This is a genomic window from Veillonella sp. (assembly GCF_041333735.1).
GTDB lineage: Bacteria > Bacillota > Negativicutes > Veillonellales > Veillonellaceae > Veillonella.
Genome location: NZ_JBGKFB010000001.1, coordinates 1,021,029 through 1,136,371, shown reverse-complemented (window position 1 = coordinate 1,136,371; position 115,343 = coordinate 1,021,029). Strand labels below are relative to the sequence as shown.

Sequence of the window (115,343 nt, the reverse complement as noted above, 5' to 3'; positions counted from 1 at the left end):
GTCCTTTTTAAGGAACGATGCGCCTGCAGATTCTTCACCGCCGATACCAATCTCACCATCAAATAATAAAGAGCTAAAATATTTAAAGCCTACCGGAACCTCATAAACCGGAATGTCTTTAACAGCCGCCCATTTATCAATCATAGTGGTACAAACAACGGTTTTACCTACCCCTTTATCAGTCCAACCACGGGTTGTAAACAGATAATCCGCAGCCGCTGTAAGGAATGCATTTGGTGAAATAAGGCCCTCTGCAGTAACGATACCGTAGCGATCATAATCAGGATCATTGCCAACAGCGAGATCATAATTGCCAATTTGTTTAGTTACATCCGCCATCGCATATTCAGAGGAACAATCCATACGCACCTTGCCATCATGGTCATAGGTCATAAAGCTAAAGGTTGGATCGTATTCATCATTGATAATATCCATATTGAGATTATATCGTTCTTTAATAGCACGCCAATAACCAAGGCCACTACCACCTAATGCATTGACAAGAACTTTAGGCTTCGCACTTTGAATTGCTTCCATATTGATGATGGAAGATAACTCTTCCACATATAAGCCCTTATAGTCATAAGGCACTTGTTGATCTGGTTCAATATTATCTATGCTAATGCGTTTAAACCCTTCTAATTCACAATAAGCACGAACGTACTCATTGGCGCGGGTTTCAATCCATTTTGTAATCAACGTATCTGCAGGGCCACCGTTGGTAGCATTATACTTAATGCCCCCATTATCTGGAGGATTGTGAGATGGTGTAATAACGATACCATCTGCTTTTTTATCGTGACTTTCATTATATCGAATGATTGCACGAGACACAGATGGTGTTGGAACAAAGTCCATATCCGCATCAACCATGGCAGTCACACCATTACCAGCAAGTACCTCAAGCACTGTTACTAATGCAGGCTGAGATAAGGCATGTGTATCTTGGCCCACAAAAATGGGCCCTGTCGCACCAAATTGACCACGACCATCACAGATTGCCTGTGTAATAGCCGCTACGTGTAAATCCGTAAAGGTACCATTTAAAGAGGTACCACGGTGGCCTGATGTACCGAAGGATACGAGTTGTGTCGGATCAGTTACATCTGGTGCATTGTCAAAATAGGCATCTACCAGAGTTTGTACATCTATAATATCTTGTTCTTGTACAGGCGTACCTGCTAATTTATGAGCCATAGGAACCTCCTAATCTCAAATGTATATGTCATTCATAAAATATTATATTTACACATAATTAATATGAGATGACTAATGCTTACATTTTGAATTTTACTTTTCTGATTTTACATTTTGCTTTACTTAGCGATTATGTATAGTCTGTGTATTATCCTCTTGTGTGGTACTCTTATCTTTTAACTGTTCACACACTTCAGTAGGGATAATCGGTTGTGTAAAGCCTTGCCCAATGACCTCTTGCGCATCAGTTATTAAGATGAACACATTTGGATCCGCCTCTTGAATAACCTCTTTTAATTTATTTACTTGCAAGAGATTAACGGCTACCATAACGATTTGCTTCGGCGTCCGCGTATAAGCACCAATGCCATTAATGATAGTTGCGCCACGACCAACCTTATTGATGATGCATTCACAGACCTCATCAGTACGATAGGTAATGATGAAAGCAACCTTCCGCTGATTAAAGCCGATAACCACCTTATTCGTAATGATGGTATACACATAGACACTAATAAGTGTGACCGCTACGGCTTCAAGGCCAACAACACCAATTGCAGCAACAAGGATAGCACAGTTTATGGCACTATTAATGGACCCCATTTGAAGTCCATAATATTTGCGTACAATGAGTGCAATAGGATCAAGCCCACCTGTGTTACCGCCTACGCGGTATACAATGCCAAGACCTACACCAGTAGTAATACCAGCCATCATGGAACTCAACAAAGGATCCTTAATAATCATGTCATATTGCAAGAAGTTAAATAAATCAACCATCCAAGACAGCATCAATGTGCCATACAAGGTTTTGATAACAACACGGGTGCCCAGCCACTTCCAAGCAGCCCAGAATATAGGAATATTTAAAATCATATTCCAAGAACCAACAGATAAGCCCGTTAAATAATACAAAATCAAGCCTACCCCACTAATACCAGTACTCACCAATTTGTGTGGCAATACAAAGGCATCAAGGCCGGCACCAAATATGGCACATCCAAGAATGACCATAAGGCTTTCATAGATAACACTTCTATACTTAGCGAACATAGCTTCCTCCAAATTGCCATTTCACTATAAATATTCTATAATGAACTAACTAAAACATACGCTATTTACAATACATTTAGTAATAAAACAATATGCGTATACAAATTCATCATAAACCACTTAATGGTTATTTTCAATCACTTTATAAGAGTATAAAATAAACATATAAATTGCATATATTCTGTATGTTACAAACGAGGCTATCATGAGTAAAAGTTTTGAGCAACTCGGTTGCAGTAAAATCAATATTGGACTTGCCATTACGGGCAAGCGTGAAGACGGATATCACGATATCGACTCTATCTTCCAATCCATTCGCCTTAGCGACTCCATTTATTTTGCGAAGCATCATTCCGTAGTTTTCTCCGGTGGCGCTCCAGAATTACCTGAGTATATGCAAAAATTAGTTACTTACGGTGAAGAAAATCTTGCCCTCAAAGCATTACGGGCAATACAAGCTTATACCGGTTGCAAAGCGGGAGCTGCCATTCACCTATTAAAACGGGTACCTATTCAAGCCGGTCTTGGCGGTGGGAGTGCTGATGCGGCTGCTATGTTAGTAGGTCTCAATCGATTCTGGGACTTGCGCCTTACTCAAGAGGAGCTATTAAAAATAGGCTCTACTCTTGGCTCTGATGTGCCATTTCTATTACAAGGCGGTACAGCACGTGGCACAGGTCGTGGCGAAATATTAACGTACGGAAAATCTCCTGCGCCACATTGGCTATTGCTAGTAAAGCCAAAGGTTTCTGTATCAACTGCAGCTGCTTATGGTCGCTTCACAGGCAAGTCCGTAGCAACAAAACAAACCATCGATACAGTCCAACGACACCTAGAAAACAATGACTTAAAATCAGCATTCCTTGCTAGTGCTAATACATTTGAAGAACTACTCTTCCCTGACCACGAAGAACTTGTCATTTGTAAAGAATTCTTCACTAGCCGCGGCTATCCAACCATCATGACTGGTAGTGGTCCTACTATGGTGGTATTGCTGGATAAACCAATGGAAGCATTACAACTACAAGAAGAAATCAAAGCAGCAGGCCATGATTGGCTATCTCTTATTACAAAAACATGTACACAGGAGGACTTACCATGACAAAACGGTTACAACCAATACGCCTCGATGCGTATAAACCTCTACGCGAAGTCGTAAGTGAAACATTACGTCAAGCCATTCAAGACGGCGTGTTAAAACCAGGCGAACGCCTTATGGAAATTCCTCTAGCTGAAGAACTCGGTGTGAGCCGCACACCAATTCGCGAAGCCATTCGTAAGCTTGAGCTCGAAGGCTTTGTTGTTATGGTTCCTCGCCGTGGCACATACGTAGCCAATATATCGTTAAAGGATATTACTCAAGTATTCGAAATTCGGTCTGCCCTCGAAGAACTCGCAGCAGGCCTTGCAGCAGAACGTATCACTGCAGAAGAAATCGAAACATTAGAACGAATGCTCGTAGAGATTGGCGATCATATGGAAAACAAGGACATGGAATCCGTCGTAGCAGCAGACGTAGAATTCCACGAAGTATTATACCGTGCCTCTCGTAACGAACGACTTGCAGACATCGTGCACAACTTGCGCGAGCAAACTTACCGTTTCCGTAGCTTCTCCATGAATCAACCGGGTCGTCTTAGAAAGACATGGGAAGAACATCGCCAACTCGTAGAAGCTATCGCCTCTCATAACGCAACACAAGCTCGTAAATTGGCTCAGATTCACATGGAACACTCTGAACAGACCTTATTAAAAGGTATGGAAGAATCTCAAGAGTTTATCAAGGCATAAGGAATCTCCTTACCTATAATAGAACAATAAATGACTAACAAATCTCTCACGTTTGTGAGGGATTTTTATTTTACAGACTCTATAGAAATTGATACAATAACATCAATAACTATATAGAATTATTTTATATGAAAGGGGCTTTTTTATGGAAGCAATGCTCAACGATGCTATATCCACCATAAATGGCTATTTATGGAGCTATTTCATCATCTTTATCCTCATCGGCGCAGGTCTCTTCTTTACGATGACAACGAATTTTGTACAAATTCGGATGATCAAAGAAATGATTCGTCTTGTAATCAGTGGTGCTGGTAGTTCTACTGAAAAAAATCACGTGTCCTCATTCCAAGCATTCTGTGTTAGTACCGCATCCCGTGTTGGGGTTGGTAACATCGCAGGTATCGCCATTGCCGTTGTTCTCGGCGGTCCTGGTGCGGTCTTCTGGATGTGGGTTATTGCACTCATCGGTGCTGCTACAGGTTTTATCGAATCTACATTGGCGCAAATCTACAAGGAACCTGTTGCTAAAGGTGGCTTTTACGGTGGTCCAGCTTACTACATTCGCTATGGTTTAAACAACAAAGCATTATCTGTTTTGTTCGCCATTTTAATTAGTATTACATATGGTTGGATTTACAACTCTGTACAAGCTAACACATTGGCTGCATCTCTCCAAGTATTCAACTTCGATGTATCCTATACTGGCGCTGTAGTAGCAATTCTTCTTGGCATTATCATTTTCGGTGGCATTAGCCGCGTTGCTAAAGCATCTGAAATCATCGTTCCAATCATGGCGGTTCTATACATCGCTACTGCATTATTCGTAGTAATTATGAATATTACTCAATTCCCACATGTAATCTACACTATTTTCTCTTCCGCTTTTGAACCTGTAGCAGCAGGCGGTGGCTTGCTAGGCGCCACTGTAATGAATGGTATTAAACGCGGTCTATTCTCTAACGAAGCTGGTGAAGGTTCTGTACCTAATGCAGCGGCTACAGCAGCTGTTAACCACCCTGTTGAACAAGGTCTTGTACAAGCATTCGGCGTATTCCTTGATACATTTATCATTTGTACCGCTTCTGCTTTCATCGTACTCGTCGTTGGCGACTATAGCACAACAGGCTTAACTGGTGTAGCTCTAGTGCAACATAACCTTGAACAACAACTCGGTTCTTGGGCACCTACAGCGGTAGCAATCTTTATCGTAATGTTCTCCTTCAGTTCCTTAATTGGTAACTATTACTACGGTGAAATTAATATCAGCCACTTAACAGATAAGAGATTCTATCTTCATTTGTTCCGTATCGGTGTAATTATCATGACATTCGTAGGCTCTATTGCCTCCCTTGATTTAGTATGGAATTTAGCCGATTTATTCATGGCTTTCTTAGTATTAACTAATATTAGTTCCATCGTACGTATGGGTCGTACTGCAGGTCTTGCTCTTGAAGACTATATTAAACAACGCAAGGCAGGCATCGAAACACCTGTATTTAACCGTTCTGTTCTTAATCATACATACGGTATCGTATGGTGGGGTGACGGTCAAACTACAGACTCTTCTGTACCTCCTACTCCAGTGGAAGATACAGTGGAAAAATAAAATATATTCTCTTATGAGACCGGTGAAAGTATCTTTCACCGGTCTCTTTTTATTTTTTGTAAAAGTATCCATTTATACTGTAAAAACTACAATTTATATCTAACTCTTCGAGTGACTATTATCACAGTAAACATCTATATTCTATACACTTTTTGAACATTAAAAACTATAGAATATATTTATAAAATTAGAAAGGGTATTCTGTATACAATGTCGAATACTTCAGTATGTGTAAAATTAGCAAGACTTCATTTAATCTTATATACAGGAGGTCATTATTATGAGCGGTTATAATCCTTATGAAAACATGCTAAATACGTTAGATGTAGCAGCCGAAAAGCTCGGCTATACTCGTAGTGAATACGAAGTATTACGCCATCCTGAACGGGAACTAAAAGTAGCTGTACCACTTCAACTAGATAATGGTGAAGTTCGCGTATACGAAGGCTATCGTTGCCAACACTCCACATTGCGTGGTAGTGCTAAAGGCGGTCTCCGCTTCCATCCAGACTCCGATGAAAACGAAGTTCGTGCATTGGCTGCTTGGATGACTATTAAAAATGCTATTGCTAACATCCCTTACGGCGGTGGTAAAGGCGGTATCAAAGTTGATCCTAAAACTTTGAATCCTCGCGAATTAGAACGCTTAACTCGTAACTTTGTACGTCGTATTGCGCCAATCATTGGTGTTAATACTGACGTTCCAGCTCCAGACGTAAATACAAACTCTCAAATCATGAGCTGGATCGCTGACGAATACAGCACATTAAAAGGTGAATGGAGCCCTGGTATCGTTACTGGTAAACCTATCGAAGTAGGCGGTTCCTTAGGTCGTAACGAAGCGACTGGCCGCGGCTGTCTCATCGCATTGCAAAGCTATCTCGCTAAGAAAAACTTAGATATCAAAAACCTTACTGTAGCAGTTCAAGGCTTCGGTAACGTAGGTTCCGTAGGTGCTCGTCTCATTGCACAAGCAGGCGCTAAAGTTGTTGCTATTGGCGATGTAAGCGTTAACATCTACAACCCTAACGGTCTTGATGTGGAAAAAGCATACGAATATGCTAACTCTCATGGTCGTTCCCTTGAAGGTTACAGCGAACCAGGCATGACTACAATTGGTGCCCAAGAATTATTGGCTCAACCAGTTGATGTATTGTACATGGCAGCTCTTGAAAACCAATTGAACAAAGACAACATGGAAAATATCCAAGCTAAAATTATCTTGGAAGGTGCTAACGGCCCTACTACTAATGATGCAGATAAATACTTCTATGAAAAAGGTATCGACATCATCCCTGACGTTCTTGCGAACGGCGGCGGTGTAGTTGTATCTTACTATGAATGGGTACAAAACAAAGCAAGCTTCTACTGGACTGAAGAAGAAGTTAATGAACGGTTAACTAAGAATATGCAAAATAGCTTTGAAGCAGTTTGGGAAATGCAACATAAATACAATGTACCACCTCGTCAAGCAGCGTACATGGTTGCCCTTGAACGCCTCGTAGTAGAAACTAAATGGCGCGGTTATAACTGCTAATCCCTTCAACCTCCATAACATTAGCCATAAAAAAGGCGTAAGCTCATATCGAGCTTACGCCTTTTTGTTTGACTATAAATCTTTTTATTTGAAAGCACCTAACAAAGCAGCCATGCTAGGACGGCTGATCAAAGCTTTCACTAAAACAGAACCAAGAACGGCTGGAATTGTTTGACCTACGATGAGATTCAATACCAATGGCCAGTATGGAAGGCCTAGTAATGGGCTGAGCCATAATGGTACACATAGGGCTGGCACAAAGATGATTGGCAAAATTGCCCACCAAGCACTGAGGCCCATCTTGCGCATGCAAACGATGATACCTGTTGTTAAGATACCAACGCCAAAGCCACCTACCATGTCGAGGATACCGAGGCCCCCGAATAAGAAGTTAGAAATGAGGTTGCCAATCCCCATGGGAATCACCAAGAACGGAAAGGCATAAGCAAGTGCATATAATGATGTTGCTATACGAATTTGATACGCCCCGAAGGAAACGCTTTGCGTTAAATAGAGTACAACGATGTACAATGCCACAACCATGGCAGAAATAGTCAATTTACGTGTAGTAATCATAACACTCACCTCCTCAAATAAAAAAAAGCATGGCAAAACTACCATGCTAAAAATGCTTATGAATTTCCGTAGTTTTGTTTAGAGACAGGATGGTTTCAAACTGTCTTATTTAGTTGTGCCCTTATAATATCATATATTTTCGATATTCACAAGTTATGGAAAGATTAAAGCGGCTTGTTACAGTAACGACTATTGTTGTGTTGTTGGCAAGGACGGGGTGTCAGAAAATACCTTTCCTCATCGCTCCACTGGCGAACCGGTCATCGGCCTAGGGCCTCGACCTGCCAAAGTCGCTCTTTGAAAAGGTATTTTCTTCCACTGCGAATTTAACAAATCAACATTACAGATACATAGTGACATAAAAGGCCGCTTTAACTCAGCCTCCTCCACATGATAAATAATATAAAATATATTACGCATCAAAGCGCCGCAACTAGCCTAAGCCAGTTGAGGTGAGTTAGTGACGTATAAGTCCGCCTTGAAGCACATATACCTGCTACTCTATTAGAATATATGTAAAGTAGCCGCCTAAAAGGCGACTACTTGTCTAAGCCAGTTTATAGGTGTTATAGAGTCGAGTGTTATAGAGCCGGGTCTTCGACGCCGTTTGCGCGGAATGCTTCGGCTCTGTCGATGCAGGTGCCACAGTGTCCGCATGGTTTGTCGCCGCCTTCGTAGCAGGACCAGGTTAGGTGGTATGGTACGCCAAGGCGTAGTCCTTCTTTTACGACGTCTGCTTTGTTGTGGTTAATGAATGGTGCTTCTAGGGAGCATTCTTTCCCAGATCCTTCAAAGATAGCGTCACCCATAGATTTGTAGAAGTGTTCAGTACAGTCTGGGTATGCATTGCCAGCCGCATCATCGCTATGGGCACCATAGTAGATATAGCCACAGTCTAGAGATAAGGCTAAGGAAGCCGCCGCAGATAGGAATAGACCATTTCTAAATGGCACATAGGTACTAACCGTACCTTCTCCTTCTGTTTCTTGTTGTTCCTTGTATGAACCTTGAGGTATTGCCTCTGTGGATTGGGTCAATAAAGAGCAATTGCTGAAGGCAAACAATTTAGTGACATCCATCGTTTTACCTTCAATTCCATAATAAGCGAGAATAGATGCAGCAGCCTCTAGTTCTTTACTATGTTTTTGACCATATTGAATGGATAACGGCACTACATTGTCTTTGCCAAATCTTTCAATAGCTAGCGCTAAACATGTAGTACTATCTACACCACCGCTGAATAAGACAACAGCCTTTTGTTTTTGTGCCATAAGGTCTCCTTTCACCTATTACAACAGCCCCATCCTAAGATGAGGCTGTAGATTATACTTTCAATATATTATAAATCGATATCTAATTCTACTGGGCAGTGATCAGAGCCAAAGATTTGTTGGTGAATTTTAGCTTCTTGAATTTTGTCGTCAAGACGTTTAGAGGTGATGAAATAGTCAATTCTCCATCCCGTATTTCGTTCACGAGCCTTGCCCATGTAGGACCACCAGCTATATTCCTCAATTGCATCTGGATAGAGGTGACGGAATGTATCTGTAAAACCAGCACCTAACAGTTCGGTCATTTTTGCACGCTCTTCGTCGGAGAAGCCTGCATTTTTACGGTTCGTCTTAGGATTTTTAAGGTCGATTTCTTGGTGAGCCACGTTAAGGTCACCACAAAGAATAACTGGTTTTTTCTTATCTAATTCTAGCAAATAGTTACGGAATGCATCTTCCCAAGTCATGCGGTACTCAAGACGAGCCAATTCACGTTGGCTATTTGGTGTATAGCAGCATACTAAATAGAAATTGTCATATTCAGCAGTAATAACACGGCCCTCTTGATCGTGTTCTTCAATGCCAATACCATTAGTTACGGATAACGGTTTAATGCGTGTGAATACAGCCGTACCACTATAGCCTTTTTTCACAGCACTATTCCAATATTGCTCATAACCTGGCAATTCCAAAGAAATTTGATCAGGTTGCAATTTTGTTTCTTGTAAACAGAAAATATCTGCATCCAGTTCGTTAAAGGATTCCATAAATCCTTTTGTTACAGCCGCACGAAGGCCGTTTACATTCCAAGAAATTAATTTCAATGCTTACTCCTTATTCTAATAGTGCTTTTACATACTAATATAGTTTGTGAAAGCCTCTATTTCAACAATTTCCTTATATTTCAAAATATTCTTATTTATACTAGCAATTATAGTATGTTATACAGTTTAGCCAGAAAGTTATACATTACTATTGTTTGTGTTTCTTTGCATGTCTTGCTTCCGCACGAGCCTTTCGAGCGTTTTCGTTTGCTTTAAGATCACTTTCACGTTTTTCACGGAAATAATTAGCTATGGAAGATAAAACAAGAATTACCAACACCGTAACATTGAACATGCCGGGCCCAAAGGTATAGATGTGATAACACAAATAACCAAACGCAACAAGGGTTAGTAGATGTTTTAAAATTTTCATTTGCCCTCCTGTATTATCGTAATGTTTCTACACCAGTCTTAAGTGGGAAACCGTCATAGGTTACCCAGTCACTAGAACTACCAACATATAAGGCAGACTCAAGCCCTACCTCACTCATAGTCAATAACGCATTACAAGCCGTTACCCCTGAACCACAATAGGTCACAACAGGTCTATTTTGGTAAATTTCATTATAATACTGGGATTCTAAATCTTTTACAGACTTAGGACCATCTGCGGTATAGCCACTTTCATAAAAATGATTAACAGCACCAGGAATATGCCCAGTCATACCATCCATCGTATCTACTTGAGACCCATCATAACGATACGGCGCACGAGCATCAATGATAACATGATCTCCGCTTTCACTAGCTTTGAGAACCTCGTCACGGCTCATAACCATATGAGTTTGCAATTCATAGTTGAAAACAGTTGGTTCTGTCGGCAACGGAGTAGGATCTTTAGTAAGAAGATGACCTTCCTTAACCCAACGTTCAATACCGCCAGACAACACGCGCACATCAGACAACCCCATGTAGCGCAAAGTCCACCAGAGACGACCCGCCAAGAAGAGCCAAGAATCATACACAACGACCTTGGAATCACGAGTGATCCCGTAAGACTCAAAAGTATGAGCCAAACGCTCCATATCCGGCAATGGATGACGACCGCCATGCTCGCCCAAAGGACCTGTTAAATCCTTATTTAAATCCACCGCATAAGAGCCTTTAATATGACCTTTTTGATAATCTTGATAACCACGAGCATCTAAAATAATGACCTCGTCGAGACAAGCTAATAATTCTTTAGGAGTGATAAAATTTGACATATGTACTCCTTTCATATGATTATATCGAAAAATACAAATTTGATAATATTATTATATACCGATATGTAACTATGGACAATGAATATCAAAATATAATTTGAACAATACGCAAATATGTCCTAATAATTCTTTCACATTACAAATATCCTATCCATACAAATAAAAGGTACACCTATATAGTATTATAGGCGTACCTTTATATTGTATGCTAATGTATTTCATTTATAAAAGGAAAGAATTTCCACAACGTAAACATACATATGTATGCTCCCAATCGCGACGTAATCCTGGATATGTATCTCTATTCCATACATATCGTTGATATGTTTTGTAGATTAACAACGCATATGCACCAAAATAAATAATTAGTGAAGCCTCATGTTTACTTAGGCCGGAAATCCAAAGCAATAATACGAGACCAAATTGAATCGCAATCCACCACTTTAAAATATATGTAGCAATTGATTTTTTCATCGGTGGTTTAGCCATCATAGAAAGTGCTGTTTGTTGAGTACCTACAGTATTGCCAATACCAACACCTACTCGACCACCAGCACCAATACCTACACCTGTAGTTACACCATTTACATTAGAAAAGCCACCAGCATAAGCAATATTATAACTTTGGATATTTTCTGATTGGCAATATGGACATACGTATGCATTCTCGCTCATAATTCTCTCTCCTATTGTATCTCAAATTATTATAATCGTTTATATCCTACTTACTGTTAATGAGAAAGTAATGAGAGTCACATTATTTTTAATGCTAAAAAAGCCTCTATCATAGATAGAGACTTTTTCATAATTAAAAGGTAACTTTATAATATTGTTTAAATGCCTTTACTGAAATAACATATCCACTTGAAGTTACATCAACTTTTTCTTTTTTAAATGCCACAATTGAATCTCCAGAATATATCTCATTCCCATTAAAGTCATAAACAGCACTAAATTTTAGCCCACTTACAACTCCTGAATCTTTTAACTTTGCTTTTTTTACTGTAGACTTAACCTTTTCTGAAGTATATGGCACTTTTGATAAATTATTCCTTTTTATTATACCCTCTATGGACTTATTATAATCGTAATCAGCTATAGCCTCGCCTTCAGCAATAAAGTTTTCTTTTTTATCAACTGCATACACCTTGAATTTTAGGGTATATTGGGGCGGTTCATAAATAACATTCTGTACAGAATTCAAATCTAGATAAATATCCCTACTACTATCATGGCGTTCACGCCAAAACTGTGGTGAGTTTTGTAATTCACCTAAAGAAATGGCAAATGTTGCACTAGAAATACAAATAAAAGTAACTGTTAAAGTAAATAGTCTAATAAAACGTAACAACATAAATTATCCTCTCTCTACACTAAAGAAAAGGAGCTCTAAACTAGAGCTCCTGTATTAGATAGCATCAATTTTTTGAAGCTCATCACCTATACGTTTAACGATACCTGTCACAAGTGCATTCCCCATGAAGAACATACGCATACGATCAGATACCTCTACTACTTCACCTTTTGCATTACGTTTATAGCGAGTCCAGTCATCAGGAAAATCTTGTAAACGCTCAGCTTCAATCGGTGTAATAAGTCGATATTTACCATCAATTTTCAAAAGATGTGTAGATCGATTAACACTGCCTTCAGATGTAAGCATTGTCCGACCTGGTAGTTCAAGAGAGTCATATTCACTCATACCACCTTCAGAGAAGGTATAAGTATGTCCATTTGCTGCAGTCCGTGTAATTTTCTTAGGACCACGAAGATATTTAAACTTCTCTAATTTTTCACCATCAACATAATAATTTTCTGGTACTTGATTGTCTTTAACCACAATCTTTTTCATTGGGATTGGTTCTTCATCCCCTTTTGGTTCAGTTTCAATCGTATAATAATACCCATTAGTCATGAGTCCAGAGTTCCACATTTTACCATCAGAGAAGTTTGCTGATACTTCTGCAATATCTTCATCAAGCTTATTAGCATTAATACGTTTTTTAACTGCTTCACCTTTAACAGGGAATTGACGAGCAAAAAGCCCATCTTTAAAGATATAAGGAGTATAACAAGCTAAACGAGTATCTAAATCGACATCAGTAGGTAATGTGGCTTCGTATTTAGTATGTAGTCGTTTCCCCCACTTTGTGTCATTTCTAAATACAAAGAAGAACACACGACGTCTCCGTTGTGCACGACCATAATCAGCAGCATTGATAACACGCCATTCCACAGAATAACCTAATTGATTGAAAGCAGCCAACATAATCGCAAAGTCACGGCCACGTTGATTGGAAGGAGCCTTCAATAAACGGTCAACATTTTCTAAAACCAAATACTTAGGTCTAATTACCTCAGTAGCACGGATAATTTCCCAGAAAAGAACCCCTTTTTTCCCTTCGATACCAAGTTCATTCTTCTTACTACGTGCAACCGAATAATCTTGACAAGGAAAACCACCAACAATCATATTTACACCATTAGCCTTCATTTCCTCGAACTTTTCATTAGGAATTAAAGCTACATCGGTTGGAATATGTTCTATATCAGGAAATCTATATAAACCTACTTCATAGGCATCTTGAGTCTTACGAGATGGCTCATACTGGTTAGAATATAGCGTTTTGAAAACTTCTTTAGAAGAATTCTCTAAACCTACTATAAACCCACCTACACCATCAAACATGGAGAATATTTTCATTACTTTACCCCTTAATATACCACCTTCATAGATCATTATTATATCAGAAATTCCTAAAAAGATCAAGATCAATTTGAGTCTCTACTATATATCTTTCACAACCTCCGCTATGAATTCTTTATTTAACCAATAACATTGTTTTGTTATCTTTTGTCCATCAGGTAAAGAAATCTTATCGTTCCCATTCCTCCCCTTTGGTCTTATATGGCAAACACCATTAAATTTAGAGCCTGGTAAATTATTTGATATACCTCTGCCTCTAGGTATAAGTTGAACACCTTCTTCTAAAATAGTTTTCGTCGTTCTCCATAGACTTTTTAATTCATTTTCAATCACCATTTCAGGCATATTCCAAAGTGTAACACCTTTGAAGTAAGCCTCTCTATCTTTATTCTCCGTTTCATACTCATCATATTGGAATACTACAAATAAATATTTTGTATACTCAAAATTTTCATAAAGTTGAGAGTATTCCCAATCATCTTTAATCCAACGATTAAAATCTATTTGTTCAAATGACATATGCTCACAAGGAATGCCATCAGGCTCCAGTCTAATTGTTTTGAATTTAATATTCGCTTTATTAAATTCTCTAAGAGTCTCCAACTTTGTCCCTTTTACTCCTAATATGGCGCTAATAAGATTAGCATTAAAGGCCTTATTCGTACTAACTGGGATCTCCATTAGTTTAGCAATCTCAGATACCCTTTTCCCAATATATGGAGCGAATCGTTCTTGTAATAATTGTAATGTAGTCTTACTTTTAAGTTCATCAACATTAAATAGTGATGGTATTAATTGTCTATCAATAACACGGCGAGCAAAGGCAGACATGTAAGAACTTTTAAGAGAAAATGCACGTTGTTTAGCTGGTATATTAGAAAATGGTTGTTTTCTTATGGACTTAGCATTAGCCCCTTTAGTACACGCAGCCAAATACATCGTATCACCTTCTGAAATATTATGGGCCTCACCGGCTATAATCTTATCCATAATAGTCTGCCAATCTTGCTTTATAATTTCTAAATCCACAGGATCAAAATTATGTAAAACAGACTTTATGATAGGAAAGTCCTTTTTATCTAATTCGTCTTTATATAAGTAAAATATAACCAATAAATTCTTATTTTTTTGCCAAAATGATGATTCTTCAAAAGAGTCTTTGTAATCCTCTTCATAGTTAATAATATTTAAAACTAACCGTTCTTTTGCAGAGAAGTCATTCTTTTTATTTTCTTTTATAGCAGTAACTTTTAGCTCTAAACCTAAATCAACAAAATCTGCTTCTGCTCTGCTATTAACGGCCATTTTAAATAAGCCTTCTTCTAAAACCTGACCTATACCGCCCTTGTTTCCCCTACTATCTAGGCGATTATTTATATCAAACTCACCAACCGTTTTACCCTCTGCAGATTCAGCTATATCTAATACTTCTTCAATAGAGTTATAAACCTTATCAGTGCCCATTAGAATCTCCTCCCGTCATATATACATAAATTATATCAAAGGTATTAAGAAATATACTAATTTAACTTTCACAGAGTATATTCATCTATAAATAGCGAATTACAAATATTAATACATGTTCACATAACATAATTTCATCTATTCCTTATGATTCTCTGCTCTATACGTCTTTTTTGGGACGTAAGTTTATGATATAATGTAACTAATTACTCTAGGGGCGTAGTGCGCCCAAACGGATCCAATAAGAGTTAGTGTGTTTTCAAGGAGCGTGCGCAGTTGAAAAAGGGATACATCAAGTTAATAGCAGCTGTTGTGCTTGGCATTGCTATTATCGGTGGTGGGATCTACGGGGTGTATACACTCTTGTCATCCAATACAACGACAATTTTATATCGATCAACCGTTGACGACAAAATCAACGCTATCCGTCCTTACATTGTCGCATTAGACACATATAATTCATATAGTGTAGCCTATGCTAACCAATTACAACCAACTCTTGAAGAGTTGCGTAATGGGTCCCATAACACGACCATAACATTGCCAAAATATAAGGACCTTAAAACAGCTTTAGAGGCTGCAAAACAAGATAGTCCAACTCCATACGAAGATGTAAACCAATCGACTAATGATGTATTAGCGATTCTAGACCAATTAATTCCGGTTGCAGATCAATTGCAAGCCTATTATGTAGAGCGTCGTTTCGAAAAAGATAATTTCAAAGGTAGCGATGAATTAGCTGCACAATATGTGCCACTAGCTGAACAATTCTATGCTACATACAATGCGTTAGATTTAGCCTTAGATAATCGTAATAATGAGCTCTATACAGAGCGCATGAACGAGTATCAAGGTGAAAAACGTGAAAATGCAGTTAACTTCATTGAGTTAAATCTCATGACTGCCCAAACAATCGACCTTATCGATCCAGATGGAAATACGGATACCCAAAAGGTCGAAGCAAACTTACAACAAATCACACAACGCATTAATAAATTACAACCTGGTACAACATCAGAAACACAAAATGCAGTACGCGAGTATCAAGACTCTGTGAAAGAGTTTGTTGCAGAGGCTCGTAACTATATCATCATCAACTCTTCCTACGGCGAAGCTTATACACAACTATTTATTAAATATAACAAAATGGTTGGCAAAGCAAATGTTGTAAATATGGCAGAACTTGATGCAACAGAGCAAAAGAAAAAATAAGAACAACACAAAGAGGACCTACTTATACAGTAGGTCCTCTTTTTTATCCATCTGATTCTGTTATTTGGTCAGTCATCATATTTTAAATCACTAAATACCGGGAAATACCTTACATTATTTACGCTTCAAATCTTTCGTAATGATGTAGTATTCTGATGGAGATATTTTGATACCATCAATATGTTTATTTCCTACAATATTAATCTTAGGGTATCCAAGGAATAATGCTACAGAGTCATCAAGCATCAATTGTTCTGCATTAATAACGGCATTACGACGTACCACAGGATCATTAGAGCTTTCACCAAGAGTTAACAATTCATCAAAACGTGGATTAGAGAATCTAGAACCATTCGTTTCAGAACCTGTTCCCCAATATTGTTTCAAGAACCATACTGGTTGTCCTGTATTGGCCGTTACTACACTAGAGATTAACATATCGTAATCGCCGGACTGTGCTAATGTGTCAATCACCGCATAGTCTACAATCTTGATGTGTAAATCTACACCGATTTTTTTATAGTCTGCTTGTAATGCTTCTGCATATAATGGCAATTCAGGTCGAGATGTATACGCATAGAAATCTAGTACTAGATTTTCGCCATCCTTATCAACAATGCCATCGCCATTCGTATCTACGTAACCTTCTTGTTTCAACAAGGCTTTGGCACGTTCCACATTGTACGCATTAGGGTCCCGTAGTTGATTAAATCCATAATCAATAGATGGTGGTAACGGAGCCTTACCAGCTATAAATGTATCCTTCATCAAGTTCTTCGCATAGGACTCACGGTCTGCTGCTGCAATGAGAGCCGCACGAAGATTAGCATTTTTGAGTTTTCCTTTTTGACTCATGCGAACGAATACATCTCGAAGGGATGACTCTTCATAGATTGTAAAGTTCTTATCGTTTTGGAAGATGCCGTATTCACCAGGACCAATGCTAATAGCCATATCTACATCGCCTGCTTGTAGCGCCATAGCACGCGTATTAGCATCGTTGATAGAAGGAATTTCAACCTTGGCAAAACCAGCTTTACCATCCCAGTAATTTTCATTTCTACCAAGCTCAGCCCGTTCTTTTGTAAAGGATGTTACCACATAAGGACCTGTACCGATAGGACCTTCCTTGGCTATATCACGACCATTTGCCTCAGCCGTTACATCCATAATCAAGAATAAAGGATCCCCCAACAAGTTTGGCAAATTATAATATGGCTTATCCGTCTTAATGGTAAGCTCTTGACCATTAGCTGTCATTTCTGTGTAGTTAAAGAATGACTTAGCCCGTTTACTCTTCCCGAAGGTTCTTTCCAAGGATGCTTTTACCGCCTCTGCTGTAAGAGGATTACCGTTAGAGAACTTAACCTTATCATTGATGGTGAAAGTCCATGTCATCTTGTCATTACTTTGTTTCCAAGATGTAGCCAACCACGGTGTAGCATTCATGTGGTCATCAAATTTTATGAGCGTTTCACCAACACCATATCGCACAACAGCCCAACTAAAATAATTTTCCGTTGGTTCTAATGTACCAGCAAAGCTAATAGCCCCTACCTTTAATACATCATTAGATGAATCGGATGATTGATTCATGCAGCCTACAGTACCAAGGACCGTAACACCCAGCATCATGCCAATCAGTAACGCCTTATGTAATCCTTTCATTCACACACCTAACCTTTCTCTATATGTATATCATTTCATATGAGCATATTTTAATTATACCCATAGGGGTATATTGCTTAGTCAACTATACTATATATTCAGTGTTAACACAATCTCTTTTAAGAAAAATTTCGATATATTTGCATGTATGTGAGAATATCTTTGTAAACGAAAAAATAGCAGTTAGCCATTTGGCTAACTGCTATTATATATACCTACTATTTCCCTACTATAGTAAGCGATTCAGCTTATACAGTACCTGTACTAAGAGCACTGATACATTATACTGAAACCTTATGCTTCTTTAGTCGCTTCTTCTAACGTAAGCGGCTTATGATCTTTACCAATTTCAAAGATAGAGCTCAACAGAACCTTCGTATAAGGATGTTTTGCATCTGCTAGATGGAATGCATCTAACTCTTCAACAATAGCACCTTTATACATAACCACTACCTTATGACACATGGTACGAATGAACGCAATGTCATGCGCAATGAATAGGTATGTTAAGTTTTTCTTCTTTTGTAAACGCGCTAATAGGTACGCGATAGAGTCCTGTACAGAAACGTCTAGAGCACTTGTTGCTTCATCTAGCACAAGAATTTCCGGTTCCAGTACGATGGCACGGGCAATGGCCACACGTTGGCGTTGGCCCCCAGACATTTCATGAGGATAGCGATGCATGAACTCGCGAGGTAGGTCTACCATCTCAAGATAGTCACCAGCTATTTGTTCTTCTTTGCCCTTTTCAAGAAGCCCAAAATTGTATAGCGGTTCGAGGATGATATCCTTTACCTTCATACGTGGATTGAAGGCTGCTGATGGATCTTGGAATACCATTTGAATCTTCTTGCGGTACTCTTTCGTTTGCTCAGAGTTCATATGTTGGATTTCTACACCATCTACATAAATCTCGCCTTCTGTGATAGGCAGCATCTTCATAATCATACGAACCAAAGTCGTTTTACCAGAGCCAGATTCCCCTACAATCCCAAGGGACTCGCCTTTTTCTAAGGTGATATTAATACTCTTACACGCTTCGAGCTCACCACCAGTAGGAAGTGGGAATCGTTTACATACATTTTTTAATTCTACAGCGTAGTTAGTCAATGTAACGACCTCCTTCCAATGTTGGTACAGCATCTTTTAATTGTTTCGTATATTCATTAGATGGGTTTTCTAAAATATCTTGCGGTGTGCCAGCATCAACAACACGGCCCTTTTTCATAACAATGATATAGTCGGACATATAGGCCGCTACACCAAGGTTATGCGTAACCATTACGATAGCAGAATTATGCTCTTTAGCAAGTTCTAGCATTTGCATAACTACTTGAGATTGTGTTGTTACATCTAAAGCAGATGTAGGTTCATCACCAATTAATAACGCAGGATCCAGCGCTAATGCCATAGCAATGCCCACACGTTGGCGTTGACCGCCGGATAACTCATGTGGATAACGGCGCAATATATCTGCCCCATTAGGGAGAGAAACAGATTCTAATAACTCAATTGCTCGTCGATCACATTCATCATTGGTAATTTCTATATGAGATTTAAATAATTCTCTAAACTGTTTACCAATGCGAACTATTGGGTCTAAAGCACTACCACTATCTTGGAAAATCATGGCCATGTCTTTACCACGTATAGCTCTCCATTCAGACTTAGATAGGGTGCGAAGGTCTTGACCATTAAAGAGCATTGTACCATCTGTGACCTCACCACCTATAGGCAATAAACCCATGAGGGCCCGGATCACGGTAGTTTTACCGGATCCAGATTCCCCTACAATGGTCAATACCTTACCGCGTTCCAAGGTAAAGTTTACATCCATAACAGCAGGCACACCTTGGTACGCGATGTTAAGGTTCTCTACAGTTAGTATGTTTTCTGCCATTATAGCTCCTTATTATTTTGTAATTTTATTAGTAATCCAGTAGTAGTCACTTGGGTACATGACAGCACCTTTCAAGTAAGAACCAGTAACGATATTAGTTTTAGGGTAACCTAAGAACAATGCAGCACCATCATTCATCAATAATTGTTGAATTTGAATTGCATAGTCACGACGTTTTGCAGGATCAAATTCAGTTTCAGCAGCATCTAACAATTGGTCAACTTGTGGATTGGAGTAACCAGAACCGTTTTGAGGGTTGGAACCATCCACATTAGTATGCCAGTAGTTAGCTAAGAACCAGATTGGATCGCCTGTATTAGCAGTTACGATGTTGGAGATAAGCATATCATAGTCGCCATCTTGACCCATTTTATCAATCAAGTTATAGTCAACTGTTTTGATTTTCATGTCGATACCCACTTTTTTAAGGTCTGCTTGAACAGCTTCTGCATAAAGTGGTAATTCTGCACGAGAATTATATACTACGAAGTCAAATGTCAATGGTTTGCCATCTTTATCAAGGATGCCGTCCCCATCAGTATCTTTCCAACCATCTTCTGCTAATAATTGTTTAGAACGTTCAGGGTTATACGCATTAGGATCTTTCAAATCTTTGAAGCCATAGTCCATGGATGGTGGAATTGGTGCGGAACCAGGAATGAATGTACCTTTTAACAATACATCAGCATAGTTTTTACGGTCTGTTGCAGAAATAACTGCAGCACGTACTTTGTCATCACCAAGAACACCTTTTTGGTTAATACGAGCCAATACTACGCGAAGAGATGCGATTTCATCAACCTTGAACTTATCGTTATTTTGGAATAAACCAATTTCACCAGCACCGATGTTAACAGCCATATCTACGTCGCCAGATTGTAAGCTCATAGCGCGAGTATTAGGGTCATCGATGGAAGGAATTTCTACAGTTTTAAATGGTACTGTACCATCCCAATAGTTTTCGTTAGCAGCCATCTCAGCACGTTCTTTTGTGAAAGATTTAACTACGTATGGACCTGTACCAATAGGACCTTCCTTCGCAAAGTTACGGCCATCTTTTTCAGATTGTACATCAACGATTAGGAATAAAGGATCCGCTAAAAGGCCAGGCATATTAGGATATTCTTTTGTTGTATGAATAACTAATTGTTGACCATTAGCTTCCATAGAGTCATATTCGAAGAATGTTTTTGCACGATTGGATTTTTCAAAAGCCCGTTCGATAGATGCTTTAACTGCTGCAGCATCAACTTTTTTACCATTAGAGAATTTCACCTTATCATTGATTGTGAAAGTCCACGTTTTATGGTCTGGGGATACTTCCCATTTAGATGCAATCCATGGTTGAGGTTTCATTTGTTCGTCAAACTTAGCCAATGTTTCGCCTACACCATAGCGCATAACAACCCATGCGAAGAAGTTTTCTGTAGGTTCTAATGTAGATGCGAAGTTAGTTACACCAACTTTTAAAACATCCTTATTAGCAGCACCACTATTATCAGAGCCGCAACCAGCGATGAAGGAACCCATCATTACAATGCTAAGACCTGCTAAGAGGGCTTTTTTCCAAGATTTTTTCATGTAAAATCTCCTTGTACCATTACATATAAACATAAAACATACACATCATGACTACTACAATCTACAATAGTCATAATGGAAAAACCTTATTACCGCCTATTTATATAACAACTTTCACAACACAACCTATAAATAAGCATCACACGTAACTAACCTTGGTTCTTAGGATCCACTACGTCCCGTAAGGAATCAGACCAAAGGTTAAAGATAGCAACTACGATAAGAATGGACATACCAGGGAAGGCCATCAGCCATGGACTGGTTTGTAAATATTGACGACCTTCGTTGAGCATAAGGCCCCATTCTGGTGTTGGCGGTTGAGCACCAAAACCTAAGAAGGATAGACCTGCTACTTCAATCATGATAGCCCCAATATCAAGTGCACCTGTTGTAACAACAAGAGGAAGGATATTGGGAATGATATGACGTCTTAGAATAGTCGTTGTAGAGGCCCCCATCATGACAGCCGCCGTTACATACTCTTCACCGCGAACTTTCAACGTCATAGACCGTACAAGACGAGCATATTTTGCCCAACCAACTACAGATAGCGCTATAATCGTATTCACAATGCTACCACCCAAAATACCAGCAATGGCAATGGCTAATACTACACCCGGGAAGGATAGCATAATGTCCGCAAGACGCATGAGGACCATTTCGATTTTCCCGCCGAAATAACCAGCTACGGCACCGATAATAGTACCAATGCTTACCATGATAACAACGATACTGACACCCATAAACAAGGATAACTGTGTACCATAAATGATGCGAGACAATACATCACGACCAAGCTTATCTGTACCAAACCAATGTTGACTACTTGGCGCTTGTAATGCTTGACTCAGATTTGAGCTAAAAGCATCACCCGGAGCAAGCCATGGTGCAAAAATAGCAATGAGTACAACAATAATCATCAATGTACTGTAGAAAGAGAACAGTTTATGTTTTTGAATAAATTCTGCCATTATGCTCTCTCCCTTTTTAATCTAGGGTCTAACAAGATATATGACGCATCAACTAATGCATTAATACACATATATGCTAAGGCAACCCACAACACAAAACCTTCGATCAATGGATAGTCGCGCATGGTAATGGCATATACTGCCATATTCCCAAGGCCAGGCCAGGAGAATACCATTTCAATAACTGCAACACCGCCTAATAACCAACCGATAACAACGCCCAGTATAGTGATAAGTGGTAATACTGCATTAGGCAAAATATGACCGAATAAAATTTTCATCTCACTCACACCACGAGCACGTGCGCCGATAACATAATCCTTTTGCATTTCTTCAAGAATAACGAGACGAACTTGGCGCATGTACTTGGACCCGACTACAACAGCTAATGTAACGGCTGGTAGAATTACACCGATAGGAGTTACACGAGAAGATGCAATAGGAACAAGTCCTAATTTAAGGCCAAAGATATAAATCAGTACAAGGCCTAACCAGAATGATGGCATAGACACGCCTACAAAGGAAGCAACGCGCAACAGATAGTCGATCCATTTGTTTCGATTTAAGGCGCTTATAATCCCTGCCGGCAATGCATAGAGCAATGTAAATACTAATGATGTACCTGCTAACATAACTGTCCCTGGCAAAGCCTCCAACATACGATCTACAACAGGCTTTTTAGCAGAGTAACTCATCCCTAAGTCACCTTGTGCAGCATTTACAACCCAGTTTGCATATTGCACTATAAACGGTTTATCTAACCCAAGCTGAGCTCGAGTCTCATCGATGAGCTCCTGAGACACGATAGTATCTGCCGTTTCTAGTAACATCGTTACTGGATCGCCTGGTGCTAAATAAGTGAGACAAAATGTCAAAAATGTGATGCCAAACAAGGTTACAATAAATTGTCCCAAATGTTTAGCAAATCGTTTACCCATAGGCGCCTCCTAAACTCTCTAAACACTAACAACAAATCAAATGAAAAACTAAGGGTACCTCCCACTCAACGTAGCAGTAATACGCAAAAATAAGAAAAAATATAGCTCCCTGAGGAACAAAAAAAAGCTAGTCGCCTGACTAACCTAAATTAAGCACAGTATATGCATACCATACATTTAGAGCAGGCTTTCTGACTCAGACTCATCGCAACATTTCGGCCTTCCCAGTTTCCCAGTGACCCTATAATGAAACCTTGCTCCTCATTACAGCTATTTGCATAGTATGGGATTTACACCCATTTTCCTCTTTTACGCTCGGTGAACACCGACACTCACTAGTTCATTCACTTTTATCGATTATAAATATACTATATTAATATTATGTTTACAATACATATACCCCTTAGGGGTATCGTTATATTTAGTAAAATCAATATAATTTTTATACTAACAAAAAATATCGATTACTGAACAAGTCTCTATTTATGTATAAACCCATAAAAATCACTTTATATATATGATTTTTTCCGTATTAACTGTATCCAACTGTATATATATTAATTATTATTATAATGGTGATTTTCTCATGAATTTTTTTTATACATACCGAAAAAACTTTTAATCACTTTAGTAACTATCAATTATTTATAATCAATAAAACCATAATTAATAAGTTTGATTAATATACCAAAAAGAGGCTGTTACTAAGTAACAGCCTCTTATAAGACGAGAGTTATTTAATTAATCGATACTTTGTTGTAAGCGGTGTGCTTTGCGTGTAGTCCACGCTTTACGCAAAACATAGATCACGAAACCGATGCTTACCGCTACTGCACTACCTACCATAGCATCAAAGCCACATGCGTAAATTGCATATAAACAGTAGATAACGCCTGCGCCGAACACGTAGTTGAAACGTTTAATACGGCTTTCAGCTACGCCAGCCATACGCATCATTGTAGGTACTGCCAAGATGCACAATACATACGGTACTACGTTAGTTACAACCGCTAAGTTTACTAAGATTTCAAATTGCTCACGTAAGGAGTCGCTAGCAGTGAACAAAGTAAGTAATGTTTCAACAGCGAGTAAAATGAATACGCCACGAACAGGAGCATCTTTGCTATTTACACGAGCAAATACTTTAGGGAAGTAACCATTTTCCGCTGCGCTTTTGAATACGCGAGACAATGTGAATTGCCAGCAAAGCAAAGCGCCAAAGCAAGAAATAACCATTGCAGCCATAACGATGTCTGCAATTGTATCATTAAACATGTATACAAATGTCAAACCAAATGGTGCATTAGAATTTAACAAGTCAATGTTAGGCACGATACCTGCCATAACATTCGTGGACAAGATGTAAACCACTGCCACTGCTAATGTACCTGCCACAGTAGCGATAGGTACGTTTTTCTTTGGATTCTCAACAGCATCTGCATTAGCCGCTGCGGACTCAAATCCTAGGAAGCCCCACAAAGTCAGGGAAATAGATTGTTTTACTGCATCGTAAAACGGAAGATCATTTGGGTTCCAAGCTGCCCAATAAATAGATGGGTCGAACCAATACCAGCCGATTGTACCAATTAACAAAACCGGAACAATAGAGCCCCAAATAGTCATGTTGCTGAGTCGACCTGTGAAGCGATTACCACGGAAGTTCAAAATCGCTGCGAACCACAAGAGCACAATTGTTACTTGGCTAGTTTGTGTCGCATTGAGGTCAACACCAAAGAAAGCTGCGCCATAACCTACGGCAGATACCGCGATGGCGATATTAGCAATGATGAGAGATATGCTGTAAGCATAGCTCGCCATAAAATGTCCAGTTTTACCGAAGCGGTGTTCTGCATAACCGCCCATGCCCCCTCTAATCTGAGAGAACATACCCGCTTGAGCAAAAATATACGCTAACAGAAGCGCACCCACAGCTGTTACGAGCCAAGATAAAACTGAAATAGTACCAACTTGAGCCAAATTAGTTGGTAACATAATGATCCCAGCTCCTAGCATATTGGCTGCTACCATTGTGGTTAGCTGGAATACAGACATTTTTTTAGCGGTGGTTTTCATGTATCAATCCCCTTTCAAAAGGTGAATTTTTTCTCGTCCATAATTCACTTAAATATAATATACCGCTAAGTAAATTCAGTTCGTGCTGTGATGGGCTTGAATGTGAATTTACCGTTGTTATTCTTATTACGAATTAAATAATAACACCTATGAACCCAAAATGAAAGTACTTTATTGGCGGACAAGCATTATTACACGAATTGAATAAATTATAGTTAATTTATCATCTAAAACGAACAGAACTCATTTTAACAATGACAGGGTATATTTTTATCCCATTTTATTCTGTGTATATATGTGATTTTTACTATCTATCATGGTTATAGTGTCCTAGTACAAGACTATTGTTTTTGCGCAGTCCACTGTATGCGTACATAAATTTACACCATTTTAATAGTAATTTATCAATTAGAATAACTCTTTTCAAGAAATTATCTATCATTCAAATAAAAAATCGATATACACATAAGCTTAAAGGTTAATATAAAGCACTTTAACATAAGACTTATATGTATATCGATCTTAAATTTTCAATGTCACAAGAGTAACTATTACTTTGAATGTTACTCTTGTACAGGATGTAGCCCTAAATCAAAACATTAGGCTTACTAAAGCAATTATGCTTGCACAGATTCTACAATTGCTTTCCACTGAGCAATTTGTTTTTCTTCTCCAGCGATAACAGCTTTACCATTGCTACGTTGTCTTTCCACACATTCTGGAGCAGTACCAGAATAGTTATTACGACCAGCTACGCAAGCTTCGATGGAAATGGCATCAAGGATATCTGCATCAAAATGATGTGAGATAGCTTTGAAGTCCTCAACGGATAAATCAAGCAATACACAACCTTTTTCAATGCAATGATGTACAGCATTACCTACGATTTCATGAGCTTCACGGAATGGAACGCCTTTTTTCGCAAGGTAATCGGCCATATCTGTAGCATTAGAGAAGTCATCATCGAGGACAGCTTTCATATGCGCCCCATTGACCTTCATACCACGGACCATAGCCGCATTAATGGACAATGCAAAGTGTACTGTATCGATAGCATCAAAAATGCCCTCTTTATCCTCTTGCATATCTTTATTATATGTAAGTGGCAAGCCTTTTAATGTAGTTAATAAACCTAACAAGTGACCATAGGTACGACCTGTTTTACCACGAACAAGTTCACATACGTCAGGATTTTTCTTTTGTGGCATAATGCTAGAGCCTGTGCAATGAGCATCATCGAGTTCAATGAAGTTAAACTCATTGGTAGACCACAAAACCAATTCTTCGCTAAGACGGCTCAAATGCATCATCACAAGAGATGCAAAGGACAAGAATTCAACTACATAGTCACGGTCAGATACGGCATCCATACTATTTTCGTAAATACGAGAGAAGCCGAGTAGCTTTTGCGTATAGGTTTGATCAATACCGTACGTAGAACCAGCTAAGGCCCCTGCACCAAGTGGCATGATGTCTGCGTGTTTGAAGACCATCAACAAACGGTCAAAGTCGCGCTCTAGCATAGAGAAGTATGCCATCATATGATGACCAAACAATACAGGTTGAGCCCGTTGTAAATGCGTATAGCCAGGCATGATAACATCGCTGTATTTTTCAGCCGTTTCTATGAGAGCTTTTTGCATATCTACGATAAGCTCGCCCATTTCTACTACGGCTTTACGCACGTACATGTGCAAATCTACTGCGCATTGGTCATTACGGCTACGGCCGGTATGTAAGCGGCCACCGGCTTCACCAATATCATCTGTTAAGCGTTTTTCAATATTCATATGAATGTCTTCGAGAGCTACGGAAAATGGGAACTCCCCTTTATCGATTTGGCCTTTAATCTTTGTTAAGCCCTCAACAATAGCATCCCGATCTGCGTCGGAGATAATATTTTGTTTTGCTAGCATAGTCGCGTGTGCTTTACTACCTGCAATATCTTCGGCGTACATCCGCGCATCAAAAGCGATAGAGGATGTAAAATCCTCTACCGCTTTATCAGTGCCTTTTGTGAAACGCCCGCCCCACAATTTAGCCATTATTTACCTGCCTTTTCTTTCATCAATGCATTAATTTTAAGAGGTAAACCGAACAAGTTAATGAAACCAGCCGCATCAGCTTGGTTGTATACATCGTCTTCTTCGAATGTTACGAAATCTTCGCTGTACAAGGAGTATGGAGAAGTTGCACCAGCAGAAATAATGTTGCCTTTGTACAGTTTAAGTTTTACTTCACCAGTTACAGTTTTTTGAGTTTCATCAACGAATGCTTGCAAAGCGTTCATCAATGGTGCGAACCACATGCCATCGTATACGAGTTCAGCGTATTTGTTGGCAATGAGTTCTTTATAGTGGTATGTAGCTCTGTCAAGGCATAGGTATTCAAGTTCTCTGTGAGCATACATGATAATGGAGCCGCCTGGGTTTTCATAAACGCCACGGGATTTCATACCTACTAATCTATTTTCAACGATATCTACAACACCTACACCATAGTGTGCACCAATTTCGTTGAGTTTTTCTAACAATTGTAAAGGAGTACCTTCTTGACCGTCTACCGCTACAGGTACACCGTCTTTGAAGGATACAGTTACATAACCAGCTTCGTCTGGAGCTTGTTCAGGAGTATGTGTTACCAAGTACACATCATCTTTAGGAGCATTTGCTGGATTTTCAAGATCGCCACCTTCATGGGACAAATGCCATACGTTTTGGTCCATGGAATATGGATGGGATTTTGTAGCTACAACAGGAATGTCGTGTTTAGCAGCGTATTCCATGCAGTCTGTTCTAGATTTCAAATCCCATTCTCTCCAAGGAGCAATGATTTTCATATTAGGAGCCAATGCTTTAATGGCAAGTTCAAAACGAACTTGGTCATTACCTTTACCAGTCGCACCGTGAGCGATAGCATCAGCGCCTTCTTTTTTAGCAATATCTACAAGGATTTTACCGATTAAAGGTCTAGCGAAGGATGTACCTAATAAATATTTGCCTTCATAAACTGCACCAGCTTTTACTGTTGGCCACACATAATCTTTTACGAACTCTTCTTTAGCGTCAACAATATACGCTTTAGAAGCACCAGATTTGATCGCTTTTTTCTCAACTGCATCATAATCCTCAGGTTGACCCAAGTCTACGCATACGGCGATAACTTCAGCGCCATAATTTTCTTTTAACCAAGGAATGATAACGGATGTGTCTAAACCACCAGAATATGCGAGTACTACTTTATTTGCTTTACCCATGATAACACCTCATAAAAAACTTACTATGTATTTAAACTCATATAATCGATATTATATCAGATAATTGTGAAAGCACCGTGGCATCTAGCTCAACGGTTATTCCCTCTTTCTGACAAAAAATAGTATACACCTGTATAATTATAAATGCAAGCATTATTTTTATTCAATTTAATAATATATTTCGGAACGTAACTATTTATTACAAAAAACATCTCTGTTAGCCAATCACCAATCAACTAACAGAGATGTTACTATAGTTATTTAATTATTCGTCCACAAGTCCCAAGTCTTGTTTGTATGCATAATCTGCTTCGGCTTGTGTAATCATGCCTTGGTCTACCATTTGTTCGAGCACTAATTTTTGTCGTGCCTTAGCCCCTTTATAGTTCGTATAGGGATCCAAATAAGATGGTGCATTAGGTAGTGCTGCAAGGAGTGCACTTTGGCCTAGTGTCAATCGGCTTGGGCTCGTTCCAAAGTAGCCATGCGCAGCTTCGTAAATGCCGTAATAATTATGACCATAATATACTGTATTTAAATACATGGTAAGGATTTCTTCCTTTGAGTAGTAATGTTCCATTTCACTAGCAAGGATTGCCTCCTCCACCTTACGGCTCATGATGCGTTTTGATGAAAGGAACAGATTTTTTACGACTTGTTGTGTTATGGTGCTGCCGCCCTCTACAGTTTCACCAGCAATGGTATTCGTATAAAAGGCGCGAATGATACCAAGTACATCTATAGCACCATGCTTATAATATCGCTTATCCTCTATGGCGATGAGTGCATTCTTTGTATATTCTGGAATGACATCTCCCTTTACCCAATGTTCTTTAGAAACACGTTGGTTCAGTGCCGTCTCTACCTTTTCTTTAAAGGTAAATAATCGTATAATACGATCTGTGCGACTAAGGGTATCTTCACCTTGTTCTATGCGTTTTTCAACAGTTGTATGCGCGTTACTTTCACGATCTGTACCTTGAACCCTATGGTATCCATCATATATAAACACGGCCAGTATCATAACTAACACAAATACCACTAGGTTCCGAAGGTAGCGAAACACTTTCATTGCTTTCACCTATTTCATAAAGGCCCGTAGTATATACCTATAGACAAATTTAAATTCTATATGCATTACAGTACCTTATATACATATACAAACACATTGTGTATTAAATGTATTGTATCACATCAATTAAGAAGAAGATATATATTACAAGGTCTAAATAGATGTGTATAATATAAAATACATGCCATGCTATTTTAAAAGTATATATTTAAATGTACCTTTGAATACAGATATTCACATACATCCATATACAATATAAATCTATATATGTAGATTTAATGCATATTAGGTATACTTATTAAGTTGTATTACAAACTTTACATGGAGTATAATAATAAGGATGATAAAAAACATGCCCATTGGAGGAGTATTATGAAACAATGTATGGATTCAGAAAATCTACATCGTCGATTGCGTAAAATCCTTGGTCAAGTGCAAGCTATTGATCGAATGATTGAAGAAGACATTCCATGCGAAGATGTGTTGAGCCAAATTAATGCAGCTAAGTCTGCACTACATAAAGTAGGTCAAGTAGTCCTTGAAGGGCATATCAACCACTGCGTACGAGATGGTATCGAACACGGTGACGTAGAAAAAACCATTAGCGACTTTACAAAGGCTGTAGAGCGCTTTGCAAACATGGGAAAATAAAGAAGAGGCTAAACCGCCTCTTCTTTTTTTCTTGAAACTACACGCTAATAGTTTTCAAATGCGCCACATTAAAGCAAAGTAAAAATTTAATCCACCACCAAAACATAAAACATATACATAAAATATATATCAACAAAAAAGGACTCTACCGTAGTAGAGTCCCTTTTATTTCCCTGACAAATTAGTCGTGATTAGTTGTTAAGAATTCGCTCAATGCAGCGAGTGCATCGTCTTCGTCAGCACCGTCAGCTGTCAATGTAACGGATGTACCTTTAGTAGCGCCCAAAGTCAATACAGTCAAAATGGATTTAGCATCAGCTGTTTTGCCGTTAGCAGCGATTGTCAATTTGGAAGCATATTTAGCAGCCAATTGTGTGAAAGCTGTAGCAGGACGAGCATGTAAACCAGATTCGTTAGTAATTTCTACTGTTAATTCTTTCATGATAACCTCTTTCTATCTTGATAGGCTGTGCCTATCCCATACGTTCTAATAGATATATTGTATCAATTTCAAGCCTTTCAATTCAAGTATATTGAAAGTTATTTGCTATACAACAGAATTATAGTAAGCCTTTTTCAGCTAGTACAGATTTAGCATAGTCTGTAATTTCTTCTGCTGTATCCATGGAAAGTGCTTTATTAGCCACATCTTCACATTCTGCTTTAGAAACAGAGCGCAAGATTTTCTTAATAAGTGGTATAGAAGATGCTGTCATGGAGAATTCATCAAGGCCAAGGCCTAATAAGATCATGGTAGCCACAGGATCACTAGCGAGTTCACCACACATGCCTGTAAATTTACCTTGTTCATGGCTCGCATCGATAACATGTTTGATAAGACGTAATACGCCTGGATGCAATGGTTGATATAGAGCGCCAATAGATTCGTTCATACGGTCTACTGCCAATGTATATTGACACAAATCGTTGGTACCAATACTGAAGAAGTCTATGTATTTTGCCAAGATCGGAGAAATAACAGCAGCTGCTGGTACTTCAATCATAATACCAACCTTAATATCCTTGTTGAATTCTTTGCCTTCAGCTGTAAGTTCAGCCTTACATTCTTCAAGCATAGCATTCGCTTGTTTCACTTCTTCTACGGAAGCAATCATAGGATACATGATGTGAATATCGCCAAAGGCACTAGCACGCAATAACGCACGCAATTGTACTTTGAAGATATCTGGGCGGTTCAAGGAAATACGAATTGCACGGTAACCAAGGAATGGATTCATTTCAGTTGGCAAATCAAGGCACTTCAACTCCTTGTCACCACCAATATCCATGGTACGAATGATAACAGGCTGTCCCTGCATATCTTCTGCAACCTTTTTATATTCTTCGAACTGTACATCTTCTGCTGGCAATTCATCGTTTTCCATGTACAAGAATTCTGTACGGTATAAGCCGATACCTTGTGCGCCCATTGTAAGAGCATGTTTAGCATCTTTAGACTTACCGATATTGCCAAATAATTCTACATGATGACCATCTGTAGTCTTAGCTTCAAGATTGGCAGATTCGCGTAGGCGTTTTAATTCCTCTTGGTAAGCAGTAGCTTGATTTGTATATTCAGCCCAATCCGCATCAGATGGATTTGTTTCGACAATACCATCTGTACCAAGTACAACGGCTTTCTCGCCATCAACAAAGCCTTCAATATCACCAACGCCCATAACGGCAGGAATTTCCAATGTACGTGCCATGATAGCCGCATGAGATGTAGGGCCACCAGCAGCTGTTACAATGCCTTTTACAACATTTTTATCTAGAGATGCCGTATCGGATGGCGCCAAATCATGAGCCACCAATATAACCTCCCCAGAAATATGGGATAAGCCACGAGGGTTCATACCTAACATATTGCGCATCAAACGATCACCGATATCTTTGATATCTGCACCCCGTTCGCGCATGTATGGATCTTCCATACCGAGGAAGATATTGGCAAAGGTTTCAATGGTTTGAGCTGTAGCCGCTACAACGTTAGTATGGCTAGACTCAACGAGGGATTTAATACCATCAGATAAAGATGGGTCTTGAGCAATTTGCATATGTGCTTCAAAAATAGCCGCCTCTTCAGGGCCCATTTCTTTCAAAGCCTTTTGACGGATTGTATCCAATTGCTTTAAGGTAGATGCCATAGCAGCAGCAAACTTACCAATTTCCGCTTCTACCTGATCCTCTGCTACAGTGTAATCAGGAATGACAATTTCCTCTTGAATATATCTATATACATTGCCTACTGCAACGCCACGAGATCCAGAAATCCCTTGAATTCGCATGTGTGTTCCTCTTTCTATTACGATAAACTACATTACTCTTTATTTTATCATTTCTACGGTAAACAATAAAGTAATAGAGCCCTATATATCCGCCTTTCAGGTTGTCCCACGTGGGTTAATTTTTACCTCATGTTCATATTTCTCAACCGTCTTAATACGTACTATAACAAGTACTTTAAAAGGAGGTCATTTTTTGCTTGTTTTTACTTTAATTTTATAAAGTTACACCCCATAATTGAAAGCCATTTATGATATAATAATATAGAATATATAATAATATACATATGAGACTTTCACGGGCTTCATGGTGAAAGTCTTACTTATTGATAGGAGACTTTATGAAATTAACAAAAATGCATGGTCTTGGCAATGATTTTATCCTCTTTGCCGACCCTCAAGGTGCTAACAAGGACTATACTGATTTAGCCATTCGCCTTTGCGATCGCCGTACAGGCATTGGTGCTGATGGTTTAGTCATTGTTGTACCATCTGACACATGTGATGTGCGCATGCGCATCATCAACTCCGATGGCAGTGAAGCTGAAATGTGCGGCAATGGTATTCGATGCTTTGCCAAATACGCTTACGAACACGGAGAAATTACAAAAGAAACTTTCACCATCGAAACATTAGCAGGTGTTATGAAGCCAACCTTAACCATCGAAAATGGTGTGGTTACACTAGTAACAGTAGACATGGGCAAGCCATTCTTTGCAGCCCAAGACATTCCGATGGATGTAAATATGGATAAGGTTATCGACGTAGACCTCGATGTAAACGGCGAAACAGTAACAGTAAGCTCCGTATTACTCGGCGTTCCTCATACAGAGGTGTATATCAATGACATTACAAAGGCGCCTGTAACGACACAAGGTCCTATCATTGAAAAACACGATGCATTCCCATCCAATACGAATGTTAACTACATCGAGGTAGTAAATGATAAGCACATCAAGGTTCGCACATGGGAACGCGGTGCCGGCGCCACCTTAGCATGTGGTACAGGCTCTTGCGCCTCTGCCGTTATGTCCTTTGAAAAAGGCTTAACAGGTCGCGAAGTAGATGTAGAACTTTACTTAGGAACATTGCATATTTCATACTTGGAGGATGGCACGGTGCTCATGACAGGCCCTGCTGAGGAAGTCTTCGAAACAGAACTTCCTATCGATTAAGATGAAGTGGTTACAACTCATATTAAATGCGTTTCTAAAGTATCAACAAGGTCGTTCACTGATGCCGAAAAATACAGAGCCCCTCATAGGCTTACTCCTATCCATACTCGTCATCATCATCGCCGTAGCCAATAGCATTGCCATCGGTTACGCCTTGATTGTGGTATGGTGCATTATGGCTTATGTGTTCTACCGCAAAGGGTACCAACCAAAGGAACTACTAAACCTATCATGGACAGGTGCTAAAACATCTATTGTGGTGATGCAAATATTCCTGCTCATCGGTTGGCTCATCGCCATGTGGCAAGCAGCGGGTATTATACCTATGATTATCGCCACAGGCATCGACTTGATTGATCCTTCTATCTTTATCGCTTGTGCTTTTTTATTAACAGCACTAGTGAGCATGCTATTAGGAACTGCTCTTGGCACCGTGGGTACCATAGGTATTGTACTCATTACGATGGCAAAAGCCGGTAATATTCCTGAAAATATCGTAGCAGGTGCCATCATTGCCGGCGCGTACTTTGGTGATCGGAACGGTCCTTTATCGTCTAGTGCCTCTCTTGTAGCGGCCTTAACGCATACAAAGGTATCGACTAACATCCCTATTATGTTTAAGGACGGTCTACCAGCACTTGTTATTTCCACGGTGCTCTACCTAATACTATCGCAGTGGTTCCCTCTCAACTATGCAAATAGCTTACTGTCTGATACGATTCACTTTGTGTTCAACATCGATTGGACCTTATGGATTCCAGTCATCATCATCATTGGTCTGTTACCTTTGAAAGTATCTATCCGTTGGCCTATCGGCCTTAGTGCATTAGTAGCGGCAATTCTAGCTTATACCAATCAGGGAGCTACCCTTTCTGATTTAGGCTGGTATACCTTAACAGGCTTTGAACTACCACATTATAATCCACTAGCAGATATCATTCACGGCGGCGGCTTACAAACGATGTTCATCCCTACCCTTTCCATTTTTATGGCAACTGCCATTTCTGGCATGCTCGAAGGGGTTGGCTTCTGGAACGATGTGAGACAGCTATTAGAACGAGCGAAAACACGAAGTGATGTATTTGCGGCAAACGTAGGTCTCGCCTTTTTAACAGGTGCTGTCGGCTGTAGTCAAGCTATAGCAGTTGTGATGACACATTCTATTATGCGTATTACGTACGCACAGCGAGGCATTCAGGACGAAGATGTGATGCTCGACTTTGAAAACAGCGGCATTCTCATTGCTCCATTACAACCATGGAACATCGCTGCTTATGTACCTATAGTTATGATGGGTACTAGTACAGCTGGCTATGTACCATTCGCCTTCTTCCTATACCTCGTACCACTCCTATACTGGTTACGACTACGGAATCAAGATCAACCAATTATACGTTAATTATAAAATCAATCGAATTTACGCTAATTACAAAATCAATCAAATTTACACTAATTACAAGATTAACCAATCATAAGCTAATTAAATTTATCTTAAAGGGGAATTTGTATGATTTACACCATTACCTTTAATCCAGCCCTAGATTATATTGTTCGTCTTGATCAACTCAAGACGGGCACCATTAATCGCACCACCCAAGAGTACGTTCTCGGTGGCGGCAAGGGTATCAATGTATCCATCGTGCTCAACAACCTAGGCATGGATACAACGGCACTCGGTTTCATCGCCGGTTTCACAGGGGAAGAAATCGTAACACAACTGAACCAATTCGGTGTGAAAGAGGATTTCATCCGTCTCCGCGAAGGTTTAACGCGCATCAATGTTAAGGTGAAAGCCTCTGACGAAGAAACAGAAATTAACGGCCGTGGCCCTATCATCGCAGACGACGAACTAGAAGCCCTCTATACACAGCTCGATGCATTAACTGAGCAGGATACATTGATCCTTGCAGGCAGTATTCCTTCTAGCTTACCAAGCGATATGTACGAACTCATTATGGAGCGCTTACAACATAAAAATATTCGCATTGTAGTAGATGCTACAAAAGATTTGCTTACACGGGTCTTACCTTATAAACCGTTCTTAATTAAACCTAACAATCACGAGCTTAGCGAAATCTTTGGTCGTACCCTTTCCACAAAGGATGACCTAGTAGAGGCAGCTAAGGCATTACAAGAGAAAGGCGCACAACATGTGCTCATCTCCATGGCTGGTGATGGAGCTATCTTAGTAGCTGCTGACGGCACTGTATATACAAGTCCTGCCCCTAAGGGTACACTCGTAAACTCCGTAGGCGCCGGCGATTCCATGGTAGCTGGCTTTATTACAGGCTTTGAAAAGACAGGCGACCTACAAGAGGCGCTCTACTGGGGTATCTCCAGTGGTTCTGCCTCCGCTTACTCTGAAAATCTCGCTACGCTGGCAGAAGTAGAAGCACTACTTTCACAAGTACGAGTTAACTAGTTTTCTATTTTATGTGCATCAAGGAGTACACATATGAAAATCACTGATTTATTAAAACCTCAATCCATTCTGCTGAATGCAGATCCAGTAAGTAAGGCCGATGCCATTTACACCTTAGGTGAATTAATGGAAAAAGGCGGCAACTTATCTGATAAAGCAGAATACTTAAAAGCAGTTTTCGCTCGTGAAGAATCTGGCTCTACAGGCCTTGGTGACGGCATCGCCACACCACATGCTAAATCCGCTGGTGTAAAAGAAGCAGGCCTAGCAGCTATGGTTGTGCCTCACGGCGTAGACTTCGAAGCCCTCGACGGTCAACCATCTCGTTTATTCTTCATGATCGCAGCTCCAGAAGGCGCTGCAGATACGCATGTAGAGGTATTGAGCCAATTAGCTATGATGGTTATCGACCCAGATTTCAAAGAAGCCCTCATCGCTGCTCCAACTGTAGAACGTTTCTTGGAGCTCGTAACAGCGAAAGAGCAAGGCAACTTTGATCCATCTGTAGAAGGCTTTATTAAACAACCTGAACCTCAAGAAGCACCAAGCCTCACTGATACTATTGAAGAAAAAGCTACAGAAGCTATCGAAAAAGTAGCTCCTAAAATTTCTGTAGATAATCCTCACTATGAAGTATTAGCCGTTACAGGTTGTCCTACAGGCATCGCGCACACCTACATGGCTGCGGAGTCCTTAGAACGCAAAGCTAAAGAAATGGGCATTTCCTTAAAGGTTGAGAAAAACGGTGCATCAGGTGTAAAAGATGCGCTTACAGCAGAAGAAATCGAACATGCCAAATGCATTATCGTTGCTTCCGACCGCCAAGTGGAAATGGCTCGCTTTGATGGCAAGCCTATGATTCAAACAAAGGTAGCTAACGGCATCAATAAAGCGGAGGAATTATTGCGTGAAGCTACAGCTGGTACAGCACCTGTATACCACGCATCTGCTGCTGACCGCGAATCCGCTGAAATCGCTGCTAGCGCATCTGACAGCGTAGGCCGTCAAATCTACAAACACTTGACGAACGGCGTATCTCACATGTTGCCATTCGTTATCGGTGGCGGTATCTTGATTGCCCTTGCATTCTTATTCGATACATTTGATCCTGCAAACCCTAAAAACTTCGGTTCCGGTACACCTTTATCTGGCTTCTTAATGCAAATTGGTGGTGCATCCTTTGGATTCATGTTGCCAGTATTAGCTGGTTACATCGCGATGAGTATTGCTGACCGCCCAGGTCTTGTAGCTGGTTTCGTTGGCGGCTTATTAGCTAACCAAGGTGGCTCTGGTTTCCTTGGCGCATTGATTGCCGGCTTTGCAGCAGGTTATTTAGTATTATTAGTTAAGAAATTAGTATCTGGTTTGCCTCAAGCATTAGAAGGTACAAAACCAGTTCTCTTCTATCCTGTACTCGGTGTATTGTTCATTGGTCTCGCTATTACCTTCGTAATCAACCCTCCTGTGTCTGCACTTAACCACTGGTTAATGGACTCCTTACAATCCATGGGCACTACTAGCCGCGTATTGTTAGGCCTTATCTTTGGTGCTATGATGTCCGTTGATATGGGTGGTCCTGTAAACAAGGCTGCTTACGTTATCGGTACAGGTGCTCTTGCGACTGGCGAATACGGTATCATGGCTGCGGTAATGGCAGGCGGTATGGTTCCACCATTGGCAATCGCTCTTTGTACTACATTCTTCCCTAGCCGCTTCACAGAGGCTGAACGTAAATCTGGTATCACAAACTACATCATGGGCCTTTCCTTCATCACAGAAGGTGCTATCCCATTTGCAGCTGCCGATCCAGTTCGCGTATTGCCAGCTTGCATCATCGGTGCTGGTACAGCTGGTGCGTTGTCCATGTTCTTCGAATGCACACTCCGCGCTCCACACGGCGGTATCTTCGTAGTTCCAACAATCGGTAACCCACTTCTTTACCTTGCATCCATTGCAATTGGCTCCGTTATCGCTTGCATCATCTTGGCACTATTAAAACCAAGCTTGAAAAATAATGGTGAAAGCTAGTATAATGCTAGTACATATAGCAAAAACGTACATATGCTAAATAAGTACATATAGTAAAAGGACTAGAACTCCTAGAGTTCTAGTCCTTTTCTTATGTAACACTATCGGATTACATCATTATAACTTATAAGATTAAGCACTATAAATTATTGGATTACATCATCATAAAATACGCCAAATACTTTCTTGAAAACACGATTTGCAACGTGATAGCTTTCAAAATCAAAGTCTGTAGGTGTTAAGAAGGTTACATGCTCATACCCTTTATAACCTGGTTGTGTAGGTTTACTTTCACCGTACAGCGTGTAATCCTGTTGAGCCTTAACAGTACCAACAATTCCAGAATCATCCATTTTTATATTCCATATTTCACCTAAATAGAAATCCGGAAATTGTTGTTTAAACTCTGGCATTCTTGCGACTAAATTCGCAAAAGAATAATTTAAGTTATAGTCATAATGAATTGTGTATTCTCGAATCAAATTAGACGAAGGCAATACAACATAAATCTTAGTCTCTATACTTTTGGTACTGGTACTTGTGGACACATCTTTGACTGTACTCAACTCAATGTATTTACCATCTCCACCACCAGTATCACCTTTAGATATAATATGTTCAAAACGACTCGTATCTTGTAATTCCACATTAGAAACGGCTTTCACAGAATTAAAAAACACACACCATACGCATAAGATGGCCATAAAAAATAAGAAACGTTTCATATGGCACCTCATTTCACGACAATATCATCAAAATGCTGCTGATATGCAACGACAAACATGGCATCTGCTATAGCAAAAAGATCTCGATCGGAACGACTACGATCCAAAGGTCGTAATTGGTGCACTAAAGGAACTGTACTACTAACCTCAGTACCATCCCCATTAAATCGCTTCACCTCTCGTAAATCAATCTGTATGCCAGAATCATCTTGTGCTGCCTTTATAACCGCATACATAGATGGGGATGGCTGTACCACTTGACTAGCGTGTATTAAAGAACCTAGTGAATAATTAGTATTATATGTGGCCGTTACTTCATATTCAGTAATAAATGTACCACGAGTATATGTATAAACTGTATAAAAAGTACCTTTTAATTTATAATGTGGTGCTGCGTATTCTAGTGATTCTACAGAGTAAGTGTTTAAATAGTTTATTAGCCTATCCTTTGGATAAGTACCTTGATAGGAATCGGTTTTTTGATATACCTTTTTAAACTGAGGTGAACTATTTAACTCATTAATCGATATGGCTTGTGTCTGTATAGTGAAAGTAGCTAATACCGTACAGGCTAGCAAAAATTTTCTAAACATACTCTCTCCTTTATAATTAAAAGTCAATTAAATTACCAAAAGCATATCATATTTTATGGAAATATGTACATATAATAAAAAACTACTTCAAATCATTAGAAGCAATATGTAATATTCTATGCACTTTAAATTTATTTATATTTTCCTAATCTCATCTTCTTTACACCCATCCAGTATTCATCTATATTTTCATAAATTGTACAAATATATCGATTTATGTTAAACTATATAAATATAAATAAATTTTAAAATTATAAATTATTATTTGAAATCTAGTTCGGAGAGTAATTCATGAAATCATCTAGGAAACGTAAGGTTACCGCTGCATTTTTTGCAGCTGCAGCGTTGGGTGGTGTTGCCCACGCAGCCCCTACCCTCAACATGAATGATTTGGTAGGTTCGAACACTACCACTGAATCAACGACGCAAGGTACTACAAATGTACCAGCACCAGTCGTGCGACCTATGGCAACTCAGCCTACCCCTGCAACTACACAACCAATAGTTGTTACACCACAACAGGCAGTCGTAAGACCTGTACAAGTACAACCAATGGCTCCAGTTCGCATAGCACCACCTCAAATGGTTCCTACACAAGCACAACCTGTAATGCAAACACAACAAGTTATGCAACCAAGTGCTACCACACAAGCGGCTCCAAAGGTAACACCTTTAATTCCCCGTGTACGTCCAGTACCGGTAAACGATATAGCAAAAGCTTTATCTGATCAACAAAGAGCCGTTTCACAGCCACAATATGTTGTTAATAAACAAACTAATGCTGTAATGGAACCAACATTGGCTATGCACAGCTTGATGAATGTACAACGTAAAACAGAACCTGTTACAGTACAAAAACAAGTTGATGGCAAACAGCAAGTACAAACGACTCAAGTAGTACGTACGCCTGTAATGGTCCAACAAGAATCTACAACACCTTTAGTGATTGCTAATACAACTCAAACTAAAGCCGTTGTAGCCAAACAAAGATTAACTATTCGCGATATTCAACGTGCAGAACGTGAAAGATTAGCTCAACTAGCAGCCGAAGAAGCGGCACAACAATCAGGTGCAAATCAAGTTGATCAACAAATGGTTGCGCAAAAGCAGGCTGAAGCACAACGTCAAGCTGCAATTCTAGCAGAACAACAACGTCAAATGGCTATGCAAGCAGAACAGCAACGCGTAGCTCAACAACAAGCCGAAGCGCAACGTCAAGCAGCTATGCAAGCGGAACAACAGCGTTTGGCTGCTCAACAAGCTGAAGCTCAACGCCAAGCTGCTCTAAGAGCTGAGCAAGAACGTATTGCTGCGGAGCAAGCTGAACAAGCTCGTATCGCAGAAGCTCAACGTCAAGCGGCAGAACAAGAACGTCTTCGTATCCAAGAAGAACAACGCCGTATTGCAGCGCAACAACAAGCGGAACAACAACGTTTAGCTGCTGAGCAAGCTGAAGCACAACGTCAAGCAACTATGCAAGCTGAACAACAACGTTTAGCTGCTCAACAAGCTGAGGCTCAACGTCAAGCTGCTTTAAAAGCTGAACAAGATCGTATCGCTGCTGAGCAAGCTGAAGCTCAACGTCAAGCTGCTTTACAAGCTGAACAAGAACGTATCGCTGCTCAACAAGCTGAGGCGCAACGTCAAGCTGCTTTAAAAGCTGAACAGGAGCGTATCGCTGCTGAGCAAGCTGAAGCTCAACGCCAAGCTGCTTTACAAGCGGAACAACAACGCTTAGCTGCTCAACAAGCTGAAGCTCAACGTCAAGCGGCTTTAAAAGCTGAGCAAGAACGTATTGCTGCTGAGCAAGCTGAGGCTCAACGCCAAGCTGCTTTACAAGCTGAACAAGATCGTATCGCTGCGGAAGAAGCTGCTCGTCAACGTGCAGAAGCTGCTGCTAAAGCTGAAGCTGAGCGCCAAGCGGCTATCAAAGCTGAACAAGATCGTATTGCAGCTGAGCAAGCCGAGTCTCAACGTCAAGCAGCTTTAAAAGCTGAACAAGATCGTATTGCTGCTCAACAAGCAGAAATGGCAAGACAAGCTGCTATCAAAGAAGAGCAAGAACGTTTAGCTGCCGAGCAATTAGCAAAAGAAGAAGCTGAAGCGGCTGCTAAGGCACAAGCTGAGGCTGAAGCAAAAGCTAAAGCCGAGGCAGAAGCTAAGGCTAAAGCACAAGCTGAGGCTGAGGCAAAAGCTAAAGCCGAAGCTGAAGCGGCTGCTAAGGCTCAAGCTGAGGCTGAGGCAAAAGCTAAAGCTGAGGCTGAGGCAAAAGCTAAAGCTGAGGCAGAGGTAAAAGCCAAGGCTGAGGCTGAAGCAAAAGCTCAAGCGGAAGCAGCGGCAAAAGCTAAAGCCGAAGCAGAGGCTGCTGCTAAGGCTCAAGAAAGCAAGTTACCTCAATCCTATGTAGATGCTCGAAATGAAGCTTCCACAAAGAGGTCTGCTGTAACAGAAGAGAAAAATATTCTATCTCAACCAATGGAACCACCATTGCAAGCTGATTCTTCTGCAAAAATTAGCCTTGCCTTCGATGCGAAAAATTATGAGTCCATGTCTACTACAGTAGATAATAAGGAAATCAAATATCGTGCCTTCGAATATATCCCTTACGTGGCTAATCCTATCGATATCGATCAACAGTACATGAATATCTATGTACCGGAAGAGTACTTTAATAATGGCACTGTAAATGGTTACAATACACAAACAGCCCCTATCTTCATGCCAAATGCAGTAGGTGGTTACATGCCAAGCCAAGCTATGACACCTAAAGTTGAGAATGGCAAACCTAACAGTGTTCTTTACGCATTATCTCGTGGTTATGTCGTAGCATCCCCAGCTACACGTGGTCGTACAAATAAAGCATCCGATGGCAATTTCATCGGTAAAGCTCCCGCTGTAATCGTTGACTTGCAAGCTGCCACAGCATACTTACATGCTAACGACTCCACAATGCCAGGTAATGCAAACCGCATTATCACAAATGGTACAAGTGCTGGTGGTGCCGTATCCTTGTTACAAGGTGCTGCTGGTAATAACTCCGACTTCCAACCATATTTACAAGCATTAGGTGCTGCTACAGCGGCAACCAATGTATATGCAGTTTCTGCCTATGCACCTATTACAAACCTTGATGCGGCTGATATGGCCTATGAATGGAGCTATAAAGGTATCACTTCTTTCAATAAAGTAACGATGGGCCAAGGCGAATTGCCTCAAGCCAACGTAGGTGGTAATACAGCTCCTCCGCAACGTACAATGCAACGTGTAAACTTGAATGCTGATGATGTAGCATATTCTAACTTACTAAGTGAACACTTCCCAGAATACGTAAACAATTTACAATTGCATGACTCTATGGGGCGTGTATTGAAACTAGATAAGAATGGCAATGGTACTTTCAAAAATTATGTGAAAGCATTCATCATCGATGCAGCTAATAAAGCACAAGCTAAAGGTACTGATTTATCTAAACATACATACTTTGTACGAGATAATAAAACAGGCGCTATTAAAGATATTAACTGGGAAGCTTACAATCAATTTGTAAGTCGTTCTAAAGCACCAGGTGCATTCGATTCCCGTTCTAATGACTCTGGCGAGAACAACTTATTCGGTACAAGTTCAACAGATAATAATCACTTTACAATTACTGCTGCATTACACGATACAACACCTAACCAAGATGTATACGTAGAAAATGCTAAAATCGTTACTATGATGAACCCAATGAACTATCTCGGTTCTCCAGCAGCGACAAATGCACGCTACTATCGTATCCGCTATGGTACAGCTGATAGCAATACATCCGTAGCTATCCCATTGATCGTAGGTACACGTGCTCAAAACCTTGGTTACAACGTAGATATGGCAACACCATTTGATGTAGACCATTCTGGCGACTACGATTTAGACGAATTATTCAACTGGATGGACAATATCGTTAAAAACGGTAGATAATAACAACTAAATACATACCATAACAAGAAAGGAGCTACCTAGTAGCTCCTTTTTCTTATAGAAAATTATAAGTAAACAAGAAAAAGCCCCTCTACCGAGGGGCTTTGCTATATTAGGAAAGCATATTCACAGCTTTCACCAATCATATTCTATTATACTTCTGGGAATAATGCAGTGGACAAGTAGCGTTCACCTGTATCAGGAAGAATTACTACGATGTTTTTGCCTTTATTCTCAGGACGTTTAGCCAATTCTTGAGCAGCCCAAAGAGCAGCACCAGAGGAAATACCAACTAGGATACCTTCTGTATGACCAAATGCTTGAGATGTAGCAAATGCATCATCATTAGTTACTTGGATTACTTCATCATAAATGGAAGTATCTAAAGTATCAGGAATGAAGCCAGCGCCTAAGCCTTGGATTTTGTGAGGACCAGGTTTGCCATTGGACAATACTGGGGAATCAGTTGGTTCAACAGCCACAATTTTTACGTCAGGGTTTTGTTCTTTTAAATAACGACCTGCACCAGTCAAAGTACCGCCTGTACCAACACCAGCTACGTAGATATCTACTGTACCATCTGTATCTTGCCAGATTTCAGGACCAGTTGTTTTATAGTGAATTGCTGGGTTTGCTTGATTTACGAATTGACCCGCCTCGATGGCACCAGCTGTAGCTGTTACGATTTCTTTAGCTTTTGCAATGGCACCTTTCATGCCAAGAGAGCCATCAGTCAACACGAGTTGAGCACCATAGCCAAGCATCAATTTACGGCGTTCGATGGACATTGTTTCTGGCATTACGATTACAACTTTATAGCCAAGAGCAGCACCAACAGCGGATAAACCGATACCAGTGTTACCAGATGTAGCTTCTACGATTGTACCACCTGGTTGTAATTCACCAGATTCAACAGCTGCTTGAATAATTGCTGCAGCAATACGATCTTTAACAGAGCCACCTGGATTAAAGTATTCCAATTTAGCAAAAATATTTGCATCTGCGCCATATTTTTTACCAAAACGTGTAGCTGCCAACAAAGGTGTTTTACCAATTAATTCAACGAAAGATTTTGCAATATTAGACATAATAGTTACTCCTTATTAAATAGAACCATCCCAATTATCATATTTTGTATCAAGTTTAGCGTAAGTTCCATCAATTACATCTTGAAGAGTTACGTTTTCTAGATAATCATGAATATAGTTTTGTAATCCTGCCCAGAAACCAACAGTTCTTTCATTGATTACTGTATCAGTACTCACCCCTTCATCAAGAGTGGAGATGATAGCCATGGATTCTTCCGTGGCAAGCAAAATTTCAATAATAGTGTACTCTTTAGGGCTTTTAGATAAGCGATAGCCTCCGTATTTACCACGAATACTATCCACCAGGTTAGCGGCACCCAAACGAGCCACAATACCCTCAAGGTATTTCTCAGATATACCTTGTCGTTCTGCAACGGATCGCAAGGAAACCGGTTTATCCTGACCTTGCTCTGCTAAATCGATGAGAACCATCAATGCATAGCGACCTTTTGTGGAAATCCTCATATATCTTGCCTCTCTTTGTAAAAGTTAGTGCTAACACACCCCATGTTATAAAGCACTTATCCTACTTCATTTATAAAACCTTGTGTATCACTAGGAATTAATTTCATTATAGACCACTAAATCTAAAAATGCAAGAACTTATTTCCTACTTTTATAAGGGGGTATTTAAAAACCCTTATATTTATTGGCCTAAGCCTATATTATTGATTTATTTTATTCTATTATTAGACTAGCAATCACACATATCGATACATTAACTATTTTACATAACACAAAAGGACTAGCCCGAAGGCCAGTCCTTTTGCGTATAGTTTGTAGTTTGTTATATGAGGTTTACCATGATGAATTGGAGAGGGTTCATCTGGTATTGGGACTTACCGTATCGTCAGGAAAACGATGCGCGCCCGTTTTGTCATTTGAGGAGTTGTCTAGATTATTCTAGCGTCTAAGTTATTTCTAAATTAGATTTTACCTACTAGATCAAGACCTGGTTTCAATGTGTCTTTACCTGGTTTCCAACGTGCAGGACACACTTGGTCACCATGTTTTGCTACGAATTGAGCCGCTTGTACTTTACGAACCAATTCTTCAGCAGAACGGCCGATACCCATATCATGGATTTCAGCTGTACGAACGAAACCTTCTGGATCTACTACGAATGTACCACGGTAAGCCATAGCGGATTCTTCTTGGAATACGTCGAAGAAATCAGCTAATTCATGTTTTTTATCAGCTAACATGTAGTACTCGATTTTATTAATGCTTGGAGAAGCATCAGACCATGCTTTGTGAACAAATTCAGAGTCACAAGATACGGAGTAAACTTCGCAACCTAGTTCTTTCAATTCTGCATAAGAGTTTTGTACGTCTTCTAATTCTGTAGGGCAAACAAATGTGAAGTCTGCTGGATAGAATACGAAGATGGACCATTTGCCCAACACATCGGCAGTACTAACTTTTACTAATTCAGGTTTTTTGAAAGCATCTAGAGTAAATTCAGGAAGTTGTTTACCAATAATAGACATGTTATGTCCTCCTTAATTGAGTTCCAATGTAACAATTATATTATTATCAGTGTACTTATCACCAAATCTATATCTATATCTATCTTTGTCTATATAATAACAAATATCATTCAAGATTGCAAGTGTTATTTTTAAATTTATCGATATATTTTTCCAACATTTATCGATATGAATAAAAAAGAAGAAAGATGCTCATTTCTGAGCATCTTTCTTCTTTTTACGAACTACAATAGATTTACTACTTACAGTAGAATGATCAAAAGCGATTAAACCCGCTATATTAGCAAGCCCTCTCCGTGCTATGTGACCAGTTGTAGATTGTTCTTTTCCAGATTTACCATATACAAACTGCTCTAGTTTGAGTGCAGCTAATATAAAGATACCTATAATAGATAAAAGAGATCCCATGGCTCTACTCTATTTTTTTAGTTCCAAAATCGCATCTACGAAGCCGCGGAATAATGGATGTGCATTATTCGGACGGGATTTAAGTTCTGGATGCGCTTGTGTACCAATGAAGAATGGATGGTTTTTCACTTCAATACTTTCCACAAGGCGACCATCTGGAGATGTACCAGAGATAACAAGTCCCGCATCAGTCAATTGTTGACGATATTCATTGTTAAACTCATAGCGATGACGATGACGTTCATAAATCAAATCTTCACCATAAGCTTCATGAGTTTTTGTACCTGCTTCTACTTTACAAGGATAAATACCAAGACGCATTGTACCGCCTTTTTTATCTACATCAACTTGATCACTCATCAAGTCGATTACTTTGTATTTAGCATTTTCGTCGAATTCGCTAGATGTAGCACCTTCCATGCCACATACGTTACGAGCAAATTCCATTACTGCAGATTGCATGCCAAGGCATAGACCGAGATATGGAATATTATTTTCACGAGCATATTGAATTGTGCGGATTTTACCTTCTACACCACGGGAACCAAATCCACCAGGTACGATGATACCTTCAACACCATCAATTACCTCTTTAGGATCTACAGATGTATCATCAAGTTCTTCGGAGTCAATCCAACGAATATTTACTTTAGTACCCGTGGCAATACCAGCATGATCTAATGCTTCAACTACGGATAAATACGCATCATGTAATGCTACATATTTACCAACGATAGCAACTGTAATATCTTTACTAGGGTTCAAGATTTTATGAACCATTTCTTTCCATTCAGCCATATCGCAAGGGCGTTCTTCAAGGCCTAATTTTTTGATAACAATATCATCAAGACCTTGATCTTGCATCATCAATGGCACTTCATAGATGGAGCTGCAAGTTTGGTTTTCAATAACTGCTTCTGGTTCTACGTCACAGAACAAAGCAAGTTTTTCTTTCATTTCATCAGAAATGTGTTTTTCGCTGCGGCATACCAAAATATCTGGTTGAATACCAATGCTGCGCAATTCTTTTACGCTGTGTTGTGTAGGTTTAGTTTTCAACTCGCCTGCTGCATTGATGTAAGGTACCAATGTTACGTGAATGTAAAGTACATCATTACGGCCTACTTCTTTTTTCACTTGGCGGATAGCTTCCATAAATGGCAAGCTTTCAATATCACCTACAGTACCACCGATTTCAGTGATAACTACATCTGCGTTATCCTCTTTACCTACGCGGTATACGTTTTGTTTGATTTCATTTGTAATGTGTGGAATTACTTGTACAGTGCTGCCCAAGTAATCACCTTTACGTTCTTTATTGATTACAGACCAGTACACTTTACCTGCTGTAATGTTGGAACGTTTACTAAGGTTAATATCGATGAAGCGTTCATAGTGACCCAAATCAAGGTCAGTTTCAGCACCGTCATCTGTTACGAATACTTCACCGTGTTGGTAAGGGCTCATCGTACCAGGGTCGATATTAATGTATGGGTCAAATTTTTGAATCGTTACGTTGAAACCGCGGTTTTTAAGCAAGCGACCCAAGGATGCTGCTGTAATCCCTTTACCAAGAGAAGAAACAACGCCGCCAGTTACGAAAATATACTTAGTTGCCATGATGCCTCCCACCTATTACATTTTTTCCGGAGCAGAAATACCTAAAATACCCAAGCCTTGACGAAGTACGAGGGCAATCGCTGTGATTAATCCTAGACGAGCTTGTTGTAACGCTGGATCTACGCCAATGATGCGACCTTGACGATAGAAGGAGTGGAACATGCTTGCCAAATCGAATAAGTAACGAGCAATACGATGTGGTGCACGATGTTCAGCAGATTGAACGACCTCTTCTGGATATTCAGCTAATTTTTTAATCAATTCTAATTCCATTTCGCTTGTAAGCGTTGTGAAATCAGTTTCACTATAATCACCAAATGCAATGCCTGCTTCACGCACTTGGTTGTAAATGCTGTGAATACGGGCATGAGCATATTGAATATAATATACTGGGTTATCATTGCTACGAGATTTAGCCAAGTTAATATCAAAATCAAGTTGGCTATCTAGAGAACGCATCAAGAAGAAGTAACGAGATGCATCTACGCCAACCTCTTCAATCAATTCATCTAATGTAACGCTATCACCGCTACGTTTAGATAATTTAACGAGTTGTCCATCGCGGAACAATGCTACCATTTGTAACAATAATACTGTTAGTTTATCTGGGTCATAACCAAAAGCAGCCATAGCAGCTTTTACACGGCATACATAACCATGATGGTCAGCGCCCCAAATATCAATCATTTCTTTGAATCCACGATCATATTTATTGCGGTGGTATGCAATATCTGCTGCTAAATATGTAGGAACGCCATTATCACGAATAACTACGCGGTCTTTATCATCGCCATAGTCAGTAGATTTCAACCACAATGCACCGTCTTTTTCATACACTTTGCCAAGAGCCTTTAACGCCTCTACGGAGTGATGAATTTCATCAGCTTCATGAACAGTACGTTCAGAGAACCAATTATCGAAAGTAACACGGAAATTGCTTAATGTTTCCTCTAAGCGAGCTAATTTTTCTTTTAAGCCCTCTTCTTTAAACAATGCTACACGATCAGCTTCGTTCATAGTATTTAATTTATCGAAGCCTTCGCGTTCTGCAATAGCTTTTGCAGTCTCGATAATATCAGGACCACGGTAGCCATTTTCAGGGAATACGAGAGCCCCTTCTGGAATATCGAATTCAGGCATGGAACCATCTTCGTTGCGCTTAGGTGGGAACACTAATGTAGCACCTTGCAACTCTTGGAAACGGTACTCAATGGAGATAGCCATATTATCGATTTGGTTACCTGCATCATTGATGTAGTACTCGGATTGTACATTGTAACCTGCTGCACGCAACAAGTTTACAAGTGCACTACCATACGCAGCACCACGACCATGTCCGACATGTAACGGACCTGTTGGGTTCGCACTTACGTACTCTACTTGAATCGTATCGCGTGCACGCAATGGTTGAACACCATACTGATCGCCAGCATTTAAAATAGCTTTCAACGTATCGTATACCATATCAGATTTCAAGAAGAAATTGATGAAACCTGCACCAGCAACCTCAGCGCGTTCGAGCCAATCAAAATTCATATGACTAATCAAAGCCTCTGCAATAGCACGAGGGTTTTGACGAGCTACACGAGCGGATTGCATAGCGATATTTGTAGAAAAATCACCGAATTCTTTTTGAGGTGGCACTTCGAGAACGATTTCTGGATATTCCCCAGCTGGTAAGCCACCGCTGTTAATCGTATCTTGTAATGCCTGTTCAATCCCCGATTTCAGGATTTCCTTCATTTCCATGCTCTGTATCCTCCCGCACGTCTATATCTAACTGATTATAAAATTGCCATTCACCTTCGACGGAAATATCATATCCTAAATGAACATGACCTACGCCGTCGTGAAAGTCTACTGTTAATTCATGAGTATTCACGGCCATGTGCAAATCACCATACGGTGTTTCATACACGGATTCGCGCTCTTCACCACGGACATATTGATGACGCATATTCACAGCCCCTGTTCGAAGCAATACAATAGAGTCATCATGGATTTTAATGGTCGTCTTTACCCCATCTAAGCCAGTCACACTAGATTCTTCATAACGCACATACTGAGCATTACCCTTTTCATGTGATGTACCTGGGGAAATCAGTTCCACTACGGTATCCTTGCCGTCCATATCTCGTTGTACACTTTTTACGGACACTAGAACCCGCTTCATTTTTCAACCTCCATGGCAGTAATTAATCATCATATTATACCATAATCAAAGACTATTTTGCACCCTCAATGAGTCGCAATTTCTTAGTCTTTGTCATCTGTTTTATGGCATATTCTCTACGTTGTGCATCTTGTTTATTGTGAAAGCTTTCAGAATACACCAATGTAACAGGACGTCGCCCTCTCGTATACTTAGCACCGCCTGGAATAAGCCCATTATGAGCCTCTATACGGCGCTCAATATCGGTGGTCCACCCACAATACAAGGAATCATCTGCGCAACGCACCAAGTACACGTAGTGCCGCTCTTCAGACTTGGCCTCCTTATTTGCCATTTTTTGCATCATCAGTAATCGGTTCCAACGTAATAGTATTGATGATTACTGGCTCTACTGGTTTATCATTGCGACCAGTTTTTACTTTGCCAATTTTTTCAACTACATCCATACCTTGTACTACGGTACCAAAGATAGTGTGTTTGTTATCTAACCAATCTGTAGGTCCCAATGTAATAAAGAATTGAGAACCACCTGTATTAGGGCCTCGGTTTGCCATGGCAAGAACGCCCATTTTATTGAAGTGTAAATCATTGGAGAACTCATCAGGAATTGTATAGCCTGGACCGCCAGCACCTGTACCATCTGGATCCCCGCCTTGAATCATAAAGCCTTCGATAACGCGATGGAATGTAACACCATTATAGAAACCTTTTTTTACTAAGTAATCAAAGTTTTTTACCGTAATAGGTGCTTTAGAGCCTAGCAAACGAACTTTGAATTGACCATAATTTGTATCAAAAATAGCATACTCATCAGCGATTGGCGCATTAGAGAAGTTAGGCATAGCTACCGTTTCTGCTTTTACAGTATTTCCTTGTGGTTGTTCCCCACTTTTTGTACCACAAGCTGCTGTACCAAGCATTGTAATCCCCAACATTGCGCATAAAGCCAAGCGTTTCCAGTTCATAGTTCCCCCAATATATTGTTTATACTAACATGTATGTAAAATTCACATAGAAAAGCCGCTCAACCCGTGAGCGGCTCTTTTTTAGTATATCATGTTTTAGAGAAAATTTGGTTTAAATAATTATTAAATTTACCAATTTATATAACCTTATACTTTCAGTTATATATCAGTCATTATTTACCATCAAATTGTTCAGTTTTTTAGTCTACAATGAGGACATTAGAACTCAATCAATCCACTTGAAATGCTTACACGCATTATAAATGCCATCCTTATCACAGTCGGTAGTGATATAATCGGCTTTTTCTTTCAATTCAGCACGTGCATTCCCCATGGCAATATTAAGCCATTCTGGTCTAAACATAGACAAATCATTATATCCATCACCAAATACTACGGCTTGATTAGGTTTCATACCAAAATAATCAAGCATATTGCGAATACCCAAAGCTTTTTCCATTGGTTCATATAAAACACAGCCATCGCCATAACGAATGAGCTTATGCGTCATATGCTCAATTTCTTTTTCCTCTTCTTCCCCTTCTTTAAAGAACACATAAATCTTATAAAACTCTTCTACATTATGAAAGTCAAAATTAGGATCTACTGTCGTTTTAAAAACATCCCAATTCGGATGCCAATCTAATATTTCCTTATACGGCGTAATTCGGCCTAATTTATTCCGATCTGTTACAGCCCAAGGAATATTGTGGGACTCTAAATATTCCAAATAGTTAATGCATGCATCACGATCCATGCCAATCATGGACACTAGTTCATTATTAACAGTAACACTATGGCCTCCGTCTGCCACAAAATCTGTAAGACCTGCTTGCTCAGCAAAACGCTTAGCATCTACTTGGATACGACCTGTAGCAAGCGCTACCCGATGGCCACGGCGCTTCAGTTCATCCAAACTATATTGTGCACTGTCAGGAATTTTACCTTCCGGCCACACAGCTAAGGTATTGTCTATATCGAAAAAGAAAAATTTCTGTTCCACAGGCCCTCCTAATCACGTCCGCTCATTAACTTAAATCGCTCTTTCTGCTCTACATCAGGATATTTTTCTTGATCCACATCACTCAAAAACATATCTAGTGGTCGTACATATAAGTCACGTTGGTCATATAATTTTTGATATACCACGAACTGTTCATTTGTTTCCGAATGAGTTGCAACATCTAACACATAATAGTACATACCTTTAAAATGACGATATAAGCCACCCTTTACAATTTTTCGCATTTATAACCTCATTACATAACACACACAAACAGTTACAAATTATATTAATCAAGAGATTCCATGTATTGAATAGCCTTAGTCAACATATCTGCTGTAATTTTATATGGAGATACATCAATATCATGAACAGATGTAGCCTTTTCAACAATTTGAGGAATATGTGATGCAGTAAGATCTAATTGTGAAAGTTTAGTAGGCCAACCTAATTCTCGATATACTGGCAACCACCGTTGTAATTCATCCATTTGTTGGTCAACGGTTAACAAAATAAGTAAGCCATATGCTACCATTTCACCATGCAAATGGTTTTCTTCTGTTTCTTTATTTGTAACACAGCCATAACATACAGCATGAGCCATGTTACTATTATATGCCATAGGTACACAACCTGATACAATACCGGTAGTAAAGATAACAGTCATGGCAATGGTATCAAATGCATCACTACGTTTATTAGCTTGACTGTCTTTATAGGCTTGTATACCATGTGCTAGAATTGGTTCACTACACATAGAAGCTAGAGTAAGGCCTAACTGAGTATTATAGTCTTGCTCACGATTGCGAGCAGAAAGATGAGTTTCATAGTGTTTTGCAATAGTATCTCCCATTCCCGCCCACAAGTAACGGCTTGGTGCTTCTACGAGAATATCAGCATCAATAAAGCAGTGCACAGGAGGATGATTTACAAAGGCTACGTCATCAAAAGTATGCTCTGCAGTGTATACAGCTGCTACTTCTGACGTTGCAGCACAAGTAGAGGCAATGGTCGGAATTGTAAAGAATGGTTTATCATCTAACTCTAGAGCTACTACTTTTACCGTATCCATGGCCTTACCGCCACCAACAGCAAACATAAAGTCCGCATCTTTTACAGAAGCCATTTGTGCAATTTCCTTACCTCGAGCGAAAGTACACTCTCCACCAAAGTGAATAATATCTAGCACTTTAATCCCTGCTTTATCAAGCACTGGACGAATATGTGGCAAAGCTTTAGAAAGAGCTGTCTCACCACCGATGATAGCTACAGACTTACCATATAATTTTGTAAATTTGGGAATAGCGTCGAACACCTCATGACCGCCAAAACTATAACTAGGTAAACAATGAGTATTACGCATAAAATCTTCCTTCCTTCCTTCATTATCTATATTCTTATTATAGAAACTTCTACTCACAAAATCAATTTTATATGACAACCCTTAAGACACTAAAAAGGTTCTATACTTTCACCCAAAACGAAAGTATAGAACCTTTAATATTATTTATTTATTCTCGGACACAAGACCTTTATGGATAAGACCTACAACAAAGCCTAATACCGCAAAGCTCACCCAGCCCATGCCAGCAGCCTGGAATGGAATGTATTGAGTAAAGAGCTGTTCCAATGCAACAGGTGCAATACCTGCCGTTTCAAGACCAGTCATAAGAGCAGAGATCATTGTGAAAGCCATTGTCCATGCGTATACGCAACGACGACCACCGAAAACATTGTGAAGAAGTGCCAACAAGATGATTACAATCGTTAACGGATACAAGAGCATCAACACTGGAATCGCTGCACTGATGATTGTTTTCAAACCGAACATGCTAAGACCAAATGCTGCTACGGAGAAGATTACTACATATAATTTATAGCTAATCTTCGGTGTCAACTTGTGGAAGTACGTACCACAAGAAGTGATAAGACCGATACTCGTAGACAAGCAAGCCAAGAGAACGATGATAGCCAAGATAATTTGACCGAATTCACCGAACAAGTAGTTAGCACTTACGGACAACACAGGAGCACCCGTATCAAACAAACCAAAGCGTTCAACACTAGTAGCACCAATGTTAGCGATAAATACATAAACAATACCAAGAAGAGATACTGCAATAGCGCCTACCTCCATTACTGTTTTTGTAATAACCGCACGAGATGTAGCGCCGCTAAGACGAACAAAGTCGATTACAAGAATAGCAAATACTACGGAAGCCAATGCATCCATCGTATTATAGCCGTCCAAGAAACCTTGCAACACAGCTGTAGGTGCATCACCATAAGTAGGTTGTGGCACTGCATAGCCGCCTAGCGGAGTCATAAAGGATTTAATAATTAACAACAGAATTACAAGTAGTAATGCTGGTGTCAAAATATTACCGATACGATTAACAAGCTTTTGTGGGCTAATGGATAACCACAAAGAAACACCAAAGAATAATGCCAAGAAAATTGGTTCCATATTCATGCTTAAACCTTCTGTGAAAGGTTTAATTGCAATTTCATAAGCTACAGTACCAGTACGTGGCGTCGCAAACATTGGACCGATACTCAAGTAAAGAGAAATTGTGTACAACAAGCCATAAATTGGATGAACACGGCTCGCAAGTTCTTCAACATCTTTACAAGACGAGTACCCCATCGCTGCAACACCTAAAAGTGGAAGGCCTACACCTGTTAATACGAAGCCGAGCAAAGCCCAACCTACATTACTACCAGCTTGTTGACCTAAGGCCGCTGGGAAGATCAAATTCCCTGCCCCAAAGAATAGGGCGAATAACATCATGCCTATAGCCCAATAGGCACGGGCAGATAATTTATCATTACCATTCATAAACGTAACCCCCTTCAGGTTATATATAAAAATAATATTACTATTATAATCCTAATGAGGATATGTATGCAATAAAAATATCCTTGTTATGATATATCGGCATAATATTATTCCTATAAGTAAAGGAAATTAAACATCCGCCTTTTTAATGTGAACTTGCACATCATAGAATGTGCTACCCCAACCTTGATCCGTAGGTCTATCTGCTGTAAGTACATTAATACCTACATTAGGATCACTAGATTGTGATTGCCACCATACACCAAGGGTTACCAATGTACCTCGTTGTACATCTTCATCGTAGTAACTTTTAATTCTTACACTACCACGTTGATTATAGATTTCCACTTCATCGCCATCATTAATGTTATATACTTTTGCATCTTTAGGATTGATGCGTAGTTTCATCAATTCAGGATCATCAAACTCTAACTCACAGAAGCTAGAATCTAAAATGCGAATATCATTACCGATAATAAGCCAGAATGGTGCATCATCACCATAAGGCGGTAAATAACGAATTAGTGGCTCCACATCATGTGGATTATATAACTCAATCTTTCCAGATGGCGTTTTAAAATCTAATTTATAATTTTCAGGCAACGTCATCTCTACTGGTTCACCTTGGAGAATTAAATTTTGATCATCCTTAGAAATACGGTGCGACGCACTTACAATTTGGTCTATTAAATCTCGTTCACTATGCTTAAAGAATTCATCTGTAAGTCCCATACGTTTAGCTAATTCAGAAATCACTTGCCAGTTAGAGCGGGATTCGCCAATAGGATCGATTAATTTATAACCCGTTCCAATTGTATAGTGCCCATAGGAGTTATATATATCGTCATGTTCTACTGATGTTGTGGCGGGCAATACAATATCGGCGTATTTACATGTGTCGGTAAAGAAGCGTTCGTGAACAACCGTAAATAAATCATCTCTCATCAAGCCTTTTCGCACTACATTTTGATCAGGTGCTGTTATAGCCGGATTACTAGAGAATACATAAAGACTATGCACAGCTGTACCTGATGGGTTTGTAAGCATTTCACCTAGTTTAATCATAGGCATCAATCGCTTTGCTGGTGCATCCATATGAGCCTGTTGCATCACTTCTTTGCCCACAAACTTACTACCACTAGCACTCGATAATAAGCCACCGCCTAAATGTTGCCAAGCTCCAACTACAGCAGGTAATGCATTAATAGCACGACAGTTCATAGCACCATTCCCATAGCGTGATAACCCACTGCCAAGACGTATAAATGGAGCCTTAGCTTTAGCATAGGCATGGGCAAACTCAATCATACGTTCTACGGAAACGCCACAAAGTTCAGATGCTTTTTCCGTTGTAAAATCAAGCAACACATCGTTTACGAGTTCATCATAACCTTGTACATGTTTCTTAATAAAATCTATATCTGCTAAACCGTCTCGATGAATAATATGAAGCATACCTAACGCTAAGGCGCCATCACTACCAGGTTTTACGTAAATATGTTCATGAGCTTGATTAAAAGTATAGGTTTTATGAGTATCAATAATCCAAACTCGAGCGCCATTCTTTTTTGCTATGTTTACATCATGTAAGATATGAACATCCGTAGCAGTGGCATTAATGCCCCATAGAACAATTAAATCACTATATTGTGCCTCTTGCGGTTTAATGGCTAGTGTATCACCATAAACAGAGCGGAATCCTGCCTGTTTTGCAGGGGAGCAAATACCACGGTCCTGATCTGTAGCACCAATACGGCGGAAAAAGTAATCTGCTGCTGGGCTTTGAATCACCCCCATAGTACCTGCATAGGAGTAGCGCAAAATACTTTCACTGCCATGAGTACTAATAGTTTCTTTAAAATTATTAACAATGGTATCTAATGCCTCATCCCAACTGATACGTATATATTGGTCTTCACCGATTCCTTTTTTACCAATCCGTTTCATTGGGTACTGTAAACGCAATGGAGAATGAACCACTTGTTCGTAATGCGCCATTTTAGGGCACAATGTACCTCTTGTAAAAGCATGATTTCTATTACCACGAACAGATACTACTCTGTTGTTCTCTACCGATACGATTAGACCACATGCATCTGGGCAATCATAAGGACATACTGATTTGTATTCTTTCAAAATAAGCACCTCGCTTATAAATTATATAAACTATAGGATGTATATTTATATTATATTACAGCATCATCTGTATAAGTGTAACCTTTAACACATTTTCTATCTTCACAAAGATTAAAATTATTGTATATTATGCATATCAATACATTTAGTTATCACAATACGTTAATATACATATCAATATTTTTTATATATAATATTGAACATTTCAAGTTTTATCGATATTTATCCATTCTCATTCTTGCTCAAAACCTAAACAGATATACTAATAAGTTCTATAAAAATACTGAAAATCTATAAAAAAATCATGCAACCATAACTAAAAGTCATAACCATATAGTTTTAGGTATAATCGGATGTTTCAGTAATCGACCTCGGAATATGTGACAAACATCACCGGTACGTATGCGTATTTAGTAATGTGTTTCAGACTGTAAGACTATTCAATCTCACTTCTTTCTGTGCTATACTGACATTGTCATTTGAGAGGATATAGAGCTCACCAAATATCATTTAAACTTCATGATATTTTAGAGTGACGTTACTATATCAGGTACATATTTTCTGAAAAGAGGTTTTAACGATGGCAGACGCAAAAAACACTGTGTTATTCCCTTATGAAACATTGAAAAAATTAAGCATGGACGCTTTCCAAAAATTCGGTTTCTCCGAAAAAGAAGCTGACATCATCCAAGACGTACTTTTGACTTCCGACTTGTTCGGTATTCAAAGCCATGGTATGCAACGTATGGTTCGTTACCACAAAGGTATCACTAATGGCTTGATCAAAATCGACGCAAAACCTGAAATCGTAAAAGAAACTCCAATCTCCGCAGTTATCGACGGTCATGATGGCATGGGCCAATTGTTGGGTCACAAAGCTATGGAAATGGCTATCGAAAAAGCTAAAAAATCCGGTGTTGGTATCGTATCCGTACGTAACTCCAACCACTATGGTATCGCTGGTTACTATGCTAAAATGGCATCCGACCAAGGCTTAATCGGTTTCTCTTGTACAAACTCCGAAGCAATCATGGTTCCTGTATATGCTCGTAAAGCTATGCTTGGTTCTAACCCTATCGCTTGGACTGTACCTGCTGATCCTGTTGACTTCTTCTTCGATTGCTCCACTACAGTAGTAACTCGTGGTAAACTTGAAATGTACAACAAAATGGGCAAAGCTACTCCAGATGGTTGGGCTGTTAATAAAGACGGCGTTCCTTCCACTGATGCAGCTGAAGTATTGGGCAACATCTCCCGTCATGAAGGCGGCGGTATCCTTCCTTTAGGTGGTGCTACAGAAGTTCTTGGCGGCCACAAAGGTTATGGTAACGGCATGATTGCTGAATTATTCTCCTCCATCTTGTCTCAAGGCGGTACTTCCAACAAATGTATGGTTGGCGGTAAATCCAATATCTGCCACGGCTTCATGGCTATCAACCCTGAATTCTTCGGTGACCCAGCTGAAATCAAAAAACACTTCTCCCAATTCTTACAAGAATTACGTGAAGCTCCTAAAGCACAAGGTCAAGACCGTATCTACACTCATGGCGAAAAAGAACATGAATCTGTTGCTAAAGTTAAAGCTGAAGGCATCCCTGTACTTAACGGTACAATGCTTGAAGTTCAAGACCTTTGCAATGAATTAGGTTTAGACTTCAAATCCTACTTCGGCGATTATGTACCAGAAGCTCCTGCTACAATGTTCAAAGGTAACTACTAATACCTAAGACCTTACAAAGGCCCTAACACGGACATGTAGTCAGTAAAGAAGGGGACATAAACACTGTTTATGTCCCCTCTCTTATATTCTTAACCTCATGTTTAATGAGGTTAAAAATTTTTAAGAGGTATATCACTTTTTATGATAAGTATATCTGTTATTTTATTGTAATTCTTTATTTTAACTGAACTTTTACAACTTAATACAATAGCGATTTACTCATCAATTAAATTGATTAAGCTACATCGTCCTGTTAAGCATATATTTTTATTTTTCTTGAAAGGATGATTTTAGAAATGAGTGCTATCACCGTTCTATTAGCGCTATCTCCAATCATTTGGTTGATTGTAGCGTTATCCATCTTGAAATTACCAGCATGGCAAGCAACAAGTGTTGCTGCAATCGGTTCTTTCATCATCGCTATTACAGCATTCCAATCTGACCCATTTATTATGGTCACTGGTGCCCTTGAAGGTGCCGCTTTGGCAATCTGGCCAATCCTATTAGTTATTACAGCTGCTATCTTCGTTTATAACTTAGTAGTGCATACGAAAGCAATGGAAACTATTAAAACAATGCTTTCTTCTGTAACATCTGATACTCGTGTACTTGCATTGTTACTTGCATGGGGCTTTGGTGCCTTCATGGAAGGTATGGCTGGCTTTGGTACTGCCGTTGCAATTCCAGCTGCTATGATGGTTGCCGTAGGTTTCGACCCACTAAAATCTATCATCGCATGTCTCGTTGCGAACTCCGTACCAACAACATTCGGCTCTATTGGTATTCCAACAACTACATTGGCATCCTTAACAAGCCTTGACCCAAGTCATTTAGGTACATTCATTTCTGTACAATTATTCTTACTTAACCTTATCGCACCATTCTTCGTTGTTATGATCATTGGTGGCGGTATTAAAGCGTTAAAAGGTGTATTCCTTGTTACATTACTTTCCGGTTTAGCATTGGCTATTCCTGAAACTATAATCAACGCAGTAATGGGTCCAGAATTATCCGTAATCTCTGCATCCATCGTTATCATGGCAGTTATCATTATTTGTGCAAAAATTATGCCTCCTAATGATCCTGCATACGCAGTTAAACAAACTGGCGAAGTTCCTAAAGTTTCTGGTGGTGAAGGCCTTGTAGCTGCAATGCCATTCATCTTAATCTTCGTATTATTGTTATTAACTTCCAAATTGTTCCCTGCAATTAATGGTCCTCTTGCGTCCATTAAAACATCTGTACCTATTTATCAAGGTCCTGGTGCAAAACCTTACACATTCGTATGGATTGCAACTCCTGGTATTATGATCTTCATCGCTGGTATTGTTGGTGGTTTCATCCAAAAAGCAAAAGCTGGCGAAATCTTTGGTACATTGGGTAGCACAGTTAAAAACTTGAAATTCACATACCTTACAATCATCACAGTTGTTATGACAGCTAAATTGATGACTTACTCTGGTATGACTGCAGATATTGCGAAAGCAATGGTTGCAGGTACAGGCTCCTTATATCCTCTATTCGCTCCTATCGTAGGTGCGTTGGGTGCCTTCTTGACAGGTTCCGGTACAAACTCCAACGTATTGTTTGGCCCACTTCAAATCGCTGCAGCTCAAGGTTTAGATCCTACAAACTTCGAAGACCTTGGCTTCTGGTTGGCAGCAGTTAACTCCGGTGCAGCTGGTATCGGTAAAATGTTGTCTCCACAATCCATCGCGATTTCTATTGGTGCCGTAGGTCCTGCTTTGAAAGCATACCTAGAAAACCACAAAGAAATTAGTTCTGAAGAAGCTCACAACTTAGAACATGAAATCGAAGCAAGCGTTATCATGAACAGCGCATTCAAATACTTCTTGATCTTCATCGTTATGCATGGTTGTATCTCCTTCTTCGGTCAACATTTCATCCATGAAATTCACCACTTCTTCTTCTAAGAACTGGTAACAATACAAAAGGGGCTGTAACAAAACAGCCCCTTAACACTAGAAAAGCTGTTAGTTGATTTTATATGATCAACTAACAGCTTTTTTTCTATATTTCTAAGAAAAAAGGGCCCCGAAGGGCCCTCTTCATTGGTATAATTAAATTATGAACCAAAACCATACCAATGAACCTAATTATACCAAACTAGTAATGCCTCGCCAACTAGTTTTACCATTGGATTATGGCATTTTGATAAAAGAAACAGCGCCTGTGCGGTTACTTGATGCTGTATTGGAGGAATTAGACTATAAAGAGTTACAGCATTTGTATTCTCCTAAAGGGAGAAAATCTAAAGTTCCACCGCATATTCTGTTCAAAATTTTTGTCTATGCTATGTCCAACGGCGTGTATTCTACACGTATGATACAACAACAATGCGAAGAAAATATTAATTATATGTGGCTTCTTCAAGGCTATTCACCCCCAAGTCATATGACATTCCAACGATTTTTTGCCCGTTGTACACTAGATATCTTAATGAATCTGTTTTCACAGTTGATGGAAGCTATTAACAGACATGATACCTTAACATTCAATGAAGTCTTTATTGATGGAACTAAACTAGAGGCTAATGCCAACAAGTATACATTTGTCTGGCGAAAAGCCGTGCAAAAAAGACTAGATACATTACCATCTAAATTAGCTATATTAAAGCAAGACATCTGGAATAAATTGGGGCTAGATACCCATTGTATGAATGATGAGTGTATATATACCTTCCTCGCTAAAGAAATTGAAGTAAAACATATGGAACTCGTACAAGGAAAAGGTAAGCATAAAACACCACTGCAACGATTGTACGAGCGAGCAGAAGCTTTATATGAGAAGCGAAAAGAATACGAACAGCAATTGTATATTATGGGTGAACGCAACAGTTATTCTAAAACAGATCCTGATGCGACGTTTATGCGTATGAAGGAAGACCATATGCGTAATGGACAGCTTAAACCTGCCTACAATGTACAATTAGCCGTTCATTCTGAATATATTATGGGTATTGGTGTATTTTCTAAGTCCAACGATACGAATACATTAATTCCATTTGTACAGCAATTAGAACAGATTCATAGCCGCCACTTCACATATGTGGTAGCTGATGCTGGTTATGATAGCCATGAGAACTTAACTTGGTTAAAGAACAACCATTACCTATCTTGTATAAAGCCTCAATATTACGAAAAAGCGAAAACTAGAACTTGGACGAAAGATATTAGCAAAGCTCGTAATATGGAGTATATACCTGAAGAAGATGCATTTACATGTGCAAAATGACGTAAATTAAAATATGCCTTCACGCGTAAGGCGGAAAACAAAACAGGATTTGTATCTGAGCGAAAGGTATATATTTGTGAGTCTTGTAACCGATGTGGATACAAAAAGGAATGCCAACGGTATGTGAAACCAACGACAGAAAATCCAGTAAAAAGAATTGAAATTACACCTGCGTATGATGCCGTACTGGCAGAGAACCAAGATAGATTACTCAGTGATACAGGCATTCAATTACGAATGAACCGTTCCATTCAAGTAGAAGGTGCCTTTGGTGTGTTAAAACAAGATCTTGGATTTAGACGATTTTTACACCGTGGCAGTGGAAACGTGCATAAGATGCTATATCTCTTGTCCATGGGATTCAATCTAGCAAAATTACATAACAGAATACAAGCAGGACGAGTTAATACAACATTATTTACTGCAAAACAAACTGCTTAAACCAAGAAATTTTTAAATAGGCCTAAAGGCCTATTTAAGTGCGCCTAAAAACAAGAAACACCAAGAAAATATACGATTTTACAAATCTAATTTTCTTGGTGTTTCTTATATTTTAAAGGGACTGCAACTAGAATGCGGTGAAACCGCATTCTGTTACAGCCCCTTTTGTTGCCACATATGAAAATACTATATATATAACATGGATTAATGATAATACAGTTTAGAGTACACTGTTATTGCTACATAATATTACTACATGTTCTTGTACCAATCTATTAATAAACCTCTTGCTCTACTTCCCATTTAATAACGGTCCCAGTATCTGCATCTATTTCAAAATCATATTCATAACCGTTATAATGAATTTCACCTTCATACTCTAAACGACCATTCTCATAATCACGATTGAACTCGATTACATTTGCAACTGTTGCTCCTGGCACACGAGCTAATGCACTCTGTACAGCCTCATCAGAACTAATAGCTTCTACAGAAGAAACTACAGTAGTCCCTAGTACAGCCACTACAGCCAAAATCAAAAATTTTGTCATTTTTTTCATATAATTCTCTCCTACACACATAAATTGAATTAATATTCTAAATATAAATAATATCAATTATTGTAATTGATAAGAAAAAAGATAGCAAATCATAATTATTAACAAGAAAAATCTATAGAAATTATCTACCAATCATGTTACAATACATCGTATCAAATAGAAAAAATTAAATGCAGTCTGCGAAGTGTGATATGTACCCCCTTTACTGGACAACCAGTAAAGGGGGTATTTTCATGAGATATAGTTATGAATTTAAAAGAAAAGCAATTGAATTATTCTATCAAGGTGAATGGCCCGAGACACCTAACGGTGTAAGGACAGATACATTTCATAAACAAATAAGGGACTGGGTTAAATTAGAACAGCGTCATGGTTCGGACATTAATAAATGTCAAGGGACTAATAAGTATTGGTCTCCGGAAGAAAAATATGAGTTAGTATGCCAAGTTCTTTCTGGTCAAGGTTTAAGAGCAGTAGCTATTGTAGCGGGTATTAACTCTGGACAACTGTATCAATGGGTTCATAAATACAAAACTTTGGGATACAATGGTCTTATTAATAAACCTAAAGGACGACCACCAAAGGATTGCAAAATGAAAGTACCTAAGACTATCTCAACTCGAGAGCTAAAAGAAAGTGAATATGAGGAACTCATTCGCTTACGAGCTGAAATTGCTTATATTAAAGCTGAAAATGAAGTCATAAAAAAAGAGATTGCCTTGAGAGAAGAAAAGGAAGCTGCGCGTCTCAAGGCGAAAAAGCAGCGATTATCAAAACGCTCCGCCAACAAGGCTATCAACTAAAGCATCTTTTAAAAGCTATGCCAATGTCCAAATCTACCTATTATTTTGAACTTACTAAAGTAGATCTTGTAGATAAAAGAAATACAGAGCTCAAAGATGAAATTCAAAAGATTTTTACAGAACATAAAGGTCGGTATGGTGTACGGCATGTATACCAAGAGCTTCTTAATCGAGGTTTTGTAGTCAATCATAAACGAGTACAAAGACTTATGCATAGTATGGGCCTCGCAGGAAAGCGACCGAAGGAAAAGTATCACTCTTACAAAGGGAAAGTCGGCAAAATAGCAGAAAATATCGTCAATAGAGATTTTAGTACAACTGCACCATTACAAAAATGGACTACCGATGTGTCTCAATTCAATTTCTCGTGGGGAAAATGCTATTTATCGCCTATTTTAGATATGAATACGAATGAGATTGTTGCTTATGACTTAGCATTAAGGCCTAACTTAGAACAGATTTCTCGTATGTTGGAGAAAGCCTTTAAAAAGTTTACTAATCTTTCGGGATTAATCTTCCACTCTGATCAAGGATGGCAATACCAACATAACTATTTTAGGCAAGCACTTAAAGAACATGGCATTATTCAGTCTATGTCTAGAAAAGGAAATTGTTATGATAACTCTGTGATGGAAACCTTTTTTGGTAGATTGAAAACAGAAATATATTATGGTTTTGAAAAAGAATATGCATCATTTAATGCTTTTGCAGTAGCGATAGAAGAATACATTAACTATTACAACAATAGAAGGATCCAGAAAAAAACAAAATGGATGCCCCCCGTAAAATACAGGGAAGCATCCATGTGTTTAGGCTAGTAAATAATATGTGTCCAGGAAAATGGGTACATATCAGTGCGATTCGCAGGCTTTTATTTTTCCCATTTTAAGATAGGAGGATTTTATGACACAAGAAAATTCTGCTAAGGTTTCCTTTATCTTGGTAGTATTCCTTGGCATGTTAACAGCTATTACACCGCTCGCAACAGATCTGTATTTACCTGCATTACCGATTATGCCTGGCGAATTAAATACAACAGCATCAAATATTCAAATGACCATAGGTGTTATGACCTTTGGCGTTGCCTTAGGTCAATTATTTGGTGGCCCTATAAGTGACACAATGGGCCGTAAAATGCCACTTGTTGTAGGTAACTTACTATGCGTTATTTCTAGTATTATTTGTGCCTATGCACCAAGTATCGAAATACTTTTACTAGGAAGATTTCTACAAGGTTTAACCGGATCTGTAGGCGTTGTAATTGCCAAAGCCATCGCTCGAGACTTTGCATCCGGTCAAGAATTAACAAAACTTTTTGCCTTACTCATGATGGTTAACGGCCTCGCACCAGTCCTTGCGCCGTTAGTAGGTGGTCAACTGCTCTTATTTACTACATGGCGTGTAATCTTTGTAATCCTAGCACTATTCTCTGCCATTTTATTGGTAGGTTCACTTCTTTTCCGTGAAAGCTTACCAAAAGAAAAACGCGTTACTGGCGGCCTTGCTACGGCTACAAAGAACTACCTTACGCTAATTAAAGATAAACCCTTCCTAGGACAAACATTAATTCAACTCTTTGCTTTCGGCGCTTTCTTTGCCTATATCTCTGGTTCATCCTTTGTATACCAAAATATCTTTCAACTATCTGCTCAAGAGTTTAGCTATTTATTCGGAATTAATAGCTGCGGCATTATCTTGGCCAGTGCCATTAGCGGACGCGTAAGTAATGTCGTAACCTCTCGTCAACTACTCACATTCAGTCTATGGGAACTTACAATTGGCTCTTTACTATTCTTAGTAGCCATGATTTTTGAATGGTCTCTCATTCCTGTAACAACCATCCTATTCTTTACTGTGTGTACAGTATCCCTATTCGGTTCCGCCTCCTTCTCTATGGCGATGACAAACTATGGAAAAATGGCAGGCAGCGCCTCTGCCATACTAGGCTTTGCCAGCATGTTTGCGGCAGGTATTGTATCACCAATCGTTGGTATTGGTGGAGAACATACGGGAGTACCCATGGGGATTACAATGCTAGTATGTGCAGCGCTTTCCTTATTGTGTTTATATGGTTTAGTAGAGAAAGAATAATCTCTTTTAAACATTTGTGTGAGCCCTACAATGGGGCCCTGTTACAATAGAATAAAATTTAGTATAAAAACAGCGGTACCTTCTTCTTGCTCAGTACGTCACTTCGTTCCGTAAAATCGCTTCGAAAAAGGTACCGCTATTTTTATTAATTTTTGCTATGAAGATGTCCCATTGTAGGACTATTCGACTATAATTAAAATATATTAATTCTTTTTTATAAATACACTAAGCACAATAAAGGAAAGTGCAGACTCAACTAATTGTAGGCAATAAACTAAGTCCCGTCCAATCGATTATAAAGAGCAAGATTTAATTATGATAGTGCCCGACTACAACAAAATATTTTGAGTATATTATTATCTATTTATTGCTAGTACTTCACTCAATACTGCTATATCCTCTTGATAATAATCTCTAAATACTGGCGCACTAAATAATTTCTTTTCTATCTTTTCATATACATTTATAGCATTAACAATTCCACCGCAATAACGTGGTTCAATAGCTATTGTTATACCTACTAGATTATTAGGAAATATTGTTTTTTTCTCTAAAAACGATTTCAATCGTAATTCATTAAACTGAAATGAATTGGTACAATCATCTTTATCAAAAAAATAATCTAAATCAATATCAAGAATATAAAAGCTTTTAGATAATATATCAACAATACAATCATCGAGTTCTTTAAATACTTTTATTCTAGATTTATTGACACAATAATCATCATCTGAAAAATCATTTGAAATCACAAAAACAGAATCAAAGACTCCTAATTCGCAGGCCATATTAATATGCGTATCATTATTTACATCAAGTAATTCAAAAACTCGTAAATCTAATTTTTCCTTTGTAGTTTTTTCTATATGCTCCATAATCTGTATTGTATCATTCTCGGAACATAAATCACGATGTGCATCGAACGTAAGCAAATTAAGAGGTTTATTTTTAATATCTTTCCATAAAATCCATGACGCAAGAACTAGTCTGTGATCAAAAACCATACTTACAGGTTTTGAAATTTCCATTACATCTTTTATTGCATCAAGAGAATCATAATTTGATAAAGTTCCATATAACATATTAAATTCCTTCCTGCTGTTTAAATTCATCAAAAGATAAAATATTATATGTTGTATTCTTAATACTTCTTTTATCAAACCTCACACACTCTTTTAATAGATCAAGAGAATCTATTATATTATTACCCTGAACATTTGATAATGACTTAATATATTTTCTAATTTTTTCATAATTCCACGTAGGTAGTTTATTATCACACCGTACGTCTTCTAAGTAAATAGAATATCTCATCAATAAATCAATTTCATGCTTATCTTGATCACATATAAAATCAGCATTTAGCCAATCACTTGCATAGATAATTTTAATATTATCTGGACATTTAAATTCAACAAAATCATCATCAAGAATTAATAATACAAACTCATCTGTAAAGCCTATATATTTGGATACAATAATACTATGTTTTGTATAGTCAAATACTCCATTATCATCAATAAGATTTTCAGGAATAAAATATAAAGATTTTTTACACTCAACAATCTTTTCGAAATATAGTCTACCTTTATATTTATTAATTGTAATATCAGCTACACTATATTCATTTAAATCAACTTGATAATCAATATTATCATATTTCTTAGATAAAATTTTAAATACTAAACGTTCCCATAAAATCCCTATATCTCGTTTTAACCAATTTATAGTTTCTCTATTATTATTTACTCTAAAATATATCCCTAGCAATGAATAGAGACTATTATAATCATGCTCTCTTAAAATAACATCACATGATCGTCTTGTAGATAGCTCCAACAAAGTCTTCTCTAGATGCTCCAAAAATAATTCATTTTGATAATGTGCTAAACAATATAAGCCCTCATGCGACTTAGTATAAGACCAACAGGGTAAATCTTTTTTTCTAAAGTTCGCATCTGCTAGTTCACTGTGTAAATTTCTAGACAAAAATTTACTAATTTTATCAAAATGTTGAACATTTAACTTCATATCTGCACGCGCTAAAAATGAAAAAAGTTCATTTTCTTCCCAAGGGGCATTAAGTTGGCTAAACAATCTATTAACTATATCATCTAAATATTTATCTTTCCAACATTCATTTTTATTACAAACATCAACTAAAAGTTTGTTGAAACTCTCGATTGATTTTTTAGCACCACTTTTTCCTAGTTGAAAAAAAATATATTCAATAATTGCATTATAATTTAACGCCTCATAAGCTTTAGAGCCTAATATCAAGTTTTTAGTTGTGTAGATACAATTTGACTTATAAGGTAATAAATCTATATTTCTACGGCCCTTAGTCAAAACTTTTTGATGTAAATCGTATAACTCTTCTATAACAGTAAATTTTGTCTTCTTCATATTAGCATTTAATTGAATACTAGGTTCGTATGACTGAATAAAGCTCTGGAGTTTAATGAAGTTTTTATCAGAAATTTTACCTTTTTTATTAGATAAATAAATCAATTGGTACCAAAAAGAATTTAACTTTTGATGATTAAGTGCTTGCTCCCTAAAAAAGTATTGTAAAAAATACATATTATGATTTCTAAATATATATTTTAATAATGAATTGATAAAATATGAAAAATCAGCACTATTTCTAATTTTTACTTCTAACTCAACATCATCATTAAAATAATATACTTTATCCTCTACTAAATTATTTATTTCTAATAACAACCTATGAATGCTCTTCCATCCCATTTGTGACGATATCTTTATAATACTAGTAAAAAATTCAATATTATACTTTATTAAATTCTGCCATAACTCCTCTTCTATTTCTCGATTATATAAAAGAAACAATTCAATACTTCGTTGTCGATGTTGGTAATCTTCACTTGCTAAATCCTTGATGTCTACTTCCATGCACATATTTTCCCCATACCCAACACATAATATAATAAACTTTTAACTAACCTTACTATAACAAATATAATGCTTTTTCTCTATAAAGCATATAACTATAGTAAGGTTAGTTAAAATTAACTCGATGAAGTATAAGCGAGTAAAATATGGCGTGATAATAACATATTAAACATATTCTTCCTTTTGCTACAGCAGTTAAATTTTCAATGGGACGTCTTCAAAACGGGTGTATATAGAAAAGAACACAGCCCTCTCTCCTCTTTTCTGTTAGATGTATTGCGAATTTTTTGTAAATAATGAGATAAGTAACTCGATGGAGCTATTAGGTATATAGTAGATTGGATCATTTACATTTTATAATGGGACGTCTGTATAATAAGCGTATATAGAAAAGAATACAGCCCTCTCTGCAGCGATTTTACAGAACGTAGTGACGTACTGAGCCAAGATAGGGCTGTATTTTTTCTATACTAATAATATGCAGTTGTATTCGGGCACCATTATAAAATGTAAGAAACATAATCGCTAATTTACTAACGTCCATCCCAACTCCTCCCCACTGCACTAGTTATATTTTCATTGGGACATCTTCATAATGAGTGTATATAGAAAAGAACACAGCCCTCTCTCCTCTTTTCCGTTAGATGTATTGCGAATTTTTTTGTAAATAATGAGATAAATAACTCGATGGAGCTATTAGGTATATAGTAGGTTGGATCACTTACATTTTATAATGGGACATCTTCATATCGGGTCTAAATAGAAAAGAATACAGCCCTCTCTGCAGCGATTTTACGGAACGTAGTGACGTACTGAGCCAAGAGAGGGCTGTATTTTTTCTATACTAATGATATGCAGTTGTATCCGGGCCCCATTATAAAATGTAAGCCTCCTTATGACGGATTAAGTAATAGCACTTTTCCCTTCCCCCATCTGTACTAGTTATATTTTCAATGGGACATCTTCATAATGGGTGTATATAGAAAAGAACAAAGTCCTCTCTGCAGCGATTTTACGGAGCGTAGCGACGTACTGAGCCAAGAGAGGACTTTGTTTTTTCTATACTAGTAATATTCAGTTGTAACAGGGCCCCATTGAAAATATAACGGAGCACGCTTTTATTCAAACATTGTCGATAGTAGTAGTTTCAACCGATTTGCTTGGTTTACTGCACTGGAGCCTGGATCGTAGTCGATGGCAGCAATGCGCACGTCTGGGTAGGCAGCGGATAGTGTTTTCACCATACCTTTACCTGTAACGTGGTTTGGTAAGCAGCCGAATGGTTGCAAGCATACGATTTGTTTAGCCCCTTTTTCAATGAGGTCAATCATATCGCCTGTGAGGAACCATCCTTCACCGCATTGGTTACCAAGACCAATGTAGTGAGCCGCTTCTTTTGCTACTTCTGTCATACGTTGTAGAGGGTCAAAGTTTTTAGACGCTGCTACTGCTTTAGCGTATGGCAAGCGGTAGAGTTCAAGGGCTTCACGAGCCAATGTACCGAAGAAGCCAGATAGCCATGTGCCATCAAGATGTTTAGCACGGTATGTACTATCCATTGCGCAGTATAAGAAGAAGTCTAATAAACCGGATGTAACGACTTCGCCACCTTCTTTTTCAATGAGTTCATTGATATGGTTGTTAGCACTTGGGTGGAATTTAACGTAAATTTCACCTACGACGCCAACGCGAGGTTTTTGTACATCTTTATTGACCGGCAAGTTATCAAAGTCATGAATGATTTCTTTGATGTACTTATTGTACTGACGAAGGCTGGCAGATGTAATATTTTCACGTAATTTTTTAATCCAGTAATCACATAATGCATCTGTAGAGCCCGGGTTAGTTTCATAAGGACGTGTAGCCAATACGCATTGCATGAGGGCATCACCGTAAACAACGGCTTGAATCATGCGATGCAAGAAACCTTTTGTCAATTTGAAGCCTGGTTGACGTTCCATGTCGCTTGCATTAAGAGATAGGATTGGCACTTGTTTCATACCAGCGTCAATCAACGCTTTACGTAAATAACCAATATAGTTTGTAGCACGGCACCCACCACCTGTTTGAGAGATGATAACAGCTGTTTTATTGATATCGTATTTACCAGATAATAGTGCAGACATGAGCTGCCCTACAACGATAATCGCTGGATAACATGCATCATTATTGATATATTTCAAGCCTATTTCAATATCGTCACGCGTTGGAGCTGGCAACATTTCAAAGTTATAGCCTTCATTTTTGAGGACTGGATCCAAGAGGCTAAAATGCAATGGTGACATTTGTGGCACCAAGATTTTATAAGTCTTACGCATTTCCTCTGTGAACACCACGCGATTATAATCGTAGGTTGGCAATTGTTCTTCCACCACTTCTGGTGCCTCTGGGTTGTGATGACGACGCAAGCTACGTTCCATTACAGATTGCAAGGAACGCAAACGAATCGTTACAGCCCCAAGGTTTGTACCTTCGTCAATTTTGAGTAAGGTATGAATCTTATGGTTTGCTGAAAGTATATCTTTTACTTGATCCGCTACGATAGAGTCAAGGCCACAACCGAAGGAGTTGAGTTCAACGATTTGGAAGCCTTCTGTTCTACTTACGAATTCAGCAGCGCGGTATAGACGGCTATGGTAAGACCATTGGTCTACAACACGTAGATGCTTAATTTCATTACCAAGTGGTGCAACGCCATCTTCCGTAAGAACAGCCATGCCAAGGGATGTAATAAGCTCTGGGATACCGTGATTAATACCAGAGTCCAAATGGTATGGACGGCCAGCCAATACGATAGTAGGAATTTGTTCTGCTACGAGGCGAGATACTGTTTTCTTTGTCGTTTCACGGTAAGAAGCCTTACAATTTTCTTGTTCTTCCCACGCTTTTTCAACAGCGTTAGCAATATCTTTCTTTTTGAGATTCAAGAAGTCCAATGCTTTCACAAGAGCAGGAACAAGAGATTTCTTATCAGCTAATGGCAAGAATGGTGCGTGGAATGGAGTATCCCCCAAAACCTCCTGCATGTTGTTTTTGATAAGTTCTGGATAGGAGATAACCATTGGACAATGATAATTATTGTCGCGGCTAAATTCCTTAGGGCCATGTTGAATACAAGGGTACCAAACAAAGTCTACTTGTGCATTTGCAAGGTCACGAATATGACCATGTACCGCTTTTGCTGGGTAGCAAGCTGTATCAGATGGAATCGTATCAATAGCCTTGTTGTATTGTTCCTTTGTAGTGTAATCGGAAAGAATTACTTCATAGCCAAGTGTATTAAAGAATGTAAACCAGAATGGGAAATCCTCATACATGTTGAGGACGCGAGGAATACCTACGCGCATTTTACCTTCGAACTCTGGAATATTTTTCTTCAAATAATAGTCGAAGTAACGACGCAATTTAACGTCTACTAAGTTAGGAACTGCTTTGCGTTCCTCTTGAATCATACCGCCCGCACCGCGGTCGCAACGGTTACCCGTTACGTAAGTACGACCATCAGAGAAAGCATTGATGGTAAGCATACAGTTATTGGAGCAAAGTCCGCAATTACGCATTGTCGTAGATACTTGTAAGGAGTTAAGACCATCACTATCGAGCAAAGTGCTTTTTTCCTTTTGTAACTCTTCTGCCGTTTCAGCAGCAAGAAGAGCCATACCGTATGCGCCCATCAAGCCGGATACGTCAGGTCGAATTACTTCTACGCCCATCAATTTCTCGAAGGCACGCAATACGGATTCATTATAGAATGTACCGCCTTGTACAACGATATGATCGCCCAATTCTTTAGGGTCTTTTACCTTAAGAACCTTGTAAAGGGCATTTTTAATTACAGAATAAGCAAGGCCTGCTGCGATATCTTGTACCGTAGCACCTTCTTTTTGAGCCTGCTTAACCTTAGAGTTCATAAATACAGTACAACGAGAACCCAAATCGATTGGCAGGGATGCCAATAAACCTTCCTTCGCGAATTGATCGATTGGAATGCGTAGACCGGATGCGAATGTATCGATGAAGGAACCGCAACCAGAGGAGCAAGCTTCGTTCAATACGATATCTTCGATGTAGCCATCGCGAACCTTACAGCATTTCATATCTTGACCGCCGATGTCCAAGATAAAGGATACATCAGGGCAGAAGTAACGAGCTGCACGATAGTGAGCCATTGTTTCTACTTCACCAATATCGATGCCAAGGGCGCGTTTAAGAAATGCCTCGCCGTAACCAGTTACACCAGAATGCGCAATATACGCGCCTTTTGGTAACAGTTCATAAATCTTCTCGATCATTTCACGAGATTTTTCTAATGGTTTACCATGGTTAGGACCATAGTGAGAGAATATGATTTCCTTATTACTGTTGATGAGAACTACTTTAAGAGTAGTAGAACCAGCATCGATACCAAGGTAACAAGGACCTTGCGCATCTTCAATATTCGCTTTTGGCGTTACTGCCTTAGCGTGACGAGCGCGGAATTCTTCTAATTCTTGTTCATTTTTAAATAGAGGTTCTACACGATCTGTAGCCTCCATAGGAATACCGATGAGGGCACCAATTTCCTTTGTTAATTGACCAACCGTAATCTCACGACAGTCTTCTTTCATCAAAGCCGCCCCTAAGGCGATGAATAATTCACCGTTTTCAGGGATAATGCGATGCGCTTCATCTAGTTCTAAGGTGTCGCAGAAACATTGACGAAGTTCGGACAAGAATGTTAACGGCCCCCCAAGGAATGCTACATTACCTTCGATTTTATGACCGCATGCAAGGCCCGCAATTGTTTGGTTTACAATAGCTTGGAATACGGATTTTGCAATATTTTCATGAGATGCGCCTTGGTTTAACAAAGCTTGTACGTCTGTTTTAGCAAATACGCCACAGCGTGCTGCAATTGGATAAATCGTATCAGCATTCATGGCCAATTGGTTAAGACCAGATGCATCAGTTTGCAATAAAGTCGCCATTTGGTCGATGAAAGCACCTGTACCACCTGCACAAGAACCATTCATACGGTGTTCTGCCGTTTGACCTAAATAGGTTACCTTCGCATCTTCACCACCAAGTTCGATAATAACATCAGTTTCTGGATACAACGCTTTTACAGCACGTGTTTCAGCAATAACCTCTTGCACGAATGGAATGCGTACCTTTTCAGCCATCGCCATACCACCAGAACCTGTAATACATACATGAACTTGATCATTTTCATGGCCCACTTGAGCCTCTTGGAGCAAGGTATATACGGTGTCCAAAATGTTTGCATAATGGCGTATGTACTTTTTATACAAATAATTATCGTGTTCGTCTAATAGTACAACTTTAACAGTTGTAGAGCCCACGTCAATACCCATGCGTAGCATGTGTTGCATAAATACCTCTCTTTTCAAAAAACGTATGACCACACAAGATCATACTCATATTGTGAAAGTAGTACATTGAGCATGAATCTAAAATAAAATGCACCAAACATCTAATTAAACTTAGATAAGGATAGACTTTCACAAAAACATCTAATTTTTTAAATATCCTATACATATTATACAACAAATGTAGATAAAATCTATGTTTTTCTATATTCCAATGAGTTATATGGAATATGACTAAACTTGAATAACACCTCTACATCGAGATAGGATGTAAAATTTATTATATCATTCTAAGATGAAAAAAAGTGTACCTAACAGCACATAACTTAAGCAACAAATAGGTAAATATTATTTCTATTTCTATTTCAATTAACAAGAATAAGGGGATACAAAAAGAGGCTTCCATGAAATCATTGAAGCCTCTTGTATTTGTATTGTTCATTATATACTTTTGAGTTTTATTATTCACTCTATATAGGTTACAAAACCTTTTTATATAATCCGATAAGATCATCATGGTTAGCTGGGTATGGATTAAATCTATAACACATATCCTCTAGTGCTCTATCTGCCATGAGGTTAAGTTTTGGTTCAGATGTAGCCTTATCTACACCAAATTCAGTCAGTGTCATTGGACATTCTAAAGTTCGTTGTAGTTTTATAATCGCCTCTAGTAATGCACCTATTTTATCTCCATCGGATGCTTTATGCGATGCAAAGCCCAACTTAGCAGATAGATGGGCATATTTCTTGGCCACCTCTTGGTTACGAGAGCAATTAAATCCAATTACATAAAGCAAAAGCATACTGTTAGCTAGACCATGAGGCACATGAAATTGTCCTCCCAACTGATGAGCCATGGCATGAACTATACCTAATCCGGCCTTGTTAAAGGATAGACCTGCTAAACATGAAGCCTCATGCATAGACATTCTATCTTGCTCTGTTGCTGTTGGCTTATGACATCTTGGTAAGTAAGTAAAGACTAGCTCAATCGCCTGTTGTGCCAACGCATCAGTAAAATTATTTGCAGCCGTTGCTACATAAGCTTCCAATGCGTGAACTAGCACATCCATACCACTGAATGCAGTAACACTTGGTGGAGATGTTTTTACAAATAATGGCGTTAATAATGCTTCATCTGGTAATACCGCATCATCCACAAGAGGATATTTAATTTGTGTTTCACTATCTGTAAGAACAGCAAAAGAGGTCACTTCTGATCCAGTTCCACTAGTAGTAGGAACAGCAATAAAGGATTTGATATCCATATGCTTTAACTTACGACCAAAGTAAGCCATGCCCTTACTCATATCGATACAGGAGCCCCCACCTATGGCAATGATTACAGTTGGTTTAATGCCTTCCATAAACTCGATACCCTTTACTACATGCGTTATGGGTGGATCAGGTACTACATCAGTATAGATGGTTACCTTATTTTTACTGTCCATTAACCCCATCACATATGTAAGGCTTGGAGAATCTTTTAAAAATGGATCGCATATGATAAGTATAGATTCATTAGAAAACTCCGTAAGACGATTCAACGAATCTGGCCCTGCATAAATCTGGGTTGGAAAAGTCCATTTATTCATATGCTCACCACCTATCGAATATTAAATCCTGTTGTTAAGCAACATCTACGACGTCGCGCAAAGCAACGAGCCGATGTAGTAGATTCCCCAGTAGGTGTAGCAATTGTAAAGGTTGTCGTACCCTCACCGCTAAATCCAAGCCCTGCATAGGACGGACCATTCTTAACAAAAATGGAAGTTTTCATTTTACGAGCCATCCGGTTGAGGCGTTCCATATTCAAGGAATGCATTGTGGCCGTATGATGTAAGCCTGCTTCTAACATCAAGCATACATCAAGACCTTCGTCAAAGCTATCTACTGTAACAACAGGTAAAATAGGCATTAACATCTCAATTACTGCAAAGGGATGATTTTTTGGAGCCCGCATGATAATTAACCGTGGATCACCATTGTACGGAATATGTGCTGCATCAAGAATAACGCTTGCATTTTTACCGACAAATTTTTTATTTGGTGTCCCATTCGGTAACACTGTTAAATCGACTAGGCGTTGAATATCTTGTTGATTTTCAAGGAGAACACAACCTGCTTTTACCATTTCTTGAACTAGGTGTGGCTCGATTTGGCGCATGGCTACAACGCTCTTTTCAGCGATACATAGAATATTATTATCTAGACTAGCGCCAAGAACAATATCTTGAGCGGCCTTTTTAATATCTGCCGTTTCATCTACAAAGGCCGGTGGATTACCTGCACCAGCACCGATAACCTTTTTACCACTTTGAAGGGCTTGTTTTACTACGCCAGGACCTCCAGTAACAACTAATAGGCTCACATCTGGATGTAGCATCATCTCTTGAGCAGACTCAATAGATGGCTCTCGAAGTGTAACAATAAGGTTTTCAATACCAATCGATTTGGCGATGATTTGATTAAGTTCACTAACTAGCAATCGACTAAGATGCTTAGCACCAGGATGAACACTAAAGAATACAGCATTCCCTGCGGCTAGCATACCTATTGTATTACATATTAATGTTTCCGCTGGATTCGTACTTGGCGTAACAGCACCAATAACACCATAAGCAGACAGTTCGTATAATGTCATACCATTATCGCCTGTTTCACACTCTGTAACGAGATCTTCTACGCCCGGTGTTTTATCGAGTGTTAGATTTAATTTTAGTACTTTATCCGCAACGCGACCCATCCCCGTTTCTTCAACGGTTTTCTGAGCCAACTCTTGTACTCGTGGACGCATGGCAGCACGGATGTCTGCTATTACCTTTTCACGGGTTGCTAAGGTGCAATCTTCAAAGCGCGCTTGTGCTGCTTTTGCAGCTTGAATTGCTTCATCAACTGTATCAAATACACCTGGCTCAACTTGACCTCTAGGCGCTTGTTTAATAGGTTGTGATGAGGCCATTTCTTGCTTTTGCCCCTGTAATACATCTATAACCATGGAGCGGATCATTTCTTTCAACTGTATATTGTTTTCCATCATGAACCTCCATATAGGTTGCATTGCTGATGCAATGACCATGTCAACTAACGGTGTACACAATCAAGGATACATTCATGATGTGACACAATAACTAGGTTTAACTCTGGCACCAGCTATTTCCTATACAATTATTTTTCAAAACTATCAATAATACCCACAATAGCACAATCTACTGCGGTGCCTTTATCATCTTCGAAAATATGCCGTGCCGATGAGCCTCGAGTTAGAAGCACATATTCACCTTCACCAGCACATACTGTATCGACGGCGATTTCTATGCGCCCCGTCAACTCTTGTTCTCCATCGAGAATATCTACCATCATCAGTTTCATTCCCTTTAGAGATTCATGCTTTTGAGTAGATACGATACTACCCACAACTTTACCGACTTGCATACTTCTCGTTCCCTTCAATTATTGTGATACCTAAGCGCTCGATTTCATCTCGAGCAGCCATGGTGAACCTTTGTCCCCTATATATGACGATAATAGACTGACTTTCACAAGATCTAACAAAAGAGGCCGTTATCCACGCTTGATGACTGGCATATATAGGACGACCAAATTTATCTAGAAATTTGATAGGCCAATCTAGAATGACTGATGGATTCATCAACGAGGTTACAGGAACTGCTAGGTGTATCGTCACCTCACAGTCATACGCTAATGCACGATGTAAATAGGCAACCCAAGGCACCAATGTATCGCGCATTAACTCTCGTATATGACCATAATCTATACCAGCGAAAGAAATGAGTTGGTTCTGCAACAATATATGCTCATCATAGCTATTGCACTCTGTGACCATAAAAGTAGCAGTGGATGTCATGCGCTTTTCTAGGCGTTCTAGCACCAGTTTAACTAATGCATCCATATTAATGCTCACTTCCCATGGCAATCCCTAAGGGCGTTACAAATTCTGGATACAGTGGCTTATGAACAGGTAAACCTATATATTGACTGAAAGTCTTTGTGAACTCCTCAAAATTAGAAGCACCGCCCACAACAACAATAGGAGTCCCCTTTTCATAGCCACCCTCATGTAACGCACGCTTAGAAATAGCTGCCATTTTTTCAACCACAGGCCGTATGGTTGCATATACATCACGTTTATTCGCTTCATTGCGCTTATAAGCCTCTGCTTCAGGGATGGAAATCCCATAGGCCCCGCTAATCACGAGGTTCATATGAGTGCCTCCTGTAGGCTCATCTACGGTATATACAACTTGGCCATCTTTTAAAATGCTTATGCCCGTAGTACCACCACCGACGTCAATAACAGCGCCATCGGTGATTCCTAGCACATTAGCAGCAGCGGTAGGCTCGTCTAAAATGCAGGTTACTTCAAAACCGGCACTTTCAAGAACATGACCTACTACCTCTTTATTCTTGCCTATCGTTCCAGGTGGAACAGCTGCTGCGGCATATACAAGCTCTGTGCCTAAGGCAGTTTCCGCCTTAGCCTTTAAAGCTCTCGTAATCGTAACAGCTCCCACATAGTCAACTACAAGGCCATCTCGAATAGATTCGTTGTATTCAAAAGCGCCATATATAGGTTTACCTTTGTCGTTAACTACGGATAGGACAATAGATGATGTACCAAGGTCAATACCTACGCGCAAATTCTTTTGATTATGAGAGCTCACTTGTTTGGACTCTACAAGATCAGAGAACTCTTGCAATGTATTATTTGCCTTTTTCAAACCCTTCATCATATCACCTACTTTACTGTACAATTCTCGCCATCACTGTACCTTGTACATTGGCAGCATTTGCCTCATCTGTGTCAATATGGAGTTCTAGGACAAAACCAGGCACGGCCCGAACGATGACATCACCAAATACAGTGGTGCGTTCTGGCGTTTGAAGTTCAACATTAACGCTATCGCCATCGTTTACATTAAGCCGTTTTGCATCATCAGGCGACATATGAATATGTCGCTTTGCAACGATACAAATAGGTTTTGTTATTTCCCCGTTTTCAGTACATAGAGTAATCTCTACGGCTGATTCTAAATGACCAGATAGCACAATAGGAGGTTTTATACCCAATGCACGAGCATCGGTCAACGATACCTCCACTTGTGACTGCTTTCTAAGAGGACCTAGTACGCGGACATTTTGAATGACCCCTTTAGGCCCCACTAAAGTAACAGTTTGTTCTGAAGCAAACTCTCCAGTTTGTTTTAAGTCACTTTTCTTAGTAATAGCCTGATTCGGGAATAATACATCCCAGTCCGCCTGACATAGATGGACATGTCTATTGCTCACACCTACGGGAATGGACGATTCGAACATGGCTTCGATCACTTCTCGTACGATAGCACGAATCTGTTCCCGATCCATAAGCTATTATCCTTTCTTAGGTAAGATTAATTCTACGTCGCTATGAGGGCGTGGAATTACATGAGTAGATACTACTTCGCCTACTTTTTGTGCTGCTGCACAGCCTGCATCAACCGCTGCTTTTACAGCGCCTACATCACCGCGAACCATTACAGTTACAAGACCGGAACCAATTTTTTCAGTACCTTCTAATGTAACGTTAGCTGCTTTTACCATTGCGTCAGCTGCTTCAATTGCGCCTACTAAACCTTTTGTTTCTACCATGCCTAATGCGTTATTCATGATAATCTCCTTTATTATTTACTACTTTATTTCTTTTTAGAGTTTTTCTTTGGTGTTGTTTTCTTTGTACCTGTGGACTTAGAACTTTTCGGTTCTATGATGGTAGATACAATTTCATCTAATACTTCAACAACCTTTTCATCTATTTTGGGTTTCTCTGTTTTAGAAGTTATAACTTCAGCTTTGACTGGTTCAGTTTCTATAATTTCTTTAGTTTCTTGAACACTAGCACTCGCCTTAGTTAACTGTGTATCATCAAATACTTTAGCTGGCTTATCTGTAAAGTCATCATTAAAGGATTCTACTAAGCCTTCTGCAGGCCGTGGAATTACCTTATGAGCTACATACAGGTTCATTCCTTTTGTAAGAGCTACACCAGTCTGAATAGCCGCTTCCACAGCTGCTACATCACCGGCAACCTTTACTGTCATCCAGCCAAGGCCTCTCGCCTTTTCTATGCCTATCAACCGTACATTTGCAGCTTTAACCATTGCATCTGATGCGGTGATAGCCCCCAGTAAACCAGCTACTTCTAGTAACCCTAGTGAATCTTTCACTATGCCACCTCCCGACGTCTATTTCTGTTGATGATTCGCAACAGGATTCATGCATTCCTATAACGTTAGCTACGTTGCATATCTACTAACATTTGACGAATCAAATCTTTTAATTCTGGTTCTTGAGATTCTGTTTTAGGTTCTTCTTTCGGTGTCGCCTGAACAGGCTCATCCTTGAGCATACCTACTTCATCTATTATGTCCATAATGATAGCCCGTAACATTTGTTCATTTAGTTCTGCCATTATGAATCCTCCTATTCACATTGTGAAAGTATCATCTATTGCGACGTGATAATGATATGTAATGAATATTTGACTCTTTGAAATAATATTCATTAAATAATGTAAGCATTACCTTTATTCTTAGGTCTGTCTCCCATAGTTTCTAGTAAAGCTAATCCTACATCACGTGCTGCTTTTACAGCTTGTTTAACAGCGCCAGAATCACCACTGATTTGTAAAATAACTTCATTACTCATAGCTGAACTCGATGGAGAACGATAGCCTACTACATCTACATTCGCTGATTTAACTGCTGTATCTGCCATAACTACACCAATAGCTGCTGGGGCCCCAACGATCAAGCCAAAGGCTTTACCTTCTGGTGTCCCAAAGGCAGTCACTAATGCTTCTCCTGCGCGAGCTGTATATTGAACCTCCACATGACCAGCTTCGTTCATATATACCTCGCCGAAGGTACGTTCTAATTCACGCAATGCTACCTCTACAGAACGTCTTACATCAGATACGTCATCGCCACCAAATATGATAAGGGAACCAGAACCGGCGCCACCTTTCATATCACGGGCAAGTTCAATGCTAACAATCTCAGTATTCGTTGCTTTTACAGCTTCATCAGCGGCCATGATTTGCGGCCCTGCACCTGTACGTGAACCTAAGATACCGATAGATCGATATGACTTAGTGAGCTTCATAGCTTCCAATACTTGACTGTCTACATTGGCAATTACAAGGCCAATTGTATCGCCTGTTGTAGTACTGCCTACATGTTCAGTAATCATTGAAGTTTGTAATTGATTTGTAGTAGGTGAACTTACAGGTGACGAAGCACATGATGCATTACCTGTTGCGCCTGTAATTTTGCTTAAATCAGCACCATCGATACGCATCAATACACGCTTTAAAATCTCATCTACCATACTTTTAGTATCGGCCATAATTATTCACCCTTTGTTGGTAAAATACCTTCTACATCTTTATGTGGTCTTGGAATTACATGAGTAGAGATAACAATGCCTACGCGTTCTGCAGCGGCTGCACCTGCGTCTACAGCAGCTTTTACAGCACCTACATCACCGCGAACCATAACAGTAACGAGACCAGAGCCAATTTTTTCATTCCCTACGAGTTCTACATTAGCTGCTTTAAGCATTGCATCTGCTGCTTCAATAGCGCCTACTAGGCCCTTAGTTTCCACCATACCTAATGCTTCTTGTGTCATCTGTTTTCTCTCCTTTTACAAAACATAGAGCAAAGATTACAAATTTATTTTTCTAATAGTTCCACCATAGTGCCTATATTCATAAAGGCAAAGTGTGCTGTTTTAAGCAGTTGTACCATTAATACGGCACCAGTTCCTTCACCTAATGCCATTTGCCCATGGATTGGAACTTCATCAAGACGAATATTTGCATAGGCTAATGCTGCTGCCATCCCTACCTCACGAGAATAATGAGATGGAATGCCATATAATGGAGCGTCTCCATTCATTTGAGTAGCACAAGCCATAGCAACTGCTGTTATATAACCATCGATAACAAATGGGATATGTAAGTCCGTACAAGCTACCATAGCACCGGTAATAGCGGCTATATCAAAGCCACCTACGCGGCTGATTACCTCTTTTGGACTATTTAAGTGTCCCTTATGATGAGATAGTGCAGTACGTACAAATTCTCGTTTTTGATTCATGTACGCCTCTTCATCAGGACCAGATCCAGGACCTACAGTTATCCGTGGGTCTAGTTTTGTAAGACCACTTAAGACAGCTGCTGAAGTTGTGGTATTACCAACACCCATTTCACCGAAGGAAAATAGATTGATACCAGATTCTGCGTAGTAGACAACGCGGTTATATCCAGCTTGGTACGCTAGGTCAAATTCTTCAGCGCTCATAGCAGCACCGTCTAATATATTCTTTGTGCCTTGAGCAACCTTTCGATTCACCCCAATACCTTGTGGACAAGCAATGCCTACATCTACCACTTCGTAAGGAATATGGTTAAAGATACAATAATTAGCAACTGCACTTTTACCATCAATCATATTCTGAGACTGTTTACGGGTAATCTCATAGTTATAACCGATTAGACCATCAACGGAAATACCATTATCTGCCGAAAAGATAATATGCTGAGCATGAATCTCAGGTTTCATATCCTGCCAAGCAAGACACATTTTCTTGAAATATCGTTCCCATAGACCCAAGCTTTTTGGAATGATCGCCTTATTTAAAATAAATTGATTAAGTTGTTCTTCAAAAACTTTGTCCATGGAAAAACCTTCTTTCAACTAACTATATATGTAGTTACATAATTGTTTTAACGACTCTTCGTCGTGAACTGATATTTCAAAAATCTTAGTGGCTCCCGCTAGTTTGAGATTGCGCCTAGGTGCCTCAACATCTTTGCCCGTATCTACCTTTGACACAACGCCTATAACTTCGCGATTGAGGGAGTTCCCAAAGCTTGGTGGAAATATGGTTGTTTCATCACCTGCAGGAATCATAAAAATCACTAAGTCCGCATCATAGGCGTGCAAGATAATGCCTCGATAGTAATTAGGATTTTCCATATATTCTCCAGGGGTATCGATGAAGTTTCCCACTCTCGTTATGGCTTGTGTCTTATGATACGTAGCCGAGCCATGGGTAATCGTATCGGCTAATGTAGTTTTACCACAACCGCTACGTCCTACTAGAAGGATGCGTTTTTCTTTCTTTTCGGTGCTCATAATTACCCTTTCATTAGGATCTTGTTAAATCTGTTGGAAAAAATCCTAATATGCGTTGCAATCCTTCAATTACGCTGCGCAATGCAGATTCAACAGCAGATACATCACCAGTTATGAGAAGTGCCCCCGAAAATCTATCGATGAAACCGATTTCGATATCACCGGATTTACTTGCAATATCGGCTGCAATAATGGTCCCTTCGCCAGGTGTTATAGTAAGAATCCCAATGGCATTTCTACCTTTTTCCTCGAGCCCCATTTTTCTAAATAGGTCTGGTTTAGGATTGGCAATAACATGGGCTATCGTAACCTGCTTTCCGGGTACAAATTCTTGTATGATGCGCTGTTTTGCATCAATTACCTCTTGAAAGGCCATATAATCTCCTCCTAATTCAAAATAATTTCTTTGAACTATCCTGATAAACTATGATTCGTTTTTGTTTTATATACTCTAGCTAGAGTTAAGGTGCCACTAATTGGAAGAATAATACGGCTAAGCCTGCGCCGATCAATGGGCCAATAAATGGTACCCACGCATATTGCCAGTTTGCAGTTCCCTTATTAGGAATTGGTAGTAAGAAATATGCTAACCGTGGACCAAAGTCGCGCGCTGGATTTAACGCATATCCAGTAGTTGCACCAAAGGACATACCTATGGATGCTACCAAGATACCGATGACCATAGGTGCTAAACCATCAGCCATTTTACCTAAGCAGAGAATAGCTAACATAAACATAAACGTAGCTATAATTTCGGATATCAAATTGAAAGGTTTATTATCGATGGCTGGACCTGTTGCAAAAATCCCTACACAGTTCCCTTCATCAGGACCTGTTACTTTAAAATGTGGATAATAGAACAGTGCAGCAATGGCAGCACCAGTAAAACCACCTGCAATTTGCGCTATGGACATTGGAATAACTTGATCCCAAGGGAATATACCAGCTACAGCAAGGGCAAAGGTAACTGCTGGATTCAAATGACCAGGGCCACCAAGTGTAATACCTACGTATACACCAAAGGAAACGGCAAAGGCCCATCCAAAGATAATGTGTAACCAGTTAGTTCCAAAAATACTAACGATGGTTTTCTTTAATAAAATTGATGCATTTGTACTGTTACCAAATGCAATTAGAACGGCAGTACCAACAAACTCACTAATATACATTTGCGTTACGTCCATTGTTTTCACCTCATCGAGTTAACAAAGATTGTAATGCATGAGATGCAATGTCCATATCTTCTGCCACAGTGCCACCGCTAATGCCGAAACCACCGACAATTTCGCCGTCGATGATGATCGGATAACCTCCACCAAAGGTACAGATTTTACGATTTACCATGGATTCAATGTTGAATAGATCGCCATCAGGCTGTGCACTTTGATGTACTTCATGAGTTGCCGCTTTGAGAGCTACTGCAGTATACGCCTTTGCCTGTGCGATATCGTTGCTGATGAGCAATGCATCTGACATACGATGGAAATACATTAATACACCGTTTGCATCTACTATAGATACAACGATAGGTACACCTATGGACTGAGCATAGTCCATGGCTGCTTGTGAAAGTTTCGTCATAATTTCTTCTAGCTTTGTTCTAGTTGCCATATAACTAACTCCATTTTCAGTAGTATGCCCCATATGCCATAAGCTCCGATTCGTTTCCGCCAGTACTTCAGCATGACTGTTCTTAACACGTTCTGCTACGCGCTCTACAATTGTTTCTACAAATTGCACATAGTCTTCCATACGAGCCATGATATAAAGAGCATCAGATAATCGATTTATAAATTTTCGAACCTCATCGCGAATTGGTTCTACAGAACCTAAGCTAATAAGTAACCGTTCACCGCGACGACAGATTGTGCGAGCCACATGTAGCTCTGCAGCAGATAAATAATTTCCGCTTAATATAAAGCTATGTTGCTGTGGCAATCGATTAGTATAGTCATCGATCATGTATTCCAATTCGCTTATATCTTGTTGTGAAATTAGATTACTACTTTCACTTAGATTTTCCACATGAGGCGTGGCTACCTCCGCACATAAGCGGAATAGCTGATGTTGTAATGTGTGAAGCACATGTTTATTGTCTGGTGAGACAACTAATTTCTCACATACACTAACCTGTGCATTTAATTCATCAAAGGTTCCATATGTGTCCACACGAAGTGAATTTTTAGGTACTCTAGTGCCATCAAATAAGGCCGTTGTACCTGCATCACCGGTTTTCGTATAAATAGCCATATGCACCACCTCTAAAGTTAGTTAGATTTAAAAAGCTACTTCCAATCGTTCATCGGAAACGAAAGGATTACCTTTTACAAGGCGGGCTGCATTGACACCTAAGGTACGTAAGCTATCTGGATATTGAGCATAACCCGTAAGTCGATAAATAAATTGATGCATTGGTATGTTTTTATAGGTCAACACAATCGCCTCATCATCAACGCCTATCCCAACAGATAAAGCGGAATTACGAGATGCTAGGTCAGCCAATGTCATATGCGTACCACTATGGGACTCAATGACAACAGGTAGACCTTCCTCTTCAATTCCATATAGAACGGGTTTTAGTATATCCTCACTGATATGCTCTGTAGCATACAGCAATATGGTTGGCTTACTGACGATACTTTGATCCATCATAGGCCTCCCTTCTGTGCATAGGATAATACCAATCCTGTAGCTACCGCATTTCGTGCCCCTTCAACGCCTCGAATATTGCCTCGCCCCGCTACTAATGCATATTGTGAAAGTGCATCGGTTACGAGTTGAGGAATTTCAAAGTCTAATGCAGAACCACCTACGATAACTACGAATGGTATATCTCGCACATTATGAGTAGGACTAACAGATGCCAAAGCGCGGAGTGAGTTTGTGACAAATACCCGTTTCTTTGCAGTTTGACGAACACGCTTAATCTTTTCTAGAGGGATATCTCGCTCTACAGGAACGAGCCCATCTGGCGTTACGATAACAACGCGTCCAAACAATGCTGCCGAAAGTGGTTCATTAAAGAACTGCACCGTTCCATCTTCGTGACGAATGTGATATACACTGAGTACTTGAGCCAATGGATCTCGTTTGATGGCTTCTGCAATATGCATATCCTCTAAACCAAGTTCAGAATTGATGAGCATAGTTACCATATTTCCTGCTCCTGCAAGATGAATGGCTTTAATTTTTCCTTCTTGGTTAATGATGGATGCATCAGTTGAGCCTGCCCCTAGATCGAGTATGGCCATTGGTTTTGCTGTCCCCGGTGTAGTCAAAGCGCCTAAGATAGCTGATTCAGCCTCTTCACCACCGATTTCAACTGGTACGCCTAGCTCTTTTTCTACCTGCTTTGCAATGATTTCCATTTGTAGATGATCTGACTTAACCATGGAGGCAATGCCTACGGCTTGTTCCATAGAGAACTCACCTGCAAGGCCACCCTTTACATTGATAGGAACAGCTACATCTACGGCTAGCAAGTCTTGGATGAATACATCTTGCGGGGATTTATTCGTCAATTGAGCCATTGTAAGGCGAACCTTTTCAAGCATGCCACCTACGTTCGTACCTGCTTCACCACTGATATCATCGATAGGATGAACAGATTCGAGGGTTTCCATAATTCTCTCTGCCCCAGCAGATACATCGACGGATACAGTTCGATCATTCCCCATAACAATGATGGATCCTGCCGGTATTACCCGCTCCTTAACGTCCCCTGCCGGTGTTTTGATGACTACAGCTGAGCGATTTCCGATAAGAGCTCTAGCGATAGGTACAATATTCTTTGTTTCCTCTGGTGAAAGCTCAAATACAGTGGCAATCCCATAAGGATTTGATAATTGTGATACCACTTGCCCCGGTTCTACAACCTCTACGGCAGAAAGCATGCCCATTGGGATTTTATCGATATACGCAACCTCATCTACGATAGGAATTTTATGATCCAATCGATTGTTAACGAGTACGCCGTCATCGGCTTGAAGGATAGCAGCTCGAATATCATAACCTCGTTTGCAATATGCATTAATCAGCTGTGCTATCAATTCAAAATCGATAATCTTTGGAGCTACCACGATGTATGGCTGACCTTGTGGCTTATCAATTAGTTGCTCAATGGGAACGGTATACCCTACACCAAGACCTAAGCCACCTGGTGTTTTAGGGTTGTGCCCTATCATGGTAGATTCCGTAATTATGGTTTCTGTAATCGTTTCCATGGCCACATCGCCGATAACTGGTGTAGCCTCATTAATGCGAACTAAGTCAATGTCTCGTAGTGTAAGATTAGCAGACCTAATTAGCGACTTGAGGGCATCCATGAGACCTACGATATTTTCGCGTGTTCCTTTAATACCTGTGGTACTAGCGATGGCAGAAGATAAGAACTTTACCTCGCCATTGCTATGAATTTCGGCCAAGGCCGCTTCTGTTGTAGAGTTTCCGATATCGATGCCAACAATTCGTTTCATAATGACATCTCCTATAGGTTAATTATCACCTTTAAGTTTTTTACGACGTTCGTAATTTTCTGCAGCTTCTCGTACAAAGTTTGCACAAATTGGAGCCCCTAAACCATCAAGTTCGCTAGCAATATCTAACAGTTCTTGTTTAGAAGAACGATATGGACGAAGTGCATTGTACATTTCAAGTAAACGTTTATCACTTACCTTCGTCATTTCTGCAGCGCGAGAGAAGTTGAGTTCAATTTGATCTCGGCCCCCAGCCTTAGCAATTTGACCTTGAGCTTTCAAAATGGATGGAGAAATTTTTAAATCGTCCATTGTGATATGTCCGGCCATTACGTTATCCATCGTAATATGGCTTAAGTCTCGACCTTGACCAAGATCAATCCATTCTGGATGTTTTTTAGCAATCGGATAATCTTCGATTGTAACTACTCTATCTACTGTATTAGTTGTAGATGGTGTATGAGGCGCTGAATACTGTGTTGTACTACCTTTCGCCCCTTCTATTTCAGATACGATCTGCCGAATTAAGGCTTCTAATTCGTTAGCCATAGTAAACCTCCTTATACAGTGACACGAACTTCATCAGCTGGCTTACCTTTTACTACATGCTTAGTTTCCTTGATATGAAGCAATGCAGATAATGCTTGATATTTTGGACGAGCCATTTGATCGTTCAATGTTGGTACTGGTGTTGGGGATTCGCCCTTAGCATATTTAGCAGCATTTTTACCGATAGCACGGTATGTTTCAGCTGTTAATAGAGGTGCTTGAGGGAATAATTCCAAATTTGAAAGTGGTTGTAAATCGCGTTGGTGAATCAAAGTAGTACCTTTAGATTGAATACCGATGCATACACCAGATCCAGAAATAGAATCGCCTTCAACGGCTACGGCCGCTACGTCAGAGGAACGGTATACGCGAATTACACGAGCTTTTAAACCTTCTTCTTCGATACCAGCTACTAATTGGCGAATTACCTCTTGATGCGGTACACCAACGATGGTTTGTCGTTGACTACGGCCAAAGGCAGGGCCAACAGCAATAACCACTTCATCTGCGCTTGTACCAGGTTGTGCAGGGCCACCAGTTTGGAGCCAGCTATCGTCACCAGTTGGATCTTCATGTCTAGGAGTAGCACTTGGTGTTGTGCTTTTACCAGCACTAGCCTTGAATTGTGGTGCTTCATGAACACCACCCATTTCTTGTAAAACGTCTAGGATAATAGAACGTAATACATCTCTGTTAATTTCAGCCATCATGACACCTCCTTATATATCCCGTGGATCAATGGCGTTTGGAATATCTTTAATGCGTTCCCAATCTTCACCTTCCACACGATAACCTGTGCCAACACCTTGATAGTCATTTCTATTGTTAATCGCGGAGATAACATTGAAATCACGGTCAAAGATGGCCGATGTTTGTAAGTAATCGCCGGAGATTTTTTGTTTTAATAGATTCAAAATACTTTGTGCTACATCAGGATGACCTTCTTTAGCTAAGCCTTTTACAAAGTCAACACCTGTAACACCGCGGTTCAACAAGTCTTGAGCCGCTTTAATATCTGCAACCTTGTCGCGAGGAGGCATATCTTTAGAGCCATTCGCATAAGTAGCAGCCTCTACCTCTTGATCTGTAATCGGAGGCAAACCTAATGCTTTGAATAAAGCTTGTAGTGCACGAGCCGCTTTATTACGAACTGCTACTACTTCTTCTTCGCGAGCAGGGATAAGTCCACCATTTACCTTAAGGTCACGTTGAATAACTGTCCAGTCATCATAGTCCTCTGCATCCCAGTTGGAACCAGCAAACATGTTGTCATAGTTTGGTGTAGAGCTATAACCAGAGCAAATGAAGTCAGTACCTGGTGCAAATTGCATCAATGTACGAGCTGTTCTACGCAAATCAGAATGACTGAATGTTTGGTCATTACTAGATGCACATTCTAGGTCGAGCATAGCTGCTACAAGGTTTTCTGCTAATACAGCGCGGATACCAGAAGGTACAGCTGCTGGAATACCGATACAGCTTACAGAACCATTTTGGATACCTTGTACGCCAGCGCCTTTTGTGATATATAGGCAACGGATTTCAAGGTACAACATAGATTTACCTTCTGCTTGGCCCATTTGTACTTCAGAACCTGTACCAGAGGTGAAGCGCATTTTAAGACCACGAGAGGCATAAGCAGATGCGAGGAATCCTTTAGACCAAGGTGTATCATCACCATCGGTAAATACGTCTTCTGTACCATATACGGAAATTGTTTCTGCATATGCTGTGAAGCCACGCATGCCAAGTTCCAATTCTGTCGCTTCTTCCAAGGAGCATTGTGTCAATACACCTGGGCGACCACATTGAGAGCCTACGAGTAAGCTAATCGCATTGAGTGGTGCGTAACGAGCAACGGCTACTGTTGTTTCTTCTTCTGCGAACCCACGAAGTGCACCTTCCGCAGCATCGGCTGCGATTTGTACTGGATTGTCGTTTACGTTCGTTACATGAGCTTGGTTAGCCATTGTACGACGAGCACGCATTTTTTGCATACATTGCATCATCTCAACAACGTTCATAGAAGAAACAACTTCCAACATTTTCGCTGGAGTAATAGATTTACAAATCTTAACGATTTCTTCACGAGGTACTGATGGTGTAAGCATCATATTAGCAATCTCTTTTGAATCCTTTGCCATTGCTTGTTCAGCACCATCGAGAACGATACCGTAATTTGCAATAAATGTATCGATAAGATCAAAATCTTCACGGCGTTTACTATCGAGTTCAACGATGCGCCCACCTTCGATTTTGAGACTAGGCTTTGGATCTTGAGGAGATTCCATGGCTATAAAACCTTCCTCTACCCATTCCTTTACATAACCATCCTGATTAACAGGACGTTGACTTAAGACTTCGAAACGTTTTGATTTCATAGGGCATACCATCCTTTCAGATTAGATATAGGAAGGGGCTCCGTTCACTGGTTCGTCACCCATCGTACCGAGCAATTGTTTACCTACTTCACGAGCAGAAATAACCGCTTGTCGTACAGCTCCAGAATCGCCAGAAATCTGTAAAATTACTTCGTTAGAATTACTTGTACCTGCAGAAGGAGATGCATAACCGATTACATCAACGTTTGCAGATTTGACAGCTACATCGGCCATAACTACACCAATAGCTGCTGGAGCACCTACGATAAGACCAAAAGCTTTACCTTCGGGAGCGCCAAATGCTGCATTTACTGCATGACTAGCGCGTGCTGTATATTGAAGTTCAATATGACCAGCATCGTTTGCGTATACATCGCCAAAAGTACGTTCCACTTCAGCTAATGCTACTTCAATAGCTCGTTTTACATCGGATACATCATCACCACCAAAAATGATTAACGAGCCATGGCCTGCGCCACCTTTAGTATCGCGAGGTAATTCAATGCTAACAATTTCAGTATTGGTTGCTTTTACTGCTTCATCAGCAGCCATAATGTGTGGGCCTGCACCAGTACGAGCACCTAAAATACCGATGGAACGATATTTTTTCTTTAGTTTCATCGCATCTAATACTTGTTGATCTACGTTAGCAATTACGAGACCAATAGTATCACCTGTTTTACTAGTCCCTACAAATTCAGTTAATCCACATGTTGTCGCCATAATACCCTCCATACGTATAATGAAAGTATCAAAGTATCTATGTACAGAAAACTATGTTGCGGTATACCAATTTATATTTTTTATCATTTCTTTAATCATTCATATGTATGCAACCCTAAATTCTGTACACCATATATTACTATAGAGCATGCCTTGCTATTCAGTCACAACCCATCGGACTCAATCCTTTCTAAATACATGTACTATAAGGCTTTTATCTACCTTTATTATAAAAATTATTAAATGCAACTTTTTTATGTATATTCGTAAAATGCGATTTTTCTATTACAAAAATACGACAATCCTGTTATACTTATACATATAGAAGCAAGAAATAACGTAATTTTATAGGTATATGAATTTTAGGTGGTATGTCACTTTTCTCTTTTCTCAGGTTTAGAGCCTACCCTTTAGATAGAGAGCAAGTAGAGCTATTTAGCGGTGTGCTTACTAGCCCTCTTAACACATTTGTGATTGGAGGTTTTACCATGATTAGTACGAATGAAGATACTAAGCTTATCAATGAAATCATGCGCGATTTCACAAACATAACAAAGATTGCTGCTATTTTTGTTAATAATCGTGGAAAAGTGTTATCTCAAGAATATAACTTTTCTCCATTTTGTAAGGTCGTAAGGCGCAATCCAGCCTACGCCAAGCGCTGCAATCAATGCGACCTATATGGTGGACTAGATGCTACAAAAGAACTATCATCCTGCCCGTATCGCTGTCACATGGGCCTCATCGATTTCTCTGTTCCGGTTATGAAAGATGGAGCCATTTTAGGATTTATTATGGCAGGTCAAACAAAAACAGAAGATACGACGATCAAACCTATTCTTCCTACCCAAACCGATTGGCATGATGACACCAAACTTCGTGCCTTATATCGGACCTTACCAGTTTTGACAGCCGAACAAATTTACAGTGCTACAAAGGTTTTACGGATTTTGGTTGAACACTACTTCCCATTTAACGATGCCATAGCAGAAGAGATGCCTTATGAACAATTGCCAGACTTTGTGGAGTCTGAACGACCTATTAATCGTCCAGAAATTCGAAAGGCTATGTTATATATAGAAAAAAATCTGAGCAAACGAGTGTCGCTCAGAAGGATTTCGGAACATATTCATTTAAGTGAGTCCTACTTCTCTAAGATTTTTAAAGATGATACGGGACTTTCAGTAGTGCAATATATAACACTATTACGCATACAAGAAGCAAAAAAACTATTAGTATATTCCCAACTAACAGTTAATCAGATCAGTAAAACATTAGGCTATAACAGAACTAGTTATTTCTGTAAAATTTTCAAAATGGCTACCACTGAAACACCACATTCATATCGGAAAAAATATGCAAAACCAATTGATGCATAATATAATAAAAAAGGCGTAACACCAATGGTGTTACGCCTTTTTCGTATCTATAGAGTTTGTCATGAGAAGGTATTGTATCAGATACATATAGTATTAACGATCAATTAGAACGCTGGGATGATAGCTCCCTTGTAGTGTTCTTCGATGAACTTCTTAACTTCTGGAGATTGTAATGCTTTAGCTAATTTTTGGATAGCTGGTTTATTTTCATCACCAGGGTTAACAGAAAGAAGATTTGCATATGGAGAGTCAGCTTTTTCTACGAATAAGCCATCTTTTGTAGGATTAAGACCAGCTGGCAACGCATAGTTAGCATTGATTACTGCTGCATCTAAATCTTGGATAGAACGAGGAATTTGAGCTGCTTCTAACTCAGTAATTTGAATATTTTTAGGGTTGCTAGTTATATCAAATGGTGTGTTAGTCAAACCAGTTGGATCTTTCAATGTTACTAGACCTGCACTTTGCAACAAGAGAAGTGCACGAGCACTATTTGTTGGGTCAGATGGAATTGCTACTTTTGCACCATTTGGCAAGTCTTTCAAGTCTTTAATTTTTTGAGAGTAAATAGCCAATGGTTCAATATGAACTGGTGCAAAGCTTACGAAGTTTGTACCATGATCTTTATTGTAGTTATTTTGGTAAGGTACGTTTGCAAAGAAGTTTGCATCTACTTCATGGCTAGATAGAGCCATATTTGGTTGGATGTAGTCTGTAAATTCAACGATTTGTAAGTCTACACCTTCCTTAGCCAAAATAGGTTTAACTTGTTCTAAAATTTCAGCATGAGGTACAGGATTTGCTGCTACCTTTAATACCTCTTTAGAGCCACTAGAGCTCGCGTTATTTGTGGAAGAGCCACAACCACTAATCAATAAGGACGCACCCAGTACGGCCGTCGCTGCTAATGCTAACCATTTTTTCATGTAATCCTCCTATCTACGATGAAAACCTACATCTCGGACGAGGACTCATACGTATATAACATTTGTAGATATTATAATAAATTTATTTTTCTTATCTTATATCTACATTTGATTATTTAATAATTTCGATGTAGTAAGTATATCAATTTAATTCCTACTCGTATAATAGATTTTATATATGCATTAATATAACTTTAATCTATAGCAAGATAAGAGTAATTACATTTAGCTATGCCAAATACATAAAAACGGTACTAAGCTGATTCCCCGTACTACTAGGTAATATACCTAATAGATTCAATCAAACTTAGTACCGTTATACATATCGCTCTATATAATAAACAATCTAATCAAAATCAAAAAATCAACTTATTGAGTTGACGTTGTTTGCTCCACAGAAATAGTTACAGGTGCTGATAATTTAGCCTCTAACCAAGCTTTTATTCGTTCCGAATCTGCATCAGATACAGTGGATGTGGTATGGATAATTACCATATAGCGACTCGCTTTAGGCTGTTCTAGATTATCTATCAAAGGCATTCCTTCCACTTTGCTTACAAACGGGAACAACGCCTTTGCTTCAGCTTCTGTCGTTTTCATAGTATTTATCGTTTCACTTACTAGTTGATAAGTCGGCTGGTACAGATTACTCAATTTTTTATATGTTTCAAGGTTCTCCGAAGATTGATTCAAACTTGTCTTATCCATAGTAGATTTTTTCTCATCTACGCTATTAACAAATTGGAGTGTATAAGAGTGTAAGTACTTATACTGCTGTAACTTGCCTTCCAACTGGGATTGTTCCTCCGAAGTCACAGGAGCGCCTATAGCTACTATGTCTACTAGCTTATTCGTTCGATCCAATGAATAATCAATCACTTGTCGACGTCCAGCTTGATTAACATCATTCTTAATAAACTGCTCTAAATGATTTGACTCAGAATACTTGATAGTCATATCATAGCCTGCATAAATACTTGGTATAGCCATAATAAGACCAATCACAAGAAATATTAGCTGATTACGACGAATAAGCTCTTTGTCTTGTTTATGGAATGGCAAACTATATACACCCTTTAAAACAATAAAAGTTGCAAAGAAGATGAAGAATGTATTTATAAAGAATAAATAGGCAGCCCCAAAGAAATAGTGCCAATCTCCATTAGCAAGTCCATATCCTGCCGTACATAGTGGTGGCATAAGTGCAGTCGCAATCGCAACCCCTGGGATAACATTATCTAAGGTCTTACGCGTTTGCCCAATAATCCCAGCTAACCCACCAAATATAGCAATAAGTACATCATAAATACTCGGTTCTGTACGCGCTAACAGTTCAGATGTAGCAGTATTAATGGGAGAAATATAAAAATACAAAGCAGACGCCAAAACAGCAATCGTAATCTGTAAGGACAATCTTAAAATAGCACTTTTTGCAACTGTAAAATTAAGCGTAGCGAAGCCATAAGCAGTTGCTAAAATAGGTCCCATCAACGGCGATATAAGCATAGCACCAATAATAACTGCCGTACTATTCATATTCAACCCAATAGAGGCAATAAATATGGAAAGGATCAGGATAACTAAAGCAGGTCCCTTAATCTTAGCCCCACCTATCAGTCTTTTAGCGATAGTTGCATCATCAGCTCGCTCAAAATGTATATCAAAGTATTTATTTATTTTCATTCGTCCTCCTTATAATTTCATCAAATCTGCAAAGGTGCCCACATGTACAAACATATGCTGTGTAGTTTTGAGCATTTGTACCATCAAGATGGCCCCCGTGCCTTCCCCCATCGACATTTGTGCTTGAATAGGAACCATGTCTTGTGTAATATCTAACTCTGCTAAAGCTAGCTCTGTGCCTTTTTCTCGAGAGTTATGAGATGGCAATGCATAATCCTTAACACAATCATTCATATGTACCGCACAAGCTGCTGATACAGCTGTAATAAAGCCATCAATGACAAAGGGCTTTTTAAACTCAACACAAGCGAGCATAGCCCCAAGAATAGCTGCAATATCAAAGCCCCCTACATGGGCTACGATTTTACGAACTCTTTCAACTTCACTGACAGAAACGATACTAGCCTTATGTTTATCTAATACAGCGCGCACAAAATCAATTTTTCGTTTCATCAAATCTGGTTTATTCGGCCAAGAACCGGGTCCTACTGTTTCAGTGGGATCAGCTCCAGTTAAGGCAGACAACACACAGGCAGAAGTCGTCGTATTACCAAGTCCCATTTCACCAAAGGAAAAAAGATTTATCCCTTGCTTTACATAATGTTGTACCCGTTCATAGCCAGCTTGAAAGGCACGATTAAATTCATCCTCAGTCATAGCAGGATGATTTAATATATTCTTTGTCCCCTTTGCGACCTTGCGATTCACTCCGATGCCATCATCTGAGGCAATTCCTACATCCACAACTTCATAAGGAATATTGTTAAAGTTACAAAACTGTGTAGCCGACGAACGACCCAAGAGCATATTACGCGACTGCTTTTGCGTTACCTCATAGTTATAACCTACATAGCCTTCCATATTACAACCATTATCGGCGGAAAATATGATATGCTGTGGTCGAATTTCACCACTAATCTCTCCCCAAGCCGTACAAATCTTGCGGAAATAATCCTCCCACAAGCCTAGACCACCAGGGATTAGGCATTTTGGTTGAAGAAATCTATTTAATTGTTCCTCAATTGGTAATACTGACTTATCTTTCATTCTAATCTCTAGTCTGCACAGAATATGCCAACTAGCCTTCTATTAATTCGATATTATTCTATATAGAAGTATAACACAAATTATATATCTAGTAATATAGGTTTTGTACTAGTACTCATATATACGAATTATCCTCTCATCAGGGAATAATCTATGCTTTTTAGCCTTAAACTCTGGATTGTTATTAGAATCAAAATATTCAATCGTGTTTCTTAACTGCTCATGAGTAAAAGGACTCGTACTTGGATTATATACCAGCTGATTAAATACAGCATACCGTCCATCATATGCAGCAAATAGTAAATTAGATTCCTTATCTGGATTGTATGAATCCACTAACATTCCAGGCAAGCCATTATTCCATACCGCTGAATAAGTAGGATTTTGTAACTCATCAAAGATTCCCCACATACGCCAATATACTTGCAATGTGTGATAGAAATTATACTCTTTATCTACAAGTACTTTGTTTTCTATATCTTTACTATCAGGATGATCTACATCTAAAGGAATAATCTGAATAGAATACCAAATATCTCCTATCTCATACTCTATAAAAATATTGTTATCTAACATATAGAACATCTTCAACTCTGCACCTTTTGGAATGCGGAATGTCATGCCTTTACGAGTAATTGTGTCTGTATATGAATCTATATCCTTTAAACTCTTCTTACAAGGAACCTTCCTTCCCACAGGATACGATAAAAGAGTAGTCTTTTTCTCATCATGAATGAGCTTATCCGTTGAATGATACAATCTGCCCCGAACTAAACTAACTTCTTCAGCATACGTTTTTTCTTCACGTAAATACCCCTTAGCTATGTCCTCTGCCTTCATTCTTTCCAAATGTCTTTGTAAATCAGCTTCAATCTTATCATTAGTTTGTTCACTACTAACGCACTTCTCTTTAGCACTACCAGAAATATCACTTTGAGTAACCTGCTCTTTTGCATGTACTTGTGAAGCCATAAGACTTAGCATTAACAGTGCAGCAATGTATGAATATATTCTTTTCACAATACAACTCCTTAGCTTTATAACAACCACTACAATAAACTTCAATCTCTACTAGTATTGTACCTTTTAATACTTGTAGAGTCATCAAAAAAGGTTATCCCTTACAGGATAACCTTTTATTTGAGTTATATAATTAAGTATTTTCTTAAGTTTAGCTAGTTACTAAAATTAAGCACCTTGGAATTGTGGCATATCGTCCCCACTGGAGTCGTCCAATTTGCCTTGAAGATCATGGTCAACCATAGCACATACAGACGCGTCAGACCATACGTTTTCAGCAGTTTCAATCATGTCGATAATCGTATAGATTGGTAAGATGATACCGAGCAAGCCGATTGGTGCACCGATAGAGCTCATCAAGGACAATGTTAAGAAGTAACAACCCATTGGAACGCCAGCATTACCAATAGCAGCAAGAACAGCAATAAATAACCAAGCAATCATTGTGCCCATCGTCAATTCAATACCTGCATTTTGCATTACGAATAAGGATGTTACAAGGATGAAAGCTGCGCAACCATTCATATTAATTGTTGTACAAATTGGCAATACGAAACGAGCTACTGCAGGGTGAGCTTTCAAATTATCCTCAGCAGACGCCAATGTTACTGGCAATGTTGCAGCAGAGGATTTAGTGAACAACGCAACAGCTACAGCTGGGGACATTTTACGGAATACGTCCACAGGATTCAAGCCACGGAACAACAAGAACAATGGAATTACGATAAAGAATTGTATTAAGTTACCACCGATAACAACAGCAGTATATTTACCTAAAGCACCAACGATTACTCCCGCTTCAATTTGAGCAGATAATTGACCTGCGAAGGCAAGGATACCGATTGGCAATACATAAAGTAATGCTTTAATCAATGTAAATAGTAATTCTTGTAAACCGAACAATACTTTTAATACTGCTTCGCGACCTTCTGTACGAGGCATAAACGCAAAAGCTAAACCAACAGAAGCGGAGATAAACATAACAGATAATACGTTACCTTCCAAATATGGTTTCAAAATATTATTAGGAATAACGGATAAGAAATGATCATAATATGTTACATGACCTAGTTTTTCAGGTACTTGCGCTGCACCAGCACCGATTACATCAAGTGGTAAGTTACCTGGAGCAATCCAAAGGAATAAACCAAGACCAACAGCGGCTGCACAAATTGTTGTTAACAATGTATATGTCACAGCATGACCAAAGATACGTCCTGTATCTTTTTTAGCACCTAGCATAGACAATGTAGTAATTACTGCTAATGATACCGTTGGAATTGCGATGAATTGGAATAAACGTGTAAACACAGCTGCAATAAAATTAAATAATTCATTTAACGCTGGAATATGTTGCCAACCTAAAATAGCACCGATAATAAGTGCACCCATCCATAAAATGAACTGACGTAATTTACCTTGCCCACGACTTTTTAAAGTAATCTCTTGAGCTAAGGTATCTACGTTTTTGTTATTTTGATCTGCCATAAAAACACCTCTCTAAAAATTAAACTACTTGAGACAAAAAAAAGAAATCCCAACCCTAGGGCTGGGATTGTTGATACATCCTAGTCTCTTTAAATCATATTATAAAGATATGTTTTAATGCTGTCAATTCCAATACTTGAATACATTAGAATATATTCAAGTATTGTTCCAAATTTTATATACAAACTCTGCCCAACTCTAATGATACATATCTATATCTACAGTAATCATTCGCGTTCGTTCCGGATTAAACACTGTCGCATTTACGTTCTCCACAACAATACCTACTCAAATTACTTAGATTGATAAAACACAGCCCGTGTCCCATCATTACTGATCAAAAGTTCCACGAAATGAGGTCTTTTAGTATTACCATCATCTACAAACACATATAATCTATGATTTCGAGTAGAGTTATATGTATCTTTAACTACAGTTTTTGTCTCTTTTCGAGGTGCAAAGCGTAACCACTCTATAAAATTTCGTTGTGGTAAGTTCAGAGGTTCTTCCTCGATGCTCTCTATAACGTTATAGCTATTGGGATGAGATATAAAACGCTTTTTCTCCCCAGTGTCTAAATCACGCAATACACCATCCGCATCAATTTGCGCTGTATAGGTAGCATTTTGCTTAGCTATCATTTCATACTGTGAGATTACTTTAGGGTCTCCCTCTAATACAGTATATCTCGTAGGATATGCATTTGCCCAAACTAAGCTATCACCAGATGCAGAAGCTCTGAGAACCCCTTCTGGAAGCTCCTTTGGACGCTTTAAGCCTTCCGGTAATTCATCATTATTAGGCCAGCCCCGTTTCCAATCCATTGTGCTAAACTCAAAACCATCCATTTGATCATGAGTCGTTTGAGTATCATACTTAACCCAATCAGCTACGAGCCAAGATATGCTAAGGGTTATGACAATAAACAACCCACAAGCCAATCGGCTATGAGCACTTTCAGATATGGACTGTTTCTTAAAGCGCCTATATTGCAGTAACAAACTCAATACTATAGCTATACCAAAAACAATGTATGTAATAGGCGCTAAATTAAATAAGATTGCTACAATTACAAACAACACGCATAGCATAACCGTTAATAGGCCATAAAATCCTTGGAACAAAACTCTCTCCTATAATGACAACACTTAGAACATTTTCTTATACAACGCTTCAATATCTTCACGGCTTATTTCAGCCACTGTATTAGCTATATTGCCTGTAGCCACAACGTATACGTTATCTACAAGCCAAGGAATGTCTTTTTTCGTAAAACCTAGTTCTGTAAGATTCGTTGTCAAATCTAATTCGTGCACAATTAAACGTAAGGCTTCACCTAGTTCAGAGCCATCGCCGTGGTTAAAGATACGAGCTAATGCGCCGAATTTATCAGGGTTAGCACTCCAAGTGTATTCCACTACAACAGGTTCAATAACGGCAAGGCCCACGCCGTGTGTAATATCTTTAAGACCACTGGCAGGGTGTTCCATACCATGAGCCAAGGTTACACCTGCCGTATTGATTACCATACCGCCAATTGTACTGGCAAGGGTTACTGATTCCCAAGCTTTTGTGAGTTGTTTTTCGCTCAGAACTTCAGGTTTACCATCTGCAACGGCTTTCACATGTTTATATAGAGGTACGAGGTATTGCGCCAATAGCATGACTGCATAGTGAGACAAAGCATCTGTAAAAGGTTGCGCCGTTTTAGAGGTATAGGCTTCGATGTTGTGGCATAGTGCGTCAAAGCCAACAGACGCCAATACATGAGGTGGCATTGTACCCATTACGGCAGGATCTACGATGGATACCTTTGGAACAATAGCATTACAACGCAAAGATTTCTTATCCCCTGTTTCAGGATTGGTAAGCACCCCAAAGCCATTACCTTCAGAGCCGGTACCACAAGTCGTGGGAATAACAATAAGAGGCAGCGCATTATCACTTGTTTTACGGTTGAAAATATAGTCGTTAATATCGCCTTCATTCACCGCCATAAAGGCAATCCCTTTGGCACAGTCCATGATGGAACCACCGCCGATAGCAATAACCATATCACAGTCTTCAGATTTAGCTAACGCAGCGCCGTCTAAGGCAGTTGTGGTCAATGGATTGGCATCTACTTGATCAAACAATACATGACCGATATGAGCTGCATCAAGCTTTGCTACCACCCGGTCATATAAACCAGATTTTTTAGCACTAGTACGACCAGTTACAATAAGTGCTTTCTTGCCATACGGTGCAGCAAAATCAGCAATATTATCTACTTTATTCCAACCAAATTGGATGTTTACAGGTAAAAAATAAGAGAATTCCATGTGACAACCTCTTTTCTTTGAAAACTAGTTCTTAGTGTTATTGTAAAGGATATTTAAAAGCATGTAAAACCTCATAGGGCTTTCACCAGAAAACAGGTATACTAATAATAAGAGGGGGTATTTATATTTATAGAGGGAGAGACATCTATGAAATTTGCCATTAAACATTTATGGTCTTCGCTGCGGGACCTAGCAATGCAGTCGCCTATATTACTGGTATTGATTGCCGTATTTTCCTGTACACCGTTGTATATTGAACAAGATTGGTTTTCCGAAATCGATCTTAAGCTATACTCACTGTATTTCTTTATCGTTATATTACAAAGCTATATAACAAGGGCACGAAAGTTTTCCATAATATATACCTTAGTAAGTATCGGAATCAGCGTTGGCCTTTATATGATTCACGAAACCTATGGCTATGTGCGGGGCATTGAGATAGCCACGGAAAATATATCGTACCTATGGCTGTACTCCATGATTGCCTTGTATTTCACATCGCCTGGTGAATACTACATCGGTGAAATCATTAATCGCATCAAACGGATTGGCATCACCCTTGTTACGTCTACTTTATATAACATTGTTATCATCATGAGTTTATGGTTCTTCTTCATTATCATTGACCAACCATTCAACATTGAAGAAACTATTTTTAAGGTGCTTGCATCCATTAACATATTCATTTGTTTATCTATGGTATGTTCTTACAAAGAGGATCCAGCGGGTCCGCCAGCACCAAGTAAATTCTTTACCGTTGTGTTCGGCATTATCTTGCCAAAGGCGTCCATTATTACAGGCATTCTAGCTAACATCTATTTAGTCTTGATCCTGTTAGGGCTTCGAGAGGATACGCGTTTCTTCTACACCTACTATCCGTATGTAGCCATTTTCTACCTATTCTACTTGGCTAGCTTTAGATCGAGTGAAAGCAGCAGAACACAGCAAATCCTGTGCTTCTTGTTCATTACGTTAACTACATTGTGCTTAGCCCTTATCGGTAAGCGTGTTATTAATGAACCAATCCTCTGGCTCAATACAATTTACGTAAGTGCATTCAATCTAATCTTCTTAGTACACAATGTATATTCTCTGGTGAAAGGTTTAAAACCTTCTGTACACACAACCGTTATGGCTCTAGCCTTAGGTGCTGTCCTTTTGACGCCATTCATAGGCTATACAACATATCGTGAATTTGTGACCTATACTAAAGTCGATGGCGAATGGCATGCAAGCCTACCAATAGCTGCTACCTTTGACCCTAACTTCACGGACTATGGCACACCATATGTCCCTGTAGATGATTTAAAACTGCCAGATACCAACCCAACAAACGGCAGACGCGTTGAATATATTAATTTTGATGCTTTGTCTGCACCAAAGGTTATTTCTATTGCAGGCTACGATAAATACATTGAAAACATTGAATTAATAGTCTATGAAAAAGACCTTAAGGAATACGAAGTAGAATCTGCCAACTTCGACTCCATCTCCTTCAAGTTCCTCAACAAAGGCCTTGATTTAGAGGTGTCTCTACCAAATGGTGTGACAGAGGTGCATCATATTTATGATAAGTTCCTTACCGTCGATAAAACAGCCATCGATCCTGTCATTATAGAAGGCAATGGATATAAGCTATTGATTACGTCGTACTTCATAAACCAATTCGATACACGTAAACTTAAATTTAATGTGCTGTATAATTAAATTAAAAGTATGATAAATACGATATAGACTTAGTACCCTATTGTAATATTACAAAAGCAGTACCCCGTAAGGGGTACTGCTTTTATTCATTAATTAAGCTTTGTAAAAATATCTTTAGCAAATTCTTGTGCCGCTTTACAATCGTCTTCATTTGGATGTACTGCAGCTTGTTTGTGTCGTGCATCTCTATCAGCTGATTGGCCATGGCTATGTCCCTTAGGGAACATTTTATACATCATTTCGATAACCTTAGGGTCTACCTTACCTTGGCAGATAAATGTTCCAACCGGCTCTATACCATCGGGTAAACAGTTCGCCGCATTGATGAGACTTTCCTTAGCATGTGCCATTTGCGGTGGCACACCAGCTGTGGCAAACAAAGCAATGTGAGGATTATGTAATGTAGCGAGTACATCACGAGCCTCTTTATTGGCTGTTCCTTTATCCACCCAAAAGCCTGCAAACACAAGATCATAGGATGCTATATCGGAAGGCAATTCTTTCATGGATACACATGGTGTACCTGCTGGCAATACACTAGTAATAGCCTCTGCCACTTGTTTCGTATTTCCCGTAAGGGAAGAATATATAACAATAGACTTCATGTCTTACCTCCTATTTACTATATATCTATTATAGGACATATATAACATGCTTTTAATAAAATAAATCACAATAGTATATAGAACGAAATTTGATTTACTAACATATACAATTTTAATATTCTCAAAAGAGATATATCATTCAAAATCATCATATATGTGTCTTATATAGTACTTTCTAGCATTTACAACTATATCGATAAATTTAAGCATACTAGATTCATAAATTTCTAAATGTCAATATTGAATGTATAGAATTTTTTCGCTATAATCGTAACATAATGTATAAGCTTAATAAGAAAACTACCATATATTGTAGTTTTCTTATTTTTCTGATTAGACTTAACTTAAAGATATTTTATACTTTTTGGTCTAATCTTATATATGCTTAATTAACAGTTTTATCGATTTTAGTACTCAAGGGGAACAGTAATGGAGATTATGATCAAGAAACGGGATGGCCATTTCGAGCCGTTGTCCGTTGAAAAAACGAAACGCATGATTGCCTTCGCATGTTTGGGGTTAGATTCTTGTGATCCACTAGAATTAGAAATGGATGCGAAGTTACAATTCGTTGATGGTATGACTACTAAAGAGATTCAAAAAACTTTAGTACAAACAGCCATTGAAAAAGTTATCTCTAAAAAAGACGACGGTTTTGGCAACCAAGTTAATAAAATGAACCAAGATTGGCAGTTCGTAGCGGCTCGCCTCTTCTTGTTCGATCTCTATAAAGAAGCTGCTATCACTCGCCGTTATAAAGCATTCGGCTACGGTAACTTCCCAAATCTTGTACATATGCTTGTGGAACAAAAAAAATACGCAGACTTCTTCGTTACTGAATATACACCTGACGAACTACAAGAATTGGGCGACTATATCAAACCTAAACGAGACTACCTCTTCAACTATGAAGGTCTTAAATTGTTGGCTGACCGTTACTTGGTAAAAGGCTTCAACAAAGAAATCTACGAATTGCCTCAAGAACGTTTCATGGCTATCGCTATGCACTTGGCATTGGTAGAGGGTGAAAACAAAGTAGAATACGCTAAGAAATTCTACGATTTGATGAGCCAATTAAAAATGACAACTGCTACACCTACATTGGCAAATGCGGGTACACCATTCCATCAATTGTCCTCTTGCTTCATCTCTGGTGTAGATGACAACTTATGGTCCATTTACGATGTAAATAGCAAGTTCTCTCGCGTATCTAAACACGGTGGTGCTCTTGGTATCTACCTTGGTAAAGTTCGTGCATTGAACTCCGATATCCGCGGTTTCAAAAACTCCTCTGGTGGCGTTATTCCTTGGATCCGTTTGTACAACGATACAGCAGTTGCCGTAGACCAACTAGGTAAACGTAAGGGCGGCGCTACAGTAACACTCGACATTTGGCACAAAGACTTCTACGAATTCGTAGAACTTCGTACAAACAATGGTGACGATCGTCGTAAAGCGCATGATATCTTCCCTGCTATCTCCGTTCCAAACCTCTTCATGGAACGTATGATTGCTCGTGAAAACTTCACACTATTCGATCCTCATGAAATCTTAGCGGTAAAAGGCTACGCTTTGGAAGACTACTACGACACTGATGATAATAAAGAGTTCACAAAACGTTACCTTGAATGTGAACAAGATCCTAACTTACACGGCATCGAAGTGCCAGCATTAGACATGATGAAAAAAATCATGCGCTCCGCTGTTGAAACTGGTACACCATTCATCTTCTTCCGCGATACAGTAAACGCTGCAAACCCTAACAAACATGCAGGTATGATTTACGCATCCAACTTGTGCCACGAAATCGCACAAAACGTTGGCTTCACAAACCTTGCTGAAGAAATCATCAACGAAGATGGTACGATTACTACTAAAACAAATACAGGTGACATGGTTACATGTAACTTGAACTCCATCAGTCTTGGCCGTATTACTGATGAAGAATTAGAAGAAAATATTGCTCTTCAAATTCGTATGTTAGATAACGTTATCTCCATCAACCAAGCACCAGTGCCAGAGTCTCGTATGACATCTGATAAATACCGTGCTATCGGTCTTGGTACGTCTGGTTACCACCACTACCTCGTAAATCACGATATCCAATGGGAATCCGATGAGCATATCGAAGTAGCGGACAAATTGTTCGAAAACATCGCTTACTATGCCATCAAAGCCTCCATGGAATTGGCGAAAGAAAAAGGTGCATACCCTGCATTCAAAGGTTCCGAATGGGAAACTGGTGAATACTTCACACGCCGTGGCTACATATCCGATCGTTGGAAACAATTAGCTGCAGATGTTGCTAAATACGGTATCCGTAATGGTTACTTGATGGCCGTAGCTCCAACTGGTTCTACTTCCAACATTGCAAATACAACAGCTGGTATCGACCCTATCTTCAAAAAATTCTTCATCGAAGAAAAGAAAGGTTCTTTCACACCAAAAACTGCACCAGATTTGAACAACAAAACATTCTGGCTCTACAAAGAGGCGCATACAATCGACCAACAATGGTCCATCAAAGCTTGTGGCGTCCGTCAACGTCATATTGACCAAGCACAATCTTTCAACTTGTACATTACACCTCAAATGAAAGCGAAAGAAATTCTCGACCTTTATATTGAGGCGTACAAACAAGGTATTAAAACAATCTACTACATCCGTAACCAATCCCTTGAAATGGATGAGTGCACTAGCTGCTCCTCCTAATCCGAGGCAGATATACTCTACCTTATATAATAAAATGTAGGTCATGGTAAAAGTTAAAAATATCATTGCTATATTTTATAAAAACTATACACTATAAGTAGAGAGCACTAAACATGTGAAAGATACTTTCACCAATATTATAAATCTGATGACGACCTATAGCAGTATAGGTCGCATCGTTGTATAAAGGAGTCCTACTATGGATAAAAAACTGATCTTTAACGAACATGGTGAACGTGGCACGCAATCTATGATTGGTGGCAATACTACAAACCTTCGCGAATGGAACCGTATCAAGTACGACTGGGCTAACCAAATGTACCGTACAATGCTCAACAACTTCTGGATTCCTGAAGAAATTTCCTTGAACGAAGACGTTAAGCAATTCCCATACTTAACAGATTACGAACGCCGTGCATTTGACAAAATCATTGCGTTCTTGAACTTCCTTGATTCCATTCAATCTGAAAACTTGCCTAACTTGAGCCGCTATATTACAGCATCTGAAGTGGCATCCTTATTGAATATCCAAGCATTCCAAGAAGAAATTCACGCTCAAAGTTATTCTTACATTTTGGACACTGTAACAAACCCTATTACACGTGACAAAATTTATGACGAATGGCGTACAGATAAAACATTGCTTGAACGTAACCGTTTCATCGCCGATGCATACCAACGTTTCAGCGACGATTCTAGCGAAGCAAACCTTATTCATACAATCATTGCGAACTATATCCTAGAAGGTATTTATTTCTACTCTGGCTTTAGCTTCTTCTACACATTGGCACGCCAAGGTAAAATGACAGCTACATCCACAATCTTCAAATACATCAACCGCGACGAAGTAACTCATCTTGTATTGTTCCAAAACATCATCCGCGAGTTACGCCGTGAACGCCCTGACTTGTTCACACCTGAACTAGAAGCGAAAATTACTGACATGATTCGCCAAGGTGCGGAGAATGAAATCGCTTGGGGTCAATATATCACTGATGATAAAATCCTCGGCCTTAACAACGTTCTTATCGAACGCTATATCAAATACCTTGCAAACATCCGCTTAGAAGCAATCGGCTTACCTCATTTATATCCTGAAATCAAGGAAAATCCTATGGAATGGATCGAAAGCTTCTCCAATTTGAATAGCACAAAAACTGACTTCTTCGAAGCCAAAGTTACAAACTATACAAAAGCAGCAGCATTTGATTTCGATGACTTAGAATAAAAAAAGGATGCTTTCACAGAAAACTGTGAAAGCATCCTTTTTTAGTCCCCAACGCCACCCTCATCAAAATAGTTGACACATGGTAATACATTATAAAAAATAACCATACATTTATACCCGATAAGGGCCTACACGATACATATCATCAACGCCCCGTACATGTAATGTCATCTTTTTACGAATTAAGCAATCGTGGCTTTGTATCCACCCTATCTTGATTACCAACTTGTAATTAGTACTCTATTAAATCAACAGTCCAGTTAGTGGATTGTAATAAGTTATCTAATGTGCGAATCTCCTTAGATATTTTATCTGCTGTTTTTTGTAATTCACTAACATTTACAGTTGCTATCATTTTAATTTCTGATCCACGAGCCCTATAATTGATAGCACTCGCACTATCTGCTAACGCACGATATGCAGAAAGCCGCATAATAGCACCTTCTTTTTCCGCTATAATTTGCGTTAAAGAGCGGCCTTCAACAATAGTTGTACAGTTAGTGAGATTAATATCTTTAATGAGTTGTTGAAATCTTGCAATTGCCGCTTCTAATTCTTGCATCAATACTTTAGGGTCTTCATTAGGTATTTCCCCTTCTTGTACTAAACTATTTTGATTTAAACGACCTCGCAAATCACTAATTTTCTTATTTAAATCAGCTCGTTCTTGTAATGCCTCTGCTAATTTCATAATTTTTCACCTCACAACAAACAATATATCAACTTACCTATTAACTATTACGTATCATATAGGAATTGATTTTATAGAAGTATCTACTTGTTTTTATAGTATAAAGCCTTATAAAACCTTCCGCATCAAGATATGTGGGCATCCTTCATCAAGGTATTCCTCTCCTTCAGCTTTATACCCAAGGGATTCGTAGAATGGTTTTGCCTGTACTTGAGCCGACAAGGAGCAGGTTTTAAATCCGTCACGGCGAATGCCGTTCTCTGCAGCCATCATAATCTTGGTACCTAAATGTTGTCCACGGTATAGCTTACGTACCGCCATACGTCCAATATGTGCATCTCCAGCTACATCACTTGGAAAATAACGACACGTACCAGCAGCTTTGCCATCTATAGATAAGAGTACAAACTTTGCTATATCATCGATTTCATCAAACTCGTCTTCAAAGCCTTGTTCTTTCATAAACACATCGATACGAATTTGTTTTATTTCATCAGTAATATGATCTAGAACTTGAACAATCATGGGTGCCCCTTTCTAATTATAAGTATATTTATAAGAATCGATTTAGTTGTATTCCAAAATACTCTATGCCGATCGAAAAACTTCTTATTTTTATTATATCAAAAACACGCTTAATTCCATAAAATTTCTAGGTTTCCATTAATTCCTACAGCAAAAATATTTTAAAACTTATATGAAATTCATTTTTAGGTGTTGCATAATTTTATCATTTGGGTTTATACTATACCCATAATTTTTAGAAAGGAGCAACCAAAGATGACTAACCAAATTAGCCTAGCTACAAAACAATACTTTTATTGGTTCTTTATCCAACGTACGGGTAAGGAACTATTTGTGGTACGCTAATTAAGATTGAGTCATTATTAGTTGCTTAGAATAGTAAAAGGGCTACCCGTATTAAACTACGGGTAGCCCTTTTTTGTTTGCTATCCCGTATGGTAAGCCCTACTATTCACTGTAGTTATAAGGAGGAATTATCATGATTATTACATTGAAACAAAACGCAGCAGAAACAGAGGTATCTCGTTTACGCAGTGAATTAGAGGAAAAAGGCTTCATTATCCACCCAGTAGAAGGTGCACGCTATAATATTTTAGGTCTTATCGGTGATACTGCATCTCTTGATGCACGTCAAATCGAATCCCTAGATTTCGTAGATAAAGTAACTCGCATTCAAGAACCATACAAAAAAGCAAACCGTAAATTCCATCCAGATGATTCTGTAATCAACGTAGGTGGCGCATTGATCGGTGGTGGTCACTTCGCAGTAATGGCTGGTCCTTGCTCCGTTGAAACACCTGAACAAGTATTAGAAACAGCAAAAGCTTGTAAAGAAGCTGGTGCCACAATCCTTCGCGGCGGCGCTTTCAAACCTCGTACTTCTCCATACTCCTTCCAAGGTATGGGGCCAGAAGGTTTAGAATTGTTAGAGCTAGCTAAAAAAGAAACTGGTCTTCCTATCGTTTCCGAAGTAATGGATATTTCCCAATTACAATACTTCGATAACGTAGATATGCTTCAAATCGGCGCTCGTAACATGCAAAACTTCACACTTTTAAAAGAAGTAGGTAAATTAAATAAACCAGTTCTTTTAAAACGTGGTTTATCTGCTACATACGAAGAATGGTTGATGGCTGCTGAATACATCATGTCCGAAGGCAATGAACAAGTTGTATTATGCGAACGCGGTATCCGCACATTCGAAACTAAAACTCGTAATACATTAGACGTAACAGCCATCCCTATGATGCACGAATTATCTCACTTACCAATCATCATGGACCCTAGCCACGCTGCAGGTATGAGCCGCATGGTTCGTCCACTTTCCCTTGCATCCGTAGGTGGCGGTGCAGACGGCCTTATGATCGAAGTTCACAACGATCCATCCAAAGCATTGTGCGATGGCCCTCAAGCATTACGTCCAGACCAATTCACTAGCCTTATGAAAGAAGTTATCGCATTGCGCCAAGCATTGGTAGAATGCACTAAATAATCTCAAATAGCACACAAATAAGCTAGTATCCGTTATAATAGATACTAGCTTATTCTTTTATGAAAGGAACCGTTATGACTCGCATCCACATTAACGCATCCACACCTTACGATGTTGTCATCGAGGAGGGCGCCTTACAACGCATCACCGATTATATTAAACCGTTAAAACCAAATTGCCGTGTTATCATCGTCAGCGACAGCAATGTGGCACCACACTATTTGGATTTTGTGAAAGCTAATATGGAACATGCGGGTTATACTGTTTGTGATTATGTATTCCCTGCTGGTGAAAGCTCCAAAAACGCTCATCAACTCATCGATTTAATAGAATACATGGCGGCTCAATCGTTAACGCGTAAAGATTTACTTATCGCTCTTGGCGGTGGCGTTGTAGGCGATATGGCAGGCTTTGCAGCAGCTACCTACTTACGTGGTATCGACTATGTACAGGTTCCTACGTCTCTATTAGCTGCAGTAGACTCCTCTGTAGGCGGTAAAACAGCAGTCAATCTCGAAGCGGGTAAAAACCTTTGGGGTGCTTTCAAACAACCTATCCTAGTCCTCTGTGATCCTACAACCCTCCATACATTGCCAGACATGGAATGGAAAAATGGTTGTGGGGAAATTATCAAATACGGTTTCCTCGATGTACCAGGTTTATTAACCCAACTCGAGCATAAGCCATTAATAAAGCATCGCGATAGCGTTAGTGCCGTTATCGCTCGTTGTGTTCAAGCAAAGGCGGATATCGTAGAGCAAGATGAACGCGAGTCCGGTGTTCGTGCCCTCTTAAATCTAGGTCATACCTTTGGTCATGGCATCGAAAAGGCCAGTCATTTTGAAGTCCACCATGGCTATGCTGTAGCCATCGGTATGGTCCTCATGGCACAAGGTGCTGTAAAACATGGAGAATTAGATGCAGAAGCATTAGAAAAATTAAAAGCCCTCATCGAAGCACACGATTTGCCAACTACTACGACCATAACAAAAGAAGAAATCCTTGCAGCTGCTAAGCACGATAAAAAAAGTGAAGGGGCAACTATAAAAATCGTAGTTCCTACAAGCTACGGCCATAGCGAACTCAAGGTGGTAACACACGAAGAGCTTGCCACTTATTTAGACTAAGATATAAAGGAGATTTATATGCATTCCGTAACGAACGCCATTCCTACAGGAACGATTGCGTCTATTCCAGCAAAGGCCCATGCACACCGCGCATTGATTTGTGCAGCCCTTGCTACCTCTCCATCTACTATATTACTGAGTCGTACCTCTAAGGATATCGATGCAACGATGGACTCTTTGCGAGGCTTAGGGGCCCACGTAGTATATGAAAATAAAATTGTTACCGTTACTCCTGGCCCAGCTCCAGCAAAGGGCAATGTAGTACCGCACGAATCAGGCACTACATTACGCCTTTTATTACCTGTAGCAGCATCCATCTGTAACGATGTAGATGTAGATGCCAAAGGTCGTTTACCAGATCGCCCACTCGAACCTATGCTAGGTGAAATGAAAGCGCATGGCGTAACATTCTCTCAAGATAAACCACCATTCACTATGACAGGTCGTCTTCAAGGGGGCAATTTCTCCATGGTAGGCGATGTGAGTAGCCAATTCTTCTCTGGTTTATTGTTGGCAGCCCCTCAAATCGGCTTATCTACTATTACCTCTACTACGCCACTACAATCTAGTGATTATGTAACACTAACTACTGAAGCAATGCGAGATTTTGGTGTCGAAGTAGAACACACTTTACCAGACAGAAACATCAATGAGGCTTTCACAGTACCATTTGGTGCGTCCTTCATAGGTCGTGATAATTACCAAATCGAAGGCGATTGGTCTAATGCAGCAATCTGGATGGTAGCCGCTGGTATGACGGGCAAACCAATTACTATTACTGGTATGAACAAGAATTCTGTACAAGCAGACCGCCGCATCATGCAAGTTATGATTGATGCTGGTTGTGATGTGGTATGGGATGGTATGAATGTAACGGTTACAGGCCGAGCGTCGAAACCAATTCATGTAGATCTAGAGCAAATGCCTGATATGTTGCCTGTTATGGCAGCCCTGGCTTGCTCTATTTCTGGTGAAAGCTCCTTTGTTAAGGGTGCTCGCCTACGTTTGAAAGAATCTGATCGCCTTGTAGCTGTTGCCAATCTCGTAAGAGATCTAGGCGGTACCGTTCGCGAAGAAGGCGATGACCTATACATCATCGGTAGTGGTATACTTAAAGGTGGCCAAGGTGATTGTGTAAATGACCATCGACTCGTTATGGCTGGCACATTGATGGCTCTCATCAGTGAAGCCCCTGTTACCTTAAAAGATAGCGAAGCTATCACAAAATCCTATCCAGACTTCTTTGAGGACTGGAACTTACTGGGCGGTAATGCACAACCAGTTTAGATTTCTAATCCTATCTGGTTTAATCTAATAGATAATAGAAATAGTACGTACTATATAGTAGGAGTTAATATAATGGCATCTAATTTCGGTAAAACCATACAGGTATCTACCTTCGGCGCCTCTCATGGGTACGCCATCGGTGGTATTGTAGAGGGTCTACCTTGTGGACATACCATCGATATCGATGAATTAAAAGCCTTTTTAAAGCGCCGTGCGCCAGGGCAAAATCAATTAACAACGCAACGTAAAGAAGCCGATGTACCTGAGTTCTTAGCAGGTATCGTAGATGGTATGCTCAGCGGTTCTCCATTGGCATTTATGATCCGCAACACATCGCAGCATTCTAGCGATTACAATAACTTGCGCGACATCCCTCGCCCATCTCATGCGGACTTCACGGCGCGCATGCGCTACGGCGACAAGGTAGATATGCGCGGAGGCGGTCATTTCTCAGCTCGCCTTACAGCACCTCTTTGCGTAGCTGGTGGCATCGCCCTTCAACTATTACGCGAAAAAGGTATCGAAATCCACGGTCATTTAAAACAAGTGGGAACGATCCAAGATGCTCCTATCGATATGGTTCAACCAGATATGAAAGCATTAGCTAGCATCGCTACAGAGCCGATTGCTATGGTGGATGCACAAAAACGTAGCGAAGTAGAAAACTTGGTCATGCAGCTCAAAAAGGACGGCGACTCTACCGGTGGTATCGTTGAAGTCGTTGCTACAGGCCTACCAATTGGCCTTGGCAATCCAAACTTTGACGGCATTGAAAACCGACTAGCTCGCGTTATCTTTGGTGTACCTGCTATTAAGGGCGTATCCTTCGGCGGTGGTTTCGACATGTGTGCTAAGCTTGGTTCCGAAGTAAATGATGCTTTCACCATGAACGGTGACAAGATTACAACAACAACTAACAATAGCGGTGGTATCCAAGGCGGTATTACCAACGGTTTACCGCTCGTTATGCAAGTAGGCATCAAGCCAACACCATCCATTTATAAAGAACAACATTCTGTATCACTTTCCCGAAAAGAGGACACATTGCTCACCATTCAAGGTCGTCATGACCCATGTGTAGCGCTTCGTGCAGTACCTGTTATCGAAGCCGTAACAGCCCTCGTTATTCTTGATTTCTTAGGAGATATTGACCATGAACTTAGATGAAGTACGCGTTAAAATTAACGACATAAACGATCAGATGCTCGAATTATTCAAAGAGCGCATGGAACTCTCCAAAGACGTAGCAGCGGCAAAGAAAGAAATGAATAAGGCCATTTACGATGCTAAACGGGAGCGCGATATTCTCGACAAAGTAACGAGAGATGCAGGTCCTGACCTCGACCTATATGCGCGTCGTTTCTTCGAAGCATTATTCAGCTTGAGCCGTACGTACCAGTCTGAACAATTATTCCAAGATAATGAGTTCACTGTAAAAATGAAAAAAGCCATTGAGCAATCCCCTACCTTGCCTCCTCAACGAGGCAGCGTAGCTTGTGCTGGCGTATTTGGCAGCAATGCACAAGTGGCATGCGATAAATTATTACCACTTAGCCAAATTCACTACGTAACAGGCTTCCGCGCCGTGTTCGATGCCGTTGAGTCTGGCGAATGTCAATTCGGTGTATTACCTATCGAAAATAGCTCCAATGGTTCTGTAAAAGAAGTATATGACCTTCTAGAGGATCGTAAATGCTATATCGTACGCGGTACACGCCTATGGATTTCTCACGATCTACTCGTGAAAAAAGGCACAAAACTAGAGGATATTCATACTATCATCTCTCACCCACAAGCATTGGGCCAATGTAGTCACTTCCTAGAAAAATTAGAAGGTGTAGAATTGCGCTCCTTTGATAACACAGCGCGTGCTGCACAGTTAGTAGCAGCCAGTGACGATCCAGGTGTAGCCGCTATCGCAGCACCTCAATGTGCAGACTTGTACAACTTGTCTCCATTGATGCGCAACATCCAAAACAGCGATAACAACTATACCCGCTTTATCTGTATTAGCAAGGACTTCCATGTATACCCAGGGGCTAATAAAATCTCTGTAGTAACCACAGCAAGCCATGCTCCAGGTGGCCTTGGTACATTGCTTACCAAGTTTGCTAACATCGGCGTAAACCTTACAAAACTTGAGTCTCGCCCTATCGTAGG

At 39.4% G+C, this 115,343-nt stretch carries 101 protein-coding genes, 1 pseudogene and 1 riboswitch (2 of these 103 cut by a window edge); of the genes and pseudogenes, 27 read left to right on the top strand and 75 right to left on the bottom strand.

Features of this window, described 5'->3' with window-relative positions:
* Positions 1 to 1,197, bottom strand: partial view of a phosphoglucomutase gene (locus ACDF53_RS05025; RefSeq protein ID WP_295824964.1) — the 5' portion only. The gene continues 441 nt to the left of window position 1, outside the view; the window shows 1,197 of its 1,638 coding nt (coding positions 1-1,197); it begins with the start codon at positions 1,195 to 1,197; its stop codon lies off the left edge, out of view.
* Between the two features lie 123 nt (positions 1,198 to 1,320).
* Positions 1,321 to 2,250, bottom strand: a complete 930-nt coding sequence (locus ACDF53_RS05020; RefSeq protein ID WP_227721098.1) for a YitT family protein — start codon at positions 2,248 to 2,250, stop codon at positions 1,321 to 1,323.
* Positions 2,251 to 2,455: 205 nt separating this feature from the next.
* Here ACDF53_RS05020 and ispE point away from each other — a divergent pair, with 205 nt between their 5' ends.
* The 4 genes from ispE (at position 2,456) to ACDF53_RS05000 (ending at position 7,184) form a co-directional block, all read left to right on the top strand.
* Positions 2,456 to 3,352 (top strand): 4-(cytidine 5'-diphospho)-2-C-methyl-D-erythritol kinase, encoded by an 897-nt coding sequence (gene ispE / locus ACDF53_RS05015; RefSeq protein ID WP_370815667.1) that lies wholly within the window; start codon positions 2,456 to 2,458, stop codon positions 3,350 to 3,352.
* Positions 3,349 to 4,041, top strand: coding sequence for a GntR family transcriptional regulator (locus tag ACDF53_RS05010; protein ID WP_303930933.1), 693 nt, complete (start codon positions 3,349 to 3,351; stop codon positions 4,039 to 4,041). The genes ispE and ACDF53_RS05010 overlap by 4 nt, the downstream gene beginning before the upstream one ends.
* A 145-nt stretch (positions 4,042 to 4,186) precedes the next feature.
* Complete coding sequence (locus tag ACDF53_RS05005) at positions 4,187 to 5,647, top strand: sodium:alanine symporter family protein (RefSeq protein WP_105089736.1); 1,461 nt, start codon at positions 4,187 to 4,189, stop codon at positions 5,645 to 5,647.
* A 280-nt stretch (positions 5,648 to 5,927) separates the two neighbouring features.
* Positions 5,928 to 7,184, top strand: a complete 1,257-nt coding sequence (locus tag ACDF53_RS05000; protein ID WP_295780432.1) for a Glu/Leu/Phe/Val dehydrogenase — start codon at positions 5,928 to 5,930, stop codon at positions 7,182 to 7,184.
* A gap of 84 nt (positions 7,185 to 7,268) precedes the next feature.
* Here the strand turns inward: ACDF53_RS05000 and ACDF53_RS04995 are convergent, their stop codons facing one another.
* From ACDF53_RS04995 to ACDF53_RS04955, 9 genes are all read right to left on the bottom strand, one after another.
* Positions 7,269 to 7,760, bottom strand: coding sequence for a QueT transporter family protein (locus tag ACDF53_RS04995; protein WP_105089738.1), 492 nt, complete (start codon positions 7,758 to 7,760; stop codon positions 7,269 to 7,271).
* A gap of 581 nt (positions 7,761 to 8,341) precedes the next feature.
* Positions 8,342 to 9,031, bottom strand: a complete 690-nt coding sequence (gene queC / locus ACDF53_RS04990) for a 7-cyano-7-deazaguanine synthase QueC (protein ID WP_370815666.1) — start codon at positions 9,029 to 9,031, stop codon at positions 8,342 to 8,344.
* A 68-nt stretch (positions 9,032 to 9,099) separates the two neighbouring features.
* On the bottom strand, positions 9,100 to 9,855 hold the full coding sequence (locus ACDF53_RS04985) for an exodeoxyribonuclease III (protein ID WP_054748264.1): 756 nt from the start codon (positions 9,853 to 9,855) through the stop codon (positions 9,100 to 9,102).
* 148 nt (positions 9,856 to 10,003) lie between these two features.
* Positions 10,004 to 10,228: a hypothetical protein gene (locus tag ACDF53_RS04980; protein WP_024064459.1), complete on the bottom strand. Its 225-nt coding sequence runs from the start codon at positions 10,226 to 10,228 to the stop codon at positions 10,004 to 10,006.
* Between the two features lie 13 nt (positions 10,229 to 10,241).
* Positions 10,242 to 11,060 (bottom strand): sulfurtransferase, encoded by an 819-nt coding sequence (locus ACDF53_RS04975; RefSeq protein ID WP_370815665.1) that lies wholly within the window; start codon positions 11,058 to 11,060, stop codon positions 10,242 to 10,244.
* A gap of 222 nt (positions 11,061 to 11,282) precedes the next feature.
* Positions 11,283 to 11,735: a hypothetical protein gene (locus ACDF53_RS04970; protein WP_278786185.1), complete on the bottom strand. Its 453-nt coding sequence runs from the start codon at positions 11,733 to 11,735 to the stop codon at positions 11,283 to 11,285.
* A gap of 133 nt (positions 11,736 to 11,868) precedes the next feature.
* Positions 11,869 to 12,414, bottom strand: a complete 546-nt coding sequence (locus ACDF53_RS04965) for a hypothetical protein (RefSeq protein ID WP_370815664.1) — start codon at positions 12,412 to 12,414, stop codon at positions 11,869 to 11,871.
* Between the two features lie 54 nt (positions 12,415 to 12,468).
* The gene (gene dcm, locus ACDF53_RS04960; protein ID WP_370815663.1) at positions 12,469 to 13,764 is read right to left on the bottom strand and encodes a DNA (cytosine-5-)-methyltransferase; all 1,296 of its coding nucleotides are present in this window, start codon (positions 13,762 to 13,764) and stop codon (positions 12,469 to 12,471) included.
* Positions 13,765 to 13,848: 84 nt separating this feature from the next.
* Positions 13,849 to 15,231, bottom strand: a complete 1,383-nt coding sequence (locus ACDF53_RS04955; protein ID WP_370815662.1) for a Sau3AI family type II restriction endonuclease — start codon at positions 15,229 to 15,231, stop codon at positions 13,849 to 13,851.
* 276 nt (positions 15,232 to 15,507) lie between these two features.
* Here ACDF53_RS04955 and ACDF53_RS04950 point away from each other — a divergent pair, with 276 nt between their 5' ends.
* Entirely contained in the window at positions 15,508 to 16,443 is a 936-nt protein-coding gene (locus ACDF53_RS04950; protein ID WP_295780409.1) for a DUF3829 domain-containing protein, read from the top strand.
* Positions 16,444 to 16,557: 114 nt separating this feature from the next.
* On the opposite strand, the gene ACDF53_RS04945 is transcribed toward ACDF53_RS04950, so the two are convergent.
* From ACDF53_RS04945 to ACDF53_RS04900, 10 genes are all read right to left on the bottom strand, one after another.
* Entirely contained in the window at positions 16,558 to 18,111 is a 1,554-nt protein-coding gene (locus ACDF53_RS04945) for an ABC transporter substrate-binding protein (RefSeq protein WP_370815661.1), read from the bottom strand.
* A 294-nt stretch (positions 18,112 to 18,405) separates the two neighbouring features.
* A complete protein-coding gene (locus tag ACDF53_RS04940; protein WP_105089748.1) occupies positions 18,406 to 19,221 on the bottom strand; it encodes an ABC transporter ATP-binding protein in 816 nt (271 codons plus the stop codon).
* Entirely contained in the window at positions 19,214 to 20,011 is a 798-nt protein-coding gene (locus ACDF53_RS04935; protein ID WP_005385379.1) for an ABC transporter ATP-binding protein, read from the bottom strand. Before ACDF53_RS04935 ends, ACDF53_RS04940 begins: the two co-directional genes overlap by 8 nt.
* Before the next feature lie 12 nt (positions 20,012 to 20,023).
* A complete protein-coding gene (locus tag ACDF53_RS04930; protein ID WP_302208883.1) occupies positions 20,024 to 21,592 on the bottom strand; it encodes an ABC transporter substrate-binding protein in 1,569 nt (522 codons plus the stop codon).
* A gap of 149 nt (positions 21,593 to 21,741) precedes the next feature.
* Complete coding sequence (nikC, locus tag ACDF53_RS04925) at positions 21,742 to 22,563, bottom strand: nickel transporter permease (protein ID WP_005385374.1); 822 nt, start codon at positions 22,561 to 22,563, stop codon at positions 21,742 to 21,744.
* Positions 22,563 to 23,501, bottom strand: coding sequence for a nickel ABC transporter permease (gene nikB / locus ACDF53_RS04920; protein ID WP_295232669.1), 939 nt, complete (start codon positions 23,499 to 23,501; stop codon positions 22,563 to 22,565). The genes nikC and nikB overlap by 1 nt, the downstream gene beginning before the upstream one ends.
* Positions 23,502 to 23,664: 163 nt before the next feature.
* Positions 23,665 to 23,852: riboswitch (cobalamin riboswitch) on the bottom strand.
* A gap of 390 nt (positions 23,853 to 24,242) precedes the next feature.
* Complete coding sequence (potE, locus tag ACDF53_RS04915; protein ID WP_370815660.1) at positions 24,243 to 25,574, bottom strand: putrescine-ornithine antiporter; 1,332 nt, start codon at positions 25,572 to 25,574, stop codon at positions 24,243 to 24,245.
* Between the two features lie 617 nt (positions 25,575 to 26,191).
* A complete protein-coding gene (gene argH / locus ACDF53_RS04910; RefSeq protein ID WP_370815659.1) occupies positions 26,192 to 27,619 on the bottom strand; it encodes an argininosuccinate lyase in 1,428 nt (475 codons plus the stop codon).
* Positions 27,619 to 28,830, bottom strand: a complete 1,212-nt coding sequence (locus tag ACDF53_RS04905; RefSeq protein ID WP_005381291.1) for an argininosuccinate synthase — start codon at positions 28,828 to 28,830, stop codon at positions 27,619 to 27,621. The genes argH and ACDF53_RS04905 overlap by 1 nt, the downstream gene beginning before the upstream one ends.
* Positions 28,831 to 29,095: 265 nt before the next feature.
* Positions 29,096 to 29,902, bottom strand: coding sequence for a transglycosylase domain-containing protein (locus ACDF53_RS04900; RefSeq protein ID WP_370815658.1), 807 nt, complete (start codon positions 29,900 to 29,902; stop codon positions 29,096 to 29,098).
* Positions 29,903 to 30,274: 372 nt separating this feature from the next.
* On the opposite strand from ACDF53_RS04900, the gene ACDF53_RS04895 reads away from it, so the two are divergent.
* Complete coding sequence (locus tag ACDF53_RS04895) at positions 30,275 to 30,553, top strand: metal-sensing transcriptional repressor (RefSeq protein ID WP_004695033.1); 279 nt, start codon at positions 30,275 to 30,277, stop codon at positions 30,551 to 30,553.
* A gap of 181 nt (positions 30,554 to 30,734) precedes the next feature.
* On the opposite strand, the gene ACDF53_RS04890 is transcribed toward ACDF53_RS04895, so the two are convergent.
* Positions 30,735 to 30,995, bottom strand: coding sequence for an HPr family phosphocarrier protein (locus tag ACDF53_RS04890; RefSeq protein WP_005385362.1), 261 nt, complete (start codon positions 30,993 to 30,995; stop codon positions 30,735 to 30,737).
* Positions 30,996 to 31,113: 118 nt separating this feature from the next.
* Positions 31,114 to 32,841: a phosphoenolpyruvate--protein phosphotransferase gene (gene ptsP, locus ACDF53_RS04885; protein ID WP_370815657.1), complete on the bottom strand. Its 1,728-nt coding sequence runs from the start codon at positions 32,839 to 32,841 to the stop codon at positions 31,114 to 31,116.
* Between the two features lie 338 nt (positions 32,842 to 33,179).
* Between ptsP and dapF the strand changes: the two genes are divergently transcribed.
* The 4 genes from dapF (at position 33,180) to ACDF53_RS04865 (ending at position 38,463) form a co-directional block, all read left to right on the top strand.
* Positions 33,180 to 34,013 carry a diaminopimelate epimerase gene (gene dapF / locus ACDF53_RS04880; RefSeq protein WP_370815656.1) on the top strand — a complete coding sequence of 278 codons (834 nt, stop codon included), beginning with the start codon at positions 33,180 to 33,182 and terminating at the stop codon, positions 34,011 to 34,013.
* 61 nt (positions 34,014 to 34,074) lie between these two features.
* Positions 34,075 to 35,412, top strand: coding sequence for a Na+/H+ antiporter NhaC family protein (locus tag ACDF53_RS04875; RefSeq protein ID WP_370815655.1), 1,338 nt, complete (start codon positions 34,075 to 34,077; stop codon positions 35,410 to 35,412).
* Positions 35,413 to 35,520: 108 nt separating this feature from the next.
* Entirely contained in the window at positions 35,521 to 36,435 is a 915-nt protein-coding gene (gene pfkB, locus ACDF53_RS04870) for a 1-phosphofructokinase (RefSeq protein WP_316594758.1), read from the top strand.
* Between the two features lie 33 nt (positions 36,436 to 36,468).
* Positions 36,469 to 38,463: a fructose-specific PTS transporter subunit EIIC gene (locus tag ACDF53_RS04865; protein WP_370815654.1), complete on the top strand. Its 1,995-nt coding sequence runs from the start codon at positions 36,469 to 36,471 to the stop codon at positions 38,461 to 38,463.
* A 146-nt stretch (positions 38,464 to 38,609) separates the two neighbouring features.
* On the opposite strand, the gene ACDF53_RS04860 is transcribed toward ACDF53_RS04865, so the two are convergent.
* Positions 38,610 to 39,188 carry a hypothetical protein gene (locus tag ACDF53_RS04860; protein ID WP_370815653.1) on the bottom strand — a complete coding sequence of 193 codons (579 nt, stop codon included), beginning with the start codon at positions 39,186 to 39,188 and terminating at the stop codon, positions 38,610 to 38,612.
* A gap of 8 nt (positions 39,189 to 39,196) precedes the next feature.
* A complete protein-coding gene (locus ACDF53_RS04855) occupies positions 39,197 to 39,781 on the bottom strand; it encodes a hypothetical protein (RefSeq protein WP_295793445.1) in 585 nt (194 codons plus the stop codon).
* A 291-nt stretch (positions 39,782 to 40,072) separates the two neighbouring features.
* Between ACDF53_RS04855 and ACDF53_RS04850 the strand changes: the two genes are divergently transcribed.
* Positions 40,073 to 43,738, top strand: coding sequence for a subtype B tannase (locus ACDF53_RS04850; RefSeq protein WP_370815652.1), 3,666 nt, complete (start codon positions 40,073 to 40,075; stop codon positions 43,736 to 43,738).
* Positions 43,739 to 43,890: 152 nt separating this feature from the next.
* Here the strand turns inward: ACDF53_RS04850 and cysK are convergent, their stop codons facing one another.
* From cysK to ACDF53_RS04780, 14 genes are all read right to left on the bottom strand, one after another.
* The gene (cysK, locus tag ACDF53_RS04845; protein WP_005385347.1) at positions 43,891 to 44,826 is read right to left on the bottom strand and encodes a cysteine synthase A; all 936 of its coding nucleotides are present in this window, start codon (positions 44,824 to 44,826) and stop codon (positions 43,891 to 43,893) included.
* 15 nt (positions 44,827 to 44,841) lie between these two features.
* Positions 44,842 to 45,291, bottom strand: coding sequence for an Rrf2 family transcriptional regulator (locus ACDF53_RS04840; protein ID WP_004698292.1), 450 nt, complete (start codon positions 45,289 to 45,291; stop codon positions 44,842 to 44,844).
* Positions 45,292 to 45,752: 461 nt separating this feature from the next.
* Entirely contained in the window at positions 45,753 to 46,316 is a 564-nt protein-coding gene (gene ahpC / locus ACDF53_RS04835) for an alkyl hydroperoxide reductase subunit C (RefSeq protein WP_004698190.1), read from the bottom strand.
* A 192-nt stretch (positions 46,317 to 46,508) separates the two neighbouring features.
* On the bottom strand, positions 46,509 to 46,724 hold the full coding sequence (locus ACDF53_RS04830; protein WP_287514212.1) for a hypothetical protein: 216 nt from the start codon (positions 46,722 to 46,724) through the stop codon (positions 46,509 to 46,511).
* A 9-nt stretch (positions 46,725 to 46,733) separates the two neighbouring features.
* The gene (locus ACDF53_RS04825) at positions 46,734 to 48,344 is read right to left on the bottom strand and encodes a CTP synthase (RefSeq protein ID WP_370815650.1); all 1,611 of its coding nucleotides are present in this window, start codon (positions 48,342 to 48,344) and stop codon (positions 46,734 to 46,736) included.
* Positions 48,345 to 48,359: 15 nt separating this feature from the next.
* On the bottom strand, positions 48,360 to 50,093 hold the full coding sequence (argS, locus tag ACDF53_RS04820) for an arginine--tRNA ligase (protein ID WP_370815648.1): 1,734 nt from the start codon (positions 50,091 to 50,093) through the stop codon (positions 48,360 to 48,362).
* Positions 50,059 to 50,517: a DUF1934 domain-containing protein gene (locus ACDF53_RS04815; RefSeq protein ID WP_370815647.1), complete on the bottom strand. Its 459-nt coding sequence runs from the start codon at positions 50,515 to 50,517 to the stop codon at positions 50,059 to 50,061. Before ACDF53_RS04815 ends, argS begins: the two co-directional genes overlap by 35 nt.
* A gap of 52 nt (positions 50,518 to 50,569) precedes the next feature.
* Positions 50,570 to 50,851, bottom strand: a complete 282-nt coding sequence (locus ACDF53_RS04810; RefSeq protein ID WP_295825500.1) for a GIY-YIG nuclease family protein — start codon at positions 50,849 to 50,851, stop codon at positions 50,570 to 50,572.
* Positions 50,841 to 51,482, bottom strand: coding sequence for a peptidylprolyl isomerase (locus ACDF53_RS04805; RefSeq protein WP_105084982.1), 642 nt, complete (start codon positions 51,480 to 51,482; stop codon positions 50,841 to 50,843). The genes ACDF53_RS04810 and ACDF53_RS04805 overlap by 11 nt, the downstream gene beginning before the upstream one ends.
* A 226-nt stretch (positions 51,483 to 51,708) precedes the next feature.
* Positions 51,709 to 52,485 (bottom strand): HAD family hydrolase, encoded by a 777-nt coding sequence (locus ACDF53_RS04800; RefSeq protein WP_060924407.1) that lies wholly within the window; start codon positions 52,483 to 52,485, stop codon positions 51,709 to 51,711.
* A gap of 8 nt (positions 52,486 to 52,493) precedes the next feature.
* Positions 52,494 to 52,730 carry a DUF1653 domain-containing protein gene (locus ACDF53_RS04795; protein ID WP_303940869.1) on the bottom strand — a complete coding sequence of 79 codons (237 nt, stop codon included), beginning with the start codon at positions 52,728 to 52,730 and terminating at the stop codon, positions 52,494 to 52,496.
* Positions 52,731 to 52,774: 44 nt separating this feature from the next.
* Complete coding sequence (locus ACDF53_RS04790) at positions 52,775 to 53,848, bottom strand: iron-containing alcohol dehydrogenase family protein (protein WP_303940866.1); 1,074 nt, start codon at positions 53,846 to 53,848, stop codon at positions 52,775 to 52,777.
* 144 nt (positions 53,849 to 53,992) lie between these two features.
* Positions 53,993 to 55,324 carry a branched-chain amino acid transport system II carrier protein gene (gene brnQ / locus ACDF53_RS04785; protein WP_119208933.1) on the bottom strand — a complete coding sequence of 444 codons (1,332 nt, stop codon included), beginning with the start codon at positions 55,322 to 55,324 and terminating at the stop codon, positions 53,993 to 53,995.
* Positions 55,325 to 55,453: 129 nt separating this feature from the next.
* Entirely contained in the window at positions 55,454 to 57,460 is a 2,007-nt protein-coding gene (locus ACDF53_RS04780) for a molybdopterin-dependent oxidoreductase (RefSeq protein ID WP_370815646.1), read from the bottom strand.
* Between the two features lie 580 nt (positions 57,461 to 58,040).
* Between ACDF53_RS04780 and ACDF53_RS04775 the strand changes: the two genes are divergently transcribed.
* The 4 genes and pseudogenes from ACDF53_RS04775 to ACDF53_RS04760 form a co-directional block, all read left to right on the top strand.
* Positions 58,041 to 59,180 carry an Ldh family oxidoreductase gene (locus tag ACDF53_RS04775; protein ID WP_005379755.1) on the top strand — a complete coding sequence of 380 codons (1,140 nt, stop codon included), beginning with the start codon at positions 58,041 to 58,043 and terminating at the stop codon, positions 59,178 to 59,180.
* Positions 59,181 to 59,476: 296 nt separating this feature from the next.
* The gene (locus tag ACDF53_RS04770; RefSeq protein WP_308523008.1) at positions 59,477 to 61,114 is read left to right on the top strand and encodes an L-lactate permease; all 1,638 of its coding nucleotides are present in this window, start codon (positions 59,477 to 59,479) and stop codon (positions 61,112 to 61,114) included.
* Between the two features lie 154 nt (positions 61,115 to 61,268).
* A complete protein-coding gene (locus ACDF53_RS04765; RefSeq protein ID WP_370815645.1) occupies positions 61,269 to 62,435 on the top strand; it encodes a transposase in 1,167 nt (388 codons plus the stop codon).
* Positions 62,436 to 62,456: 21 nt separating this feature from the next.
* Positions 62,457 to 62,876, top strand: a pseudogene (locus ACDF53_RS04760) (transposase); the annotation flags it as partial.
* Between the two features lie 275 nt (positions 62,877 to 63,151).
* Here ACDF53_RS04760 and ACDF53_RS04755 read toward each other — a convergent pair.
* Positions 63,152 to 63,436, bottom strand: a complete 285-nt coding sequence (locus ACDF53_RS04755; protein ID WP_370815644.1) for a PepSY domain-containing protein — start codon at positions 63,434 to 63,436, stop codon at positions 63,152 to 63,154.
* 233 nt (positions 63,437 to 63,669) lie between these two features.
* On the opposite strand from ACDF53_RS04755, the gene ACDF53_RS04750 reads away from it, so the two are divergent.
* From ACDF53_RS04750 to ACDF53_RS04740, 3 genes are all read left to right on the top strand, one after another.
* Complete coding sequence (locus ACDF53_RS04750) at positions 63,670 to 64,239, top strand: transposase (RefSeq protein ID WP_370815588.1); 570 nt, start codon at positions 63,670 to 63,672, stop codon at positions 64,237 to 64,239.
* The gene (locus tag ACDF53_RS04745; RefSeq protein WP_370816196.1) at positions 64,203 to 65,057 is read left to right on the top strand and encodes an IS3 family transposase; all 855 of its coding nucleotides are present in this window, start codon (positions 64,203 to 64,205) and stop codon (positions 65,055 to 65,057) included. Before ACDF53_RS04750 ends, ACDF53_RS04745 begins: the two co-directional genes overlap by 37 nt.
* 85 nt (positions 65,058 to 65,142) lie before the next feature.
* Positions 65,143 to 66,330 (top strand): multidrug effflux MFS transporter, encoded by a 1,188-nt coding sequence (locus ACDF53_RS04740; RefSeq protein ID WP_370815643.1) that lies wholly within the window; start codon positions 65,143 to 65,145, stop codon positions 66,328 to 66,330.
* A 356-nt stretch (positions 66,331 to 66,686) separates the two neighbouring features.
* Here the strand turns inward: ACDF53_RS04740 and ACDF53_RS04735 are convergent, their stop codons facing one another.
* From ACDF53_RS04735 to pduB (ACDF53_RS04615), 25 genes are all read right to left on the bottom strand, one after another.
* A complete protein-coding gene (locus tag ACDF53_RS04735) occupies positions 66,687 to 67,412 on the bottom strand; it encodes a hypothetical protein (protein ID WP_370815642.1) in 726 nt (241 codons plus the stop codon).
* 1 nt (position 67,413) lies between these two features.
* Complete coding sequence (locus tag ACDF53_RS04730; protein ID WP_370815641.1) at positions 67,414 to 69,246, bottom strand: hypothetical protein; 1,833 nt, start codon at positions 69,244 to 69,246, stop codon at positions 67,414 to 67,416.
* 1,118 nt (positions 69,247 to 70,364) lie between these two features.
* The gene (locus tag ACDF53_RS04725; RefSeq protein ID WP_370815640.1) at positions 70,365 to 74,618 is read right to left on the bottom strand and encodes an acyl-CoA dehydratase activase-related protein; all 4,254 of its coding nucleotides are present in this window, start codon (positions 74,616 to 74,618) and stop codon (positions 70,365 to 70,367) included.
* A 476-nt stretch (positions 74,619 to 75,094) separates the two neighbouring features.
* Positions 75,095 to 76,213, bottom strand: coding sequence for a 1-propanol dehydrogenase PduQ (locus ACDF53_RS04720; protein ID WP_370815639.1), 1,119 nt, complete (start codon positions 76,211 to 76,213; stop codon positions 75,095 to 75,097).
* 11 nt (positions 76,214 to 76,224) lie between these two features.
* Positions 76,225 to 77,658, bottom strand: a complete 1,434-nt coding sequence (locus ACDF53_RS04715; protein ID WP_370815638.1) for an aldehyde dehydrogenase family protein — start codon at positions 77,656 to 77,658, stop codon at positions 76,225 to 76,227.
* Between the two features lie 128 nt (positions 77,659 to 77,786).
* Complete coding sequence (locus tag ACDF53_RS04710) at positions 77,787 to 78,053, bottom strand: EutN/CcmL family microcompartment protein (RefSeq protein ID WP_024066335.1); 267 nt, start codon at positions 78,051 to 78,053, stop codon at positions 77,787 to 77,789.
* On the bottom strand, positions 78,040 to 78,531 hold the full coding sequence (gene pduM / locus ACDF53_RS04705; protein WP_119206715.1) for a PduM family microcompartment protein: 492 nt from the start codon (positions 78,529 to 78,531) through the stop codon (positions 78,040 to 78,042). Before pduM ends, ACDF53_RS04710 begins: the two co-directional genes overlap by 14 nt.
* Position 78,532: 1 nt before the next feature.
* A complete protein-coding gene (gene eutJ, locus ACDF53_RS04700; protein ID WP_233541484.1) occupies positions 78,533 to 79,372 on the bottom strand; it encodes an ethanolamine utilization protein EutJ in 840 nt (279 codons plus the stop codon).
* 10 nt (positions 79,373 to 79,382) lie between these two features.
* Positions 79,383 to 80,003 carry a phosphate propanoyltransferase gene (gene pduL / locus ACDF53_RS04695; protein WP_119206716.1) on the bottom strand — a complete coding sequence of 207 codons (621 nt, stop codon included), beginning with the start codon at positions 80,001 to 80,003 and terminating at the stop codon, positions 79,383 to 79,385.
* A gap of 6 nt (positions 80,004 to 80,009) precedes the next feature.
* A complete protein-coding gene (gene pduA, locus ACDF53_RS04690) occupies positions 80,010 to 80,285 on the bottom strand; it encodes a propanediol utilization microcompartment protein PduA (protein WP_005385294.1) in 276 nt (91 codons plus the stop codon).
* A gap of 26 nt (positions 80,286 to 80,311) precedes the next feature.
* Entirely contained in the window at positions 80,312 to 80,842 is a 531-nt protein-coding gene (locus ACDF53_RS04685) for a BMC domain-containing protein (protein WP_119206717.1), read from the bottom strand.
* A gap of 65 nt (positions 80,843 to 80,907) precedes the next feature.
* Positions 80,908 to 81,087 (bottom strand): hypothetical protein, encoded by a 180-nt coding sequence (locus ACDF53_RS04680; RefSeq protein ID WP_119206718.1) that lies wholly within the window; start codon positions 81,085 to 81,087, stop codon positions 80,908 to 80,910.
* Between the two features lie 92 nt (positions 81,088 to 81,179).
* Positions 81,180 to 82,022, bottom strand: coding sequence for a propanediol utilization microcompartment protein PduB (gene pduB, locus ACDF53_RS04675; RefSeq protein WP_295793799.1), 843 nt, complete (start codon positions 82,020 to 82,022; stop codon positions 81,180 to 81,182).
* Positions 82,023 to 82,024: 2 nt separating this feature from the next.
* Positions 82,025 to 82,306, bottom strand: a complete 282-nt coding sequence (gene pduA, locus ACDF53_RS04670; RefSeq protein WP_005385289.1) for a propanediol utilization microcompartment protein PduA — start codon at positions 82,304 to 82,306, stop codon at positions 82,025 to 82,027.
* Between the two features lie 44 nt (positions 82,307 to 82,350).
* Positions 82,351 to 83,358 carry a nicotinate-nucleotide--dimethylbenzimidazole phosphoribosyltransferase gene (locus ACDF53_RS04665; protein ID WP_119206719.1) on the bottom strand — a complete coding sequence of 336 codons (1,008 nt, stop codon included), beginning with the start codon at positions 83,356 to 83,358 and terminating at the stop codon, positions 82,351 to 82,353.
* A gap of 18 nt (positions 83,359 to 83,376) precedes the next feature.
* Positions 83,377 to 83,817 (bottom strand): EutP/PduV family microcompartment system protein, encoded by a 441-nt coding sequence (locus ACDF53_RS04660; RefSeq protein ID WP_005385286.1) that lies wholly within the window; start codon positions 83,815 to 83,817, stop codon positions 83,377 to 83,379.
* A gap of 13 nt (positions 83,818 to 83,830) precedes the next feature.
* Positions 83,831 to 84,193, bottom strand: coding sequence for an ethanolamine utilization microcompartment protein EutS (eutS, locus tag ACDF53_RS04655; protein ID WP_038117203.1), 363 nt, complete (start codon positions 84,191 to 84,193; stop codon positions 83,831 to 83,833).
* Positions 84,194 to 84,278: 85 nt separating this feature from the next.
* Positions 84,279 to 85,001: an MIP/aquaporin family protein gene (locus ACDF53_RS04650; RefSeq protein ID WP_119206720.1), complete on the bottom strand. Its 723-nt coding sequence runs from the start codon at positions 84,999 to 85,001 to the stop codon at positions 84,279 to 84,281.
* Positions 85,002 to 85,011: 10 nt separating this feature from the next.
* A complete protein-coding gene (locus tag ACDF53_RS04645; RefSeq protein WP_119206721.1) occupies positions 85,012 to 86,067 on the bottom strand; it encodes a cob(I)yrinic acid a,c-diamide adenosyltransferase in 1,056 nt (351 codons plus the stop codon).
* 27 nt (positions 86,068 to 86,094) lie between these two features.
* On the bottom strand, positions 86,095 to 86,469 hold the full coding sequence (locus ACDF53_RS04640) for a glycerol dehydratase reactivase beta/small subunit family protein (RefSeq protein ID WP_119206722.1): 375 nt from the start codon (positions 86,467 to 86,469) through the stop codon (positions 86,095 to 86,097).
* Positions 86,466 to 88,292: a diol dehydratase reactivase subunit alpha gene (locus ACDF53_RS04635; RefSeq protein ID WP_287499270.1), complete on the bottom strand. Its 1,827-nt coding sequence runs from the start codon at positions 88,290 to 88,292 to the stop codon at positions 86,466 to 86,468. Before ACDF53_RS04635 ends, ACDF53_RS04640 begins: the two co-directional genes overlap by 4 nt.
* Positions 88,293 to 88,310: 18 nt before the next feature.
* Positions 88,311 to 88,841 (bottom strand): diol dehydratase small subunit, encoded by a 531-nt coding sequence (locus tag ACDF53_RS04630; RefSeq protein WP_105089792.1) that lies wholly within the window; start codon positions 88,839 to 88,841, stop codon positions 88,311 to 88,313.
* A gap of 11 nt (positions 88,842 to 88,852) precedes the next feature.
* On the bottom strand, positions 88,853 to 89,551 hold the full coding sequence (locus ACDF53_RS04625; RefSeq protein WP_119206723.1) for a propanediol/glycerol family dehydratase medium subunit: 699 nt from the start codon (positions 89,549 to 89,551) through the stop codon (positions 88,853 to 88,855).
* A 9-nt stretch (positions 89,552 to 89,560) separates the two neighbouring features.
* Positions 89,561 to 91,222 (bottom strand): propanediol/glycerol family dehydratase large subunit, encoded by a 1,662-nt coding sequence (locus ACDF53_RS04620; protein ID WP_119206724.1) that lies wholly within the window; start codon positions 91,220 to 91,222, stop codon positions 89,561 to 89,563.
* A gap of 21 nt (positions 91,223 to 91,243) precedes the next feature.
* Entirely contained in the window at positions 91,244 to 91,945 is a 702-nt protein-coding gene (gene pduB / locus ACDF53_RS04615) for a propanediol utilization microcompartment protein PduB (protein ID WP_038124004.1), read from the bottom strand.
* Between the two features lie 488 nt (positions 91,946 to 92,433).
* Between pduB (ACDF53_RS04615) and ACDF53_RS04610 the strand changes: the two genes are divergently transcribed.
* On the top strand, positions 92,434 to 93,324 hold the full coding sequence (locus ACDF53_RS04610; protein ID WP_370815637.1) for a PocR ligand-binding domain-containing protein: 891 nt from the start codon (positions 92,434 to 92,436) through the stop codon (positions 93,322 to 93,324).
* A 104-nt stretch (positions 93,325 to 93,428) separates the two neighbouring features.
* Here ACDF53_RS04610 and ACDF53_RS04605 read toward each other — a convergent pair whose 3' ends face one another.
* The 7 genes from ACDF53_RS04605 to ACDF53_RS04575 form a co-directional block, all read right to left on the bottom strand.
* Positions 93,429 to 94,250 (bottom strand): MetQ/NlpA family ABC transporter substrate-binding protein, encoded by an 822-nt coding sequence (locus tag ACDF53_RS04605; RefSeq protein WP_060924427.1) that lies wholly within the window; start codon positions 94,248 to 94,250, stop codon positions 93,429 to 93,431.
* A gap of 369 nt (positions 94,251 to 94,619) precedes the next feature.
* Positions 94,620 to 95,933 (bottom strand): DUF389 domain-containing protein, encoded by a 1,314-nt coding sequence (locus ACDF53_RS04600; RefSeq protein WP_105085009.1) that lies wholly within the window; start codon positions 95,931 to 95,933, stop codon positions 94,620 to 94,622.
* 9 nt (positions 95,934 to 95,942) lie between these two features.
* Entirely contained in the window at positions 95,943 to 96,980 is a 1,038-nt protein-coding gene (locus tag ACDF53_RS04595; protein WP_370815636.1) for a nicotinate-nucleotide--dimethylbenzimidazole phosphoribosyltransferase, read from the bottom strand.
* A gap of 108 nt (positions 96,981 to 97,088) precedes the next feature.
* The gene (locus ACDF53_RS04590) at positions 97,089 to 98,000 is read right to left on the bottom strand and encodes a hypothetical protein (RefSeq protein ID WP_370815635.1); all 912 of its coding nucleotides are present in this window, start codon (positions 97,998 to 98,000) and stop codon (positions 97,089 to 97,091) included.
* Between the two features lie 168 nt (positions 98,001 to 98,168).
* Positions 98,169 to 99,488, bottom strand: coding sequence for a dicarboxylate/amino acid:cation symporter (locus tag ACDF53_RS04585; RefSeq protein WP_105085011.1), 1,320 nt, complete (start codon positions 99,486 to 99,488; stop codon positions 98,169 to 98,171).
* 293 nt (positions 99,489 to 99,781) lie between these two features.
* A complete protein-coding gene (locus ACDF53_RS04580; protein ID WP_370815634.1) occupies positions 99,782 to 100,612 on the bottom strand; it encodes a hypothetical protein in 831 nt (276 codons plus the stop codon).
* Between the two features lie 24 nt (positions 100,613 to 100,636).
* Positions 100,637 to 101,809, bottom strand: coding sequence for an iron-containing alcohol dehydrogenase (locus ACDF53_RS04575; RefSeq protein WP_370815633.1), 1,173 nt, complete (start codon positions 101,807 to 101,809; stop codon positions 100,637 to 100,639).
* Between the two features lie 147 nt (positions 101,810 to 101,956).
* Here ACDF53_RS04575 and ACDF53_RS04570 point away from each other — a divergent pair, with 147 nt between their 5' ends.
* Entirely contained in the window at positions 101,957 to 103,516 is a 1,560-nt protein-coding gene (locus tag ACDF53_RS04570) for a hypothetical protein (protein ID WP_370815632.1), read from the top strand.
* Between the two features lie 89 nt (positions 103,517 to 103,605).
* Here ACDF53_RS04570 and ACDF53_RS04565 read toward each other — a convergent pair whose 3' ends face one another.
* Complete coding sequence (locus ACDF53_RS04565) at positions 103,606 to 104,121, bottom strand: flavodoxin family protein (RefSeq protein WP_370815631.1); 516 nt, start codon at positions 104,119 to 104,121, stop codon at positions 103,606 to 103,608.
* Between the two features lie 429 nt (positions 104,122 to 104,550).
* Here ACDF53_RS04565 and ACDF53_RS04560 point away from each other — a divergent pair, with 429 nt between their 5' ends.
* Together ACDF53_RS04560 and ACDF53_RS04555 are read left to right on the top strand one after the other, a co-directional pair.
* Positions 104,551 to 106,833, top strand: a complete 2,283-nt coding sequence (locus ACDF53_RS04560) for a ribonucleoside-diphosphate reductase subunit alpha (RefSeq protein ID WP_370815630.1) — start codon at positions 104,551 to 104,553, stop codon at positions 106,831 to 106,833.
* A gap of 199 nt (positions 106,834 to 107,032) precedes the next feature.
* Positions 107,033 to 108,061 (top strand): ribonucleotide-diphosphate reductase subunit beta, encoded by a 1,029-nt coding sequence (locus ACDF53_RS04555; RefSeq protein ID WP_119207085.1) that lies wholly within the window; start codon positions 107,033 to 107,035, stop codon positions 108,059 to 108,061.
* Between the two features lie 232 nt (positions 108,062 to 108,293).
* Here ACDF53_RS04555 and ACDF53_RS04550 read toward each other — a convergent pair whose 3' ends face one another.
* Positions 108,294 to 108,752 (bottom strand): DIP1984 family protein, encoded by a 459-nt coding sequence (locus tag ACDF53_RS04550; RefSeq protein ID WP_119207086.1) that lies wholly within the window; start codon positions 108,750 to 108,752, stop codon positions 108,294 to 108,296.
* Between the two features lie 108 nt (positions 108,753 to 108,860).
* Positions 108,861 to 109,277 (bottom strand): GNAT family N-acetyltransferase, encoded by a 417-nt coding sequence (locus tag ACDF53_RS04545; RefSeq protein WP_119207087.1) that lies wholly within the window; start codon positions 109,275 to 109,277, stop codon positions 108,861 to 108,863.
* Positions 109,278 to 109,755: 478 nt separating this feature from the next.
* Here ACDF53_RS04545 and aroF point away from each other — a divergent pair, with 478 nt between their 5' ends.
* The 5 genes from aroF to ACDF53_RS04520 form a co-directional block, all read left to right on the top strand.
* The gene (aroF, locus tag ACDF53_RS04540; RefSeq protein ID WP_005385248.1) at positions 109,756 to 110,769 is read left to right on the top strand and encodes a 3-deoxy-7-phosphoheptulonate synthase; all 1,014 of its coding nucleotides are present in this window, start codon (positions 109,756 to 109,758) and stop codon (positions 110,767 to 110,769) included.
* 74 nt (positions 110,770 to 110,843) lie between these two features.
* Positions 110,844 to 111,896 carry a 3-dehydroquinate synthase gene (aroB, locus tag ACDF53_RS04535; protein ID WP_370815629.1) on the top strand — a complete coding sequence of 351 codons (1,053 nt, stop codon included), beginning with the start codon at positions 110,844 to 110,846 and terminating at the stop codon, positions 111,894 to 111,896.
* 18 nt (positions 111,897 to 111,914) lie between these two features.
* Positions 111,915 to 113,183, top strand: a complete 1,269-nt coding sequence (aroA, locus tag ACDF53_RS04530) for a 3-phosphoshikimate 1-carboxyvinyltransferase (RefSeq protein WP_370815628.1) — start codon at positions 111,915 to 111,917, stop codon at positions 113,181 to 113,183.
* A 72-nt stretch (positions 113,184 to 113,255) separates the two neighbouring features.
* Positions 113,256 to 114,350, top strand: a complete 1,095-nt coding sequence (gene aroC / locus ACDF53_RS04525; protein WP_370815627.1) for a chorismate synthase — start codon at positions 113,256 to 113,258, stop codon at positions 114,348 to 114,350.
* A protein-coding gene (locus ACDF53_RS04520; RefSeq protein ID WP_005385244.1) for a bifunctional chorismate mutase/prephenate dehydratase crosses the window boundary here: on the top strand, positions 114,337 to 115,343 show its 5' portion. It continues 133 nt past the right edge of the window; 1,007 of the gene's 1,140 nt are visible here — the first part of the coding sequence; its start codon is at positions 114,337 to 114,339; its stop codon lies off the right edge, out of view. Before aroC ends, ACDF53_RS04520 begins: the two co-directional genes overlap by 14 nt.

Coding starts and splice junctions, on each gene's coding strand:
- ACDF53_RS05020 (WP_227721098.1), bottom strand. CDS start 2,250: ATGTTCGCTAAGTATAGAAGTGTTATCTATGAAAGCCTTATGGTCATT.
- ispE (WP_370815667.1), top strand. CDS start 2,456: ATGAGTAAAAGTTTTGAGCAACTCGGTTGCAGTAAAATCAATATTGGA.
- ACDF53_RS05010 (WP_303930933.1), top strand. CDS start 3,349: ATGACAAAACGGTTACAACCAATACGCCTCGATGCGTATAAACCTCTA.
- ACDF53_RS05005 (WP_105089736.1), top strand. CDS start 4,187: ATGGAAGCAATGCTCAACGATGCTATATCCACCATAAATGGCTATTTA.
- ACDF53_RS05000 (WP_295780432.1), top strand. CDS start 5,928: ATGAGCGGTTATAATCCTTATGAAAACATGCTAAATACGTTAGATGTA.
- ACDF53_RS04995 (WP_105089738.1), bottom strand. CDS start 7,760: ATGATTACTACACGTAAATTGACTATTTCTGCCATGGTTGTGGCATTG.
- queC (WP_370815666.1), bottom strand. CDS start 9,031: ATGGCACAAAAACAAAAGGCTGTTGTCTTATTCAGCGGTGGTGTAGAT.
- ACDF53_RS04980 (WP_024064459.1), bottom strand. CDS start 10,228: ATGAAAATTTTAAAACATCTACTAACCCTTGTTGCGTTTGGTTATTTG.
- ACDF53_RS04975 (WP_370815665.1), bottom strand. CDS start 11,060: ATGTCAAATTTTATCACTCCTAAAGAATTATTAGCTTGTCTCGACGAG.
- ACDF53_RS04970 (WP_278786185.1), bottom strand. CDS start 11,735: ATGAGCGAGAATGCATACGTATGTCCATATTGCCAATCAGAAAATATC.
- ACDF53_RS04965 (WP_370815664.1), bottom strand. CDS start 12,414: ATGTTGTTACGTTTTATTAGACTATTTACTTTAACAGTTACTTTTATT.
- dcm (WP_370815663.1), bottom strand. CDS start 13,764: ATGAAAATATTCTCCATGTTTGATGGTGTAGGTGGGTTTATAGTAGGT.
- ACDF53_RS04955 (WP_370815662.1), bottom strand. CDS start 15,231: ATGGGCACTGATAAGGTTTATAACTCTATTGAAGAAGTATTAGATATA.
- ACDF53_RS04945 (WP_370815661.1), bottom strand. CDS start 18,111: ATGAAAGGATTACATAAGGCGTTACTGATTGGCATGATGCTGGGTGTT.
- ACDF53_RS04935 (WP_005385379.1), bottom strand. CDS start 20,011: ATGGCAGAAAACATACTAACTGTAGAGAACCTTAACATCGCGTACCAA.
- ACDF53_RS04930 (WP_302208883.1), bottom strand. CDS start 21,592: ATGAAAAAATCTTGGAAAAAAGCCCTCTTAGCAGGTCTTAGCATTGTA.
- nikC (WP_005385374.1), bottom strand. CDS start 22,563: ATGGCAGAATTTATTCAAAAACATAAACTGTTCTCTTTCTACAGTACA.
- nikB (WP_295232669.1), bottom strand. CDS start 23,501: ATGGGTAAACGATTTGCTAAACATTTGGGACAATTTATTGTAACCTTG.
- potE (WP_370815660.1), bottom strand. CDS start 25,574: ATGAAAACCACCGCTAAAAAAATGTCTGTATTCCAGCTAACCACAATG.
- argH (WP_370815659.1), bottom strand. CDS start 27,619: ATGGCTAAATTGTGGGGCGGGCGTTTCACAAAAGGCACTGATAAAGCG.
- ACDF53_RS04905 (WP_005381291.1), bottom strand. CDS start 28,830: ATGGGTAAAGCAAATAAAGTAGTACTCGCATATTCTGGTGGTTTAGAC.
- ACDF53_RS04900 (WP_370815658.1), bottom strand. CDS start 29,902: ATGAAAGTGTTTCGCTACCTTCGGAACCTAGTGGTATTTGTGTTAGTT.
- ACDF53_RS04895 (WP_004695033.1), top strand. CDS start 30,275: ATGAAACAATGTATGGATTCAGAAAATCTACATCGTCGATTGCGTAAA.
- ACDF53_RS04890 (WP_005385362.1), bottom strand. CDS start 30,995: ATGAAAGAATTAACAGTAGAAATTACTAACGAATCTGGTTTACATGCT.
- ptsP (WP_370815657.1), bottom strand. CDS start 32,841: ATGCGAATTCAAGGGATTTCTGGATCTCGTGGCGTTGCAGTAGGCAAT.
- dapF (WP_370815656.1), top strand. CDS start 33,180: ATGAAATTAACAAAAATGCATGGTCTTGGCAATGATTTTATCCTCTTT.
- ACDF53_RS04875 (WP_370815655.1), top strand. CDS start 34,075: ATGCCGAAAAATACAGAGCCCCTCATAGGCTTACTCCTATCCATACTC.
- pfkB (WP_316594758.1), top strand. CDS start 35,521: ATGATTTACACCATTACCTTTAATCCAGCCCTAGATTATATTGTTCGT.
- ACDF53_RS04865 (WP_370815654.1), top strand. CDS start 36,469: ATGAAAATCACTGATTTATTAAAACCTCAATCCATTCTGCTGAATGCA.
- ACDF53_RS04860 (WP_370815653.1), bottom strand. CDS start 39,188: ATGAAACGTTTCTTATTTTTTATGGCCATCTTATGCGTATGGTGTGTG.
- ACDF53_RS04855 (WP_295793445.1), bottom strand. CDS start 39,781: ATGTTTAGAAAATTTTTGCTAGCCTGTACGGTATTAGCTACTTTCACT.
- ACDF53_RS04850 (WP_370815652.1), top strand. CDS start 40,073: ATGAAATCATCTAGGAAACGTAAGGTTACCGCTGCATTTTTTGCAGCT.
- cysK (WP_005385347.1), bottom strand. CDS start 44,826: ATGTCTAATATTGCAAAATCTTTCGTTGAATTAATTGGTAAAACACCT.
- ACDF53_RS04840 (WP_004698292.1), bottom strand. CDS start 45,291: ATGAGGATTTCCACAAAAGGTCGCTATGCATTGATGGTTCTCATCGAT.
- ahpC (WP_004698190.1), bottom strand. CDS start 46,316: ATGTCTATTATTGGTAAACAACTTCCTGAATTTACTCTAGATGCTTTC.
- ACDF53_RS04830 (WP_287514212.1), bottom strand. CDS start 46,724: ATGGGATCTCTTTTATCTATTATAGGTATCTTTATATTAGCTGCACTC.
- ACDF53_RS04825 (WP_370815650.1), bottom strand. CDS start 48,344: ATGGCAACTAAGTATATTTTCGTAACTGGCGGCGTTGTTTCTTCTCTT.
- argS (WP_370815648.1), bottom strand. CDS start 50,093: ATGGAAATGAAGGAAATCCTGAAATCGGGGATTGAACAGGCATTACAA.
- ACDF53_RS04815 (WP_370815647.1), bottom strand. CDS start 50,517: ATGAAGCGGGTTCTAGTGTCCGTAAAAAGTGTACAACGAGATATGGAC.
- ACDF53_RS04810 (WP_295825500.1), bottom strand. CDS start 50,851: ATGGCAAATAAGGAGGCCAAGTCTGAAGAGCGGCACTACGTGTACTTG.
- ACDF53_RS04805 (WP_105084982.1), bottom strand. CDS start 51,482: ATGAACTGGAAACGCTTGGCTTTATGCGCAATGTTGGGGATTACAATG.
- ACDF53_RS04795 (WP_303940869.1), bottom strand. CDS start 52,730: ATGCGAAAAATTGTAAAGGGTGGCTTATATCGTCATTTTAAAGGTATG.
- ACDF53_RS04790 (WP_303940866.1), bottom strand. CDS start 53,848: ATGCGTAATACTCATTGTTTACCTAGTTATAGTTTTGGCGGTCATGAG.
- brnQ (WP_119208933.1), bottom strand. CDS start 55,324: ATGAATGGTAATGATAAATTATCTGCCCGTGCCTATTGGGCTATAGGC.
- ACDF53_RS04775 (WP_005379755.1), top strand. CDS start 58,041: ATGGCAGACGCAAAAAACACTGTGTTATTCCCTTATGAAACATTGAAA.
- ACDF53_RS04770 (WP_308523008.1), top strand. CDS start 59,477: ATGAGTGCTATCACCGTTCTATTAGCGCTATCTCCAATCATTTGGTTG.
- ACDF53_RS04765 (WP_370815645.1), top strand. CDS start 61,269: ATGAACCAAAACCATACCAATGAACCTAATTATACCAAACTAGTAATG.
- ACDF53_RS04755 (WP_370815644.1), bottom strand. CDS start 63,436: ATGAAAAAAATGACAAAATTTTTGATTTTGGCTGTAGTGGCTGTACTA.
- ACDF53_RS04750 (WP_370815588.1), top strand. CDS start 63,670: ATGAGATATAGTTATGAATTTAAAAGAAAAGCAATTGAATTATTCTAT.
- ACDF53_RS04740 (WP_370815643.1), top strand. CDS start 65,143: ATGACACAAGAAAATTCTGCTAAGGTTTCCTTTATCTTGGTAGTATTC.
- ACDF53_RS04735 (WP_370815642.1), bottom strand. CDS start 67,412: ATGTTATATGGAACTTTATCAAATTATGATTCTCTTGATGCAATAAAA.
- ACDF53_RS04730 (WP_370815641.1), bottom strand. CDS start 69,246: ATGGAAGTAGACATCAAGGATTTAGCAAGTGAAGATTACCAACATCGA.
- ACDF53_RS04725 (WP_370815640.1), bottom strand. CDS start 74,618: ATGCAACACATGCTACGCATGGGTATTGACGTGGGCTCTACAACTGTT.
- ACDF53_RS04720 (WP_370815639.1), bottom strand. CDS start 76,213: ATGAATAAATGGACTTTTCCAACCCAGATTTATGCAGGGCCAGATTCG.
- ACDF53_RS04715 (WP_370815638.1), bottom strand. CDS start 77,658: ATGATGGAAAACAATATACAGTTGAAAGAAATGATCCGCTCCATGGTT.
- ACDF53_RS04710 (WP_024066335.1), bottom strand. CDS start 78,053: ATGCAAGTCGGTAAAGTTGTGGGTAGTATCGTATCTACTCAAAAGCAT.
- pduM (WP_119206715.1), bottom strand. CDS start 78,531: ATGGATGCATTAGTTAAACTGGTGCTAGAACGCCTAGAAAAGCGCATG.
- eutJ (WP_233541484.1), bottom strand. CDS start 79,372: ATGATGAAGGGTTTGAAAAAGGCAAATAATACATTGCAAGAGTTCTCT.
- pduL (WP_119206716.1), bottom strand. CDS start 80,003: ATGGATCGGGAACAGATTCGTGCTATCGTACGAGAAGTGATCGAAGCC.
- pduA (WP_005385294.1), bottom strand. CDS start 80,285: ATGAATAACGCATTAGGCATGGTAGAAACAAAAGGTTTAGTAGGCGCA.
- ACDF53_RS04680 (WP_119206718.1), bottom strand. CDS start 81,087: ATGGCAGAACTAAATGAACAAATGTTACGGGCTATCATTATGGACATA.
- pduB (WP_295793799.1), bottom strand. CDS start 82,022: ATGGCCGATACTAAAAGTATGGTAGATGAGATTTTAAAGCGTGTATTG.
- pduA (WP_005385289.1), bottom strand. CDS start 82,306: ATGACACAAGAAGCATTAGGTATGGTGGAAACTAAGGGCCTAGTAGGC.
- ACDF53_RS04665 (WP_119206719.1), bottom strand. CDS start 83,358: ATGGACAAAGTTTTTGAAGAACAACTTAATCAATTTATTTTAAATAAG.
- ACDF53_RS04660 (WP_005385286.1), bottom strand. CDS start 83,817: ATGAGCACCGAAAAGAAAGAAAAACGCATCCTTCTAGTAGGACGTAGC.
- eutS (WP_038117203.1), bottom strand. CDS start 84,193: ATGGCCTTTCAAGAGGTAATTGATGCAAAACAGCGCATCATACAAGAA.
- ACDF53_RS04650 (WP_119206720.1), bottom strand. CDS start 85,001: ATGGACGTAACGCAAATGTATATTAGTGAGTTTGTTGGTACTGCCGTT.
- ACDF53_RS04645 (WP_119206721.1), bottom strand. CDS start 86,067: ATGGCTATTTATACGAAAACCGGTGATGCAGGTACAACGGCCTTATTT.
- ACDF53_RS04640 (WP_119206722.1), bottom strand. CDS start 86,469: ATGATGGATCAAAGTATCGTCAGTAAGCCAACCATATTGCTGTATGCT.
- ACDF53_RS04635 (WP_287499270.1), bottom strand. CDS start 88,292: ATGAAACGAATTGTTGGCATCGATATCGGAAACTCTACAACAGAAGCG.
- ACDF53_RS04630 (WP_105089792.1), bottom strand. CDS start 88,841: ATGGCTAACGAATTAGAAGCCTTAATTCGGCAGATCGTATCTGAAATA.
- ACDF53_RS04625 (WP_119206723.1), bottom strand. CDS start 89,551: ATGATGGCTGAAATTAACAGAGATGTATTACGTTCTATTATCCTAGAC.
- ACDF53_RS04620 (WP_119206724.1), bottom strand. CDS start 91,222: ATGAAATCAAAACGTTTCGAAGTCTTAAGTCAACGTCCTGTTAATCAG.
- pduB (WP_038124004.1), bottom strand. CDS start 91,945: ATGGCGACAACATGTGGATTAACTGAATTTGTAGGGACTAGTAAAACA.
- ACDF53_RS04610 (WP_370815637.1), top strand. CDS start 92,434: ATGATTAGTACGAATGAAGATACTAAGCTTATCAATGAAATCATGCGC.
- ACDF53_RS04605 (WP_060924427.1), bottom strand. CDS start 94,250: ATGAAAAAATGGTTAGCATTAGCAGCGACGGCCGTACTGGGTGCGTCC.
- ACDF53_RS04600 (WP_105085009.1), bottom strand. CDS start 95,933: ATGAAAATAAATAAATACTTTGATATACATTTTGAGCGAGCTGATGAT.
- ACDF53_RS04595 (WP_370815636.1), bottom strand. CDS start 96,980: ATGAAAGATAAGTCAGTATTACCAATTGAGGAACAATTAAATAGATTT.
- ACDF53_RS04585 (WP_105085011.1), bottom strand. CDS start 99,488: ATGGCAGATCAAAATAACAAAAACGTAGATACCTTAGCTCAAGAGATT.
- ACDF53_RS04575 (WP_370815633.1), bottom strand. CDS start 101,809: ATGGAATTCTCTTATTTTTTACCTGTAAACATCCAATTTGGTTGGAAT.
- ACDF53_RS04570 (WP_370815632.1), top strand. CDS start 101,957: ATGAAATTTGCCATTAAACATTTATGGTCTTCGCTGCGGGACCTAGCA.
- ACDF53_RS04565 (WP_370815631.1), bottom strand. CDS start 104,121: ATGAAGTCTATTGTTATATATTCTTCCCTTACGGGAAATACGAAACAA.
- ACDF53_RS04560 (WP_370815630.1), top strand. CDS start 104,551: ATGGAGATTATGATCAAGAAACGGGATGGCCATTTCGAGCCGTTGTCC.
- ACDF53_RS04555 (WP_119207085.1), top strand. CDS start 107,033: ATGGATAAAAAACTGATCTTTAACGAACATGGTGAACGTGGCACGCAA.
- ACDF53_RS04550 (WP_119207086.1), bottom strand. CDS start 108,752: ATGAAATTAGCAGAGGCATTACAAGAACGAGCTGATTTAAATAAGAAA.
- ACDF53_RS04545 (WP_119207087.1), bottom strand. CDS start 109,277: ATGATTGTTCAAGTTCTAGATCATATTACTGATGAAATAAAACAAATT.
- aroF (WP_005385248.1), top strand. CDS start 109,756: ATGATTATTACATTGAAACAAAACGCAGCAGAAACAGAGGTATCTCGT.
- aroB (WP_370815629.1), top strand. CDS start 110,844: ATGACTCGCATCCACATTAACGCATCCACACCTTACGATGTTGTCATC.
- aroA (WP_370815628.1), top strand. CDS start 111,915: ATGCATTCCGTAACGAACGCCATTCCTACAGGAACGATTGCGTCTATT.
- aroC (WP_370815627.1), top strand. CDS start 113,256: ATGGCATCTAATTTCGGTAAAACCATACAGGTATCTACCTTCGGCGCC.